This is a genomic window from Mesorhizobium sp. M0870, assembly GCF_040319775.1.
Lineage (GTDB): Bacteria > Pseudomonadota > Alphaproteobacteria > Rhizobiales > Rhizobiaceae > Mesorhizobium.
The window spans coordinates 114,648-221,863 of sequence record NZ_JAMYOI010000010.1 but is presented as its reverse complement, the minus strand read 5'-3'; the positions used below and the strand labels follow the sequence as shown (position 1 = coordinate 221,863).

Annotated in this window: 96 protein-coding genes (1 of these 96 only partly in view); 45 read left to right on the top strand and 51 right to left on the bottom strand. The window is 63.3% G+C overall.

Annotated elements, in window-relative coordinates:
- Positions 1–1,585: ATP-dependent helicase HrpB (gene hrpB / locus NKH97_RS15025; protein WP_352797624.1), on the bottom strand; the 1,585-nt coding region annotated here is incomplete at its 3' end.
- Between the two features lie 47 nt (positions 1,586–1,632).
- Positions 1,633–2,523 (bottom strand): DMT family transporter, encoded by an 891-nt coding sequence (locus tag NKH97_RS15020; RefSeq protein WP_352797621.1) that lies wholly within the window; start codon positions 2,521–2,523, stop codon positions 1,633–1,635.
- A 28-nt stretch (positions 2,524–2,551) separates the two neighbouring features.
- Here NKH97_RS15020 and NKH97_RS15015 point away from each other — a divergent pair, with 28 nt between their 5' ends.
- From NKH97_RS15015 to NKH97_RS14945, 15 genes are all read left to right on the top strand, one after another.
- Complete coding sequence (locus tag NKH97_RS15015; protein ID WP_023811622.1) at positions 2,552–3,241, top strand: PIG-L deacetylase family protein; 690 nt, start codon at positions 2,552–2,554, stop codon at positions 3,239–3,241.
- Positions 3,242–3,518: 277 nt separating this feature from the next.
- A complete protein-coding gene (locus NKH97_RS15010; protein ID WP_352774514.1) occupies positions 3,519–4,850 on the top strand; it encodes an ABC transporter substrate-binding protein in 1,332 nt (443 codons plus the stop codon).
- A 112-nt stretch (positions 4,851–4,962) separates the two neighbouring features.
- Positions 4,963–5,910: a carbohydrate ABC transporter permease gene (locus NKH97_RS15005; protein WP_023811620.1), complete on the top strand. Its 948-nt coding sequence runs from the start codon at positions 4,963–4,965 to the stop codon at positions 5,908–5,910.
- Entirely contained in the window at positions 5,907–6,857 is a 951-nt protein-coding gene (locus tag NKH97_RS15000; RefSeq protein ID WP_023811619.1) for a carbohydrate ABC transporter permease, read from the top strand. Before NKH97_RS15005 ends, NKH97_RS15000 begins: the two co-directional genes overlap by 4 nt.
- Entirely contained in the window at positions 6,854–7,060 is a 207-nt protein-coding gene (locus NKH97_RS14995; RefSeq protein WP_352439744.1) for a hypothetical protein, read from the top strand. Before NKH97_RS15000 ends, NKH97_RS14995 begins: the two co-directional genes overlap by 4 nt.
- 2 nt (positions 7,061–7,062) lie before the next feature.
- On the top strand, positions 7,063–8,175 hold the full coding sequence (locus tag NKH97_RS14990) for an ABC transporter ATP-binding protein (RefSeq protein ID WP_023811617.1): 1,113 nt from the start codon (positions 7,063–7,065) through the stop codon (positions 8,173–8,175).
- Positions 8,168–9,181 carry an ABC transporter ATP-binding protein gene (locus NKH97_RS14985; RefSeq protein WP_023811616.1) on the top strand — a complete coding sequence of 338 codons (1,014 nt, stop codon included), beginning with the start codon at positions 8,168–8,170 and terminating at the stop codon, positions 9,179–9,181. Before NKH97_RS14990 ends, NKH97_RS14985 begins: the two co-directional genes overlap by 8 nt.
- A 55-nt stretch (positions 9,182–9,236) precedes the next feature.
- Positions 9,237–10,880: a dihydroxyacetone kinase subunit DhaK gene (locus NKH97_RS14980; protein ID WP_023811615.1), complete on the top strand. Its 1,644-nt coding sequence runs from the start codon at positions 9,237–9,239 to the stop codon at positions 10,878–10,880.
- A 48-nt stretch (positions 10,881–10,928) separates the two neighbouring features.
- Positions 10,929–11,531 carry a dihydroxyacetone kinase subunit DhaL gene (gene dhaL / locus NKH97_RS14975; protein WP_023811614.1) on the top strand — a complete coding sequence of 201 codons (603 nt, stop codon included), beginning with the start codon at positions 10,929–10,931 and terminating at the stop codon, positions 11,529–11,531.
- Positions 11,528–11,917, top strand: coding sequence for a dihydroxyacetone kinase phosphoryl donor subunit DhaM (dhaM, locus tag NKH97_RS14970; RefSeq protein WP_013528085.1), 390 nt, complete (start codon positions 11,528–11,530; stop codon positions 11,915–11,917). The genes dhaL and dhaM overlap by 4 nt, the downstream gene beginning before the upstream one ends.
- Positions 11,918–11,938: 21 nt before the next feature.
- Positions 11,939–12,241: an HPr family phosphocarrier protein gene (locus tag NKH97_RS14965; RefSeq protein WP_023811613.1), complete on the top strand. Its 303-nt coding sequence runs from the start codon at positions 11,939–11,941 to the stop codon at positions 12,239–12,241.
- Positions 12,225–13,811 (top strand): phosphoenolpyruvate--protein phosphotransferase, encoded by a 1,587-nt coding sequence (gene ptsP, locus NKH97_RS14960; RefSeq protein WP_128302875.1) that lies wholly within the window; start codon positions 12,225–12,227, stop codon positions 13,809–13,811. The genes NKH97_RS14965 and ptsP overlap by 17 nt, the downstream gene beginning before the upstream one ends.
- Positions 13,812–13,822: 11 nt before the next feature.
- Positions 13,823–14,245, top strand: a complete 423-nt coding sequence (locus NKH97_RS14955; RefSeq protein ID WP_128302874.1) for a hypothetical protein — start codon at positions 13,823–13,825, stop codon at positions 14,243–14,245.
- An 89-nt stretch (positions 14,246–14,334) separates the two neighbouring features.
- Positions 14,335–15,321 (top strand): dihydroxyacetone kinase subunit DhaK, encoded by a 987-nt coding sequence (gene dhaK, locus NKH97_RS14950; protein ID WP_128302873.1) that lies wholly within the window; start codon positions 14,335–14,337, stop codon positions 15,319–15,321.
- 63 nt (positions 15,322–15,384) lie between these two features.
- Entirely contained in the window at positions 15,385–16,404 is a 1,020-nt protein-coding gene (locus NKH97_RS14945; RefSeq protein WP_023811609.1) for a nucleotidyltransferase family protein, read from the top strand.
- 7 nt (positions 16,405–16,411) lie between these two features.
- On the opposite strand, the gene NKH97_RS14940 is transcribed toward NKH97_RS14945, so the two are convergent.
- The 4 genes from NKH97_RS14940 to NKH97_RS14925 form a co-directional block, all read right to left on the bottom strand.
- Complete coding sequence (locus NKH97_RS14940) at positions 16,412–17,389, bottom strand: phosphoenolpyruvate carboxykinase (ATP) (protein WP_023811608.1); 978 nt, start codon at positions 17,387–17,389, stop codon at positions 16,412–16,414.
- The gene (locus NKH97_RS14935) at positions 17,386–17,820 is read right to left on the bottom strand and encodes a lasso peptide biosynthesis B2 protein (RefSeq protein WP_023811607.1); all 435 of its coding nucleotides are present in this window, start codon (positions 17,818–17,820) and stop codon (positions 17,386–17,388) included. Before NKH97_RS14935 ends, NKH97_RS14940 begins: the two co-directional genes overlap by 4 nt.
- The gene (locus NKH97_RS14930; RefSeq protein WP_013528093.1) at positions 17,820–18,104 is read right to left on the bottom strand and encodes a PqqD family protein; all 285 of its coding nucleotides are present in this window, start codon (positions 18,102–18,104) and stop codon (positions 17,820–17,822) included. Before NKH97_RS14930 ends, NKH97_RS14935 begins: the two co-directional genes overlap by 1 nt.
- A gap of 445 nt (positions 18,105–18,549) precedes the next feature.
- Complete coding sequence (locus NKH97_RS14925) at positions 18,550–19,332, bottom strand: DUF2259 domain-containing protein (RefSeq protein WP_031213397.1); 783 nt, start codon at positions 19,330–19,332, stop codon at positions 18,550–18,552.
- 209 nt (positions 19,333–19,541) lie between these two features.
- On the opposite strand from NKH97_RS14925, the gene NKH97_RS14920 reads away from it, so the two are divergent.
- The 3 genes from NKH97_RS14920 (at position 19,542) to NKH97_RS14910 (ending at position 23,642) form a co-directional block, all read left to right on the top strand.
- Positions 19,542–21,449: a propionyl-CoA synthetase gene (locus NKH97_RS14920; RefSeq protein ID WP_352439747.1), complete on the top strand. Its 1,908-nt coding sequence runs from the start codon at positions 19,542–19,544 to the stop codon at positions 21,447–21,449.
- Between the two features lie 115 nt (positions 21,450–21,564).
- Positions 21,565–22,647, top strand: a complete 1,083-nt coding sequence (locus tag NKH97_RS14915) for an acyltransferase family protein (protein WP_352797604.1) — start codon at positions 21,565–21,567, stop codon at positions 22,645–22,647.
- A 236-nt stretch (positions 22,648–22,883) separates the two neighbouring features.
- Positions 22,884–23,642 (top strand): metallophosphoesterase family protein, encoded by a 759-nt coding sequence (locus tag NKH97_RS14910; protein WP_023811603.1) that lies wholly within the window; start codon positions 22,884–22,886, stop codon positions 23,640–23,642.
- A 74-nt stretch (positions 23,643–23,716) separates the two neighbouring features.
- Here NKH97_RS14910 and NKH97_RS14905 read toward each other — a convergent pair whose 3' ends face one another.
- The 6 genes from NKH97_RS14905 to NKH97_RS14880 all read right to left on the bottom strand — a co-directional run bounded on the left by NKH97_RS14905 (position 23,717) and on the right by NKH97_RS14880 (position 31,432).
- Positions 23,717–26,104, bottom strand: coding sequence for a polysaccharide biosynthesis tyrosine autokinase (locus NKH97_RS14905; RefSeq protein ID WP_352439750.1), 2,388 nt, complete (start codon positions 26,102–26,104; stop codon positions 23,717–23,719).
- Positions 26,105–26,329: 225 nt separating this feature from the next.
- The gene (locus tag NKH97_RS14900) at positions 26,330–27,226 is read right to left on the bottom strand and encodes a UTP--glucose-1-phosphate uridylyltransferase (RefSeq protein ID WP_013528099.1); all 897 of its coding nucleotides are present in this window, start codon (positions 27,224–27,226) and stop codon (positions 26,330–26,332) included.
- 74 nt (positions 27,227–27,300) lie between these two features.
- Positions 27,301–28,269: a glycosyltransferase family 2 protein gene (locus tag NKH97_RS14895; RefSeq protein ID WP_352439751.1), complete on the bottom strand. Its 969-nt coding sequence runs from the start codon at positions 28,267–28,269 to the stop codon at positions 27,301–27,303.
- Complete coding sequence (locus tag NKH97_RS14890) at positions 28,259–29,209, bottom strand: glycosyltransferase family 2 protein (RefSeq protein WP_023811600.1); 951 nt, start codon at positions 29,207–29,209, stop codon at positions 28,259–28,261. The genes NKH97_RS14895 and NKH97_RS14890 overlap by 11 nt, the downstream gene beginning before the upstream one ends.
- A complete protein-coding gene (locus NKH97_RS14885) occupies positions 29,209–30,204 on the bottom strand; it encodes a glycosyltransferase family 2 protein (RefSeq protein WP_352439752.1) in 996 nt (331 codons plus the stop codon). Before NKH97_RS14885 ends, NKH97_RS14890 begins: the two co-directional genes overlap by 1 nt.
- A gap of 55 nt (positions 30,205–30,259) precedes the next feature.
- Entirely contained in the window at positions 30,260–31,432 is a 1,173-nt protein-coding gene (locus NKH97_RS14880) for a glycosyltransferase (RefSeq protein ID WP_352439753.1), read from the bottom strand.
- A 184-nt stretch (positions 31,433–31,616) separates the two neighbouring features.
- On the opposite strand from NKH97_RS14880, the gene NKH97_RS14875 reads away from it, so the two are divergent.
- Positions 31,617–33,113 carry a lipopolysaccharide biosynthesis protein gene (locus NKH97_RS14875; protein ID WP_023811597.1) on the top strand — a complete coding sequence of 499 codons (1,497 nt, stop codon included), beginning with the start codon at positions 31,617–31,619 and terminating at the stop codon, positions 33,111–33,113.
- A 52-nt stretch (positions 33,114–33,165) separates the two neighbouring features.
- Positions 33,166–34,188 carry a phosphoribosyltransferase gene (locus tag NKH97_RS14870; RefSeq protein WP_352797596.1) on the top strand — a complete coding sequence of 341 codons (1,023 nt, stop codon included), beginning with the start codon at positions 33,166–33,168 and terminating at the stop codon, positions 34,186–34,188.
- Positions 34,189–34,330: 142 nt separating this feature from the next.
- On the opposite strand, the gene NKH97_RS14865 is transcribed toward NKH97_RS14870, so the two are convergent.
- The 8 genes from NKH97_RS14865 to NKH97_RS14830 form a co-directional block, all read right to left on the bottom strand.
- Positions 34,331–35,410, bottom strand: coding sequence for a glycosyltransferase (locus NKH97_RS14865; RefSeq protein ID WP_023811595.1), 1,080 nt, complete (start codon positions 35,408–35,410; stop codon positions 34,331–34,333).
- A gap of 75 nt (positions 35,411–35,485) precedes the next feature.
- A complete protein-coding gene (locus NKH97_RS14860; RefSeq protein WP_023811594.1) occupies positions 35,486–35,935 on the bottom strand; it encodes a hypothetical protein in 450 nt (149 codons plus the stop codon).
- A gap of 13 nt (positions 35,936–35,948) precedes the next feature.
- Positions 35,949–37,391: a GMC oxidoreductase gene (locus NKH97_RS14855; protein WP_352797592.1), complete on the bottom strand. Its 1,443-nt coding sequence runs from the start codon at positions 37,389–37,391 to the stop codon at positions 35,949–35,951.
- Between the two features lie 92 nt (positions 37,392–37,483).
- Positions 37,484–38,815 carry a UDP-glucose dehydrogenase family protein gene (locus tag NKH97_RS14850; protein WP_127267657.1) on the bottom strand — a complete coding sequence of 444 codons (1,332 nt, stop codon included), beginning with the start codon at positions 38,813–38,815 and terminating at the stop codon, positions 37,484–37,486.
- 67 nt (positions 38,816–38,882) lie between these two features.
- Positions 38,883–39,740, bottom strand: coding sequence for an endo-1,3-1,4-beta-glycanase ExoK (gene exoK, locus NKH97_RS14845; protein WP_352797590.1), 858 nt, complete (start codon positions 39,738–39,740; stop codon positions 38,883–38,885).
- A gap of 120 nt (positions 39,741–39,860) precedes the next feature.
- On the bottom strand, positions 39,861–40,256 hold the full coding sequence (locus NKH97_RS14840) for a hypothetical protein (protein ID WP_352673348.1): 396 nt from the start codon (positions 40,254–40,256) through the stop codon (positions 39,861–39,863).
- Between the two features lie 291 nt (positions 40,257–40,547).
- Entirely contained in the window at positions 40,548–41,570 is a 1,023-nt protein-coding gene (locus tag NKH97_RS14835) for a glycosyltransferase family 2 protein (RefSeq protein ID WP_023811589.1), read from the bottom strand.
- A 95-nt stretch (positions 41,571–41,665) separates the two neighbouring features.
- Complete coding sequence (locus NKH97_RS14830; RefSeq protein WP_352797585.1) at positions 41,666–42,796, bottom strand: nucleotidyltransferase family protein; 1,131 nt, start codon at positions 42,794–42,796, stop codon at positions 41,666–41,668.
- A gap of 512 nt (positions 42,797–43,308) precedes the next feature.
- On the opposite strand from NKH97_RS14830, the gene NKH97_RS14825 reads away from it, so the two are divergent.
- The 6 genes from NKH97_RS14825 (at position 43,309) to NKH97_RS14800 (ending at position 49,212) form a co-directional block, all read left to right on the top strand.
- Positions 43,309–43,461 (top strand): lasso peptide, encoded by a 153-nt coding sequence (locus NKH97_RS14825; RefSeq protein WP_013891488.1) that lies wholly within the window; start codon positions 43,309–43,311, stop codon positions 43,459–43,461.
- Between the two features lie 137 nt (positions 43,462–43,598).
- The gene (locus NKH97_RS14820) at positions 43,599–43,898 is read left to right on the top strand and encodes a PqqD family protein (RefSeq protein ID WP_352439759.1); all 300 of its coding nucleotides are present in this window, start codon (positions 43,599–43,601) and stop codon (positions 43,896–43,898) included.
- A gap of 184 nt (positions 43,899–44,082) precedes the next feature.
- Positions 44,083–44,460, top strand: coding sequence for a lasso peptide biosynthesis B2 protein (locus NKH97_RS14815; RefSeq protein ID WP_352797581.1), 378 nt, complete (start codon positions 44,083–44,085; stop codon positions 44,458–44,460).
- Positions 44,457–46,379, top strand: a complete 1,923-nt coding sequence (locus NKH97_RS14810) for a lasso peptide isopeptide bond-forming cyclase (RefSeq protein ID WP_352439761.1) — start codon at positions 44,457–44,459, stop codon at positions 46,377–46,379. Before NKH97_RS14815 ends, NKH97_RS14810 begins: the two co-directional genes overlap by 4 nt.
- Complete coding sequence (locus NKH97_RS14805) at positions 46,376–47,362, top strand: phosphoenolpyruvate carboxykinase (ATP) (RefSeq protein ID WP_352439762.1); 987 nt, start codon at positions 46,376–46,378, stop codon at positions 47,360–47,362. Before NKH97_RS14810 ends, NKH97_RS14805 begins: the two co-directional genes overlap by 4 nt.
- 8 nt (positions 47,363–47,370) lie before the next feature.
- Entirely contained in the window at positions 47,371–49,212 is a 1,842-nt protein-coding gene (locus tag NKH97_RS14800) for an ABC transporter ATP-binding protein (RefSeq protein WP_352439763.1), read from the top strand.
- A 97-nt stretch (positions 49,213–49,309) separates the two neighbouring features.
- Here the strand turns inward: NKH97_RS14800 and NKH97_RS14795 are convergent, their stop codons facing one another.
- A complete protein-coding gene (locus NKH97_RS14795) occupies positions 49,310–49,585 on the bottom strand; it encodes an exopolysaccharide production repressor protein (RefSeq protein WP_023811582.1) in 276 nt (91 codons plus the stop codon).
- Positions 49,586–50,186: 601 nt separating this feature from the next.
- On the opposite strand from NKH97_RS14795, the gene NKH97_RS14790 reads away from it, so the two are divergent.
- Positions 50,187–50,864 (top strand): sugar transferase, encoded by a 678-nt coding sequence (locus NKH97_RS14790; protein ID WP_023811581.1) that lies wholly within the window; start codon positions 50,187–50,189, stop codon positions 50,862–50,864.
- 100 nt (positions 50,865–50,964) lie between these two features.
- Positions 50,965–52,230, top strand: coding sequence for a polysaccharide biosynthesis/export family protein (locus tag NKH97_RS14785; RefSeq protein ID WP_164892842.1), 1,266 nt, complete (start codon positions 50,965–50,967; stop codon positions 52,228–52,230).
- A 355-nt stretch (positions 52,231–52,585) separates the two neighbouring features.
- Here the strand turns inward: NKH97_RS14785 and NKH97_RS14780 are convergent, their stop codons facing one another.
- From NKH97_RS14780 to NKH97_RS14760, 5 genes are all read right to left on the bottom strand, one after another.
- A complete protein-coding gene (locus tag NKH97_RS14780; protein ID WP_127289871.1) occupies positions 52,586–53,899 on the bottom strand; it encodes an O-antigen ligase family protein in 1,314 nt (437 codons plus the stop codon).
- 201 nt (positions 53,900–54,100) lie between these two features.
- Positions 54,101–54,928, bottom strand: a complete 828-nt coding sequence (locus tag NKH97_RS14775; RefSeq protein ID WP_352797574.1) for an SDR family NAD(P)-dependent oxidoreductase — start codon at positions 54,926–54,928, stop codon at positions 54,101–54,103.
- Between the two features lie 88 nt (positions 54,929–55,016).
- The gene (locus tag NKH97_RS14770; RefSeq protein WP_352797571.1) at positions 55,017–55,511 is read right to left on the bottom strand and encodes an acetone carboxylase subunit gamma; all 495 of its coding nucleotides are present in this window, start codon (positions 55,509–55,511) and stop codon (positions 55,017–55,019) included.
- On the bottom strand, positions 55,508–57,712 hold the full coding sequence (locus NKH97_RS14765) for a hydantoinase B/oxoprolinase family protein (protein WP_352612481.1): 2,205 nt from the start codon (positions 57,710–57,712) through the stop codon (positions 55,508–55,510). The genes NKH97_RS14770 and NKH97_RS14765 overlap by 4 nt, the downstream gene beginning before the upstream one ends.
- Positions 57,713–57,725: 13 nt before the next feature.
- Positions 57,726–59,885, bottom strand: coding sequence for a hydantoinase/oxoprolinase family protein (locus tag NKH97_RS14760; RefSeq protein WP_352612479.1), 2,160 nt, complete (start codon positions 59,883–59,885; stop codon positions 57,726–57,728).
- 112 nt (positions 59,886–59,997) lie between these two features.
- Here NKH97_RS14760 and NKH97_RS14755 point away from each other — a divergent pair, with 112 nt between their 5' ends.
- The gene (locus NKH97_RS14755) at positions 59,998–60,774 is read left to right on the top strand and encodes a helix-turn-helix transcriptional regulator (RefSeq protein WP_352612477.1); all 777 of its coding nucleotides are present in this window, start codon (positions 59,998–60,000) and stop codon (positions 60,772–60,774) included.
- Between the two features lie 49 nt (positions 60,775–60,823).
- Here the strand turns inward: NKH97_RS14755 and NKH97_RS14750 are convergent, their stop codons facing one another.
- Together NKH97_RS14750 and NKH97_RS14745 are read right to left on the bottom strand one after the other, a co-directional pair.
- The gene (locus NKH97_RS14750) at positions 60,824–61,099 is read right to left on the bottom strand and encodes a type II toxin-antitoxin system RelE/ParE family toxin (protein ID WP_348625591.1); all 276 of its coding nucleotides are present in this window, start codon (positions 61,097–61,099) and stop codon (positions 60,824–60,826) included.
- Positions 61,100–61,119: 20 nt separating this feature from the next.
- Positions 61,120–61,401: a type II toxin-antitoxin system ParD family antitoxin gene (locus tag NKH97_RS14745; protein ID WP_023811572.1), complete on the bottom strand. Its 282-nt coding sequence runs from the start codon at positions 61,399–61,401 to the stop codon at positions 61,120–61,122.
- Positions 61,402–61,677: 276 nt separating this feature from the next.
- Here NKH97_RS14745 and NKH97_RS14740 point away from each other — a divergent pair, with 276 nt between their 5' ends.
- The 3 genes from NKH97_RS14740 (at position 61,678) to NKH97_RS14730 (ending at position 66,847) form a co-directional block, all read left to right on the top strand.
- A complete protein-coding gene (locus NKH97_RS14740; RefSeq protein WP_352612475.1) occupies positions 61,678–63,852 on the top strand; it encodes an alpha-ketoacid dehydrogenase subunit alpha/beta in 2,175 nt (724 codons plus the stop codon).
- Positions 63,853–63,936: 84 nt separating this feature from the next.
- Positions 63,937–65,499 (top strand): ABC transporter substrate-binding protein, encoded by a 1,563-nt coding sequence (locus NKH97_RS14735; RefSeq protein ID WP_164892841.1) that lies wholly within the window; start codon positions 63,937–63,939, stop codon positions 65,497–65,499.
- 118 nt (positions 65,500–65,617) lie between these two features.
- The gene (locus tag NKH97_RS14730; protein WP_352612473.1) at positions 65,618–66,847 is read left to right on the top strand and encodes an aminotransferase class III-fold pyridoxal phosphate-dependent enzyme; all 1,230 of its coding nucleotides are present in this window, start codon (positions 65,618–65,620) and stop codon (positions 66,845–66,847) included.
- Positions 66,848–66,880: 33 nt separating this feature from the next.
- On the opposite strand, the gene NKH97_RS14725 is transcribed toward NKH97_RS14730, so the two are convergent.
- On the bottom strand, positions 66,881–67,618 hold the full coding sequence (locus NKH97_RS14725) for a GntR family transcriptional regulator (protein ID WP_127289852.1): 738 nt from the start codon (positions 67,616–67,618) through the stop codon (positions 66,881–66,883).
- Positions 67,619–67,748: 130 nt separating this feature from the next.
- Between NKH97_RS14725 and otnK the strand changes: the two genes are divergently transcribed.
- Positions 67,749–69,125, top strand: coding sequence for a 3-oxo-tetronate kinase (gene otnK, locus NKH97_RS14720; protein ID WP_352797563.1), 1,377 nt, complete (start codon positions 67,749–67,751; stop codon positions 69,123–69,125).
- Positions 69,125–69,763 carry a class II aldolase/adducin family protein gene (locus NKH97_RS14715; RefSeq protein ID WP_352551171.1) on the top strand — a complete coding sequence of 213 codons (639 nt, stop codon included), beginning with the start codon at positions 69,125–69,127 and terminating at the stop codon, positions 69,761–69,763. The genes otnK and NKH97_RS14715 overlap by 1 nt, the downstream gene beginning before the upstream one ends.
- A 169-nt stretch (positions 69,764–69,932) precedes the next feature.
- Here NKH97_RS14715 and NKH97_RS33320 read toward each other — a convergent pair whose 3' ends face one another.
- From NKH97_RS33320 to NKH97_RS14690, 6 genes are read right to left on the bottom strand one after another with little or no spacing between them, the layout of a single operon-like run.
- Positions 69,933–70,088 (bottom strand): hypothetical protein, encoded by a 156-nt coding sequence (locus tag NKH97_RS33320; protein ID WP_502897079.1) that lies wholly within the window; start codon positions 70,086–70,088, stop codon positions 69,933–69,935.
- Positions 70,085–71,203, bottom strand: a complete 1,119-nt coding sequence (locus NKH97_RS14710; protein ID WP_502897078.1) for a CaiB/BaiF CoA transferase family protein — start codon at positions 71,201–71,203, stop codon at positions 70,085–70,087. Before NKH97_RS14710 ends, NKH97_RS33320 begins: the two co-directional genes overlap by 4 nt.
- A 39-nt stretch (positions 71,204–71,242) precedes the next feature.
- On the bottom strand, positions 71,243–72,274 hold the full coding sequence (locus tag NKH97_RS14705) for an ABC transporter ATP-binding protein (protein WP_352797560.1): 1,032 nt from the start codon (positions 72,272–72,274) through the stop codon (positions 71,243–71,245).
- Positions 72,271–73,347 (bottom strand): ABC transporter ATP-binding protein, encoded by a 1,077-nt coding sequence (locus NKH97_RS14700; protein ID WP_352797557.1) that lies wholly within the window; start codon positions 73,345–73,347, stop codon positions 72,271–72,273. Before NKH97_RS14700 ends, NKH97_RS14705 begins: the two co-directional genes overlap by 4 nt.
- Before the next feature lie 3 nt (positions 73,348–73,350).
- Complete coding sequence (locus NKH97_RS14695; protein WP_081734862.1) at positions 73,351–74,193, bottom strand: ABC transporter permease; 843 nt, start codon at positions 74,191–74,193, stop codon at positions 73,351–73,353.
- The gene (locus NKH97_RS14690; protein ID WP_352797554.1) at positions 74,193–75,206 is read right to left on the bottom strand and encodes an ABC transporter permease; all 1,014 of its coding nucleotides are present in this window, start codon (positions 75,204–75,206) and stop codon (positions 74,193–74,195) included. The genes NKH97_RS14695 and NKH97_RS14690 overlap by 1 nt, the downstream gene beginning before the upstream one ends.
- 184 nt (positions 75,207–75,390) lie before the next feature.
- On the opposite strand from NKH97_RS14690, the gene NKH97_RS14685 reads away from it, so the two are divergent.
- The 5 genes from NKH97_RS14685 to NKH97_RS14665 all read left to right on the top strand — a co-directional run bounded on the left by NKH97_RS14685 (position 75,391) and on the right by NKH97_RS14665 (position 81,571).
- Entirely contained in the window at positions 75,391–76,200 is an 810-nt protein-coding gene (locus NKH97_RS14685) for an IclR family transcriptional regulator (RefSeq protein WP_352797551.1), read from the top strand.
- A gap of 134 nt (positions 76,201–76,334) precedes the next feature.
- Entirely contained in the window at positions 76,335–77,087 is a 753-nt protein-coding gene (locus NKH97_RS14680; protein WP_352797548.1) for an SDR family NAD(P)-dependent oxidoreductase, read from the top strand.
- A gap of 211 nt (positions 77,088–77,298) precedes the next feature.
- Positions 77,299–78,648: a glucoamylase family protein gene (locus tag NKH97_RS14675; protein WP_128302893.1), complete on the top strand. Its 1,350-nt coding sequence runs from the start codon at positions 77,299–77,301 to the stop codon at positions 78,646–78,648.
- The gene (locus NKH97_RS14670; RefSeq protein ID WP_352797545.1) at positions 78,638–80,170 is read left to right on the top strand and encodes a mercuric reductase; all 1,533 of its coding nucleotides are present in this window, start codon (positions 78,638–78,640) and stop codon (positions 80,168–80,170) included. The genes NKH97_RS14675 and NKH97_RS14670 overlap by 11 nt, the downstream gene beginning before the upstream one ends.
- Positions 80,171–80,335: 165 nt before the next feature.
- Positions 80,336–81,571, top strand: coding sequence for a glycosyltransferase family 4 protein (locus NKH97_RS14665; protein ID WP_352797542.1), 1,236 nt, complete (start codon positions 80,336–80,338; stop codon positions 81,569–81,571).
- 96 nt (positions 81,572–81,667) lie between these two features.
- Here NKH97_RS14665 and NKH97_RS14660 read toward each other — a convergent pair whose 3' ends face one another.
- The 3 genes from NKH97_RS14660 to NKH97_RS14650 form a co-directional block, all read right to left on the bottom strand.
- A complete protein-coding gene (locus NKH97_RS14660) occupies positions 81,668–82,645 on the bottom strand; it encodes a hypothetical protein (protein ID WP_352797540.1) in 978 nt (325 codons plus the stop codon).
- 235 nt (positions 82,646–82,880) lie between these two features.
- Positions 82,881–83,456, bottom strand: coding sequence for a DUF1349 domain-containing protein (locus NKH97_RS14655; RefSeq protein ID WP_352797538.1), 576 nt, complete (start codon positions 83,454–83,456; stop codon positions 82,881–82,883).
- A 92-nt stretch (positions 83,457–83,548) separates the two neighbouring features.
- Positions 83,549–84,988, bottom strand: coding sequence for an aldehyde dehydrogenase family protein (locus tag NKH97_RS14650; RefSeq protein WP_352797535.1), 1,440 nt, complete (start codon positions 84,986–84,988; stop codon positions 83,549–83,551).
- A gap of 268 nt (positions 84,989–85,256) precedes the next feature.
- Here NKH97_RS14650 and NKH97_RS14645 point away from each other — a divergent pair, with 268 nt between their 5' ends.
- The 6 genes from NKH97_RS14645 to NKH97_RS14620 all read left to right on the top strand — a co-directional run bounded on the left by NKH97_RS14645 (position 85,257) and on the right by NKH97_RS14620 (position 93,567).
- Positions 85,257–85,916 (top strand): TetR/AcrR family transcriptional regulator, encoded by a 660-nt coding sequence (locus NKH97_RS14645; RefSeq protein WP_164779967.1) that lies wholly within the window; start codon positions 85,257–85,259, stop codon positions 85,914–85,916.
- Positions 85,917–86,130: 214 nt separating this feature from the next.
- Complete coding sequence (locus NKH97_RS14640) at positions 86,131–88,542, top strand: GcvT family protein (RefSeq protein ID WP_023811550.1); 2,412 nt, start codon at positions 86,131–86,133, stop codon at positions 88,540–88,542.
- 82 nt (positions 88,543–88,624) lie between these two features.
- Entirely contained in the window at positions 88,625–89,878 is a 1,254-nt protein-coding gene (locus NKH97_RS14635; RefSeq protein WP_352797531.1) for a sarcosine oxidase subunit beta, read from the top strand.
- Positions 89,879–89,886: 8 nt separating this feature from the next.
- Positions 89,887–90,153 (top strand): sarcosine oxidase subunit delta, encoded by a 267-nt coding sequence (locus NKH97_RS14630; RefSeq protein ID WP_023811548.1) that lies wholly within the window; start codon positions 89,887–89,889, stop codon positions 90,151–90,153.
- Positions 90,150–93,035: a sarcosine oxidase subunit alpha family protein gene (locus NKH97_RS14625; RefSeq protein WP_352797528.1), complete on the top strand. Its 2,886-nt coding sequence runs from the start codon at positions 90,150–90,152 to the stop codon at positions 93,033–93,035. The genes NKH97_RS14630 and NKH97_RS14625 overlap by 4 nt, the downstream gene beginning before the upstream one ends.
- The gene (locus NKH97_RS14620; protein WP_352797525.1) at positions 93,028–93,567 is read left to right on the top strand and encodes a hypothetical protein; all 540 of its coding nucleotides are present in this window, start codon (positions 93,028–93,030) and stop codon (positions 93,565–93,567) included. Before NKH97_RS14625 ends, NKH97_RS14620 begins: the two co-directional genes overlap by 8 nt.
- A 20-nt stretch (positions 93,568–93,587) precedes the next feature.
- Here NKH97_RS14620 and NKH97_RS14615 read toward each other — a convergent pair whose 3' ends face one another.
- The 13 genes from NKH97_RS14615 to NKH97_RS14555 form a co-directional block, all read right to left on the bottom strand.
- Positions 93,588–94,073, bottom strand: a complete 486-nt coding sequence (locus NKH97_RS14615) for a hypothetical protein (RefSeq protein WP_023811545.1) — start codon at positions 94,071–94,073, stop codon at positions 93,588–93,590.
- A gap of 116 nt (positions 94,074–94,189) precedes the next feature.
- Positions 94,190–94,750: an FMN reductase gene (gene msuE, locus NKH97_RS14610; RefSeq protein WP_023811544.1), complete on the bottom strand. Its 561-nt coding sequence runs from the start codon at positions 94,748–94,750 to the stop codon at positions 94,190–94,192.
- A 72-nt stretch (positions 94,751–94,822) separates the two neighbouring features.
- Entirely contained in the window at positions 94,823–96,070 is a 1,248-nt protein-coding gene (locus NKH97_RS14605) for an SfnB family sulfur acquisition oxidoreductase (protein WP_352797520.1), read from the bottom strand.
- A 24-nt stretch (positions 96,071–96,094) separates the two neighbouring features.
- Positions 96,095–96,901 carry an ABC transporter ATP-binding protein gene (locus NKH97_RS14600; RefSeq protein WP_352797516.1) on the bottom strand — a complete coding sequence of 269 codons (807 nt, stop codon included), beginning with the start codon at positions 96,899–96,901 and terminating at the stop codon, positions 96,095–96,097.
- Between the two features lie 80 nt (positions 96,902–96,981).
- Complete coding sequence (locus NKH97_RS14595) at positions 96,982–98,319, bottom strand: ABC transporter substrate-binding protein (protein ID WP_352797513.1); 1,338 nt, start codon at positions 98,317–98,319, stop codon at positions 96,982–96,984.
- A gap of 83 nt (positions 98,320–98,402) precedes the next feature.
- The gene (locus tag NKH97_RS14590; protein WP_023811540.1) at positions 98,403–99,443 is read right to left on the bottom strand and encodes a branched-chain amino acid ABC transporter permease; all 1,041 of its coding nucleotides are present in this window, start codon (positions 99,441–99,443) and stop codon (positions 98,403–98,405) included.
- A gap of 3 nt (positions 99,444–99,446) precedes the next feature.
- Positions 99,447–100,346 (bottom strand): branched-chain amino acid ABC transporter permease, encoded by a 900-nt coding sequence (locus tag NKH97_RS14585; protein ID WP_352439783.1) that lies wholly within the window; start codon positions 100,344–100,346, stop codon positions 99,447–99,449.
- On the bottom strand, positions 100,343–101,275 hold the full coding sequence (locus NKH97_RS14580; RefSeq protein ID WP_352551209.1) for an ABC transporter ATP-binding protein: 933 nt from the start codon (positions 101,273–101,275) through the stop codon (positions 100,343–100,345). Before NKH97_RS14580 ends, NKH97_RS14585 begins: the two co-directional genes overlap by 4 nt.
- A 114-nt stretch (positions 101,276–101,389) precedes the next feature.
- Complete coding sequence (sfnG, locus tag NKH97_RS14575) at positions 101,390–102,493, bottom strand: dimethylsulfone monooxygenase SfnG (protein ID WP_352551211.1); 1,104 nt, start codon at positions 102,491–102,493, stop codon at positions 101,390–101,392.
- A 165-nt stretch (positions 102,494–102,658) separates the two neighbouring features.
- A complete protein-coding gene (locus tag NKH97_RS14570) occupies positions 102,659–104,119 on the bottom strand; it encodes an FAD/NAD(P)-binding protein (RefSeq protein WP_352797506.1) in 1,461 nt (486 codons plus the stop codon).
- Positions 104,116–105,288: an FMNH2-dependent alkanesulfonate monooxygenase gene (gene ssuD / locus NKH97_RS14565; protein WP_352611578.1), complete on the bottom strand. Its 1,173-nt coding sequence runs from the start codon at positions 105,286–105,288 to the stop codon at positions 104,116–104,118. Before ssuD ends, NKH97_RS14570 begins: the two co-directional genes overlap by 4 nt.
- 241 nt (positions 105,289–105,529) lie before the next feature.
- Positions 105,530–106,468, bottom strand: coding sequence for a sugar ABC transporter substrate-binding protein (locus tag NKH97_RS14560; RefSeq protein ID WP_128302819.1), 939 nt, complete (start codon positions 106,466–106,468; stop codon positions 105,530–105,532).
- Between the two features lie 14 nt (positions 106,469–106,482).
- Positions 106,483–107,216, bottom strand: the 3' portion of a protein-coding gene (locus NKH97_RS14555; protein ID WP_127322263.1) for an ABC transporter permease. It continues 262 nt past the right edge of the window; 734 of the gene's 996 nt are visible here — the last part of the coding sequence; the start codon falls outside the window, past its right edge — the gene reads right to left on this strand; it ends in the stop codon at positions 106,483–106,485.

Below are 107,216 nucleotides of genomic sequence, written 5' to 3'. Positions count from 1 at the left end.
GGGCCTCCGCCGGCGCGGGCTGCGGGGGGGGGGGTGCAGCGCTCGCCCTACCCCCACCCCGCTCCGCTTCGCGGATCGACCCTCCCCACAAGGGGGAGGGTGAAGAGGTGCCGGCCTGCCGCGCCAGCCGTTCGGCGAGCTGCTTGGCGGCGGTAGCGCGCGGAGATCTTTCCCCGCGAAAGCGCATCAGCCGTCGCTCCAGATCGGCGCCGTCGCCACCAAGACCCCGTTCGGTGAGCAGCACGGCAAGCATCGCCGCCTCGAAGGCATGGCCGCTCCGGGCTGCCTCGGCAACCATGTGCGCCAACCGCACCGGCAGAGCGAGCTTGCGCATCGCTGCACCCGCCTCCGTCAGGCGCCCCGTCTCGTCGATGGCGTCCAGCGCGCGCAACAGCCCCTTTGCCTCATTAAGGGCCGGAACAGGCGGCGGATCGAGAAAAGCGAGCCCTGCCGGATCGGCAACGCCAAAGGCAGCGCAATCGAGCAGCAGTCCGGACAGATCGGCCTCGAGGATTTCCGGCGGCGTGAAAGTGGGAAGTGCAGCCGTCTGCTCGGCCCGCCACAGCCGGATGGCGACGCCTGGCTGCGTGCGTCCGGCACGGCCGGCGCGCTGGTCGGCGGAAGCCTTGCTGACGCGCACGGTCTCCAACCGGGTGAGGCCGCTGGCCGGCTCATAGCGCGGCAGCCGCGAAAGGCCCGAATCGATGACGACGCGCACGCCGTCTATGGTGATCGAGGTTTCGGCGATCGAGGTGGCCAGCACCACCTTGCGGCGGCCGGCCGGCGGCGGCTTGATCGCCGCGTCCTGCGCCTTGCCGTCGAGCATGCCGTAGAGCGGCACGATGTCGGTTTCAGTGCCGACCTTGCCGGCCAGCCGCTCGGCGGTTCGCTCGATCTCGCGTTGGCCGGGCAGGAAGGCAAGCACGCTGCCGATCTCGTCGGCAAGGGCTGTGCGGATCGCCTTGGCCATCGCGTCCTCGATGGCGATGCCGGCGGGACGCTCGTCATAGCGGATGTCGACAGGGAAGGCGCGACCCTCGCTCTCGATCACCGGCGCGCCCGACATGAGTTTGGCGACACGTGCGCCGTCGAGCGTCGCCGACATCACAGCCAAGCGCAGGTCCGGCCGCAGCGCACCCTGCACGTCGAGCGCCAGTGCGAGCCCAAAATCGCCATCGAGCGAACGCTCGTGGAATTCGTCGAAAATGACAGCCGAAACGCCGGGCAATTCGGGATCGTCGAGGATCATGCGCGCCAGCACGCCTTCGGTGACGACTACGATCCTGGTCTTTGCCGAAATGCGGTTTTCCATGCGCATGGCATAGCCGACGGTGGCGCCAGGTTCCTCACCAAGCAATTCAGCCATCCGGCGGGCGGCGGCGCGGGCGGCGAGGCGGCGCGGTTCAAGCAGGATGATCTTGCCGGCGCCGAGCCAAGGCGCGTCAAGCAGCGCCAGCGGCACCAGCGTCGTCTTGCCGGCGCCCGGCGGCGCCACCAGCACGGCGCTGTTGCCATGGCCGAGCGCTTCCCTCAGCGCCGGCAGCACGGCAGATACAGGAAGCTCCGGCAGGGGTTTTGTGGTCATGGCGCCCGCATATCAGCGGTTGTGGCCACGGCGCAACCAGAGACGGTTCAAAGCCGGGTGCGCGAAAACGGGTTCCAGCGCACGGTGCCCAGCCGCGCTTCCTCCCGCACCATGGTCAACAGGCCGGCGCCGCCAACGACCGCCAGACCAACCAGCGACAGCCCGTCCGGATATTCCTGGAAGAACAACGCGCCGAGGACCACCGCCCAGGCGATCTGCGAATAATGCGTCGGCGCAACGCGGTTGGCGGGCGCGTATTTCATGGCCAGCAGTTGAAGGAATTGTCCACCTGCGGTGAAGGCTCCGGCCATTGCCAGCCACAGCAACTGCTTTCCGCTGGGAACAGTGAAGGCGGTGGCGGCGGCACCGATGCCGTTGAACAGCAGGCCGCAACCGACCAGCACGCCGAGCATGGTGGTGCGCTTTTCCTGCTGCGCCAGCGAGCGCATCAGGATGACGCTGATGGCGGCGAGGAAGGCAACGCCGAAGGCGGCAAGATGGCCGAGATTGAGCTCGCGAAAGCCAGGCCGCACCACCAGCATGACACCGGCAAAAGCGGCGACCACCGCCAGCCAGCGCCAGGGGCCGACCTTCTCCTTGAGGATCACCGTGGAGAGGATGGTGACGCAGAGCGGCGCCAGGAAGATCAGCGCATAGGACTCGGCCAGCGGAATGGTGGTGAAGGCGTAGACGCTGAGCACGCCGGAAGCGATACCCGCCCAGGCGCGCGCCTGCACCGCCCATGGCCTTTTGGTGCGCCAGAAATCGCGCCAGCGTTCGCCCGCAGGTCGCGTGAAGAATAGGAAGAAGCCCGCGAACAAGGTTATGAAAAAGCCGATCTCGAAGATCGTGAGCTGACCGCCCAGGCTTTTGACAACGGCATCGCTGCCCGAATAGCTTGCGTAGGCGATCAGGGCGAGCAGGATTCCGTTCGTCACGTTGTTCCAGTTCCGGGGAGAGAGTGATTTGAAAATCCTAGCGCTCGGTGCGCATCCGGACGACATCGAGATCTTCATGTTCGGTACGATGGCCGCCTATGCCGCGCAAGGCGCAGAGCTCACTTTTGCCATGGCCACGGATGGTGCCAGGGGCGGCACGAGTGATCCCGCTGTTCTCGCTCGTGTCCGTCGCGATGAAGCAACGGCCGCGGCTGCGCTGGTAGGCGCAATGCCACGCTTCCTCGACTTCCCGGACGGCGAGTTGGTGGCCGATGCAGCGCTGATCGGAGCTCTGAAAGCACTGATTGGTCAAACCGGCCCGGATCTGGTGATCACGCATGCGCCCAACGACTATCACGCCGACCATCGCGCGCTGTCGGACGGCGTGCGCATCGCGGCGTCTTTCGCCGTCCCGGTGCTGCATGCCGACACGATGGGCGGCACCGGTTTTTCGCCGACGCACTACGTCGACATTTCCGGGTATGCCGACGTCAAAGCTGAGGCGATCCGAATGCATCAGTCGCAGGATCCCGACCGCTTCGTCGACATCGCGCGGACACAGAACGCCTTTCGCGCCGGCCAGTGCAACAGCGCGCAAGGCTCATCGGCCGAAGCGTTCCGTTTCGAACCGTCGTTCCCGTTCGCCGATATCCGCGCGCTGCTGCCGCCGGCGCCGCCAATCCGCAAGGTGATGGTGAGCACCAGAAGGGTGGATTGAAAACCGAGGCTGCCCCACGTCCTGGTCAGAATCGGCCTGAAGAGCTTCGGTAGGCCGACCAGCGACCCGCGCTTTTCCCAAGGTTTTCAGACATCGCCATAAGCATGCTGCGGCGCAGCAACGAATTCGCTTGCCTTGTTTAGTAAAAATTGCATCACTAAACAAATTACTAAACATCCGCAGCGTGACCGCGCCGCCATGTTTGGGCCCCTGAGGAGAGGGGTTGAGGGCTTTTTGAAACCGTCATCCGGGCGCGTTTCGCAAATGGGAGGAAGTCATGAAATCGAGCTTGAAACTGGCGTTGGGACTGACCTCGGCGATCACAGCGTCGACAGCCGTCTCGAATGTCGCGCACGCTGAAGACCTGACGCTGTGCTGGGCCGCTTGGGACCCGGCCAACGCGCTTGTCGAACTGTCCAAGGATTTTACCAAGGAAACCGGCATCGGCATGAAATTCGAGTTCGTGCCGTGGACCAATTATGCAGACCGTTTCCTCAACGAGCTGAATTCGCACGGCAAATTGTGCGACCTGATCATCGGCGACAGCCAGTGGATCGGCGGTTCGGCCGAGAACGGCCACTATGTCAAGCTGAACGACTTCTTCGACAAGGAGAAGATCAGCATGGACGACTTCGTGCCGGCAACCGTCGTCGGCTATTCGGAATGGCCGAAGAACACGCCGAACTACTGGGCGCTGCCAGCCATGGGCGACGTCGTCGGCTGGACCTATCGCAAGGACTGGTTCTCCAAGCCGGAGCTGCAGAAGGAATTCAAGGAGAAGTACGGCTGGGATCTCGGTCCGCCGACCACCTTCGACCAGTTGAAGCAGGTCGCCGAGTTCTTCCAGAAGCGCGAGATTGACGGCAAGACCGTCTACGGCGCCTCGATCTATACCGAGCGCGGCTCGGAAGGCATCACCATGGGCGCCATGGACGTGCTCTACAGCTACGGCTTCCAGTACGAAAACCCGAAGAAGCCCTACGAGATGGAAGGCTTCGTCAACTCCGAGAAGTCGGTGAAGGGCCTGGAATTCTACAAGGCGCTTTATGATTGCTGTACCCCTCCGGGCGCGTCGAACAGCTACATGGGCGAAGGCGTCGATGCCTTCAAATCCGGCCAGGTGGCGATGCACATGAACTTCGCCTTCACATGGCCGGGCCTGCAGAAGGACGAGAATGTCGGCGGCGACAAGATCGGCTACTTCGTCAACCCGAAGGGTCCCGACGGTGAGCAGTTCGCCCAGCTCGGCGGCCAGGGCATCTCGGTAGTGTCCTATTCCGACAAGCAGGAGGCGGCGCTGAAATACATCAAGTGGTTCGCCAACAAGGACGTGCAGGCCAAATGGTGGTCCCTCGGCGGCTATTCCTGCCTCAACGCGGTGGTCAAGGATCCGAAGTTCCCGGCCAGCCAGCCCTACGCGCAGACCTTCCTCGACTCGATGGCCATCGTGAAGGACTTCTGGGCCGAGCCGAGCTACGCACCGCTGCTGCAGGCTTCGCAGAAACGCTTCCATGACTATGTCGTGGCCGGCCAGGGCTCGGCCAAGGATGCGCTCGACGGCCTGGTCAAGGACTGGACGCAGGTCTTCCAGGACGACGGCAAGATGTAACCCCGGCTCCTCCCGAGCTAGGGCCCTAGCGTCCCGTGCCGCCCTTGGCACGGGACGCAGTTCAGATAAATTCCATGACAGAGACGACCAAGTGACCGAAGCAGGACTCACCATGCTCAATCGGACTGCGGAGAACGTTGCCCGGGCGACCCCGGAACCGTTGGCCGGCAAGGTCCGGGGCATCAGCGACAAGGGCCTCGCCTGGCTGTTCATCTCGCCGACAATCCTGTTGCTGCTGGCCATCAACATCTTTCCGCTGTTCTGGGCGATCTATCTGTCGTTCACCAACTACCGGGCCAACCGGCCGAACGAGGTGGTGAAGAATCTCGGCTTCGCCAACTACCAGCGCATCCTCGGCGACAAGGATATCTGGATCGCCATGCAGACGACGGCGCATTTCGTGTTCTGGACCATCCTGTTGCAGACGCTGATCGGCTTCACGCTGGCCTGGCTGATCGACAGGAAGTTTCGCGGCCATGCCTTCTGGACGACGCTGATCCTGGTGCCGATGATGCTGTCGCCGGCGGTGGTCGGCAATTTCTGGCGCTTCCTCTACGAGCCGCAGATCGGCCTGTTCGCCTACGCCATCTCCTTCGTCACGAGGATCCCGCCAACCGATATCCAGATGCTCTCCAACGTGTCGCTGGCGCCGTGGTCGATCATCATCGTCGACACGTGGATGTGGACGCCCTACGTGATGCTGATCTGCCTCGCCGGCTTACGCTCGATCCCCGAATACATCTACGAGGCGGCCGAGGTCGACCGCGCCTCCAACTGGCGGCAGTTCTGGTCGATCACGCTGCCGATGGCGCTGCCCTTCATCATGCTGGCGGTGCTGTTTCGCGGCATCGAGAACTTCAAGATGTTCGACATGGTCAACCTCTTGACCGGCGGTGGGCCGGGCTCGACCACCGAGGTCGCCTCGATCACGCTGAAGCGGCAGGCTTTTGAGAGCTGGCGCACCGGCTACTCCTCGGCCTTCGCCATCATCCTGTTCGTCGCGGTGTTCGGGCTGGCCAACATCTACGTCAAGGCGCTCAACAAGGTGAAGCAGAGATGAGCCTGACCACTGCCCACTCGGTCGTCGCACCGTCCACGAATTCGAAGCGCATCGCCGGCACGATCATCGTGCTCTACGCGCTGATCTCGATCGTGCCGCTGCTGTGGATCTTCGCCACCAGCTTCAAGACGCCGCCGGATTCGATCGCCTATCCGCCCAAGATCCTGTTCCAGCCCAGCCTCGAAGGCTACTGCAATCTGTTCACGACGCGGACGCGGCAGACGCCGGAATACATCAACTCGCTGGGTCCCGCGACGGGCTTCTGCGACGAGACCACGCGCAAGCGCAACATGGTGATCGCCGGCCCGTCCAACTTCCTGCCGCGCTTCGTCAATTCGCTGATCATCGCCTTCGGTTCGACCTTCTGCGCCGTGTTCCTCGGCACGCTGTCTGCCTATGGCTTCTCGCGCTTCAAGGTGCCGCTCGCCGACGACCTTTTGTTCTTCATCCTGTCGACGCGCTTCATGCCGCCGATCGCTGTCGCCATTCCGATCTACCTGATGTACCGCGAGCTTGGCTTGTCGGACACGGCGCTCGGCATGATCCTGCTCTACACGGCAGTCAATGTGTCGCTGGCTGTATGGCTGCTGAAAGGCTTCATCGATGAGATCCCGCGCGAATATGAGGAGGCGGCGATGATCGACGGCTATACGCGGCTGCAGGCCTTCTGGCGCACAGTGCTGCCGCAGGCGACGACCGGCATTGCCGCGACCGCCATCTTCTGCCTGATCTTCGCCTGGAACGAGTATGCGTTCGCGGCACTCCTGACTTCCGGCACCGCGCAGACTGCGCCGCCCTTCATCCCAACCATCATCGGCGAAGGCGGCCAGGACTGGCCGGCGGTAGCGGCCGGCACGACGATCTTCCTGGTGCCGATCCTGGTCTTCACCATCCTGCTTCGCAAACAATTGCTGCGCGGCATCACCTTCGGCGCGGTGCGCAAATGAGCCTGACCAAGCCTGATAAACGCAAATCGCGCTGGCCGGTCTGGGCACGGCGCGGGCTGATGGAAAACATCGCGACGGCGCTGATCGCCATCGGCTTCCTGATGCTATTCCAGCCCTTCGTGCTGTCGCTCTACACCTACTCCTTCATCACCATGCTCGCCGGCACCGTGATGTTCATCATCGTCTCGAAATTCCCGGAATAATCATGGCCGAAATCCGCGTCCAGCACCTGAGAAAGGCCTTCGGCGATTTCGTCGCCGTGCAGGATTCCAACTTCGTTGTCGAGGATGGCGAGTTCTTCGTCATGCTCGGCCCGTCCGGCTGCGGCAAGACGACGACCTTGCGCATGATCGCGGGACTCGAATTGCCGACCGGCGGCCAGATCCTGCTCGGCGGCGACGACGTCACCATGCTGCGGGCCCGCGAGCGCGACATCGCCTTCGTCTTTCAGCTCTTCGCGCTCTATCCGCACATGAATGTGCGCAAGAACATCGGCTTCCCGCTCCTGGCGCAAGGCATGCCTTCGGCCGAAATCCGCACCCGTGTCGAGGAGACGGCGAAGCTGCTGCGCATCGACCATCTGCTCAACAAATCCGTCTCCGGCCTGGCCGGCGGCGACCGCCAGCGCGTCGCGCTCGGCCGCGCCATCGTGCGGCGGCCAAAATGCTTCCTGATGGATGAGCCGCTCGGCACGCTCGACACCGAATTCCGCGATCTGATGGTCCGCGAGCTGCGCGAGCTGCACAACCGCATCCACGCCACGACGGTCTATGTCACGCACGACCAGATGGAAGCGATGTCGATGGCCGACAAGATCGCGGTGATGAACCATGGTGTCATCGAACAATTCGGAAGCCCACGCGAAATCTACGACCGCCCGGCGACCATGTTCGTCGCCGACTTCATCGGCTCGCCGCCGATGAACTTTCTGGGATTTGGCGGCGGACTCGCCAAGGGCGCCAGGGAGATCATCGTGCAAGGTGCAAAGGTGGCGGTGCCGGAGGTGCGCGAGGACATCGCACCGAGCGACATGGCGCTCGGCATCCGCCCGGAGCACATACGCTTCGACGACGCCTCCAAGCTGCGTGGCGCCATCTATGGCACCGAATATCTCGGCACCACGCAGATCGTCGCGGTGGAGACGGCGGACGGCATCATCAAGGCGCGCGTGCCGGCTGAAATCCGGCTCTCGACCGGCGATCATGTCGGCCTGACGCTGAGCAGCGCGCGGCTGTCGCTGTTCGAGAAGGGGTCCGGCCGCGCGGTGAGAACCGCGATCCACGATGTCGCCTCGGAGCGGAGGGCCCAGCATGGCTGAGGTGCACATCAAGAACGTGACCAAGAGTTTCGGCGACCATGTCGCCGTCGACGGCCTCGACCTGCACATAGCAGATGGTGAATTCGTCGTGCTGCTCGGGCCGACCGGGGCCGGCAAGACAACGACGCTGCGGCTCATCGCCGGGTTGGAACGGCCGGATACCGGCACGATCGAGATCGGCGGACACAATGCCACGACACTGTCGCCGGCGGAGCGCGACACGGCTTTTGTGTTCCAACAATATTCGCTCTATCCGCATCTGTCGGTGTTCGACAATCTCGCCTTCCCGCTGCGCTCACCGGCCCGAAAGATGCCGGAAGAGCAGATCCGCCGCCGGGTCGAGGAGGTGGCCAGGATGGTGCGCATCCATCACAAGCTCGCCAATCGCTCGACCAAGCTTTCGGGCGGCGAAATGCAGCGCGTTGCCATCGGCCGGGCGCTGGTGCGCAAGCCCTCGATCTACCTGATGGACGAGCCGCTGTCGTCGCTCGATGCCAAGCTGCGCGGCGATCTCAGGCTCGAGCTGAAGCGCATCCAGACCGAACTCGGCGCCACCATGCTTTATGTCACGCATGATCAGATCGAGGCGATGACCATGGCCGACCGTATCGGCATCCTTGCCGATGGCGTGCTGGTGCAGATCGGTTCGCCGCGCACCATCTATTCCGAGCCGGCAAACCTGCATGTCGCGGCAAGGCTCGGCCAGCCGGCGATCAATCTTCTGCCAACCGGACTGCTGCCTGACGGCGGCGCACCGGCCGGGACCAAGACGATCGGCGCGCGCACCGAACATCTTTCGATCGCGAAGGCCGCGAATGGTCACGCCGACGGCGTTGTCGACTGGGTGGAGCATCTCGGTGATCAGAACCATTTGCATGTGACGGTAGGGACCAAGAAACTGGTGACGCTGACCGATCCCGACACGGATCTGGCGCAGGGCGACAGAGTGGTGATCCGCTACCGGGCGCCGCTGTATTTCGACGCCGATGGACAGCGATTGATGTGAGCGGTTTTCGGTGATTCAGCACCGGTTTTGACTTTGCCAGTACGGGACGAATTCGATGAAGCACTTTTTCAATCGCAGGGAAACGATCGTCACCGAGGCGCTCGACGGCCTGTTACGGACCATTGGCTCCGGCGATCTCGCGCGCCTCGACGGCTATCCCGAGATCAAGGTCATCCTGCGCACCGACTGGGACAGGACGAAAGTCAGCGTCGTCTCCGGCGGCGGGGCCGGGCACGAACCGTCCCATGCCGGCTTCGTCGGCAAGGGCATGCTGACGGCGGCGGTTTCGGGCGAGATCTTTGCCTCGCCAAGCGTCGAGGCGGTGCTGGCAGCGATTCGCGCGGTCACCGGTTCGGCCGGCTGCCTGCTGATCGTCAAGAACTACACCGGCGACCGTCTCAATTTCGGCCTCGCGGCAGAGAAGGCGCGCGCCGAGGGTTTTGCCGTCGAGATGGTGATCGTCGCCGACGACATCGCGCTGCCCGACATTGCCCAGCCGCGCGGCGTTGCCGGCACCTTGTTCGTCCACAAGATATCAGGCCACCTGTCGGAGACCGGGCACGATCTTGCCGATATAGCGGCTGTCGCGCGAGCGGCAGCGAAGGACGTTGTTTCGCTCGGCATGTCGCTGTCGTCCTGCTCGATTCCCGGCCAGCCGCACGAAGACAGGTTCGGCGAGAACGATGGCGAGCTCGGCCTCGGCATCCATGGCGAGCCGGGCGTCGAGCGGATTGCGGTGCAGAGCGCCGACAGGCTGGTGGCGATCATGGCGGCGCGCCTAGCGGCACGGCTTGATCCCAAGGCCGGCCACGCCTTGCTGATCAATAATCTCGGTTCGGTGCCGCCGCTCGAAATGTCCGTTATCGCCAACGCAGTGCTTGCCTCGCCGCTGGCCAAAACCATCAAGCTGGCGATCGGCCCGGGCCCGCTGATGACGGCGCTCAACATGAACGGCTTCTCGCTGTCGCTGATCCGGCTCGACCCCGCGCGCGAGACGGCCTTGCAGGCGCCGGTCGGTCCGCACGCCTGGATGCCGGCAAAGCCGGTTGTGCCGCCTGCCGTGGTGCCGATGGCGAAAGCGGCCGGACAGAGCGCGGCACGCAAGCCCAGCCAGGATGCACGGACCCGCTCTCTTCTCGTCACCATCTGCGAACGACTGATCGCGCTGGAAACCACGTTGAACGGGCTCGACGCCAAGGCGGGCGACGGCGACACGGGCTCGACGGTGGCGACCGGCGCGCGCAGCATCCTCGAGCGGCTTGATGCGCTGCCGCTTGCCGAGCCGGCGGCGACCCTTGGCGCGATGGGCGACATTCTGAGCGCCTCGATGGGCGGCTCCAGCGGCGTGCTGCTGTCGATCTTCTTCACGGCGGCGGCGCAGGCTCTGGATAGCGGCGCGAGCTTGGCCAAGGCGCTGCTTGCCGGCCTTGAGCGGATGACCTTTTATGGCGGCGCAAGGATGGGGGATCGTACAATGGTCGATGCCCTGGAGCCTGCCCTCAGAGCGCTCGATGCCAAGAGCCTGGACGAAGCGGCTATCGCGGCTCGCCATGGTGCCGAGGCCACCGCTGCCATGGACAGGGCAAAATCCGGGCGGTCCGCCTATGTCGGCAGCAAGCTGCAAGGCGTGGCCGACCCCGGCGCCTATGCAGTGGCCGAGGTTTTCGCGGCGGCGGCCGCGCTCCACGAAGCGGCCTGATTCATGCTCCAGTTGTCGAATGAGCGTTCTTTCGATACTGCGGGTGACATGGCGGCATTGAACCTTGCCCGGCTGATCGCGGCCGCTGCGGATACCATTGCCGCTCACGCCGAGGAGTTGACGGCGCTCGACCAGGCGATCGGCGACGGCGACCACGGGCTGAACATGAAGCGCGGCTTCGAGGCCGTGCGCGCCGAAGCCGAAGCATTTTCGGCCAAACCGCTGCCCGATGCCCTGAAGGCGATCGGCACCAAGCTGGTGATGACGGTCGGCGGCGCCTCCGGCCCGCTATTCGGCACCCTGTTCCTGGCGCTCGGCAAGGAGATTTCAGCGGCGCCTAATCGCGCCAATCTGACGGCAGCGTTCGGCAAGGCAATCGAAGCGGTGGCCGCGCGGGGCAAATCGCAGATCGGACAAAAAACCCTGCTCGACGTGCTGCAGCCGGTGCATGACGCGCTGCTGCAGGGAAAGACAGCTCTTGAAATCGCCGATATCGCCGACGCGGCGGCCGAGGCGACCGTGCCTATGAAAGCCTTGCGTGGCCGCGCCTCGTTCCTTGGCGACCGCTCGATCGGCCACATGGATGCCGGTGCACGTTCGACCGCGCTTCTGGTGCGCACGATCGTCGAAACGTTGGAAGGTCAGCCATGAGCAATGTCGGCATCGTCATCGTTTCGCATTCGCCGCTGGTTGCCGAGGGCACGGCCGACATGGTGCGCCAGATGGTGGGCGACGAAGTGCCGCTTGCATGGTGCGGCGGAAACGGCCATGGCGGGCTCGGCACCAATGTCGAGGCGATCATGGGCGCCATCGACAAGGCCTGGTCGGAAGCCGGTGTCGCCATTCTGGTCGATCTCGGCGGTGCCGAGACCAACTCGGAAATGGCGGTGGAGATGATCGGCGAGCCACGCTCGCACAAGATCATCGTCTGCAACGCGCCGATCGTCGAAGGCGCGGTGATGGCGGCGACCGAGGCCTCAGGCGGCGCCTCGCTCAGGGAAGTGGTGGCGACGGCGCACGAATTGTCGCCGTCGTGAGTGAACGGGAAGCTTGAAGACATGTCCGCATCCGCCGAAGCGACCGTTGTCGTCACCCACGAGGTGGGCCTGCACGCGCGTCCTTCGGTGAAGTTCACCAAGCTGGCCAAGACTTTCGCCGCCGAGGTGGAAATAGCGCTGGCCGCCAACGGGCCATGGTTCGACGCCAAGAGCATCGTCAAGGTGATGGCGGCCAAGGCGCCGAAAGGCACGCTGCTGCATATCAGGGCCAGCGGCGACGGCGCCGATGATGCCGTCGATGCGCTGGTCGAGCTGGTGCGCCGCGATTTCGACGAAGGCACGGACCATGTCCGAACCGCTTAGGCTGCAAGGCATTTCGGCCTCGGCCGGCTATGCCGAAGGGCCGCTGTTCGATCTCGACCAGACTGTCGGCTCCTATGTCGGCAAAGAAACGGCCGACGACGAGAAGGCGGCGCTCGAAACCGCAATCGCCATCGCGGCGGGCCGCCTCACCGCATTGATAGACGCGGCTGAAGGCGACGCCGCCGACATCCTCGAGTTCCAGATCGCCATGCTGGAAGATGATGCGCTGAGCAGCCCGGCCTTTGCCGCTATCCACGCCGGCCAGCCGGCCGATCAGGCATGGCGGCAGGCGCTCGACGCCGAAATCGCCGGCTACGATGCTTCCGACCAGGATTACTTTCGCGCACGTGCCGCCGACATACGCGACATCAGGGATCAGGTGCTGCGGGCACTGACCGAGGCTGGTGACGTCCAGGTTCCAGCCGGCGCCATTCTCTGCGGCGAGGACATCGCGCCGACGCGCTTTCTCGAATCCGACTGGAGCAGCGGCGGCGGCATCGCGCTGAAGGCGGGCAGCACAGCCAGCCACGTCGCCATGCTGGCGCGCTCGCGCGGCGTGCCCATGATAGTCGGGCTTGGTGCTTTGCCGGCTCACTTTGCCGGCATTGCACTGCTCGATGCCGAACATGGCGGCATCGTGCTGTTGCCGTCCAAGGCTGAAATCGACGCCTTCCGCCAATTGTCTTCGTCGTTCACGGTGCGCCGCGACCAAGCCGGGACTTTCCTGGCGCGGCCGGCGGCGACCAGGACCGGCACGCCGGTACGCGTGCAGGTCAACATCGCCGACCCGTCCGAAGTCGACGGCATCGACATCGCCACCTGCGACGGTGTCGGCCTGATGCGCACCGAATTCCTGTTCGGCAAGTCGCTGCCGGATGAGGAGACGCAGTATCGCGCCTACCGCAAGGTGCTGGAGTGGGCCGGCGACAAGCCGGTGACGATCCGCACCGTCGATGCCGGCGGCGACAAGCCGGTGCCAGGCTTCACGGTCGACGAGAGCAATCCGTTCCTCGGCCAACGCGGAATCAGGCTGTCGCTGGCAAGACCGGAGGTGTTTCGTGTACAGATCCGTGCGCTGCTGCGCGCCGCCGTGCATGGCAGTCTGAAAGTGATGTTCCCGATGATCGCCATTGTTGAGGAATACAGGCAGGCAGCGGCGATGTTCGCCGAGGAGCAGGCGGTGCTTGCCACGCGCGGCATCGCGCACAAGATGCCGCCGCTTGGCATCATGGTCGAGGTGCCTTCGGTGGCGATCGTGCCGGAAGCCTTTACTGATGCCGCCTTCTTCTCGATCGGCTCCAATGACCTCACCCAGTATGTCATGGCGGCTGCCCGCGATAACGCTGCCGTGGCGCATCTCAATTCGGTCCGTCATCCAGCCGTGCTGCGGCTGATCGCTGCCGTGACCGCGTTTGGCGAACGAGAAAAAATACCGGTCAGCCTGTGCGGCGATGCCGGCGGCGATCCCGCCTCGATACCGTCACTGCTCGAGGCCGGCCTGCGCGATCTTTCCGTCGCTCCGGCGCAACTCGCCATGGCCAAGGCAGCCATCGCGGACGTTTCTGTCTAGGCGCGGCTGGCATGGTCGACATCAAACCCGAACCTGGCTCCGAGGAGGCGATCCGCGCCTACAAGACGATCCTGTCGCACGTCATCGACCAGCGCCCATCCGGCATGCGCCAGCGCCTTGCCGATGCGCTCGGCAAGCACCGCAGCTTCGTCACGCAGATTTCCAGCCCGGCCTATTCGATCCCGATTCCGTCAAAACATTTGCCGGCTATATTTTCGGTGTGCCATTTCAGCCCGGCCGAGCGTGACCAGTTTCTCGCCGCCTACCATCAGGCGCATCCGGGAAAAATGTCGATCGCATCAGGCATGCGCAAGACGCGGCATGTCTCGCTGATCGTGCCGGATTTCGGCGACGACAAGCAGAACGCCGCGCTCGACAAAGCGGTAAACGACTTCATCCAGAAGATCACCAGCATCACTGGCAAGGGTAGCTGATCGAACGCTTTGTTTTACGCAATTCCGGAAAAAACGCGACACACTTTTCCTGGAATTGTTTGGAAGGCCTATTTCCGGAGGAGACGATCGTGAAGAAGTTCATGAACTCGGTGGACACGGTGCTGACCGAGAGCCTCGACGGATTCGTGGCCGCCCATGCCGACATCCTGGTGCTTGGCGACGCGCACAAATTCATCCGGCGCAAGACCTTGCGGCCGGGCAAGGTGGCGCTGATCTCGGGCGGCGGCTCCGGCCACGAGCCGCTGCATGGCGGCTTTGTCGGTCACGGCATGCTGGACGCCGCCTGCCCCGGCCAGGTGTTCACCTCGCCGACACCGGACCAGATGCTGGCGGCGGCGCAAGCCGTCGACACCGGCGCCGGCTGCCTGTTCATCGTCAAGAACTATGAGGGCGACGTGATGAACTTCGACATGGCGGCCGAGATGTCGGAAGGCGTCCAGCAGATCGTGACCAATGACGATGTCGCCGTCGAGAATTCTTCTTATACGACGGGCCGGCGTGGCGTCGCCGGCACGCTGGTGGTGGAAAAGATCGTCGGCGCGGCGGCCGAACATGGCCTGGCGCTGGCGCCGTTGAAGGCGCTGGGCGACCGCGTCAACACGGCAACCCGCTCGATGGGCGTGGCGCTGACCAGTTGCACGGTGCCGGCGGCGGGCAAGCCGACTTTCGGCATCGGCGACGGCGAGATGGAATTCGGCGTCGGCATCCATGGCGAGCCCGGTCGCCGGCGCGACACGTTGAAAAGCGCCGATGCGATCGCGCAGGAGATTTGTGCCGCGATCCTGGGCGATCTCGGCGACAAGGCGAAAGGCCCGGCGCTGCTGTTCGTCAACGGCTTCGGCGGCACGCCGCTGATGGAACTCTATCTGATGTACAACAGCGCACGGCTGATCTTCGAGAAGCGTGGCGTGACGGTGGCCCGTTCGCTGGTCGGCTGCTACGTCACTTCGCTCGACATGGCCGGCTGCTCGATCACGCTGACCATGCTCGACGACGAGACGACCGGATTTTGGGATGCGCCGGTACACACGGCAGCGCTGCGCTGGGGTATGTAAAGCTGGCTTCCACCCTGCTTTTCTGCAACATCTTTCCCTTCAATCGCAACATTGTCCGGGTTGATGCTGCCACCGCTTACCCCTGCCGAAGAAAAGCTGCTGCTGCGCTACGCAGATCCGGAAGCGCCGACTGTCGACGTCGATAATTTGTCGGCAAAGACGCTGATGTCGCTGCTCGACAACGCCGAATTCCATGGCGTCCTGCCGATCATGCTGCGCAAGCTCAGCGGCGACGCGCAACTGCCATCGGATCAGGAGTTGGGAGACAAACTGGAGGACCTGCGCCAGAAAGCGACGATCGCCACCGGCCAGTCGATGCTGTTGAAGTATCATGGCGACCGCATCATGAAGGGACTGGCGGCGGACAATATTCCGGCGCGGATCGTCAAGGGGCCGGCCTTCGCGCGAAAGCTCTACCGCAACGTCGCCGACAGGCCGTTCACCGATATCGACATCCTCGTCGAACCCGCCAATCTGGCCAGGGCAAACCGGGTGATCGCGGCATGCGGCTTCGAGCTTGGCAGCAACGAGGCCGAATCCTACGAATTGCAGGAATTCAAATGGCTCGAAAAGGAGAATTCCAGCCTGCTGGTCGAACTGCATGGCGACCTCGTGCATGACACCGGCATGCGGCGGCGCCTGTCGCTGGGTTTCCCAGAATTGCGCGCCATTGACGGCGACGCGACCGACACGCCGGCGGCTCTTCTGACGATCGCCATCGTTCACGCCGCCGGCGGCCACAAATTCCACCGGCTGCAGCTTTGCGTCGACGTGCTGCAAGGGGTGCGGGCGCTGCAGTCGCCGGAAGCGGAAACATGCCTGTTCGATGCTGCCCGCATGACCGGCATCGAACTCGAACTGGCTGTTGTGCTCGATGTGACGGGCCAATTGTTCAAGGAGAGCCGAGCGCTTGAACTCGCCGCCCGGATCAAGCCCGATCTCTCGATACGGCTGGCCAAGCGGTTGATCACCACGAATACGCTGCTCGGCGTCAATTCCAGGGACAGACTGGGCTCGCGCCTGCGCCGCGACGCCTTCCGGTGGATCCAGAGATTGGCCAAGGCCAGGCCGCAAGTAGCCTGACTTGACGTCAATCCAGGGTGGCGCTGATCAGCGCCGCAGCGTCAGCCGGGCGCGCGCCCACCTCCAGCCGGAAGGTCGGCACCGCATTGACCAGCCCGCCGATGGTCGCCAGCCGGCGCTTCTGCATGGGCAGCAGCCCGGTCATGCCCGTGCGGACATTGTCCACTGCCAGCGCCACCATTGCGTCGGTCCCGGCCATGGCGACGAGCCGGGTCTGGCTGTCGGCGGAACGCGCCAGGTGCAGGAGGGCCGCCACCGGCCGGGCGGTCGCGTTTTCGACCCGAACGATCCCACTCAGCCTTTCAAGCGGGACGGGCTGTTCGCTGTTGCGATCCCACGTCTGGCCAAGGCATCGCGCCACCTGCGGGATCATTTCGGCAGTCTTCTGGTGGATTTTTACGGCGCGCGGCAAGCCCCAGGCGACGACCTTGCCAGAAGCGACATTCAGGATCATGGCGTCGTCGGAGCAGAGGCCAAAGCCCTGTGTTGCCAGCGCGAGCGACGTCGTGGTCTTGCCGGTGCCGCTCGGAGCATGGATCAGCACCACCGCATCGCTGTCCGGCAACGTCAAGCCGGCAGTGTGCAGCATATGCTGGCCACCGGCGTCGAGCGCGGCGTCGAGCACCAGCATTGCCGGTGTCCACGCGGCTTTCGCGCCAGGGCGGATCCGGAGTTCGGCCCAGCCCGCCACGCCATTGATGGCAACGGTCTGACGCTCGGGAAAGACCAGATGGATGATACCACCATCCTCGATCATCCGGCAGTGACCATCCTCCGGCACCTCGCCATCGAAGACGAGGGATCCGTTGGGTGCCTCGTCCAAGGTGACTGTCTCGGCGATCTCGAGACGAAAGTCCGGCTCGACGGGTTCCGCGATACGCAGGCTGCCCAGCATCCGGTCGAAATCCTGCCACAGCTCGGGGCGCTCGGCCGATATGCCAAGGATCAGGCCGTTGAGGCCATAGCAGGCTGAAGGTCTGGTCAAGCGGGGCGCGCCTTTACGGCATCGGCATGATGACGATAGATTTCGACCATGCCGGGAAGCTTGTCGCTGACCACCGGCCTGCCATCGAGGCAGACCCAGCAATGCGCTGCCAGGCGCTGCGCTTGCATCGACTGCGGATCGACGCCGAAGCGCAGGTCCGGATCGAAACCGGCTAGGCGCAGGAAACGATGACCTAGCAGACCCTCCCTCAGGCACCTGCGGTCACGCATCAGCCAGGGATGGCGGACGGCGCGGTTGACACTCGCGACGATGTAGGCGGACGGCAGACCGCGATAGGGCGTCGACGAGGCGAGCGGCGCCCATTTGAGCACCTCCTCGAAGCTCCGGTTGGTGACAAGGACCGGCATCAGCCGCGCGCTTGCCCAGAGATGGCAGCGAAACAGAGCGCGCAGGAGCGGGCCGTCAGCCATCAAGCACCTGGCGCGGCGAGGATACCTTCAGAGATCAGATCCGTGGCCAGTGCCGCCATGTCCTGATCGAGCGTCCCCTTGTCAACCTCGAACTCCTCGCAAAGCAGGTCGACGATCTGGTCGAGGTTGCGCGCGCCGTCCACCTTGTCGAGAAAGGCTTCGGTCGTGCCGTTGCATGTATAAAGCTGGCCGCTGCGCGCCAAAAGCACGACTGCGCCATCGCCCACATGCTGCACGGAGGCATCCTCGGCTAGCCGCAGAACGGTTCCAGAGACTATTTCCACCACGCCCCTCCAAGCCACGCTCATCCCGGAAATCAGATAGCGCGGAGGTGGAGCGCTGTCTATCAGCCGATCATGGGAGCCTAGTGCACGGGACCAACGGCTTTGCTGACAGATTCTCCGCCCCAGTCGCGTTAGAACCTGCTCGGTTGCGTCTTCCCGGCCGCATTCGTCCCAGAAATAGTCATCGGTGAAATGTGACAAGCAGCGGGCCTGCCGGCAGCGGACGTTGCATTTCTTCCCCTAAGTAAGATAAAACCTGTCCGGGTATTGGGGAGATAGCGTATGCGTTACAATTGGGAGCGAGCTCCGACGAGCTTCGAACGTCACAGAAAAGCGCTGGCTACAGCCATTTTGATCGCTGGCGGCATTGGCTTCATGCTTGTGGCCCTGCCGATCTAGAAACAACCTTCAGACACAGCGGCTGCCGGCGCCTGGGCGCAACCTCTCAGCGTGGCTGCCCGGTCACCGCGAGGAAGCGACGATCGCGCCCCTCGAAACCCTGGCTGAAACGCTGGACCAGCACGACGATCACCGCCGGCTTGCCGGCCGGGGTGAATTGGTAGGATTCCGACAGGCTGTAGGAGGTCGGGCAGTTTCTTGAGCCCGGCACGGTCTTGTCCTCGTGCAGGATCTTGATCGGCTTGCCATCCTGGCCTTGGAGCGTCAGCCGGAAGCCGAGCGCCTTGCCTGCCTTCTCACCTTGAAGTGGCTTTTCCCCTTGAAGTGCCTGGTCGCCTTGCTGCGTCGCATCGAAACTCGCCGAACAATCGGTCGCGCTGGCCGCCAGGATTTCGTCGAGCTGGATGGTCGAAATGCCTGTTTCGCCATGGAGCGGCGCCAGCCATTTCCGCGACACCTGTTCGAGGCGGGAGATGTCGTTGTAGGCAACCATTTCGCCCGGGAAGGTAAACTTGTCGGAAGCGGCCTGCTCGGCCACAGATGTGATCGCATATTGGGCGAGAACGGGCGCTGCCTGAGCGGCGGCCTGCGCCCTCGCCTGCTCCAGGGTCAGTGTCGCTTCCTCCGTCTCGTCGACGACGAGGATCGGCTTGCCGCCAACCACCTGATCCGTACGGGTATCGATGATATCGATCTGCGACCAGCCGGAGTCCGAGACACCGGCGTCGAGCGTTCCATATTGCTCGAAGGCGAAATAAGCGCCATCCGGCGAAAAGCCGATGATGTGCCGTGCCGCGGCATCGCCGGCTTCAGCGGTTCCGGTGGACATAGCAAGTAGGGCGCCCGTGACCGATGATTGCGCAAAGCGCCCGATGAACCGCACAGCAGCAAACATCACCAACCCCAATCCTGTCTCGCAATTCATAGCTGCTTGCCCCCAAGCGCCAGGTCGATGCCGTCGCCACAATGGCGTGGATTTGCGGCCAAGGTTAGAGCGCGCTATCTGGAAGGAAGAAAACATTTCCCGGGGAGGTACGGATGGCTTCACGCTATCACGAGGTCTATGAAGGCTGGAAGCGCGACCCGGAGCGCTTCTGGGCGGACGCGGCTAGCGGCATCGACTGGTATTCGCCCTGGGACAAGGTGTTCGACGCCGCGGCCGGCGTCTATGGCCGCTGGTTCACCGGCGCCACCTGCAACACCTGCTACAACGCCATCGACCGCCATGTCGCGGGCGGGCGCGCCGATCAGATCGCGCTGATCCATGACAGCGCCATCACAGGAATGGTCAGGAAGTTCACCTATGCCGAGCTGAAGCGCGAGGTAGTTGCACTCACCTCTGTGCTGAAGAATCGCGGCATCGGCAAGGGCGACCGCGTCATCATCTACATGCCGATGGTGGCCGAGGCGGCCATCGCCATGCTCGCCTGCGCCCGCATCGGCGCGGTGCATTCGGTGGTCTTCGGCGGCTTTGCCTCGCATGAGCTTGCCACCCGCATCGACGATGCCAGGCCGAAGCTGATCATTTCGGCATCCTGCGGCCTGGAGCCGGGCCGCGTCGTTGCCTACAAGCCGTTGCTCGACAAGGCGATAGAGATCTCCCGCCATAAGCCGGACGCCTGCCTGATCCTGCAGCGCGACCAGTTGCGCTGCGAGATGAAGGAGCATTTCGACATCGACTATGCCGATGCGGTCGCCCGCGAACGGGCAGCGGGCGCCAATGTCGATTGCGTGCCGGTGCTGGCCACCGATCCGCTCTACATCATCTACACATCGGGCACGACCGGCCAGCCCAAGGGCATCGTGCGCGACAATGGCGGCCACATGGTCGCGCTGAAATGGACGATGGAAAACGAGTTCGGCGTCAAGCCGGGCGAGGTGTTCTGGGCGGCGTCCGATGTCGGCTGGGTGGTCGGCCATTCCTACATCGTCTACGGACCGCTGCTGCATGGCTGCACCAGCATCCTGTTCGAGGGCAAGCCTGTCGGCACGCCCGATGCCGGCACCTACTGGCGGGTGATAGCGGAGCATGGCGTGGTCGCGCTGTTCACCGCGCCGACCGCATTCCGCGCCATCAAGGGGCAGGACCCGAAGGGCGAGTTCATTGCCAAACACGACCTCTCGAAATTCCGCACGCTGTTTCTTGCCGGCGAGCGCGCCGACCCGGAAACCATCAAATGGGCGGAGCAGAAGCTAGGTGTGCCTGTGGTCGACCATTGGTGGCAAACCGAGACCGGCTCGCCGATGACGATCAATCCCGCCGGCCTTGGCCTGTTGCCGGTGAAATACGGCTCGCCCGGCGTGCCGATGCCCGGCTACGACATCCGCGTGCTCGACGATGCTGGCCATCAGGTGCCTCGCGGCACACTGGGCAATGTGGTGGTCAAACTGCCGCTGCCGGCCGGCTGCCTGCCGACGCTGTGGCATGCCGACGCACGGTTCCGCCAAGCCTATCTCGACGAGTTCCCCGGCTTCTACAAGACGGCGGATGCCGGTATGGTCGACGACGACGGCTATCTCTACGTCATGGCCCGCACCGACGACATCATCAATGTCGCCGGCCACCGGCTCTCCACCGGCGCCATGGAAGAGGTGCTTTCGGCCCATCCCGATGTCGCCGAATGCGCGGTCATCGGCATTGCCGACGCCATGAAGGGCCAGGTTCCGCTGGGCTTCGTGGTGTTGAACGCAGGTGTAACCCGCGATGTCGGCTCCATCGAGAACGAGGTGGTCGGCCTGGTGCGCGAACGCATCGGCCCGGTAGCCGCCTTCAAGACGGTGGTGACGATCAAGCGCCTGCCCAAGACGCGTTCGGGCAAGATCCTGCGCGGCACCATGCAGAAGATCGCCGACAAGGAAGAATGGACCATGCCGGCGACGATCGACGATCCGATCATCATCGAGGAGATCACCAAGGCCCTGAAGGACCGTGGGATCGGCCTTTGAGCGGCTGAAGGCTTTGGCTTGTCGAGGCCGCTTTTCGGATCGACGAGCAATCTTTTATTGTGCAACGCAGCAATGCGCCCTACAGTGCTTGCGGGGGGCCATCGACACAGGTCGCATGGCTCAAAAGAAGATTACATTTGGCGGCGTCGACATCCTGCGCTTTCTCGCCGCCCTCATGGTCATGGTTTACCACTATGGCTTCTGGGTGTGGGCGTATCCGGACGGTGTTTCGGCGCGCGCGACGGGCGGCGTTCCCCCGCAGCCGGCAATAGGCGCCTGGGTCGAATCCGGCTGGGTCGGCGTCCAGATCTTCTTCGTCATCAGCGGTTTCGTCATCGCCTTCAGCGCCGAAAGGTCGACACCCCTACAGTTTTTCGAAGCAAGGGTGAAACGGCTGGCGCCGGCGGTTTGGATCTGCGCACCGGTCACGGCGGTGGTGCTGCTGCTTGTCGGCCTCAGTTGGCCGACCGATGCCGTTATCAGGCTCCTACGCACCGGCCTGTTCGTTCCGTACGCGCCTTGGGTGGACAGCGTCTACTGGACGCTGGGCATCGAGATCGCCTTCTATGCTATCGTCTGGATCTTACTCAGCCTTGGCCGCTTCCATCTGATGGAGATTGTGGCCGTCGCCATCGGCTTGGTCAGCACGCTGTTTTGGTGCCTGTATTACCCGCTCGGCTGGGCCGATCTTGCCGAAACACGCACGCTCGCCCTGCTTCTGGTGCATCACGGCGTTTTCTTCGCCACCGGCGTCATGCTGTGGCTGATGCGCTTCAAGGCGGTGACAGGCGCCCGACTTGCCTTCTGCGCCCTGTTCATGGCCGGTGGTGTGCTGCAGATCGCCAGTTCGGTCGACGTTCATATCCTGAAGGTCGGGCGGGATATGCCGTTCGCGCCGCCGATCCTCATCTTCCTCATCGGCATCGCGCTGATGGCATGGTCGCTGCGGCTCGACCTTTCCTGGAGCGGCTGGCGCCGGATCGGCCTGATGACCTATCCGCTCTACCTGCTGCACGATGTCGTCGGCGCGGCCCTGCTCGGCATCCTGGTCCGCGCCGGTCTGCCACATCTGTTCTCGATGGCGGTCGTCGGCGCGACGATGATCGCGGCAAGCTGGCTGGTGGCGATCGAGGCCGAACCACGCATCCGGCTGCTGCTCGACCACACCGTTTTCCGTTATCGGCTCAAGGCAGCCTGACGACGATCCGGCATTACCGGCCCAACGGCCGACGTAAAGCATGTCGCGCCTGAGCGGATTCAGGCTTTGTTTCCACACAGGCCGTTCTTCCAAAACCGAGCTCATTTTTGGGCGACATGCATTGGCGGTCCCAACCCGGCGTGGTTGCATTTTCCACGATTGCGGAATTCTCCGTTTCGGGCAAGATATCAGGCGCTTATGCCTTCCGCATGAGAGTTCGCCTCGAGACGCCGCACGTGACCCTGTTCCAGCGAAAACCCCGCATCGCGGCGCGTCCGCGCCTGGATATCGACATGCAGGATGCCGTTGTCTACGCGATCGGCGACGTGCATGGCTGCTACAAGGAACTCCGCGCCCTGGAGCAGAACATCCTGCTCGATTCGCTGCGCTTCCAGAGCCGCAAGATCATCGTCATGCTTGGCGACTACATCGACCGGGGGCTCCAGTCGGCGCGGGTGCTCGATCACCTTCTGGCGCCGGCGCCGAAAGGGTTTCAGCGCATTTGTCTTGCGGGCAACCACGAAGTGGCCATGCTGAACTATCTCGACGGACATTTGTCGCGCGAGCCCTGGCTGGCGACGGGCGGCCTGCAAACCCTGTTTTCCTACGGCATCGATCCGGCGCGCCTCACCAGCCTCTACGGGAGCAGCGCGCAGATCGACAGGCGCATAAGGGAGATCATTCCAGAGGATCACGTCAGCTTCCTACGCGGGCTGCCGATCATGGTCCGTTCGCGGAAGTTCGTGTTTGTCCACGCCGGCATCAGGCCCGGCGTCGACCTTGCGGCGCAAACCGACCACGACCTAATTACCATCCGTTCGGACTTCTTCGAGGCAACACACCTGCTCGACCGCTGGGTGGTGCACGGGCATACGCCGGTGGATGTCCCGAAGCTCGAAGGGCGCCGGCTCGGCATCGACACAGCCGCCTTCCAGAGCGGACGCCTGACCGCCGTCAGGATCGCCGACAAGCAAGGCAGGCTGATCTTCTCCTGACGCATCGATGTTCAGGTGTGCTGACCTGAAGATCGATACACCTCAAAGTGGCCCCACGCGCGCAATGACCGATGTCAGACCGGCGCCTTGCCGCGCACTTCCGACTTTTCCAGATAGTAGCTCGAATATTTATCGAAGAACTTTTCCGAGCCACCGAACGATCCGTATTTGGCCAGTTTCTTCAAATCGACCTTGTTCAGCACCGCGCCGACGATCTTGTTGGCGACATAGGGTTCGGATTCCAGCATCGACCTGACCATCGCGCGAGGCGTGCGCCCCCACTCGGTGACCAGGACAAACCCGTCGACCAAGGGGGCGAAGGCCTTGGCGTCGACCACCGGTCCGAGCGGCGGCAGATCGACGACGATGTATTCGAACGTCTCCTTGGCGTTCTCGATGAAGCGCCGCATGCCGGCCGAGGAGAGAAGTTCGCTGGTATGCGAGAAGTGACCGCGCAGCACCGCCGGGATGATCGCCAGCTTCGTCTGCCTGTCGATCTTGCCGACAGACTGCCAAGTCTGGCCGCTGACAACCGCTTCCATCAAACCCTGCTCGGCTTCCATGCCAAGGCCCCGGCTGAGGCCGGGATTGCGCAAGTCGCCGTCGATCAGCAGCGTCTTGGCGCCATTGGCGGCAAGCAAGCCCGCGAGATTTGCCGCGACCGTCGACTTGCCCTCGCCGGGAAGCACCGAGATAATGCCGATGACGCGGCTGCCTTGCCCTTCCATCACGACGTCGAAGGCGATCTTGGCGCTGCGCAGCGTTTCGGAGAACATCGAGGCTGGAGAATCGATGCTGACCCGCATGCGCGCCCGCCTTTCGGCCGCCGACAGCGATTGAGTGGTCTTAGCGTCCACCTGGATATCGCCCGGCTTTTCTTCCTTGCCGAGCTTGCCGCCGATCGTCGGCAGATAGCCGAGGAATTTCAGGTTGACGCGGTCGCGCACGTCCTCGCCGGTCCTGAAGAAGCGTTCATTGAACTCGTTCAGCCCACCAAAGCCGGCGCCCATCAGCAGGCCAAGCACCAGCGAAAGTCCGAGCACGACGATGGTGCGCGGGCTTGACGCGGCAAACGGCATCGAGGCGTCCGAGATGATGCGGATTTTGCCGACCGGGAAGGATTGCTGCTGCGCGGCTTCCTCGTAACGACCCAGGAATGTTTGATAGAGCGTGGTGAGCGCCGTCGCCTGCTGATCGAGTTCACGCAGCTTGACTTGCGTCTGGTTGTCGACGGAACTCTTGCCTTGCGCGGCCGCGACGTTGGCCCTGAGCGCGGTCTCGCGTGCCTGCGCCACCTCATATTCGTTGCGATAGCTTTCGGTCAGCTGCTTCAGCTCGCCGAAAATCTGCGTCGATATGTCGGCCTTCTCCTTGGAGAGAGCCACCGCCTGCGGGTGCTCGGGGCCGAAATTCGCCTCGACGTCCTGCAGCCGCTTGGCCACTGTGAGGTAGCGGGTCTTGAGCGCCGATATGACCGAACTGCTTGGCTGGTCGCTCGATATGGCGGCATCTTTGAAGGCGTTTTCGGAGCCGCTGTCGACAATGGCCTTGTACTGCTGGTAGCGGGCGCTGGCGCGTGCGGTGTCGGCCTGCGCCACGATAAGCTGGGCGTTGAGGTCGGAAAGCTGCTTGTCGCTCATCAGCTGGCCATCGCTGTTGGCGGCCAGCCCATGTTCGGCCCTGAATTTCTCAACCGCGAGCGAAGCTGCCTGCGAACTCTGGCGCAGCTCCGTCAACCGGCCCTGCAGCCACACCGCAGCCCGCTCGGTGGCATCGAAGCTCGCATCGAGCTGATCGGCGAGATAGGCATCGGCATAGGCCTTGGTGATGGCGTTTGCCAAGGCCGGATCCGTCGCCTGATAGCCGAGCGCGATGACGTAGCTTCGGCCGACGCGTTCCGCCCGGATCTCGTTCTGCAGCTTGAGGATAGCGTAGTCGCGGCGCGACGTGGCGATCAGCGCATCGCGGGCGGCGGGGTCGAGCTTGCTGAAGTCGGCGCCACCCGGAAGGGAAGGGCTGGGGCGGACATACTGGATCACGCTGCGGATGAGGCCTATGCCTTGGGCAAGCGCCGACTGGGGCGGATTCATGAACGTGTCGTTCTGGTCGAGCTTCAGCTTGTCGACGACCACGGCGGCAAGCCGCGTCGAGGTCAGGATCTCGATCTGGCTCAGGATGGCGGAATCGGTCTGCATGGTTGTCGACGCCGCCGAGATATCGTCGACAATCTTGTTCAAGCCTTCGTCGATCAGCACGCTCGCGACCGACTGATATTTGGGCGGCGTTGTCTGCAAATAGAACAGGCCCAGGAAGAGACCGATGACGGCACACACGGCAACCACCTTGGCCTGCCGTGCGGCCATGCCAAGCAGCCGCTCGATATCGATGAAGTCTTCGCCGTCTCCTGCGTCCGAATTCGGCAATGGCATCCTCTTGTCGAGAGGAAAATTGGCATAATTCATCTTCGGTCCAATTCTAGAGCCGGTCCGTCGCAATGGGCTCTATCTCACTGTTTCAACATGATCTTTTCCGGAAACCGGGACCCACTTTCCGGGATCATGCCTTGGCTTGCAGGCGCCTCGAAGATCGGGAGCATCGCCAGAAGCGAAGCAAGCGTCGTGCCAGACGGCGAGAACCTGCCGGCCCCTCTTCGCCAGCCATCGGACCATGCTCCCGAAAGATGGGCATTATGCGGCTTCTTCCTGGCGTTCATGCGACCGGACGAACTCCTGAAGCATCTCGAAAACCGGACCCTTCATGTCATCGCGCGCCAGCGCGAAGGCGATGTTGGCCTGGATGAACCCTTCCTTGGAACCACAGTCGAACATGCGGCCGAGGAAAGGCTGGGCGAAGAACGGCTGATCCTTCGACAGACGAACCATGGCATCCGTCAACTGGATCTCGTTGCCGGCGCCGCGCTGCTGATTGCCCAGAAGAGCGAAAATCTCGGGCTGCAGGATGTAGCGGCCGTTGATGTAGAAGTTCGACGGCGCATTGGCCGGCGCCGGCTTCTCGACCATGGCCGTCACCTCGAAACCGCCACCGATCTCGGCGCCACGGCCAACGATGCCGTATTTGTTGGTCTCGCTCGGTTCGCAACGCTCGACGGCGATCACGTTGCCGCCCGTGCGCTCATAAAGCTCGACGGTTTCGGCTAGGCATCCGCGCCCGCCGAAGGACACCATGTCCGGCAGCAGCAAGGCAAAGGGCTCGTTGCCGATAACCTCGCGCGCGCACCAGACGGCATGGCCGAGGCCTTGCGGCGATTGCTGGCGGATGAAGCTGGTGGCACCGGCCACAGGCAGCATGCTTTCGAGCGCCTCCAGCTGGGTCTTCTTGCCGGTCTGCTCCAGGGTGCCGATCAATTCCGGATGCAGGTCGAAATAGTCCTCGATCACCGCCTTGTTGCGACCGGTCACGAAGACGATGTGCTCGATGCCCGCTTCGAAGGCCTCGTCCACCGCATATTGCACGACAGGCCTGTCGACCACGGGAAGCATTTCCTTCGGCATCGACTTGGTCGCCGGCAGGAACCGTGTTCCAAGCCCCGCCACCGGTATCACGGCCTTCCTGATTTTCTTCATCGCAAATTCCTTCTGAGGAGATCGACTTCAGTCCATTCACAGGCCACGAAAAATCCCTCCATGTGCCTGCATCTTCACCTCCCCGCCCCAACGGCAAATTGTGCCGCCATTCTTCGCAACCGCACGGCGATCGGCATGCCCATATGCCTGACCGCCGCCGGGTCGCTGAGCGCTGTCCGGATCGCCTTGAGCGGGGACCGCGCCTTGATGTGCTGTACCAGTGACAGAAACGATGCCGCCTTGCGCAGGCTGCGGCCGCGCCGGGCAAACGCGGCTTGCGCAGCCTCATCCATCGCATGGGTTTGAGCGAACTCGGCATCTGCCTGGCTCATCGCTTCGACGTGGTGAAGCTCGAGCACGCGCGAGATGGAGCCGCTGCGGATATGATAGGCATAGCCGATATCAGGCTCGACCACGCATTTGCCACCCCTGGCCAGGGCTTCGGCAAATAGGACGTAGTCTTCGCCGATCCTCAGCTTTTCGTCGTAGCGAAGCCGGTTTTCGTTCAGGAACTCGCGCTGGAAGATCGGCTTGAGATAGCCGAGGTTGAACTTGGATTCGAAGACAACGTTGCCGGCGATGTAGGTGGCCAGCGAAATCTCGCGCAAGCCTTCCAGATACTGCCGCGGAAACATCGCGTCCTCGATGACGCCATCTTCGCGAACGACCTGCAGATTGTCGACGGCGATCTGGGCATCCGCGCTTTCGGCACGAGCGATCATGGCCGCGAGCCGGCCGGGAAAGACCGCGTCGTCGGAATCGAGAACCGCGATCCATCTGCCTTGGGCGGCGTCGAGGCCGGCATTCCTGGCGCCGCCGGGGCCGCGGTTGCTGGCCAGGGCGACGACACGGACGATATCCCCTGGATAGGCCCGCGCCACGTCGAGCGTAGCATCGCGCGACTTGTCGTCGACGACGATGATTTCGACGCTGACACCCTTCTGGGCGATGGCGCTGGCAATCGCCCGATCAAGGGTCGCCTCGGCGTTGTAGGCGGCAATGACGAAGGAAACATCGGGGACAGAGCTGACGTCAGACTGCACGCTTGCCTCCCTCCTGTGGCGACGGCTGGCCATAGAGGCGGATTTCGCGGATGCCGACGAGGCCGCTGACGACACCGACATGCATAATGCCGCGCAGCACGCTGCGGTTCCTGCGGACCGGACTGACGACGACCGGAAGTGCCGAGGCGAAGCAATAGATGGCCTTTGCCGAGGCCAGGCCGACCTGCTTGACCAGGCCGATGCCGCTGGCGCTGCTGCCCAGGAGATGGCCATGCGTCTGGCCGACGCGGAAGCGGCGGCGGCCGAGCCAGTCGAATGCCGCCCTGGAGCGCGGCACCACTTCGTCGACCCAGGCCTCGGGCGAGAACGCGATGCGGCCGCCCGCCTTGTGCATCTGATCGAAGAATTCGGTGTCCTCGCCGCCGGTCTGGCCACGCGCCAGGCTGAAGCGGCGGCCGCGCAGGCTATCCGAGCCCATCCGCAGCAGAACATTGCAGGTGTAGCCGGTGCGGATCTCGCCGCGCACCCAGACGGGCAAGGTCGAATGGAAATCGCCGCGCCGCATCCAGTCCGGCGCATCTGGGCGATAGCGCGCCCTGACCGGGCCGAGCACGACGGCGACACCGCTTTGCTGCGCCATCACGACCAGTTCGGCGAGCCATTGATGCGTGGCCGTCTCGTCGTCATCGATGAAGGCGACGAAATCCGCTGTGCTCGCATCGAGGCAGGCATTGCGGGCGATCGAGATGTTGCGCGCCGGGGCATGCCGATAGTGGATCGGCACCGTCAATTCCCGCGACAGCGCCGCCACCAGATCACGGGCCGTCGGGGTGTCGTCATTGTCGGCGACGATAATGCGGATATCGAATCCCGCCGGCATCTCCATGGCGTCGAGCGAGCGCAGCGTGTCAGCCAGCTCCGGCCGGCGGAACGTGCAGACGCCGATGTCGATGCTGCGGTTCTTTGCCGACACCGCCATCAGGCCACTCCGCGTCGCGAGCCGAGACCGAGAAGCTGCAGCCAGAAGCCAACCGACCAGCCAAGATGCATGACCATGGCCGAGACACCGGCCAGCGCAACGTCAGCCTTGCGCTGGCGGATAGCCGCCACCAGTCCGTAGCCCAGGCACACCGACACCCACAGCAACAAAGGCACTGCCGCAATCCAATGCACGAAGGAGAAGGCCGCAAGAAGAACCACCGGGAAGACCGCCAGCGGCAGCATCTGCCGGATCTTTGGGATGACGCGGTGCTTCAGCACATTCTTGGCACGCCCGCGACCGTAGCCGAGATACTGGAAATAGAGGCCTGAGAGCGAGGCGCGCGGATAGTAGACCATCTGCGTCTTGCCACTCATCCAGATCTTGTAGCCGGCCTTGCGCAGGCGGTAATCGAGCTCGGCGTCCTCGTTGTGGCTGAACGTTTCGTCGTAGCCGCCGACGGCGCCGAACGCCGATATCCGCATCAGTGCATGATGGCCGTGATCGATCCACTGTCCCTGCGAAAGATGCCGATGCTTCGAGCCGCCGGTGCCGAGCTTGGAGTTCTGCGCCGCGGCGGCCGCCTTCTGCACGGCGCCGCTGCCGCTGGTCAGCATCGAAACGACGACCGAATCCGCTGATGTAGCCAGGGCTTCCTCGACCAGTCGGTCGCAATAATCGTCGGGATAACCGCCATGTGCATCGATGCGGATGAGATAGTCGGCACCATCGCCGAAGGTACCGACGGCGAGATTGATCGCCGCGCTTTGGATGCGCCGCTTGTTGTGGAGCAGGATAACCCGCGGGTCCCTGGCAATGACGTCCTCGACGATGGAAAGCGTGCCGTCGGTGCTGCCGCCGTCGGCGACGATGATCCGGGCGCCAAGCCGGGCGGCCGCGGGCCGCAGTTGATCGAGCAGCGCACCGATATGGGCGGCTTCATTCAGGCACGGAATAACGATCAGGTTGGATGAGGGTCTTTCGGTTTGCGTCATCAACCCCTGTCCATCTTGCCTCTGTCCATCTTGCCTCTGTCCATCCTTGGCCATCCTATGCCAATGCCTCGGCGGCAAAGGAGCCGGGCACGGCCGTCAGGCTGCGCAGCCGCTCGACAAGCGCCCGGCAATCGCTGCGATCGTAGCTCCAGGTCCTCGGATTGCGAGCCAGAACGCGCTCCTTCAGCCTGGCGAAGCGATGCTCTTCCATCTTGCCGAGCACGGCTTCGAGCGCTTCGGGCGACGCCTGCGGCAACAGCACGCCGATATCCTGCTGTTTGAGGAACCGCCCGGTCTCGGTGTTGCCCATCGAGATCGGCACCGCTCCGAAACGGCAGCCTTCGTAGAGCCGGTTGGGCAGAAGCCATTCGGAGTTCTGCCCCGCTTCGAAGAAATCGATCGCCCAGGAAAAATGGACATCGTTGTAGATCGCCGCCATGTCTTCCGGATTGCGGTAGGGCCCGAGAAACGACAGCCACGGCTCGGCTTCGACAAAGCCGTGAAAGTCACGGAATTCCGACAAAGCCGGACGTCCGCGCAGCACGATTTCAAAGCGGCCCTCCATGCGGCGGGAGAAATCGGCCAGCAGCTCGAGCGAGCGGCGGCAGCGCAGCGCACCGAACCAGCCGATCCGCCATGGCGGACCGGCCGGGCTCTCTTCAGCCTCCGGAGCGCCGGGCAAGATCGTCGCGGCCTCGAAATATTTGTTTTCGACCAGCTCGATGGGTGCCGCGACCTGGCCGAACGGCTTGAAATAATTGGCGATAAAGGCAGGAGAACTGGTCACCAGCAGCTTCACATCCCTGGCCAGAAAGCGTTCGGTGGCGCGCAGCGCCTTGCCCAGGACATCGTTGCGCAGCACAAGCCGATGAATGTCGAGGCACTCGTATACGATCGGGACCGATGCACCGAAGGCTGACCTGGCGCGGCGGGCAAGCGCCAGCATTTCCAGGTTGCGCGCGATGATGAGATCCGGTTTTGGCATGCCGCCAAGCTTCGAGCCTATCGAAACGGCTGCTTTGGCGACGGCCGCGAGGCGTTGGCCGAATCGCCCGTCACGCGTCGCGCCGAGGTCGATCGGCCGCAGTCCCTCGATATCCGCAATCGGATTCGCGGTGCGACGGAAGCCGGCCAAAGTGACCTGGGCCCCACCTGCCCTGAGCATCGTGATCCGCCGGCGCACCGCCGGGTCGGAAACGTCGTGCACAAGGTACAAGACATGCAGCATAAAAACTCGACCGCTGTTGGCCCACCCGAGGGAATGCTAGTACAGCTCTTGCTGCATCGCAACATTTTTGCTGCACGCATCGACGTTTTCTGTTGCACTGCAAAATTATTGCCGTAGTTTGTAGTCGGCGGCGGTCGTGGATTTCGGGCTCGGAAATCCACGTAAAAAATCAGGAATCCTGAATTTGGAAGCCAATGCATTCGATCCGCCAGAAGGCTCCTTGCGCAAATCGGTTGGGCGCGGCGCGGTTGTCACGGCCATGGCGCAATCGGTGCGGGTCGCGACACAGATCCTGTCCGTCATCGTGCTGTCGCGGTTATTGTCGCCACAGGATTTCGGTGTCGTGGCGATGTGCGCGCCGGTGCTTGCCTTTATCGCCCTGTTCCAGGATTTCGGCCTGACCCAGGCGACGATCCAGAAATCAGGCATCCGGCATGAGGAGGTGAACTACCTCTTCTGGATCAATGTCGCCGTCAGCGCTATCCTGGCTTGCGTGCTTGCGGGTGCGGCGCCGCTGGTTGCTGCCTTCTACGGCGAGCCGCGCGTGACGGGCCTGGTGGCTGCGTTCGGGCTGCAGATCATGGCCTATGGGCTGGGCGCCCAGCATCTGGCGCTCTTAACACGCCGCATGCAGTTCGGCCGGCTGGCCGTCATCGACGTCGCCAGCGCCATTGCCGGGCTTGCGGTGTCGATCGCCTGGACCTTTATCGATCGCTCCTATTGGGCCCTGTTTGCCGGTACGCTGACCGGTGCCGTGTTGCCGACGCTCTGCTATTGGGCGAGCTCGCGCTGGCGTCCGGGCCTGCCGCGCAAGGTCGCCGGCATCGGCGAGCTGATCAATTTCGGCGCCGGCATCACCGGCTTCAACTTCGCCAATTTCTTTGCCCGCAACCTCGACAATGTGCTGATCGGCAAATATTGGGGCGAGGCGCAACTCGGCCTCTATGACCGCGCCTACAAGCTGCTTCTGTTTCCGTTGAGCCAGATCACCAACCCGCTGTCGAAGGTGATGGTTCCGGCGCTTTCCAGGCTTAAGGACGAGCCGGATCGCTACCGCAGCGCCTATCTGCGCGTCATGCCGCTGATCCTTCTGGTGGCGCTTCCCGGCGTCGCCTTCGCCACCGCGATGTCGGATGTGCTGATCCCCTTCGTGCTCGGCGAGCAATGGCGCGCAAGCGCCTCGATTTTCCTGGCGCTCGGCTTTGCCGGGCTGCTGCAGCCGCTCAACAATCCGGCCGGGTGGCTTTTCGTCAGCCAGGGCCGCTCCGGCGATTTCATGCGCTGGGGCATCATAACGGCCGTGACGTCGGTGCTGGCTTTCATGCTCGGCCTGCCCTATGGCGCGCTGGGCGTGGCGATCGCCTATGCGATCAGCGAATATCTGCGGACGCCGTTCCTGTGGCTTTATGTCGGCAGGAGCGGGCCGCTGCAGGCGCACCATGTGCTTCGCGCGGCAACGCCGTTCGTGCTTGGCGCCCATCTGGCGCTGGCCGTGATCTGGTTCATCAAGCCCCTGCTGCCCCAGCAGCATGTCGTCGCCCTGGCCAGCGGCGCCGTGCTCTCCTACCTCATCACCATCGTCATCGCACTGGCATTCGCCTCCGGCCGCGAAGCCTTGCGCGAGGCCCTCAAGATGCTGCCGGCAAGGCTGCCTGCGGCGGCGGCGCGCGAAGCGCAATAATTTGGGCGTCTTCGACTGCTACGGACATCTCCTCCAGGACCAGGTCTGAACCATGCACTACCGATCGATCTCCGATATGAACGACGCCATCGTCAGGGGCCTGCACCGGCTGCCGCGCGATATCGACCTCGTGGTCGGTGTGCCGAGAAGCGGCGTTTTGGCAGCGACGCTGGTCAGCCTTGCCGCGAACATCCCGATGACCGATCTCGACAGCTTCCTGGAAGGGCGGATCTATACGTCTGGCGTCACCAAGCGCCGTGCCGCTCTCGACCGCAAGGTTTCCGAGATGCGCAAGGTGCTGGTGATCGACGACAGCGTCGCCGGCGGCAACGCCATGCGCGACGCACGCGCCCGCATCCAGGCTTCGGGCATCGAGGCGGAGTTCACCTTTGCCGCCGTGTTCGGCCTTGAGCCCCAGCACCAGGAAACCGACCTCGTCTTCGAAGTCGTGCCGCATCCGCGCATGTTCCAGTGGAACTTCATGCATCATAAATTCCTGGCGCAATGCTGCGTCGATATTGACGGCGTGCTGTGCCTCGATCCGACAGAGGCGGAAAACGACGACGGCCCGGCCTATGAGAAATTCCTCAGCGAAGCGCGGCCGCTCCATGTCGCGACCCACAGGATCGGCTGGCTGGTCACCAGCCGGCTGGAGAAATACCGCGCGCTCACCGAGGCATGGCTCGCCAAGCATGAGATCAAATACGACCAGTTGATCATGCTCGATCTGCCGAGCAAGGCGGAACGGCAACGGCTCGGCGCGCATGGCAGTTTCAAGGCCGACTTCTACCGCAAGTCCGATGCCATCCTGTTCATCGAGAGCGAGCACGAACAGGCGCTGAGGATCACCGAGTTGTCAGGCAAGCCGGTGCTGTGCGTCGAAACGCATATGGTCAGCTTTCCCAACACGCTGTCGCTGCCGGCACTTGGTCAGGCGGCCAGGAACCTGCCGGCAAGGCTGCGGCAGATCAAGTCGCAAGAGGGCCGCAAGAGCACTGCCAAGACCATTGCCCGCGCCCTGCTTGGCGCCCGCGGCTACGAGACGCTGAAAAGCCGGGTCAAACGCCCGGCCTGACCTGCTCAGGCGGCGCCGTTAGGGCAATTCCAGGAAAAGTGTGAACGGTTTTCCCGGGAAAAGCGCATAGCGCTTTCCCTTGGGAATTGATCAAAACAAAGAGTTAGAGGAGTTCGCCGTTTCCGTGACACGGCGAACTCCTCTAGGCCGCCTGTCGCGCGCGTTGCTGCATCGCCCTGTCCAGTATCGAGAAGAAGGTGATGAACTGGCGATCGGGATCGAGTTCCGGGCGCCCGGCGAAGCTGCGGGCGAGGCTTGAAAGCCGGTCATATTCTTGGTTGTCGTTCCACAGCCGCCTGACGGCCGCGACCCAATCGGCAAGTGGAGCATCGTAATCCAGCACCACGCCACCGGAGCCGACAGCCTCGGGCAGACCGCCGCGCCGCGAGCCGACAACCGGGATTCCGCTGCAATGGGCCTCCGAAGCGACGCGGCCCCACGCCTCTTCCCACTTGCTGGGAGCAAGCAGGATCTTCGTGCGGCCATAGACCGTCTTCATGTCGCTGGTGCGGCTCTCCAGGACGACATTGCCCAAGGGGGCGATCGTCTGTTCGATCCGCGCCCGGTGATCGTCGTCGAGCTTCCAGCTTTCGACGAACAGGAAGGGAATTTCGCGGCAGGCGCCGGCAATGCGCACCGCGAGTTCAAACCCCTTTTCCTCATAAGGGTTGATCAGCGTGACGAACTGGCCCGTCGTCGGCGTCGAGTAGTGCGCCGGGTTGATGGTGGGCGGGATCACCACCGCCTCGATGCCGAACTCCTGTCTGTAGGTACGTGCGGTGAAGTCAGAATTGGCGATGTAAAGCGCTGAATGCAATTCGCGCAGATCGCCGCCCAATTCATGGAACTCGACATTGCGGAGATAAACGACCAGAGGCACGCCCTCCGCCTGCAGCGCCTTGCCGATCGGAACCGATTTGTGACACTGGACCACGGCGACATCGGGCTTCAGCCTGTCGACGGCATAGCCCGCCGCTTCCCAGGGAAACCAGGCCCGCACCACCGGATAGCCGGGATAGCTGTCGACAACCGCCGGCTGCCGCAACAGCTTCATCTTGGCGCGCGCCTTGAAGCCGAAGACACCATCACCGAACAGGGCGGCGAGCACAGCGGCTTCATGACCGTGCTCGATCAGCTGTTCGGCCAGATGATGCGTGCTCGACTGAACGCCGCCGCTGAACTCGGGCGGGTAGCCGTTGCCGCCTGCAAAGAGAACTTTCATGATCGGGCTCCTTGTCGCATCTCGTATTCCTTGCTCGGAGACAACAGGCAAAGTCCGCCGCCTCTCTTTTCGACGTCAGGCAAGTTTCGGCGGCTCCAGATTGGCGAAGGGATTGGTACAGGATTGCCAGCCGGTAAATCGGATCGGGTCGTTGGGCGAACTGCGCCAGGCGTAGTCCGTCAGCATATGGAATTCGGCGACGACCCAGCGGTCGAAATGCAGCAGATCTTCCCGCTTCCGCTGGGGCAGCAAGCGGCGCGCGGCCCCCAGTTTGAGCTCCTCCACCAAGGTGACGGCGTCACTCAGTTTTTCGCTCGGAAAGTTCCATGGATTCCTGTCGCGGAACGCCAGCACGAACTGCTGCAGATGCTCGATGCGGATGTTCAACTTGCCAAGGTATTTTTCCAGCGTGACGCGCACCAGATCCTCGTCCGAGAACGAGGAAACGGCGGCGTAGGCGACCCCTGTCGAAACCACTCCGCCAGCCATGACGGCCAGGGCCGAGCGTCTGGAAATCTCGATCATGCGATACCTCCTTTCACGCGATCCGGCTCGCCGCCCGCAAGGACAGCGCTGCCGCGGTCAGGCTCGGGTTGGCGCAGGAGCAGCTCGGATAGGTGCTGGTGCCGACGACGACCAGATTTCTGAGCTGGTGGTGGATCATGCCGCTGTCGATGACCGAATCAGCTGGGCCCGTACCCATCCTCAGCGTGCCCTGGACGTGCGATTCGGTCGGCCGGATGCCGCGATCGAAGAGCTTTTCGACCGGCAGCGGCGCCAGAAGGCCCGGCAATTTCTCCAGAGCGCGCGCCATGCCCTTCACCGCATAGTCCGATGGCGCCTTGAAGCTGACGAAGGCATTCTCATCCTCGTCAAGCGTGACGAAGTTCTCGGGATCGAGCAAGTCCTCGGTGACCACGACAAGCGGCAGCGCTTGGCGTAGCCGCCCTTTTTCGGCACGCATCCCATGCTGCCACCGGTTCTCGAAATAGACCAATGCCGCCGCATGCTCCGATCGGTGAGGACCATCATAGAGACCGAAATTCAGGCCTGTTGTGATGGTGCTGCCGTCGAAATTGTCGACGCCGTCTAGATAGACCTCGAAATTCCAGCCGTAGGATTCATGCAGGCCGCTGCCGACGAATTCGCCGCCCAGGCCGGATCGCAGCATGATCGCCGCGCTCTGGATGGCATTGGCGCCGAGAATGAAGAGATCGCCGCTGACCTGGTATTCCTTGCCGTCATGGCTGAACGTGACCGAACGGACAGCGCCGCCGACGTGATCGAGCCGGCGCACTTCCGCACCGAGGCAGACCGAAACGTCGGGATGCTCGAAGACGTGCATCAAGCCGTTGTTGACGGTGAATTTGGCGTCGACCGGACACAGCCAGCAACGCAGATTGGCACAGCATGAGGTGCGTTGCGATGTCGGCAGCCGCGCCCGCGCGGTTGGCATGACGAAGTGCTGGCCGGGCTGCGCCGCCTTCATCATCCTGTCCGGTGTCGACATGCGATGCGGCGGTTGCGGAAACGGCTTCGAGCGGGGCAGCATCGCCGCCATGTCGGGATCGCCGGAGATCGACATGATGTCTTCGGCGTCGCAGTAGAACGGCTCGACGTCGTCATAGCTGATCGGCCAGTCATTGCCGATGCCGTAGGTGCTTTTCAGCCGGAAATCATTGGGATGAAATCTTGGCGTCTGCGCGAACCAGCAGTTCGTCCCGCCACCCAGTCCGATCGTGTAGTTCCACGGCTTGTTGGAATTGGTCTTGTAGGTCGTCTCGTCTTCGATGTCGGTGTTGACGTTCTGCTCGAGCTGCCATTCATGGGTGTTGTGGCGTCCCCACTCCAGCACCAGAATGCGCGCCTTTCGGCGCTTGGCGAACTCATGCAGGAAGAAGGCCGAACCGAAGCCGGAGCCGATCGCAACGAGATCGAAATGGTCCTTGGTGATTTGCTCCGGCTTTACGTCCAGCACCATCGGCTACAACTCCACACAGAAATACGCGCTCAGTCCCAGCGCCCGCAGGCCATGTGCGGACCGGTCTTGCATCCGTCTGCCAGGACCTGGTCTCATGCCGCCATTCTGCCGATCGAGTGATATTCGATGCCGTGGCGGGCGATGACCTTGGGGTCATAGAGATTGCGGCCGTCGAAGATGACCGGCGTAATCAGCGCATCCTTCACCGCATCGAAGGAGGGCGCACGGAAGCTCTTCCATTCCGTGGCGATCAGCAGCGCATCGGCGCCGCGCAGCGCCGCCTCCTTGGTGCCGCACAAAAGCAGGTCGTCGCGCAGCCCGTAGATGGCCTGGCATTCCTGCATCGCCTCGGGATCATAGGCCTGCACATTGGCGCCGGCCTTCCACAGCGCTTCCATCAGGACGCGCGCCGGCGCCTCACGCATGTCGTCGGTGTTGGGCTTGAAGGCCAGGCCCCAGAGCGCAAAGGTCTTGCCTTTGAGGTTGCCCTTGAAATAGCGGTCCACCTTGTCGAAGAGAACCGATTTCTGTGCGTTGTTGCGCTCCTCGACGGCGCGCAGCAGCTTGGCGTCGAACTTGACGCCTTCGGCGGTCTTGATCAGCGCCCGCACGTCCTTGGGGAAGCACGAGCCGCCATAACCCAGACCCGGATAGATGAAATGGTAGCCGATGCGGGGATCGCTGCCGATGCCCTTGCGGACCTCCTCGATGTCGGCGCCGAGCTGTTCGGCCAAATTGGCCATCTCGTTCATGAAGCTGATCTTGGTCGCCAGCATGCAGTTGGCGGCATATTTGGTGAATTCGGCGCTGCGCACGTCCATCACGATCATCTTCTCGTGGTTGCGGTTGAACGGCGCGTAGAGTTCGCGCATCACAGCCTCGGTGTCCTCGCTGTCGGTGCCGACGATGATGCGGTCCGGCTTCATGCAGTCGGCGACCGCGGACCCCTCCTTGAGGAACTCGGGATTCGAAGCGACATCGAAAGCCAGGTCCTCGCGGCCTCTTTTCTTCAACGTGTCGGCGATCCTGGCCTTCACCTTTTCGCAGGTGCCGACCGGCACCGTAGACTTGCCGACGACGATCTTGGGTTTGTCCATTTCGCGGCCGATGGTCTCGGCGACGGCCAGCACATATTTGAGGTCGGCCGAGCCGTCCTCGCCCGGCGGCGTGCCGACGGCGATCATCTGGATCTCGCCATGCCTGACCGCGGCGGCGGCATCGGTGGTGAACTTGATGCGGCCGGCAGCATGGTTTTCCTTAACGAGGTTTTCCAAACCGGGTTCGAAAATGGGAACCAGGCCCTGGTTGAGCCGCTCGACCTTGGCGGCGTCGATGTCGACGCACACCACCTGGTGCCCAACTTCGGCAAGGACCGCAGCCTGCACGAGGCCGACATAGCCAATTCCAAACACCGTCAAATTCATTCGGTTTCATTCCCATGCAAGGCAGCGGACCGTTTTCGGTCCCGCCGGTTCAAATCGACTTTCCCAACTACTTTACACTGCATGCCAGCGATTCCGGAAATTGACAGGGTTCGCCGAGCGCCGTGAAGGCAACCCGCTCGATCTGCAGGGAAAGCTTGCGGCCCGGATCCGCGAACGCTCCCATCCAACCCTTCATCGTATCGCTGCCCCAAAAGCTGAAGAATATCTTCTGTGCATGGCTGGGCAGCTTCGCCGGGTCGGCAATCGTGTTCACCAGCTGGCCGTTGACGTACCATCGCAAGCTGTCCTTCTGCCAGACGAAGGCGTAGTCGTTGAAGGCGTTCTCCGTGCCGCCTGGCACGTCGACCAGCTTCTCGTTCTTGCCCTTGCCCGCGATATAGGCATTGACCTGCACCTTGGAGGTGTCGTTGGTCAGGACCTCGAAGTCGATCTCGTCCCAGGGCTGCTTGTCGCTGGGACCGATATAGGTGAAGAACGCCGCGTTGAGGCCGGAGCCGGTATCGGTCTTCAGCCGTGCCTCATAGGTGCCGTAGCCGAAGCGCTGCTTGGTCTGGATCTCGCCGCAGACGTAGTCGCGATCCTTCAGCGTCTGCTTTTCGAAGCCGAGCGACAGCACATTATTCGACAGTTCGACCATGCCTTTCGACCAGGTGCAATTCTGATGGCTGCCGTTGTTCCAGCCGTCGGAAACATACCAGCGCGCGCGGTCGAAGCTTTTGAAATCATCGACAAAGGACGGCGATGTCGGAATGTCCTGGGCGTAGGAAGGGGTTGCCACGAAAGCGCCAACAGCAGCCAGCAGCAACGCACCGAGCGACCCCAGCCGCCGCCGGGCGGCTTGCCCGGCCCGATATGAGAGAGACGGCGCGTCAATTGCCGTCGTAGGTTTCGGATTCGAATTCATACCAAACTCACCTTTGCGCTGTGTGTCCCCAACCCAAAGTCGACGTTCGAACCGCTCCTGAACGGGCCAACGCTTCCCGCCCTGCATCAAATCTGTTGCAACAGTTCCGAGCCTTCACGTTCAACCTCTGCCTGCGCCTGCCGGCCAGGCGAATTCCGCCGCGGCGGCCGAATCGTCATTCTCGTCGAAGACCATATCCAGCGAATGACGGAGCTCTTTCATCATGCCGTCCTGGCGCGACAGCGCCGCGATGCGGCGCTCGCAATTCAGGATCGACTGTGTCAATGCGCTGACTTCCGAAGACCGCTTGTCGGAAGCTGAGCCGTTTTCCATGGCTTCGACCAGGAAGGCGGCGTTGGTCGACGTTGTCCGGTAGCGATTCTCAAGCCCGGTTCTCTCGGCCTCGATCTCGGCCGCAATCTGCTCGAACAGCTTTGCCAGACGATCAAGACGTGAAACATCGGCCTGCCGGTCGCGGGCCGGATCCCTTGATCTGAAACCGAATATCGAGGCCATGGACTCCGATTCCTGTCATCGCCGGCTTGTGGGCCGGGCTTCTGGCCGATCCCCGCAGCCGGGGCTCAAAAATTCGTGTTGCGTTGTCCTGCTCCTTTTGAGGGAGAGACATCAGACCAATCCGATCGGGGGCCAGTTCGGCTGGTCGTCCACTATGCTGCACCGCAACATAGACTGCCATCGTCGGAGCCGCGAGGCAACCACCCAATTCGTAAACTCATAAATCCGGCCGAAATGGTTTCCGTGATGACGTGCCGCGAGCGGACAAATCGCAAGCACCGGGGTCCGCTCTCAGCGTTCCTTGCCCATGCTGGTTCCGGCCATCAGAAAACGCCGCGGCGGGACATGTTTTTGGCTGGACATAAGGCCGACGCGACGAAACAGCGCCTCGAGCTTGTCGGAAGCCACGCCCTGGACGATGGGGACGAGGTTGGATAGGCTGGCGAAAGCGTAAGCTGCAGCCGATGCCAGCCCCCGCTCAGCCTTGACGTCAAGGAAATTGCGCAGCCGATATTTGTCGCGCACGTGCCGTTCATGCCGCCGCAGCACCGCCTTCGAGCCTTCCGGCAGACTGTCTATCGCCAGCAGCGCCAGATCCGCATCGGCCAAACGCTTCAGGTCCTGGGTCTTGTGGCGGCCGCTCAGAGAATCGGCGCGGACGACGGCGCCGTAGCCGCAGGAGCGAATGACCTTGAACCGCGCCCCGCATGCGACCGCGCGGGCGTAGAGTTCATAGTCCTCGCCCAGCCGCAGGCTCTCGTCGTAGCTCAACCCGTGGCGGTCGAGGAAGGCACGGCTGATCACCGGCTTCAAAAAGCCCAGTTCGCCCCTCTGCACGCGGCGCCTGGAGATGTTGCCTTCGACGAAGCGCTCGAAATCGAGGAATTCCGGATCGGCGGCAAATTGCGGCGCGACGATTTTCGTCGCGTCGCCCGTCGCATCATCCCTGATCAGCATGATGTTGTCGGCTGCGAAATCCCAATCGGCGCCGGCAAACAGGTTGCGAAACCGGCCTTCGAGGAAGAAATCGTCGGCATCAAGAATGCTGATGAACGGCGATTTCGAGCCGGCGATGGCTGCGTTGCGGGCAAAGGAGGGGCCGCGATTGACATCGAGGCGCATCACGGAGAGCCGCCCGCTGCCATCATCGGCGGATCGTGCGACATCGGCGGTGTGGTCGGTAGAGGCATCATCGACAACGACGACCTCCGCCACTTCCGGTTCGCGCAACGCGGATGCGATGGCGACGGCGATTGTCGCTGCGGCGTTTTTTGCCGCGATGATCACGCAGACCTCGGATTTCGTCATCGACATGGATTTGCCTCTCGTACAGGTAATATCGATTTGCCCTCGCCCCGTACTCCTTCGATGCCCTACAGAATTGCCATCAGCACCCAATTTGCCTTCATTCAACGGCTCCCCGGCCGCTCGAAGATACGGCGGCTGATATCGGCGGACGCCGCCCAGCCGGCTTCGGCCAGATAGCGGACCGGCGCGCGGCCGCACAGTTCCCACAGCACCGTTCGCCGCTGTGGCCACCGCAGCGACGGCAGCCACGGCGCGATGACCATGCTGAGCAGATCCTCATTGCCGATGCGCGACAGGATCCTGGTCGCGCGCTGCGACAGCAGCGTGCCAGCACCGCCGAGTAGCACATCGGCGGCGCGCAGGCCAAGCAGCAGCGTGTCGTCCAAACCTTGCACGGTTGCGGCATCGAGCAAACGCTGCTGATCCGCCTCGTCGAGCCGGCCGGCGCTGGCGCCGATATCACAGACGTAGCCCGCGCAGGGTTCCCGGTTGAAAAGTGCCTTGGCAACGCTGATGCAGGACAAAAGCAAAGTATCGGCAACCGAGGTGAACGGCACCGTCGCACCGGCGATTTCGACCTGTCGTTTGCGCCGCAGGAACCCGTCCGCGTCGCGCGGGCTTGGCGAGCCGGGCTGCTGGAGGCGGTAGTGGAGATCTACCGTGGACGACCTCGGCCCGTCGTCCCGGGTCATGTGCTGTTCGCCGAGGAAGCGGAGCCACCAGACGGAGTTCGACTTGCCTGATACCTCATAACCGATCTTGCGAAGGGCATCACGCGCCCTGAAAAATCCGAGCGGCGAAACCAGAATGTCGACATCGCCGGACGGCTTCATGAAGTGGTCGTCGTAGAGAAGCTGCTGCTGGAACGGACCCTTCAGAAAAACAAAATCGATCTCGCTGGCGCGCAGCACATCATGGACCGCCATGGAATCCATGATGCAGGACGCGTTCATCGAAACCGTTCTCCTGCGGTAGGTGTCGAGCCATCGGAAAAGCTCAGGCGGCCTCTCAAGCGCGGGTGCGCGCGAAAGGGCCTTGAGGACAAAGGTGGCGACCTTGTTCAGCCTGGCGATGTCGGCAATTTTGGCACCGTCCAGATCACGCATCGAAATGTCGCCCGCGCCCGCGCGCAGCCCGGCGAAATACAATCGCAGGCAGGCCTGCACATAGGCCACCTCGTCGGCAGAGCCGGCGGCGCGCAATCGTTCGTATGAGCCGTCAGGCAAGGCCATTTAGCGCACAATCTCCAAAGAAAGCGGTTTGCGCGAACACTTATGCTGCATGTGCGAAGCAAACATCACCAAAAACCTCGGTGCCGTAAAGCCTTTCCTTTTGCAGTGCGAATTTTTGCAACCGAAGCGCCTATCGAGATCGCGTCGGAAAGAAGTGAGAACCGCGGCTGAAATATCCTTGTCAGGTTTTAGCCGATCCCCGGGCGAATTTTCCAAACAGAAGATTCTTTCCATTAGCGAGGCCTAAAAATAGGCACAAAGCAAACGACTTATGCAAGCAAAATCATGTGCTTAAAGAATCAGCGCGGGCGCTGCCATCGTGCCCAAGGAATCGGCTAAAAAGTGACAAGTTTTAGGCATGGCCGCTCATGTCCTGACGCCAGCAACGTAATTGATTAACGGAAGGTAAAACAGTCTTGACTCATAAATGCTGCCGTGCAGCTATTGCATTGCAGCATAAAAGTGCTGACGGCACTCGACAGGCCGTTTCCAGTCCTAAATCGGAGAGTAAAATGGAACAGAATGTTGAAAAGCATGAATACGAGACACCAAGCCTGACGGTTCATGGTTCGATTGAGACCATCACCCAGGGTGGCGGCGGCAACACGGCGATCGACGCATCGTTCCCCGCGCACACGCCGATCGGCGACCTGACGTTCTCCTGAGACTTATAGCCGTTTCCAGAGTGACATTTTTGGACTCTGGATTCAAAAGCAGACGTAAGAGGGGTCGGGGGGCCAGCCTCCCGACTTCTCCTGCGCCAACCGGAGATGTCGAAGCGTTTTGTCAGTGAGGTGCGGGGATGAACCATGATCTGGCCGACCACGATAGCGTGAGTGCGACCAAGGATGCCGTGGCTTGCGAGTTCGGCGATGGCTTGGCGCTGCTCAATCTCAAATCCAATGTCTACTACAGCCTGAATGGCGTCGGCGCCTTCATCTGGGACTTGATCCAGGAGCCCCGGTCGATCGGGGACATCCGCAGCGCCGTGCTTGCGCGCTATAATGTCGACCCGGTGCGCTGCCAGGCCGATGTCGACGCATTGCTGAAGGGCCTGGCCGAAAATGGGCTTGCGAGACGGCATCATGAGGCACTTGTCTAAGCCGACCCAGCACAAGGCGCTGGTTTGGCAGGCCATAGTTTCGCGGGCCCTGGTTTCGCGGGCCCTGGTTTCGCGGGCCACGGCTTTACGGCAGGAACCCGCGAGGGAAACAGGCCTCAAGCAGTCGAAGCGCGGCGGAAGCCGGCACGGGCTGGTCAGGATTTTCTCCCTGAGCGGCTCGGAAATGATCTTCCTTGGCCATTGCCTGCTTGTGGTGGCGACAGTTCGGCTGGGGCTGACCCTGCTGTCCTACAATCGTGTACGCAGCCTGGTGACGCGGCTCGACGCGCGGCAGTGCGCCTCGATGGGCGAACTGCGGCGTGTCGCCTGGGGTGTTGCCGCCGCGGCCCGTTCCGTCCCTTACGCTACGTGCCTGACCCAGGCGCTCTCCGGCCAGTATATTCTCGCCCGCCAAGGCAATGAATCGACGATACGCATCGGCATCGAACGTGGTACGGGCGAGCAGTTGAAAGCACATGCCTGGCTGGTCAGCGACAACCATATCGTGCTTGGCGGATCGATCGACGGCTTCGCCCATCTCGTCGACCACGGCAGCCGATGAGCGGCGTCGCCGGAATCCTGCTGCGCGGAGCACACGCACCGGCGGTCGCGGCGGCAGACATTCAGCAAATGCTGGCGCGCATGCGCCATCGCGGTCCCGACGGCGGTTCATGGTGGCTGGACACCAGCATCGCCCTTGGCCACGCCTGGCTCAACACATCGGATGAGGTCGGTCCAGGCCCTTTGACGATGGCTGGCGGCCGGCTCGCCATCACCGCCGATTGCCGGCTGGACAACCGTGACGAGTTGCTGGCCAGGCTCGGTATCCGCGACCAGTCGGTGGCCGACGCGATCGTGCTGATGCGGGCCTATCTGCGTTGGGGCGAAGCCTGTCCGGAGCATCTGCAAGGCGATTTCGCGTTCGCCATCTGGGATGACGAGCGGCAATCGCTGTTTTGCGCGCGAGATCATTTTGGCGTCAAGCCGTTCTACTACCACGCGGCGGACCGGCGTTTTGCCTTTGCGTCCGAGATCGGGCCGATCCTGGGCGTCGAAGGTATCCGCGCGCGTGTCAGCGAGCGCCAGATCTCCGGTTTCCTGGCCGGGCTTCCCGACGACCCGCAGTCGACCCCCTACAGCGATATATTCAGCCTGCCGGCCCGCCACAGCCTGACCGTTACCGCGCAACAGGTGATGTTGCGTCGATACTGGCAGATCGAGCCGTCGGCGCGGCCCTTGCGGTCGGATGCATCGGAGGAATTCGCCCATCTGTTCTCGCAATCGGTGCGCAGCCGCATGCGAGGGACCTCGGCAGTCGGCGCAATGCTGAGCGGCGGCCTCGATTCCTCATCTATCGCCTGTGTCGCCGGCCTGCAGAATGCCGCTGCGCGCAGGCCGAAGCTGCCGACCTTCTCGCTGATTTTCGAGAGGGGCTCGCCGATGGACGAGCGGCCCTTCATCGATGCCGTTCTCGACCAGCAGAAGGTCGACGCGACGCTGATCCCGGTCGGCAACTATGCCCCATTCGCCGAATTCGAACGCGTGCTGGAAGAACAGGAAGGAACGTTCCTGGCGCCGGGCCTGACGCTCACCCGCGGTATCTACCGGACTGCCGGCGCCAAGGGCATCAAGGTGCTGCTGGACGGCCATGGCGGCGACGAGGTCGTTTCCCAAGGCCATGGTCACCTGCACGAGCTTGCGAATGGCGGCCGATGGATGGATCTGTGGCGCGAGGTCCGCAGCGCCTCCAATACCTATGGCGACAGCACGCTTGGCCTTTATCTCCAGTTCCTGACCCTCTACGGGCCGGCCTGGCGCATCGCCAAGCTGAGGCATCTGGCCAACCGTGCCCTGAACAGGATCCGCAAGCCCGCGCACGCGCAGCGCGCACGAAGCTGGCGCGACCTGATCAATCCGGACCTTGCCAAGCGCACCGAGCTTGTCGACCGGTTTCACCGGGCCGGCTATATGCCGCCCGGCGTTCAGGCCAGCGACGCCTTGAGCCATCGCTGGATCCTGTCGAACGGCTATGTCCCGCATGCCTTCGAGGTTCTCGACAAGGCCGCCGCCAATTTCGGCGTCGAGCCGCGATACCCATTCTGGGACAAGCCGCTGGTCGAGTTCTGCCTGGCATTGCCGGGCGAGGAGAAGCTGAGCCACGGCTTTGGTCGCTATGTGCTGCGTCGCGCCATGCAAGGCGTATTGCCGGAGGCGGTGCAGTGGCGGCGCGACAAGATCGACTTCACCGCCAATCTCGTCAACGGCATGCTGCGCAACCATCGCGACCTCCTGGAACAGCTGCTGGTCTCGGATGCGAACCGCATCGCGCCTTATGTCAATCTGCCGCAAGTGAGTGCTGCCTATGCGCGACTGCTGCGCCAGCCCGATCAGGCAGCCCCCCTGGATGTCCAGTATGTCTGGCGCTCGGCCTCGCTGTCGCTCTGGCTGCGGCAACTCCAGCACGGCGGGAGCCCCACGTGATGCCGCGCAACGAGCCGCTCGCTCTATACAATGATGATGCCTTTTCACATGGCCGGGCCATGCGAGAACGCCGCTTCTACCGCGCCTATGGTCTGACCATCGCGTCGGAGGTGATGTTGCCCGAACTGCAGCCGGCGCCGCCGGGGGCGGCGGATCTCGTGATCGCTGTCGGCGCGATCGACCTGCCAAAGCCGGCGCCCGAAGCCGCGACCGATTTTCGCTTCGAGCCGGACCGGCAATATCTGGCTTGGCATGCTGTCGGTGCGTTCCTGATCAGCGATGACTGCCGCATCGACATAGAACCGGCACCCGGCGTCGACGATGCGCTGCTCGCGTTTCCGCTGCTCGGTCCGGTCATGGCGCTGCTCTTGCACCGGCGCGGCCTGCTTGTCCTGCATGCCAGTGCCATCGCCGCAGCCGGCACGAGCGCCATCTTCATGGGTGACAAGGGAGCCGGCAAGTCGACGACGGCAAGCGCGATGATCCGGGCCGGGCATCGACTGCTTACCGATGACGTGGTGGCGCTGGACCTTGCCAATCCGAGTGAGCCAATGACCGTTCCGGGCTTTCCGCAGATCAAGCTGGCGGCCGACGCCGCTGCGGCGATCTCGCTCGGGGGAGCGGAAGTGCGGCCGCAAGTGCATCCGGCGATCGACAAAATGCAGCATCGCCTGAACGGTGACTTTTCAGGCGACAAGGTGCCGGCGACCAGGATCTATGTCCTCGAGCGCGGCGAAAGGGCTGACATCACGCCCTTGCCCGCCATTGCCGCCCTGCCGGCCATCATCAAATTCTCCTATGTGACGCGCTTCGGCCGTGCGGCGCTGCCCGACGACTTCGCGGCGGCGCATCTTCAGCAATGTTCATGGATTGCTAACCATATCGGCGTGTACCGGCTGGAAGTCCCGACGGGCCTGGACAGGATCGGCGAAGCCGTGGAGCTGATCGAAAAGGATCTGTCGGCTGGCAGCCGGCGGCCGTGAGCACAACCATGTCGAAGCCAATCCTTCGCCTGTCGCTGTTTCGAGAAATTGCCGCATTCGGCGCCGCCATTGCCCGGATCGGCGGCCGGCGAACATGGACGGCGCTGTTCTTCCTCATCCTCGGCAGCCTGACCGAGGGCATCTCCATCCTGCTGCTCATCCCGCTGCTGCATCTGGTCGGACGCGCCGACCAGGATTTCGCTGTTCGGCTGCCCAACAATGATTTCGTGCGCTGGCTGGTGCCTGACGGCACGCTGCAGCTGACGACCGTGCTTTGCGCGCTGGTCGGGCTTGTTGCAGCGCAGGCGGCGTTCAATCGCTTCAAGTCGGTCTACATGGCCAAATTGCTGTTCGATTTCGTCAACCGCGTTCGCATGAACCTGTTCGAAAGCATCGGCAAGGCGCGCTGGGGCGTTTTTACCCACATGCGCAGTTCCGATCTCGATCATGCCCTGACCGGCGACATCGACCGCGTCCAGGGCGCGGCGTTCTCACTGCTGATGCTGGTGCAGATCGCCGTTCTTCTGGCTGGCTATCTCCTGGTTTCCATGTTCATCTCGCCGGTCATGACGCTATTTGCCGTCGTCATCGGCATGCTGATGTTCGTGGCGCTGCGGCCCTTCCGGGCACGGGCCACTGCCTTCGGCCGTGTGCTGACCGCCAATCGCCAGGATCAGTACCGGACGGTCTCGGAATTTCTCGGCGGCATCAAGGTGGCCAAGAGCCTGAATGTCGAGGACAGCTATTTCGCGCAGCTGCGGTCGACGCTTGAAAGGATGAAGGCCGACAACATCGACTATGTGCGCAACAGCACCATCGGCACCGCGGTATTCCAGGTGGCGAGCGTGGTGGGCCTGAGCCTGTTCATCTATGTGGCTTTGGTCCGCTTCAACCTGTCGCTGGCCGAGATCGTCGTCCTGCTCCTGGTCTTCATGCGCATCGCGCCGCGCTTCATGGACATGCAGACGCAAGCCCAGCAAGTGCTGATCAACCTGCCCGCCTTTACGGCAATGCGCAGCCTGCAGGCACGTTTCGACGCCGAACGCGAACCAGGCCATACCGAGTTCGCCGACGCCGGGACACTCTCCCTCAATACGGGATTGAATATTCGCGGTGTCTCCTTCGCCTACGGAGATGCTGGCGCCAAGATGGTGGTGAGCGGCATCACCTTCGGCCTGCCGGCCGGCAAGGTCACCGCCCTGATCGGCCCGTCCGGATCGGGCAAGAGCACGATCGCCGATATGCTGCTTGGCCTGCTGGAGCCTACCACCGGCATGATGCTTGTCGACGGCGTCGAGATCGATGCCAGCAATCGCCGTCGCTGGCGCGACCAGGTGGCCTATGTGCCGCAGGACGTGTTCCTCCTGCACGACACGATCGCGGCGAACCTGCGCCTTGCCGCGCCACGGGCCAGCGATGGCGACCTGTGGGCCGCGCTGCATCAGGCGCACGCCGGCGAGTTTGTCGAACGGCTCGACCTCAGGCTCGAGACGGTGGTCGGCGATCGCGGCGTGCGGCTTTCGGGCGGCGAACGCCAGCGCATCGCGCTCGCACGCGCGCTGCTGCGCAAGCCGTCGCTGCTCATCCTGGACGAGGCGACCAGCGCGCTCGACTGGCAGAACCAGTCGCTGATCGTCAGGTCGATCGACGGATTGCGCGGCACGATGACGATCCTGACCATCGCGCACCGGCCGTCGATGATCGCCTTCGCCGACTGGGTGGTGGCGATGGAAAACGGCCGTATCGTCGAGGTCGGCCAATATCAGCGGCTGAAGGAAAAAACCGGCAGCCGGTTGTCGAGGATGCTGTCGGGGGAACAGTCAGAGAGCGAACCCGCCGATGTCGCGTGAGCCGGCGACCAAGACGCGCCGAAACGGATTCACGCGGCGCCTGGTCTCTTGTTTCGAAGCATGCCTCCAAACCGGGGGCAGGTTTGAGCAATCTGCATCAATGCAGGCCGCGCCTGGCACCGCCCAGCTTCTCGCTTTCGGCGACCTCTGGTGCGTTCAGTTTGCGCTCGGCGTCACGGGCTATGTCGGCAGGCGTCGGAGCGCTCCTGGCGATCATGGTGTAGATGAGCACGAAATAGCCGGCCTGAATGATCACGGCGCAGATGATGACGCGCACCAATATCGTGCCTATCGACGCACCGCCCAGCCAGGACCAGCCGACGACGATCGCCAGAGCGAAAATCATCCCGAGGATGAATTTTGGAAGTGCCATGCCCAACAGCCCATAAACCGGCTCGGGTATTTATCACGATTGCCCCACCCGAGCGCCGTCCCTTGTCATGTGGGCTTGTTAAGGTCGCCCACTCTCGACCGGTTGCTTCCGGCCTTTTCCACCTGTCGTCACCGTGACAGGTATAATTTGCAATTCTATTAAGGCGAGCAATAGGCGGCAAGGGCAACTTCGGATATTTTTGATCGAGCTTTTGCGATCGACTCTGCCATGCTGCAATGCACGCGACGGGAGCTAAGCCGATCTGCTCTCCTCGGCATTTTCAGTAAGATAGACAATATTAAGTAGTATTTTATACGGTTTTCACCATGCATTAGGGCAGGATAAAGCACTAGTTTGCAGCTTGCCTTGACAGATAGGTAGGTCTGCCTAAAAACGGCCCCACAAAGGCCCCTATTTTTTCGGCCGTGCCCATTTATTGTCACAAATGTGCTAAATACGCCGAAATTTGTGCATGACAAGCTTATTATTTAGTCAATTCATGACGTGACTATTTCAATGGGGTGGTAAATTGTGTGTTGCGCTGCAACATTTTTTTGGTATCGTGCGCTGAACCATTCGTTCAACGCATGGAGTTTACGGCATGAGGGACGTTGCCAAGTCGGCCACGGCGAGCTTTTCGCAGGCTGACATCGATTTTCCGCCACCGATCGGCGGCTTGCTCAAACGCAGCTTCGATATCGCCGGTTCACTGATTGGATTGATCGCACTCAGCCCGCTGTTTGTCATGATAGCGCTGCTGGTCAAGTTTTCCGACGGCGGCTCGATTTTCTACGGTCACAGGCGAATTGGACGCGGCGGGCGGATTTTTCCTTGCCTGAAGTTCCGCACCATGGTTCCGGACGGCGACAGGGTATTGGCAACCTATCTCGCCACCAACCCGGACGCCAACGCGGAATGGATCGCCACCCGCAAGCTGAAGAACGATCCGCGCGTTACCCGTGTCGGAGCAGTGCTGAGGAAACTCAGCCTCGACGAGCTGCCGCAGATCATCAACATCCTGCAGGGCGACATGAGCCTTGTCGGCCCTCGTCCGGTCGTGCGCGACGAGCTGGAGATCTATGGCACGTCCGCCGTCTATTACCTGAAATCCCGCCCGGGCCTGACTGGCCTGTGGCAAGTCAGCGGCCGCAACGATGTGTCCTATGACAGCCGCGTCGCCTTCGATCGCCACTATGTCGAGAACTGGTCGCTGTTCGAGGACGTTCGCATCATCATCAAGACCGTCCCGGCCGTCTGGATGTCGCGCGGTTCTTACTGACCGGCCGGTGGCCAATGCCAGACATTGGCATCGGCCATTCGACGCAAGCTCATCGGGCGATGGGGCTATAGCGGATCGGAACGTTGAGTTGAAAACAGATTTGTTCGAAGCCTTTCGCAGCGGCCCGGATTCCGGCCGGCTGCGGCGGGCGCGTTTGCTGGCCACATGCCTTGCCATGGCGCTCGTCGTCCCGCATATCGCCGCCGCCGGCGACTATCGCCTCGGCTCGCAAGACAAGCTCACCATCCGCGTCGCCGAATGGCAGACCGTCGAAGGCACATTTCGTGACTGGTCGGCGGTGAATGGCGAGTACACGGTCGGTCCATCCGGTACGCTGTCGGTGCCGTTCGCCGGCGAGTTGCCGGCATCCGGCAAGACCACGTCCGAAATCGCGGCGGCGATCGGCGAGGCTTTGCAGAAAAAGCTCGCTTTGTCAGACCGACCGGAAGCCTCGGTCGAGATGGCGCAGTTCAGGCCATTCTACATTTCGGGCGAAGTCCAGAACCCAGGTCAATTTCCTTATGTCCCAGACCTGACGGTGTTGAAGGCGATCAGCGTCGCGGGCGGCATCAGGCGCAACGCCGATTACGGCCCCCAGCTCGGCAAGGACCTTGTCACCGCCAAGGGCATGTTCGACATCTCCGACGACCAGCGCATTCGACTGATCGTCAGGCGCGCCCGCATCGATGCGGACATGGCCGGCAAGGCGAGTTTCGACGTGCCGAAGGAAGTCGAGGGCGATCCAAGGCTGCCAGCCATCGTCGCGGACGAGATGACGATCCTGACGGCCGACCAAAAGGCGTTGAAGCTGAAACTCGAGGCGCTCGACGATCTGAAAGGTGTCTTAGAGTCCGAGATCGAATCGCTGCAGAAGAAGATCGTCAATCAGCAGCAGCAGGTCGACCTGGCGCAGCAGCAACTCGCCAGTATCGGTCCGCTGGCGCAAAAGGGCCTGATCGCCAATGCCCGTCTGCTGGATTCGCGCCAGTCCGTGGCCGACCTGCAGGGCAAGATCCTGGACTACGAAACCGCCATCCTCACCGCCAAGCAGGCGATCAGCAAGGCGAAGCAGGATGCTATCGATGCCCAGAACACCTTGAGTTCAAGTCTCGCCACTGACCGGCAGCAGACCGAAGCCGACCTGAACGAGGCCGCGTTGAAGGTGAACATGCAGAAAGGCCTGATAGCCCAGGCCAGCGATCCCGCGATGGCGGCCGCTATAACAAACGATCAGCAACCTACCCTGCTCTATTCACTGGTGCGCAATCTCGATGGCAAGACCACCGAGATAGCCGCCAAGGAAGAAACCCCGGTGCTGCCTGGCGATGTGATCAAGGTCAAGCTGGCGCCGCTGGCCAGCCAGTAGACTTGCTAAGCGCTGAGCGGTTCATCATTTACAGAAATGCAGAACCGCTTCATACGCTCGTCGCCTTCTGTGAGCGGATGGTCCGCGGATATTCCCATTTGCACGTTCTGAGATTGGTTTTCGCGGCGCCGTAACTGGAAGTGCCGGCCGGACGCGCTGGCGCTTCTGGAGCACGGCTTTTGGACAGTAACAGCTGCGCGCCGGACGTCCTGGTCGCTCGGCGCACGCGAGTCTGACAATCCAGCGTTTCAGTCTATTTCGCGGAGGCATGGATTTCCCGCCTCGCGCCCGGCCTGCTTGAGCCTTCGATCAGGGGAATTTGTATTGACGCGACTTCAGGTCCCGAGACGATAGCTCACGCCTGATCGGCGACCGCCGGACGGCCGGCATGCCGAGGCCAGTCAGCCTCGCCCCCGGCCGCGTCAGCCGGCTCGGGACGCGGCGACCGCCGCCTGCGGGTAACGGGCAGCCGCGCCAGCTTGAAGAAGCTGAAATACATCAGGAAAGAACCCATGATGTAGGGGTTGAGAATCTCGACCTCGACGAAGGAGCGGATCAGCAGCAGCACCATCACGCCGAAAAGGATCACCGAGTCCGCCTGCCATGCCTTGAAGATCACCGCCGAGACGTGGCCGTAGAGCGTGCGCAGCATGATCAGCGACACCAGCGTCGCTCCGACGAAGCCGAGTTCGACGAGGGCCTCGATGTAGGTGTTGTGGAAGTGAAAGCCGGTGCGGGTGGTGATGTAGAATTCGTTCCACAGCCGCTCGGCTTCAGCGAAGCCCTGCACCCAATAGGCGGCATAGCCGACGCCGAGAATCGGCGATTTCTGCACCGTGTTCCAGCCTTGCTCCCAAAGATAGGTTCGCCCGGTGAGCGTCGAATCCTTGCCGAAGAGGCCGAGGACGAAGTCCATCAGCCCGAGATTCAAGGCGACGAAGGCCGTCACGACCAGCAGGCCGGCGCCGATCAGGAAGATGACCCGGCGATAGCGGCGTGACAGAAGTTTGCTCATCGCAAGAAGCGCCACCAGCGCCAGAACCGCGGGTATCGAGGCCATCGAGGTGGCGGAATGCGAGGCGACCAGTACATAGGCCGACAGCAGCACGACGGGCACCGCCAGTATGAAGCTCAGCCGGCCGCGTCTGTAGAACGCAAGGAAGACAACGCAGAAATAGATGCCAAGCGAGCCGACAAAGCCGATCTGATTCTTGGAGGCGAAGGCGCCGACGAAGTTCACGGTGCCGTCGAGGACATCCTCGGAATAATTCCCGACCTTCACAGAATAGAGAAGGACGACGAATATCCCGACCAGCGCCCCTATGGTCAACGTGCGCACGCTGACGGTGCGCGCAGCTATGTAGGCGCAGGCAATATGGGAAAAATACTGGACCGACGTCCTTGCGGTGACGCCGGGAGCCTGCGACCAGAAAACCGAGAAGCAGACATAGGCCGCAAACAGCAGCGGCAGCCAGGCGCTGGACAGATGTCGCAAAAACCGCCGGTAGTCGACCAGGATGAGCGGAAGCCAGACCGCATAGTAGGCCAGGATCAGCACCTGGCCGAAAATGACCGAATAGGAAAACGCCCAGATCGAGACGACTACGGCAAAGGCGCCATAGACCGAATTCTTCTCGGGATCGATCAGCAGGGACTTTGGAATCTTCATCTCAGAGTCTCGCCGACACGACCCAGGGCCGGCAAGCCATGAGCCGGCCGGAATCTTCGCAAATATGGGCGTGCAATAAACGGCGTCTCCATTGTGCAGTGCAATATAACCTATTGCGCCCGGCGCTCAATGGCAAATCCGGTCACCTTGTCTTACAGCGAGGCATCTGCGGAGAGATCAGCTGGTTGCGCGTCCGAGACGCTACCAAAGCGCTCCGCCGGTGATCTGGATGTTCTCCATGGTGATGCCCTTGGCGAGATCCGAGCACAGGAATACCGCCAGAGCCGCAATCTCCTGCGGCTGCAGCATGCGCTGCTGCGGGTTGCCTTTGGCGATCTCGGCCCTCGCTTCCTCAGCGGTGCGCCCCTTGCCTTCGCGCTCGACGACCTGCGCCACATTGCGGCGCATCAGTTCGGTCTCGACCCAGGTCGGGCTGATCATGACACAGGTGACGCCATGCGCTGCCCCTTCCAGCGCCACGCAGCGTGTGAGGCCGAGAAGGCCGGCCTTGGACGCGCAGTAGGCTGGGTTGTCCTTCCAGCCGACCGAGGCGGCGGTTGAGCCGATGTTGACGATGCGGCCCCAGCCGCGCTCAATCATGCCCGGCAGCACGGCGCGGGTGGCACGGAAGGCGCCTGTCAGGTTGGTGTCGACGATCTTGTCCCACAGCGCGTCGGAATGGCCGCAGACCGGCTGCTCGGCGGTGGTGCCGGCAGCGTTGACCAGAATGTCGGCCGGCCCGATGGCCGCTTCGGCTTCCGCAACAAAACGGTTGGTGACGTCGCTGTCGCGGACGTCGAGATGGGCGGCGTGGACCCTGGTGCCGTGGGCGGCGAGAGCCGTACGCACGCGCTCGATCTCGTCCGCGCCTGGATAGTAGGCGGCATCGGACCTGTCAGAGCTGGCCGGCGCGATGTAGGAGCCGACGGCGACATTGGCGCCGACTTCAGCCAAAGCCGTGGCAATGGCAAAGCCCATGCCCGAGAACCCACCGGTAACGATGGCGCTACGGCCGGAAAGGTTTGTCATGGCGCACGGTCTCCACTTCGTTCCGGGCAGGCAATCAGGCCTGACCGGATTTGGCAATCACACCGGCGCAGCCTCCATCGCCAGCGTTTCATGTTTGCTGGAGCGGTTTGCCTAACCATTCGCGATAGAAGCCTTCGACGTCGGGCTCGAAATCGTGGACGATGGGATAGCCAGGTGCCGCCGCTTCCACCTCGTGCAGCGTGCCGCACTGCGGGCAGATGAACTCGCGGATTTCCATCCATTCGGGATCGGGGAGATCACTGTTGGGATAGATTTCGCGCAGCGCCTCCTCGGTGTTGCGCACGTTGATCGCAGCCTTGAGCTTCCAGTTCTTGCGATAGTCGCCGAAGGAGTGGCCGCATTCACAGCGGGTTATCCGCTCATCGCCGCTCTGGCAGATGAACAGATGGTCCGAGACCGGCAGCAGGATCGGGTCCTTCCAGGCAACGCGATCCTGATAGACGGCAACCATCTTGAAGAAACGGTCATCGTCCTTGTAGGCACTCATGATCCGCCTTGTCTGTGGCCAAGGCAGCTTGCCTGCGGCCAGATCGCCCAGGACTTCCTTGCTGTACGAGGTCATGGTTTTGCTCCCGGCATGAAGATCGATCTGGCATCGACGTTCCAGAACTCGCTGAATTCGCTGGTGAAGCGCGGCGACAGCTTGATCGCGCTGGCGTACATTTTCTTCACCTCGGGGGCGAAATCGGCCTTTTTGACGCGGCCGCGCTCCTTGGCGATCCAATCCGCCACCGGTACTGCTTTCGCCAGACGCTGCTTGCGCATGGCGGCGCGGCGCTCGACCGTGGCGTCGATATCGGCGATGGGATAACCGTCCTCATCGTCCTTCAGCACGATGCCGAACACCTGGTCCGCCGCTTGCCGGGTGAGAAAGCCGTTCTCGACATCCCAGGCCGTCTTGATCGGATCGCGCTCCAGAACGTCGCCGTAACCGCCGCCGCCATTGTAGGAATGGCTGAAGATGTCGCCGGACTTGTGCGGCGAGGTGATGTAGGGGCCCTCGACCACGACATGGTCGCCACCGATGTTCCGCTCGTAGTCGGAGACATGCGGATCGATGCCGGGCGCATGCGCCAGCGGTTCGCCTTTTGCGGCGAGTTCGTGAATGTCTGAGTTGCGCACCGCGCGATGCTTCTGGCAGGTCGGCGCCGGATAGCCGCCGCACATGCCGGCGTTGTCGAACACACGCGAGGAGTGCTCGGAGGTGTGGAGCCGCAGATGCGAGGTCTTGTTGATCAGCCAGGTCGAGACGAAGGAACAGCCGCCGCGATATTTGCCGGCACCGCCGGAATTCGGCACGATCGAGCGGCCGATATAGACCATCGGCATCGACTGTTCCCAGACCTCGATGTTGCCCATGTCGGATTCCGGGTTCCAGCCGACATAGGCGGTGTCGAGACCATCCTTGATGGCGAGCGCGCCGGAGCCGGCGGCGGCGCATTCAAAATGGGCCATGCCGAACGGCGTGCCGTACTGGCTCTCGCCACCCATTTCGATCATAGGACTGTTGACCTGGCCGACAAAGGCCTCCTCGACGAAGCCGCGGGCGATGAAGCCGCGCGACAGCAGGCGCTGGAAGACGCCATAGGCTGGCAGCAGCAGCGCCCACGAGGTGGCGGTCGCCACCATCTCGTTGTCGGGGTTGGTCCAGGTGCCGTGCGGCAGTTTCAGTTCGGTTGCCATCCAGGCGCCGTCATTGACCAGCCCTTCGAAATTCATGTGCTGGGTCAGCGTCACGAACATGCCGCCATCCATGCCGGCCGGCGTGCAGTTCATCGAATGGTAGCCCCAGGGCTGCGTGCCCTCGAAGTCCATGGTGATCTTGCCGTCGGTGGTGATCTCCATCTCGATCGGGATATTATAGAGCCAGTCGGGATCGCCGAGCAGCTGGAAGCCGGGCTTTCCCGCCGTGACATGGCCGTAAAAAGTGTGGCCGCGATAGATGCCGGGCACGGTAAGCTGGCGGGTGCGGGCGAGCTGGGCGCGGCGGCCTTCCTCGATGAACTCCTTCGAGACCTTCATCCAGTAGTCTAGGCCGATCTCCGAGATCAGCTGCTTGACGCTTTCGCGCATGTCGATGCAGGAGGCGACCTTGGCCTTTTCGTCCAGCACCCAGTAGATCGGCATGCGCAGATTACGTTCGCAGCGGATGACGTAGTCGCGGCGGATCTCGTCATTCTCGCCGATCTTCTCGGCGCAGACGAACAGACCCTCGGTGAAGCGCTCCTGCGCCAGACACACGTCGCCGCCCGGCGTGATGCCGCCGGCTTCCAGCTCGTGGCAGACAGCGCCGGCCCAGCCGACCAGCGTGCCTTCATGGAAGATCGGCACGACGTCCATGACGTCGGGCACCTGCACGGTGCCTATGAAGGCATCGTTGTTGGCGAAGATGTCGCCTTCGCGGATGCGAGGGTTGTCCTCGTAGCCGTTTTTGATCATCCATTTGATGAAGCGGCTCATCGTATGGACATGCACCATGATGCCGTTGGAGAGCGCAATGGCGTCGCCCTCGGGCGTGTAGATGGCGACCACCATTTCGCCGACCTCTCGCACGCCGGGGGAAGCCGAGATGCGGCGGGCCATTTCGCGTGCCGAGACGCAATAGGCGCGCAGCTTGGTGTGCAGCGTCTCGAATTTCAGCGGATCCTGGTTGCGCAGCGTGAGTTCCGTGATGCCGTCATAGCAGCCGGTTTCCTCCATCAGCCGCTCGGAATCGAGCAGTCTTTCGCGAAGGCGCAGGGCCGAGGCAGGTTTGTCCAACATGGCGGTCGCCCTCTCAAGCGTGGGTATAGTGCAGCAGCGTCCATTCATCGACGTGGATGCGGTCCTGCGGATGAACGACGAGCGTGGTGGCGGGATGTTCGATGATGGCCGGGCCGATGACTTCGTGGCCTGGCTGCAAAAGGTCCATCTCGTAGAGATTGGCCTTGTGCCAGCGCCCGCCAATATAGGCCTCGCGCACACCCTTGTGGGCGGCTGCCGGATCCGACTTGCCGAGCGGTCGCTTGAACAGCACCGGCTTGACCTTGTCGGCGGTGGCGATCAGCCCGAGTTCGGTGATGGTGAAGCCGGCCTCGCCATAGCGCGACACGCGATGGTTGACCTTGGCATAGACCGCCTCGAACTCGTCGATAACCCTACGCATGTCGTCGGCCGAATCGACCTTGGCAAGCGGCGCCATGACCTCGACGTCCTCGAGCTGGCCGGTGTAGCGCATCATCAGGAACGGCACGGTCCTGATCTTCTCCCTGGCATGGCCGTCGGCGATCATCTCGTCGACCGCGGCCCTGGTCAGGTCGTCCCAGACAGTGGTGACCTTGGCGCCGAAGGCGGCCAGCGTAGCCTCGTCGGCACGTGACGGGATGTCGTGCTGGGTGGAGACGGAATGACGCCGCATGAAATCGGCCGTGGTGCAGCCGAAGGCGGAGAAGGCGGCCGCAAACTGGAAGGTGATGATGTCCTTGAAGCCGATGCCCCTGGAGCAGCCGGCCAGATGCAACGGGCCGGAGCCGCCATAGGACAGCAGTGTGAATTCCGAGGGGTGGATGCCTTGCCCGGAAATGACCCGGCGCAGCGCGTTGTTGGCATCGGACTCCAGCATGTCGATCATGCCTTCGGCGGCTTCCTCCAGCCCGACGCCAAGGATGTCGGAGCATTTCTCCTGGAAGGCGCGGCGGGCCTTTTCGACCTGCAGCACGACCTTCCCGCCCAGGAAATAGTGTGGGTTGAGGCGGCCGAGAATGGCGTCGCAGTCGGCGATGGTCGGCTCGGTGCCGCCCCTGGCGAAGCAGATCGGACCCGGATCGGCGCCCGCACTTTCAGGCCCGAGCGAAACTTTCTTGGTCAGCGGGTCGACCTTGAGGATCATGCCGGCGCCGGCGCCGATCGTGTCGAGATGCAACGTCGGCACGTTGAGCTTGAAACGGTCCATCAGCGGCTCGTTCTCGATCCGGGTCTGGCCGCGCGTGATGACGCCCATGTCGAAAGAGGTGCCGCCCATATCCGAGCAGATCAGTGAGTCGTTGCCGATCAGCTTGCCGACATAGGCAGCGCCCAGAATGCCGCCGATCGGGCCGGAGATCATGGTTTCATGCAGGCGCGGATGGTTGATCGAGGTCAGGCCGCCGAAGGAGAGCAGCGTCTGCACGCCATACTTGAAGCCGTATTTCTTCGAGACGTCCTCGATACCCCTAAGTTGCTTGCGGCCACGCGAAGTCGCGTAGGCCTCGATCAGCACCGAGTTCAGCCGTGACTGCTCACGGATGACCGGACGAACCTCGTGGCTGGTGTAGACGATGATGTCAGCGCCGGCCTCCTCCACCTCTTCGCGGCAAATCTCGGCGATGCGCTTCTCGTGCACGGGATTGACGTGCGAGAAGATGGTCATGATGCAGATCGCTTCGACCTTGTCGGCGATCAGTTTTTTGGCGGCGATGGAGACCTCGTGTTCGTAGAGCGGCAGCACGATGTCGCCGAACTGGTCGATGCGCTCGGTGACGCCATGCGTGCGGCGGCGCGGCACCAGCGGATCGGGATGATGATGGGTGACCGCATGCAGCCGGTCGGCATAGGAATAGTCGGCCCAGGCCTGCAGTCCGCGGCCCATCAGGATCATGTCCTCGAGGCCCTTGGTGGTGATCAGGCCGAGCCGGCGGCCGGTGCGCGACAACAGCGTGTTGAGCATGCCGGTGCCGGAATAGAGCACGACATTGACGCCGGAAAACAGTGATTCCAGCGAGATGCCCCAGGCATCCGCCGCGTCCTCAGCAGACGCGAGGAAGCCCTCGGCTTCGTTCTTCGGCGTGGTCGCCGACTTGCCGATCTTGAAGTGGCCGTCCTGATCGACAAGGATCGTGTCGGTCATGGTGCCGCCGGCGTCGATGCCGATGACAATTGGATTGCCGACGATGGGGGCGGTGAGATTGGGTTGGGTCACGGTCGCCTCGGGATCTGGTCTAGGTTGACGCCAGGCTAGATTCGACAGGCGGCTTCGCGCCATATGCCTAAAGACACAATGACGGCTGGGCTGACATCGCCGAGAAAAGGGCATGCGCATGGACAATATCTGGGCGCCGCTCGCCAAAGCGATCGCCGCCACCGGCACCGACAGGCATGTCGACTGCCTGATCGACCTGATCGGCGCCGACATCGAGCACGACCTCGTCACGGTGACGCGCTATTCGGCGACGCAGACGCCGGAATTCGTCAAGCACCGGCGCTTCTCGGATGAAATGGTCCGGCGCTATCTCGACAACTACTACGTCTTCGACCCGTTCTATGCCTCGTGGCGGCGCGAGCGAAGGCTGGGCATCATGCCGCTGAAGCGGCTCGCCGACGACGAGGCCAAGCGCGGCCAGTACATTGCCGGCTTCCTGGCACAGTCGGAGATCTGCGACGAGGTCGGCATCATGCTGGCCGATGGCGGTGACTGGTGCCTCGGCATCTTCCTCGATCGCTCGACCGCTTCTTTCAAGGACAGCGAGATCGCCCTGCTGGACGAGCGGCTGCCGGTGTTCGAGGCGCTGCATGCGCTCGACATCAAGGCGCGCGGAACCGAATTCTCCCGCACATCGGCACCGACCAGCCCCGGCGCCTCGCCCCGGCAGGAGCCGACCATTCCGGCCAGCCTGTGGCCGGAGCTGTCGCTGCGCGAGCGGGAGCTGGTCCAGTTGATCCTCGCCGGCCACCCGACGGCGAACATCGCCGAGCGCCTCGGCATCACCGTCGGCACGGTCAAGAACCACCGCCGGCGTATCTACGAGAAGCGCGACATCACCACCGAGCGGGAATTGTTTTTGCAGTTCTTCCAGCATCTGGTCGACTGACAGCCGGGGTTCGGACAGCTAGGCGGTTTACGCTTTTTCCCGTTGCAGGTTAGAGCTCATCCTCCCAATTGGCGCCGCCATAGAACACACGGAAAATCACCACTTGGTCGGATTCCACTGTAAAGGTCACCGTTACACGGCGCTCAAAACCGACAACCCGAAGCCCCGGCCGCAGATCGTCACGGCGTGTTCCGCGCTCCGAGGCGTAGTCGAGACCCTGGCAGTAGGCTTCGATACGCTCGATATAGCGTATGGCCGTGACGTTGCCGGCGGCGATCTCGATGGTGTCGTATATCCATCTTAAGTCCGCTAGGGCTTCCGGCAACAGAACAATATGCCGGCGCTTCACACATCCCTCTTAAAGCGGGCGGCGTGGTGAGCGCGGATGTCGTCAAAAGCCTGGTTGGCTGGGATAACTCGGGAAGGGTCTGCCTTCCATCTGTCATAGGTCGGCACGACTTCCTCGCGCAGCCAACGCTCTACGGCCGCGTCGCGCTCTTGCAGGGCACGAAGCCCGGCGCGGATCACTTCACTGCTGGTCGCATAGGTTCCTGATTCAACGAGACGGTCGATGAAAGCAGCCTGCTCTGTTGGCAGGCTGAAGGTGCGCTTTTCGGTGGCAGCCATGATTTCTCCTATAATGTCGGTGTGATTATATCATACCAATATCGAATAGCGTTAGAAAATCTGTCGGGCGAAGAACCGACATGGGGCCTGCTAGCAGTCTCAAAATTCCTCTTGCGGAACCGCGCCGTCCCGGCTTAGTCTCTGCCTCTTCACAAAAATGAAATTTAATTCCATTTGTGTGCAAACCTTCTAGCCAGCATCGTGCCCCAGGAAAAATGAACGGCCTAATCGACTGAGACAATATTTGATATATCATCTACCAGAACGGAAATAGACATGGTCCAGCAGACATCGATCCAGCCATCGGCGCCCTGGTTGCGGCTAGAGGTTGACGATTCGGACTGGAACGACGCCGAGGTTTCGGGCCTGGTGCGCTGGTACCACCAGATGCTGCTCATCCGCCGTTTCGAGGAAAAAGTGCTCGATCTCGCCAATGCGGGGCTGGTGCATGGTCCGGCGCATGCCAGCATCGGCCAGGAGGCGACGGCGGTCGGCGCCATGTCCGTGCTCGGCACCGGTGACCGCATCAACGGCACCCACCGCGCCCATCACCAGGTGCTGGCCAAGCTTGTCAACGCGCAGACGCCCGGCGGATTCGACCCGCTGCATGACGCTTTCAACCCGGACATGCAGGGCTCGGTGCGCGGCCTGATGGCCGAGATCATGGGCCTCAAGTCAGGCTATTGCGGCGGCCGTGGCGGCTCGATGCATATGCGCGACGATAGCTCAGGGATTCCTGGCACCAGCGCCATCATCGGTGGCAACCTGCCGCATGCGGCAGGCTACGCGCTGGCCGACAAGCTGCTCGGAACCGGCAACATCTCGGTCGCCTTCTTCGGCGACGGTACGATGATGGCAGGGCCGGCCTACGAGGCAATGAACATTGCCGCGCTCTACCGGCTGCCGGTGATCTTTTTCGCCGAAAACAATCTCTATGCCGTCTCGACGCACATCAATGAGCAGACGCGCGAGACGCGGCTGGCCTCGCGCGGACCTATGCTCGGCTTTCGCGGCATCGAATGCGACGGCATGGATGTGGTGGCGGTCCATCACGCCATGCGCGAGGCGCGCCGGACGATCGAGGAAGACGGCGGCCCGGTGCTGGTCGAGGCGCTCTGCTACCGCTTCCTGCATCAGAGCGGCGCCCGCCCGGGCAGCGAATTCGGCTACCGCACGCGGGCCGAAGAGGACGCCTGGAAAGCGCGCGACCCGCTTGCCACCATGGCGGCTCGCCTGAAGACGATGGGCATCCTGAACGATTCGGACCTCGGCACACTCGACCAGCGCGTCATGGAGGTGGTCAACACCGCTGCCGATTCGCTGACCGAAATGAGCGGCAACGCGCTGCGCATTCCTGATCATCTGTGGCCGGACCCAAGCGACGTCGACAACCAGATCCGCGGCGATCTTTCCGAACTGAAGAGCGAGCGCTTCCTCGAGATCGAGGACGTGCCGCCGGCCGAGACCAAGCCGGTCAAATTCATGGTTGCCGCGTCCGAGGTCATCGCTCGCGCCATGGAGCAGGATCCGCGCATCATCATCATGGGCGAGGACGTGCACCGGCTGCGCGGCGGCGTTTCGGGCGCCACAAAAGGTGCGCTGGAACGCTGGCCGGAGCGCGTGCTGGCGATGCCGATCGCCGAGAACGGTTTTGTCGGGGTGGCGCTGGGTGCGGCGCTTTGCGGCTTGCGGCCGATCGTCGAGATCATGTTCGGCGACTTCTGCCTGGTTGCCGCCGACCAGCTGTTCAACGCGGTCAGCAAGGTGCGTCACATGTTCGGCGGCGGTTTTCCGGTGCCCATCGTGGTCAGGGTGCGCGTCTCGCCGCACACCGGCTACGGCTCGCAGCATTCGGGTGATCCGTCCGGCCTGTTCGCCCTGTTTCCCGGCTGGCGCATCGTCGCGCCGACGACGCCCTTCGACTATATCGGCCTGATGAATTCAGCGTTGAAATGCGACGATCCGGTCGTCGTCATCGAGCATGTCGAACTGTTCCCGAGCGAAGGCCCTGTGCCTGCGGACGACCGCGACTATTGCGTGCGGCTCGGCAAGGCGAAGATAGTCAGGCCGGGCAGCGCCTGCACACTGCTCACCAGCGCCAGCATGGTTGCCGTCGCCAGACAGGTGGTCGAGGAGACCGGCGCCGATGCCGAGATCATCGACCTGCGCAGCCTCGACCCGACCGGGCTCGACTGGCCGCTGGTGGAAGCCTCGATCCGCAAGACCAACCGAGTGGCCGTCATCGAGCAGGTGCAGCGTGGGCTATCGCTTGGCGGACGACTGACACAGGAGATTCAGGATCGCGTGTTCGATTATCTCGATCACGAGATCCTGCATGTGACGGGAAGCCTTTCTGCTCCCGTCGTATCGGCCCCGCTCAACCGCGCCGCACTGGGCGGCGCTGAAAAGCTCAAGGCCGCGCTTCAATCCCTCACTGGCGTGGGCGGATAGAGCGAACGCATTGCCACAAAGATCCGACAAGAAAATGGGAGAACTGACATGACCATCCTACCGAGAAGCAAGACCAGAGCGACGATGCTGGCAGCCGTGCTGCTGGCCACCAGCGCCTTCTGGGCACCGGCCACGTTCGCGCAGGACAGCAAGCCGCTGGTCATCGCACGCAACATCGACCTCAACTCGCTCGACCCGCACCGCGCCTTCTGCGACACCTGCCAGATCTACAATTCCAGCGTCTATGAATCCCTGCTGACGCTCGACAAGGACAACAAGCTGATCCCACTGCTCGCCTCGAAGTGGGAAGGCAATGCCGACCAGAGCAGCTTCACCTTCACACTCGACCCGGCCGCCAAATTCTCGGACGGTTCGCCGGTTGAAGCCAAGGACGTCAAATGGTCCTGGGAGCGGCTGAAGAACCTCAAGGGCAGCGCCTCGTTCCTGATGGACAATGTCGCCTCGATCGAGACCCCGGACGCGCATACGGTGGTCGTCAAGATGGTCGCGCCGAGCTCCGAATTCCTCAACATCGCGGCGGCGCCCTACGCAGCGGTCGTCAACAGCAAGGTTGCTTCCGAAGCCGGCGCCAAGGCCGATGCGGAAGCCTCGACGACAGACAATGCCGAGGCCTGGTTCCTGGCGCATTCGGCCGGCAGCGCGCCGTTCGTGCTGAAATCCTATGAGCCCAATTCGGAGCTGCGGCTGGCACGCAACGACAAATACTGGCGCACGGCGCCGGCGCTGAGCGAAGTCGTCATCCGCCAGACCAAGGATGCGGTGGCGCAGGCGCAGATGCTGCAGAGCGGCACCGCCGACATCGCCATGCAGATCGACCCGGATACGGCCAAGACGATGACGGGCAGCGACGTGAAGATCGAGACCGTGCCGTCCTACAACTTCATCTATGTAGCGCTGTCGCCGGGCGCCAAGGCCAACAAGGTTCCGCTGACGCCCGAAGTGCGCGAGGCGATCTCGCTCGGCCTCGACCGTCCGAGCATCCTCGACTTCACCATCGGCTCCGAGGGCCAGTTGATCAGTGCGCCGATCCCGCTCGGCTTCCCCGGCGGTTCGGGCTTCGAGGCGCAGCCCTATGACGTCGCCAAGGCAAAGGAACTTCTGGCCAAGGCCGGACACGCCGACGGCTTCGAGATGGAAGCGGCGTTTCCCGGCATGAACGTCTACGGCGTCGACCTGTCGCTTCTGATGCAGAAGGTTCAGCAGGATCTGGCCAAGATCAACATCAAGCTCGATCTGCAGCCGATCCCCTTCGCCAACTGGCGCGAACGCGTCAATGGCGACGGCATCCCGATGACCGCGGTGTTCTACGCGCCGGACTATTACGGCACCTCGCAATACATCGATTATTTCGCCATGACCAAGGGCAGCCCGTGGGCACGCCGCGCCGGCGCGGAGCGCGACCCGTCGGTGCTCAACCCAAAGGAAGCGGATATCTACAAGGCAGCCCTCGCGGCGAGCGGCGACGAGGCTGCCAAGCTGTGGCACCAGGCCGGCGAGGAGATGATCAAGGACAGGATCATCCTGCCGCTGATCAGCCCGAACCTGATCCTGGCCTACAAGTCGGACGTCAAGGGCGTGCGCTACAGCGCCTGCTGCAACCTGCCGCTGGCGGAACTCAGCCACTGAGCGAAAGATGCGGGAGGCGGCCTGACGCCTCCCGTTTTCTCATCCTGGACGATCAGCAAATCCTGTTCTTCCAGCGCCAAACTCAATATATGATATATCAATGTACGGAGACCTCGCTATGCCTTCCCTGATCAACTCCAAGGACCAGTTGCTGCGCGAGCGTGCGGCCTCGGTCATTCCGGGCGGCATGTGGGGACACATGGCGACGCGCTATCTCGGCTCCGCCTATCCGCAGTTCTTCGAGCGCGCCGACGGCTGCCGGGTCTGGGACGTCGATGGGCGCGAATACATCGACCTGATGTGCAGTTGGGGGCCCAACATCCTCGGCCACCATCACCAGGCCGTCGAACAGGCAGCCGAGAAGCAACGTCGCCTGGGCGATGCGATGAACGGCCCGGGTGAAGTTCTGGTCGAGCTGGCGGAGTTGCTGGTCAAGACCGTCGCGCATGCCGACTGGGCAATGCTGCAGAAGAACGGCACCGACGCCACCACGGCCTGCGTGACAATCGCGCGTGCCGGCACCGGCCGGCGCAAGGTGCTGGTCGCGCGCGGCTCCTATCACGGCGCCGTGCCGTGGTGCACGCCTTCGCTCGCCGGCGTCACCGCCGAGGACCGCGCCCATCTCATCCATTTCGACTACAATGACGTTGCCGGCCTTGAGGCAGCCGTCGAGCAGGCCGGCAGCGATCTTGCCGCCGTCATCGTCACAGCTTTCCGCCACGACATCGCCCGAGATCAGGAATTGCCGACAGCCGCCTTCGCCAGACGGGCGCGCGAACTGATTACCGCCGCCGACGCGGCACTGATCGTCGACGATGTCAGGGCCGGCTTCCGCATCGACCTCGCCGGCAGCTGGGAGCCGCTCGGCGTACGGCCGGACCTTTCCGCCTTCTCGAAGGCTATCGCCAATGGTTATCCGCTGGCCGCCATCACCGGCACCGACCGGTTTCGCGAGGCCGCGACCAAGATCTATGTGACGGGTTCGTTCTGGTACGGCGCCGTCGCCATGGCCGCCGCGATCGCCACCATCAGCACGCTGCGCGATACCGACGCCATTGCCCGCATGACCGAAGCCGGCGACAGGCTGCGCTCAGGCCTCGACGCGGCAGCGAAGAAGCATGGCCTGTCGTTGCGCCAGACCGGTCCGGTGTCGATGCCGATGGTGCTGTTCGACGACGATGCCGAGTTCAAGCTGGCCAATGCCTTCTGCTCGGCCGCCTTGCGCGAAGGCGCCTATTTCCATCCCCGGCACAACATGTTCCTGAGCGCCGCGCACACCGCAAAAGACATAGATCTCGCCCTGCAGGCTGCCGATGCGGGCATGGCTGCCGCGGCGCAGGTGGCGTGACCGGCGCCGATGCGGTTCGGAGAAAAAGTTCGTTCAACCGGCGGCCGACACCAGTCGGCCGTTCTGCGCCGCGCGGCGCAGTTCCTCGGGCGTGACCGCACCGTCGTTCAGCCGCTCGAGCACCTTGACCAACAGGCGGCCGCCTTCGATCATGTCCTGCTGAATGCCCTTGCGCACGCCGTTCTCGTCACGGGCGCGCAGCGCGTCGAGAATGTCGAGATGCCGGTGGCGGCCGTCATAGGTCGGCCTCGCGTGCGGGTATTGATAGTTCACCAGCGGTCCGTTGCGCAGCCAGATGCCCTCGATGATGGCCAGCAACTCCGGCATTTGCGCCGCCTGGTAGATCGAGTGATGGAATTCCCAATTGTCGCGGACGGCTTCGAACCAGCGGCCATTGTCCTCGTTGGCAATCAGCTTGTCATGCACCGCGGCCAGACGGTCGATCTCGCGCGGCTCGATGCGCGTCGTTGCCGCGGCACCCGCCATGCCTTCGAGATGCAGCCGGATGCTCCGCAGTTCCAGATACTGGGCCAGCGACAACTGGGCGACGGTGATCGAACGGCCCGCCTCCATCTCCAGGCCTTTTTCGCGCACCAGCTGCATCAGCGCCTCGCGCACTGGTGTCTCAGACACCTGAAGGCTGGCGGCGAGGTCGCGGATCTTGAAGCGATGGCCCGGCCAGAAACGGCCTTCCATCATGGCGCGGCGAAGCTCCTCGTAGACACGCGTCGTCAGATTGTCGCGCGCGATCGGCGCGATAGAAGCAGTCACATCCGCTCTCCGTTCTTGCAGTCGCGCAGGCGGCGCCTGCGTCGCGGGGCTGTGTATATGATACCACGAATGGCCTGACCACCGACATGAGACAAGCCGCCCCGAAACCGGCAGACATGAGACGGGTAGCATGACCAGGTCGATGCCTTCCCTGCTGTTCGGCGCCATTGCCGACGATCTGACCGGCGGCACCGAGCTGGCGTCGATGCTGGTCGCGCGCGGCATTCCAACAGGATGCACGGTCGGACTGAGTGCGCCGATCCCATCAGGCAATCTTGCCCACGTGATCCTGCTGAAGACCCGCGTCATCGCGGCCAGCGATGCGGTGCGCCAGGTGCTGGAGGCCGCGGACCGGCTGGTTGCAGCGGGCGCGCGGCAGATCTTCTTCAAATACTGCGCTACCTTCGATTCCACGCCCGCCGGCAATATCGGCCCTTGCGCCGAGGCGCTGCTCGAGCGGCTTGGCGGCGGCGTCACGCTGTTCACCCCGGCGCTCTGCGAAACCGGCCGCACCGTTTATCAAGGGCATATGTTCGGTGGCGTCCAGTTGCTGGCAGAGTCGCCCAAGCGATTCGATCCGCTGACGCCGATGACCGATTCCAATCTGGTTCGCGTGCTGCAGACGCAGAGCAAGGGCAAGGCAGGGCTGGTGCCCTATCTCATTGTCGATGCCGGCGCCGTGGCGATCCGCAACGCCATACGAGAGCACAGTGCGCGCGGCGAGACGCTGCTGATCACCGACACGATCCGCGAGCGCGACCTGGCGGCGATCGCGGAAGCCGCCTTCGACCTGCCGCTGATGACCGGCAATTCCTCGGTCGCGGCGCATCTGCCGCCGGCCTGGCTGGCGCATGGGCTGGTGAATTCAGGCGACCTCGTTGCCGCCAGCCTGCCGGCCGTAAACGGCCCAGCGGCGGTGCTGGCCGGCAGCGTCGCCGATCGCACCATCGAACAGCTCGAGCGTTTTGCGCGCAACAATCCACTGCTGACGATCGACCTTGCCAGCGCCTTTGCCGGCGCCGATATCATGGCCGAAGCGCGTGCCTTTGCCGAGCGGCATTTGCCCGGTGCGATGATCGCCATTGCCACGACCGCGCCGCAAGCGACGGTCGAAGCGCTGCAGCAGGCGCACGGCCGCGATGTGGTGGCAGCAAGGGCGGAAGAGATCCTGGCCGGGATTGCACAGATTCTGGTGCGTGAACTCGGCGTCCGCCGGCTCGTCGTCGCCGGCGGCGAGACAGCCGGTTCGGTGGTCAAGGCGCTCGGCATCGACCGGATCGCCATGGGCGCCTATGAGGGCCCGGGACTGTCGCGCGCCATCGCCCACCTCCCCGACCTGCCATCCGATCCGCTGGCGCTGATGCTGAAATCGGGAAAGCTCGGCGGCCCGGATATTTTCGCCGACGTCCTGCAAGACATGACACGGGCGACCACCGTCGCGCCGGCGATCGATATATGGCCACCGGCAAAACCTGTCATGCGGCCAACCACAGGAAAGGCATCGTGATGGATACCGAGACTGCACGCGCCAGCCTGATCACCGCGACGCAGACGCTGGACGCTAGTGGGATGAATGTCGGCACCACCGGAAACATCAGCGTGCGCACGACAGCCGGCATGCTGATCACGCCGACGGGAATAGCCACGAGCGCCTTGCGGCCGGAGCAGATGGTGGCGATGCAGCTCGATGGAGCCTGGGACGGTGCGTTCAGGCCATCGAGCGAATGGGAAATGCACGCCGAGATCTACAAGGCCTTTCCCGAGGCCGGCGCCGTCGTCCATGCCCATCCCGACCATTGCGTGGCGCTATCGTGCCTGCGCGAGGGACTGCCGCTGTTCCATTACATGGTCGCGGGTTTCGGTGGCGATGATGTGCGCTGTTCGGACTATGCGCTGTTCGCGTCAAGCGACCTGGCCAAGGTTGCCGTCGTCGCGCTCAAGGACAGGTCGGCCTGCCTGCTCGCCAATCATGGCATGATCGCTTTCGGCGGCGATCTCGACATGGCGCTCATCCGCACCATCAAGCTCGAAACCTTGGCGCGGCAATATCTGCTGGCGCGCAGCGCCGGCACGCCGGTGCTCATCGAGGGCAGCGAACTCGCCGCCATTCGCGGGCGCTACAAGAGCTACGGCCAGCAGAAATAACCGGCCGAGCAATTCCAGGAAAAGTGTGAAGCGGTTTTCCCGGGAAAACCGCATAGCGCTTTCCCTTGGGAATAGCGCCAAAACAAGGAACGGCTCTTCGCGCTCTTGAATAGAGAACCACTCAGTCGACCCCACAAATGCGACGAGGGCTGTCACGCTCCGTGAAAGATCAGGCGGGGATCGGTTCGGCGGCAGGCGCATAGACGCTGACAGCCCCAGTGCCGACCAACTGGTAGATGGTCTCGGCGCTGTAGCCGAGCACGTCGGCCAGCACGGCAGCTGTGTCCTGGCCCAGCATCGGTGGCGCGGTGAAGTCGGCGGTCAACTGCGCGGCAAGTCCCTGCGCCGGGCGCACCATGGCGACGGAACCGAGATGCGGATGCGGCAAGGTCTGAACGAGGCCACGTTCGCGCACATTGGACTATCGAAGACTTCCGGTATCGATTTTACCGTGCCGGCCGGCACGCTGGCGGCGGCACAGGCCGACATCCAGTGATCACGCGGCTTGGTCTTGAAGACGGCGGTGAGGTGCGGGATCAGCGCCTCGCGGTTGGTGGCGCGCGCCCCTGCCTTGATGAAGCGCGCATCCCCAGCCAGATGTGGCAGATCAACGACCTTCTCGCACAGCGCCGCGAACTGGCGGTCATTGCCGACCGCCAGCGCAAAGCTGCCATCGGAGGCTTCGAATATCTGATAGGGAACGACCGTCGGATGGGCATTGCCGTATCGGGCGACCTCTCGGCCGGTGTTGAGATAACCGCTGCCGACATTGATCAGCAGGCTGAGCGCGCAGTCGATCAGCGACAGGTCGAGGAACTGCCCCTTGCCGGTCGTCGTTCGCTCGAAAAGCGCTGCCAGGATCGACTGCGTGGCGACCATGCCGCAGACGATGTCGGTGATGGCGACGCCGACACGCATCGGCTCGCCATTGCTCTCGCCAGTGATGGCCATCAGGCCGCTTTCGGCCTGCATGACGAAATCATAGCCGGGCCGTCCGGCATCGGGGCCGGTCTGGCCGTAACCGGAGATCGAGCAATAGATCAGCCGTGGGTTTGAGGCACTGAGCTCCTTGAAACCAACGCCAAGGCGATCGGCGGTGCCGGAGCGGAAATTCTCGACGACGATGTCGGCCTTCGCCGCCAGCTCGCGCACGATGGCCAGCCCCTGCGGGCTCTTCATGTCGAGCGCGATGCTCTGCTTGCCGCGATTGGCGCAGAGATAGTAGGTCGAGACACCCTTGTAGCTCGGCACCGACCACGCCCTGGTGTCATCGCCGCCGTCGATGTTCTCGATCTTCCAGACTTCGGCGCCGAGATCGGCCAAGCTCATCGTCGCCCACGGACCGGCCAGCACGCGCGAAAGATCGAGAACCTTGATGCCTTCGAGCGGCAGGCGCCCACGGCCCGCCGTGCTGGCATCGTCAGTTTGGGCTTCAGTCACGATAATATCCTTCGTGGGTACAGCAATCGTGAGGACCGGTCAGACAGCCTTTAAAGTGTTGACCGGCTCCGGGAAATGACAGGCGACCCGATGGGAACCGCCAGGCGGATCGAGCGGCGGTTCGACGGCAGCGCAGATCGCCTGCGCCTTGAAGCAGCGCGTGCGGAAGCGGCAGCCTGACGGCGGGTTGAGCGGACTCGGCACGTCACCGGTCAGCACGATGCGCTCGCGCTTGCGCTCCTTCTCGGGATTGGCGAGCGGCACCGCCGACAGCAGCGCCTGCGTATAGGGATGCAACGCCCTCGAATAGAGCTCGGCCGCGGGTGCGATCTCGACGATCTTGCCGAGATACATCACCGCGACCTGGTGCGAGATGTGGCGCACGACCGAAAGATCATGTGCGATGAACAGATAGGATGTGCCGAAGGACTGCTGAATATCCCTAAGCAAATTGAGCACGCCAGCCTGCACCGAAACGTCGAGCGCCGAAACCGGTTCGTCGAGGATCACCACTTGCGGGTTGAGGGCCAGCGCGCGGGCGATGACCACACGCTGGCGCTGGCCGCCGGACAGCTCGTGCGGATAGCGCTTGCCGTGATCGGGATTGAGCCGGACGAGTTCGAGCAGTTCGGCGACGCGCGCGCGGCGGTCGGCCGCCGACATGTCGCTCATGCGCAGCGGCTCGGCGATGTTGTCGGCGATGCGCATGCGCGGATGCAGCGACCCGTACGGATCCTGGAAGACCAGCTGGATGTAGCGCCGCATCAGGCGCATGTCTTCGTGATTGAGCGCGAGCAGGTTCTGGCCCCGGAACCAGCTTTCGCCGCTGGTCGGCTCGATCAGCCGCATCAGGCAGCGCCCGAGGGTCGACTTGCCGCAACCGGATTCACCGACGAGGCCCAGCGTTTCGCCGGGGGCTACGTCGAACGAGACATCAGCGACCGCACGGACATGGGCAACGGCACGGTCGAAGACGAGGCCGCCGCGAACCGGAAAGTCCTTGACGAGATGGCGTACCGAAAGCGCTGCCGCCGGCTTGGTTTCGACTTGAATTTGCTCCGCTGCGCTCATGGGCTCACGCTTCCATTGTCCAGGCTGGCCGCCACCAGCGCAGCGCTGTGGAAGGGCGGCAAGGTCGTCGCGAAATGGCAGGCCGAGAACCGGCCGCCAATATCGTGCAAAGGCGGATCCTCGGTCCGGCAGCGTGCCTCGGCATAGATGCAGCGCGGATGGAAGGCGCAGCCGCCCGGCAAGCGGCCAAGTGCGGGCGGCGAACCGTCGATCGAGAACAGCCGCTCGCGGCTTTCCTCGAGGTTGGGGATCGAGGCAATGAGGCCGCGCGTGTAGGGATGGCGCGGGTCGGCGAACAGCTCGGACACGCCAGCCTGTTCGACGACGCGGCCGGAATAGACGACCGCGACGCGGTCGGCATGACCGGCGACGACGCCGAGATCATGGGTAATCAGCACCAGGCCAAGGCCGAGCCGCTCCTGCAGCGAACGCAGCACCGACAGGATCTGCGCCTGCACCGTGACATCGAGCGCCGTGGTCGGTTCGTCGGCGATTAGCAAATCGGGATCGTTGGCGACGGCCATGGCTATGACCGCGCGCTGGCGCATGCCGCCGGAGCATTCATGCGGATACTGGTTCACCCGGCGCTCCGGCTGCGGGATCGCCACCAGATTGAGCAATTCCACCGCGCGCGCCATGGCCTGTTTGCGGGTGACGCGCTGATGCAGCCTGACCGCCTCGGCGATCTGGGCGCCGACGGTCATCACCGGATTCAACGAGGACAGCGGGTCCTGAAAAATCATGGCTATGCGCGCGCCCCTGATCTTGCGCATTTCGCGTGACGATTTGCCGACCAGTTCGTCGCCGTTGAAGCGGACCGAGCCGGTAACCACGGCGTTCTTCGAGGTCAGGCCGAGCGCGGCGAGCATGCCGACCGACTTGCCCGAACCGGACTCGCCGACAATGCCGACCACCTCGCCCTTGGCGACGTCGAGGTCGATGCCTCGCACCGCTTCAAACTGGTCGCCGGCCCGCCGGAACCCGACGCGCAGGCCACGAATCGAGAGCAGCGGCTCCTGCTCACCTGCCTTGTCGACGGCGCCGGAGCGCGCTGAAGATATCTGTGCGCTCATCGCCTAGTCCGACCTTGGATCGAGAATGTCGCGCAAGCCGTCGCCGATGAAGTTGAAGCCGAGCACGATGGTGAGGATGGCGACGCCGGGACCGAAGGCGATCCACCATTGATAGAAATGGACGGCGCCATCGGAGATCATCGAGCCCCATTCAGGCGTCGGCGGCGTGGCGCCGAGACCGATGAAGCTGAGCGACGCGGCAAGCAGCACGACCTGGCCCAAATCCATGGTCGCGCTGATCAGCACCGGAGTCCAGCAAAGCGGCAATATGTGCGTGAACAGCACGCGCCGCGGCCTGGCGCCGGCGGCGATTGCCGCCTCGACATGCTCGCGCTCCTTCACCTCCAGCACCTGCGCCCGCATCAGCCGGGCGTAGACCGGCCACCAGACCAGCACCATGGCGATGGCGGCATTGCCGAGGCCCGGCCCGAGCGACGCCGCGACGGCCATGGCGAGCAGCATCGGCGGGAACGACAAGGTCACGTCGACCAGCCGCATGATCGCCGCGCCGGTGAGGCCGCCGACGAAGCCGGAAATGGCGCCGAGCAGCGAGCCGATCACCACAGCCGAGACGACGACCAGGACCGCGATCGGCAACGAATGTGCGGCCCCGTGCAGAGTGCGGGCCAGCACATCGCGGCCGAGCGCATCGGTGCCCAGCCAATGCGCCCAGTTCGGCGGCTGCAGCCGGCGTGCGACCATTTCGAGCGGATCGAACTGCACGACCAGATTGGCGAAGACGGTCATGAACAGCCAGAACAGGATGACGATCGTGCCGATGACCAAAGGCGCGGTCAGCCATTCGGGAACAGCGGTGGAACGGGATCTGGTTTCGACCGCCGACATCAGCTCAATCTCACGCGCGGATTGGCCACGACATAGAGTATGTCGGTGATGAGATTGGTGACCAGGAAGGCGAGGCCGCCGACGATGGTAACGCCGATGATTGCCGGGAAGTCGAGCGCGCGCGCCGCCTCGACGGCATAGGAACCCATGCCCGGCCAGGAGAAGATGGTCTCGGTCAGCACCGCGCCGGTGATCAGATAGGCGAAGGAGTAGCCGATGACGGTTAAGGTCGGCACCATGGTGTTGCGCAGCGCGTGGACAATGACGACGCGGAATTCGCTCGCCCCCTTGGCGCGCGCGGTGAGCACGAACTCGCGGCTCATCACATCCAGCATGTTGGCGCGCACCAGCCGCGATATGGTGCCCGAAACCGTCCAGCCGAGCACGAAGGCCGGCAGAAGCAGGTGCCAGAGCGCGTCCTTGAGGACGGTCCAGTCGCCAGCCAGAAGCGAATCGATGGTCAGGAAGCCCGTGATGCCGGGCGGCAATGCCAGGCGGGCATCGACCCTGCCCGGCCCCGGCAGCCAGTTCAGCATGACGGAGAAGATGAACAACAGGCCGAGCCCCGACCAGAACACCGGCAGCGAAGAGCCGAACAAGGCGAACAGCCGCGCGCCATGGTCAATCAGGCTGTTGCGGAAATAGGCGGCCAGCACACCAAGCACAATGCCGAGCGTGGTGCCGAAGATCATCGCAGCGAAAACCAGTTCGAGCGTTGCCGGCAAGCGGTAGAGAATGTCGGTGCCGACATTGCGCTTGGTGATGAACGAGGTGCCAAGATCGCCGCTCAGCAGATTCCCAAGATATATCATATAGCGTTCCGGCAAAGGACGATCGAGACCCCAGCGCGCCTTGGCGGCGGCCACCACTTCGGGGTTGCTCATCTGCTGTTCGGCGACAATCGCGGTCAGCGGATCGCCCTTGGTCACCGTGGTGATCAGGAAGGCAATGGTGACGATGCCGAGCACCAGAAACGGCATGGCGATAAGCCGGCGCAAAATATAGCGAGACACGTGGCTACCTTCACAAGGAGGGGCTTCGTAAGATGGCACAGGGCGCTTGGAGATGCCATCGAGGGAAGCATATTGATAGTGGGGGAAAGCGCCTGTCAATATAAATGGAATTTAATTTCATTTTTGATACAACGCCGGCGACACCGGCCCGACAGGCGGACGACGACGCCAGAAAGACTTCAGCGTGCGCAAGCGAGCCACCAGGGACGAGACGGAGCTTGAAGTCGAAGGCGCGCAGCTTTCGTCGTCGCTGGTGCGCGGGCTCGGCATCCTGCGCGCTTTCCGCCCGGGCGATGCCTCACTCGGCAATCAGGACATCATTGCCCGCACCGGCTTGCCCAAGGCCACGGTTTCGCGCATCACCTATACGCTAAGCGCGCTTGGCTATCTCCTCTACGACAAGGACCTCGGCCGCTATAGCCTGGGACCAGCCACCGTGGCGCTGGGTTATTCGGCACTGAGTTCCAGTGCGGTCGTCCACGTCGCCCGGCCGCTGATGCAACCGCTGGCCGATCTGACGGGGGCGGCGGTGGCGCTTGGCACCCGCGACAGCCTCAACATGGTCTATCTCGCCAACTGCCGGTCGGAGAGCCTTGTCACGCTGCGCCTCAACCCGGGCTCCTATCTGCCTATCTGGAAGACATCGATGGGGCTGGCCTATGCGGCGGCACTTTCATCCGAGGAGCGTGCCCGCCTTGTGGAGGCTTTGCAGGAGGCCGAGCCGGACAGGGCGGCGATGATCGCGGCGGCGATCGACGATGCGATCGCCCAGTATGCCGACAAGGGCTATGTGACGTCGTTCGGCGCCTGGCACAGCTACATCCATGCAGTCGGCGTGCCGTTCCGTCCGAGTGACGGCTCGCCGCTGGTTGCCATCACCTGCGGCGGCATCGGCGAGATCATCACGGAAGAGCGCGCGCATGCCGAGATCGGACCGGCGCTGGTGGCGATGGTGAAGGCGCTGGGCAGAGAGCTCGAGGGGAGTCCCGGGTAACGGGATTGGCCCAGACGATCGGACTCGCATGCCGGCTTGAACTTGCCTGATCGTGACCGCACAGTCGCCGTCGATGGTATGGCGGTCGCGCGTGGTTGGCGTCCATCGGGTTCAGGTGACGGGGGGAGAATCAGATGCCGATGAATTTTGCAGGACGGTTCAGCGGTCGAGCGGCGGTGATCACCGGCGGCGCATCGGGCATCGGTCTGGCAGTGGCTCAGAGGATTGTCGAAGAGGGCGGACGGGTTTCAGTCTGGGATCGCGATCCTGCTCAGATCGAACAGGCCAGGGCTACCCTTCCCGGCCTCCACGGTGTTGCCATTGACGTCGCCAATGCGGCCGGCGTGGAACGCGCCAAACAGTCGGCGATCGAAGCGCTTGGCGGTGTCGACATCCTGGTCACCAGTGCGGCGATCACCGGACCCAACATGACGACCTGGAATTACTCGGTCGAAGATTGGCAGAAGGTCATCGACATCAACATCAATGGCGTCTTCTATTGCAACAAGGCGCTTGTCCCGCACATGCTCGAGCGCAACTATGGCCGCATCGTCAACATCGCTTCGATCGCCGGCAAGGAAGGCAATCCCAACGCTTCGGCCTACAGCACCTCGAAGGCCGCGGTGATCGGCCTGACCAAGTCGCTCGGCAAGGAGCTGGCCAAGACCAAGGTGACGGTCAATTGCGTCACACCGGCGGCCGTGCGCACCGCGATCTTCAGGCAGATGAGCCAGGAGCACATCGACTTCATGCTGTCCAAGATACCGATGGCGCGCTTCGGCGAGGTCGACGAGGTGGCGGCGCTGATCTGCTGGATCGCCTCGGAAGAGTGTTCGTTCACGACCGCCGCCGTGTTCGACGTTTCCGGCGGCCGCGCCACCTACTGAGGCAGGACGCATCTCAATTCCGCGTGACGACGCAACGAACTGGAGCGTAGGGGCGTATAGTCCAGACGTCGAATCGACGTTGACGCAACAAAGCTATGCGGGAAAGCTATGACGCGGCATGACAGTTCAGCATGCGTGATGACCTGCCGGCGCGGGGCAACTGGTTGGCGGTTGACGGACGCTGCAGCCATCCGGCGGGAGCTTGCTTGCTTTGCTTAGAGCCGAGCCTGGCGCGCTGTCCGACGACGAGCTTCTGGACCGCTATCAGCGCGCCGCCTTCGACTATTTCCTTGAGAACGTGAACCCCGAAAACGGACTGGTCGCCGACACCTCGCGGCCGAATTCGCCGGCCAGCATCGCTGTCGTCGGCTTCGCGCTGTCCAGCTATCCGGTCGGCGTCGAGCGCGGCTGGATGGCGCGCGATGCCGCCGCGAAGCTGACGCTGGCAGCGCTGCGTTTCTTCTCGGCCGGCTCGCAAGGCAATGGCGAGGAGGTCACCGGCCACAAGGGTTTCTACTACCATTTCCTCGACATGCGGACCGGCCTGCGCGTCTGGCGCTGCGAACTGTCGATGGTGGATACGGCATTGCTGATATCGGGCATGCTGGTGGCGGGCGCCTATTTCTCCGGTGACGATGACGAGGAAGCCGAAATCCGCCAACTGGCCGAGGCGCTCTACCGGCGCGTCGACTGGCGGTGGGCACAAGGCTCAAGCCCGACCTTGCGACAAGGCTGGAAGCCGAGGAGCGGCTTTCTCCACTATGGCTGGGAGGGCTACAACGAAGCCACGATCCTCTACGTCCTGTCGATGGCCTCGCCCGACAGCCCGACCTCGGACAACAGCTACGAGGGCTGGACGGCGACCTATCAGTGGGAGAACATTTACGGCTACGACGTGCTGTATGGCGGTCCGCTGTTCATGCACCAGTTCTCGCATGCCTGGATCGATTTCGCCGGCATCCGCGACGCCTTCATGCGCGAGAAGAACTCGGACTATTTCGAAAACAGCCGCCGCTCGACCTATCTGCATCGCGACTATGCACGCCACAACCCTTACGGCTATGGCGGCTACGACGAGAACCTTTGGGGTCTTTCGGCGGGCGACGGGCCAGGCGGTTTTCGCACCAGCGTGGAGCGACAGCGCCGGCGGTTTTCCGGCTATGCCGCGCGCGGCGCGCCGTTCGGGCCCGATGACGGGACGATCGCGCCTTGGTCCTATCCGGCATCACTGCCTTTCGCCCCGGAGATCTGCCTGGCGGCGTTGCGCCATCTCGGTGATCGCTACCCCGAGGTGATCGACAATTTCCGACTGCCGAGCGGTTTCAATCCGACATTGGCGAACCGGCGTAAATTCGGGAGGCACGGCTGGGTGTCGGAAGGCCACTATGGGCTGGATCAAGGCATCGTGGTGATGATGATCGAGAACCATCGGTCAGGGTTGATCTGGAGACTGATGCGGTCAAATCAACACATCCGCAACGGCTTGCGCAAGGCCGGATTCAATGGCGGCTGGCTGTCTCAGCCGGCAAGCCCGGCCTCGGGTGGCGGCGATGTCGCGTGACCGGACCAGGGCTACTGCCTTTCCTGTCGATCACAACGACATTGAGCTGATCAAGGGCGCCCATCCGCCGCACTGGAAGAACCCGCAACCGGACGGTCCCTACAACCTCGTCGTCATCGGTGCCGGGCCGGCTGGACTGACCGCCGCCTACGAAGCGGCCGGCCTCGGCGCAAAGGTCGCGCTCATCGAGCGCCACCTGATCGGCGGAACTTGCGTCAATGTCGGTTGCATCCCGTCGAAGTCGATCATCCGCACCGCAAGGCTTTATGCCGACATGCGCGACGCCGAGAATTTCGGCGGCGACATGCCGGACCGTCTTCACGTCAACTTTCAGCGCGCCATGACGCGGATGCGGCAGATCCGGCAGCGGATCAGCCGCGCCGATGCCGCCGATAGCCTGATTTCCGAAGGCATCGACCTCTATTTCGGCGAAGCGCGGTTTTCCGGAAGGGACGCTGTCACGGTCGCCGGACAAACCTTGCGTTTCAGAAAGGCGCTGATCGCGACGGGCGCGCGCCCGAGGCTGCCGACGATCTCGGGGCTTGCCGACGCCGGCTATCTCAGCAACGAGACCATGTTCGATCTCACGGAGTGCCCGAAGCGGCTTCTGGTCATCGGCGGCGGACCACTCGGTTGCGAAGCGGCGCAGGCCTTCTGCCTGCTGGGCGCGAAGGTCATCCAGGCGCAGCGCGAACCGATGTTCCTGCCCGGTGAGGAACGCGATGCCGCCCAAATTCTTTCGGACGCGCTGGCGCGCGAAGGTGTCGAAGTTCGCCTCAACACCGAGGTGGTGGCGGTGCGGACGGAAGGCGGCAAGAAGCTCGCCGACCTGGTGTGCGACGACGTCACGACGACGATTTCCGTCGACGAGATCATCACCGGCATCGGCCGATCGCCCAATGTCGACGGCCTCGACCTGGAAAACGCCGGGGTGGCATATGATGCCGACGGTATCAAGGTAGACGACTGTCTCCGCACCACAAATCCGCGCATCTATGCGGCGGGCGATGTCTGCCTCGCCTACAAATTCACCCACACCGCCGAGGCGACAGCCCGCATGGTCGTGCGCAATGCCCTGTTTCTCGGACGCAGGAAACTGAGCGAACTGGTCATTCCGTGGTGCACCTATACCGATCCGGAGATCGCCCATGTCGGCCTCTATCCGGCGGAGGCGCGCCAGAGCGGCATTCCGGTCAAGACCTATACGGTGCTGATGCACGATGTCGCCCGTGCGGTGATGGACGGCGAGGAGGAGGGTTTTGTCAAAATCCACGTCAGGGAGGGGTCCGACCGCATCCTGGGCGCCACGGTCGTCGCCAGCCATGCCGGCGAGATGATCAATGCGGTGTCGCTGGCGATCAAATCGGACATGGGAATGCGGGCGCTGGCCGACGTCATCCATCCATTCCCGACGCAGGCGCAAGGCATCAAGATGGCCGGTGACGCCTATCGGCGGACAAGGCTCACCTCATCATGGAAGCATCTGGCGGGCCGCTGGTTGGCGTGGTCCAGGCGATGGTGACATTCGGCAGGGCGCGCAACTGGTGCATCTGACATTCAGCGACGATACGGCGCTTGACGAAAGCGGCGTTCGGCTGAACAAGTCGAAGCCGATTGTTGTGGTTTTGGGGCCGTCGCGCATGTCGTCTGGAATGAAGCCTCCGGCGCAAAGCCCAGAGCGTCCGCTTTGAAACCCGCGGACGCACAACCGCTCGACGCTGTCTCCGCGGCGAAAGCCGGGCGACGTGTGCTGGTTGTGTCCCACGATCCGGCCTTTCCGCCGATCTCCGGCGCGGATTTGCGGAACTACCGCAATGCTGAGTCTGCTGCGCAATTCGGCCCGGTCTGCCTGGTGTCTGTGCTGCCGCAGGCGACGGAAACAACCGATCCGTCGATCCGCACCGAAGCCTTGTCGATCAAGGGAGAGGCCCGCTCCGCCTCGATCGGGTGGTGGCGCATAAGGGCGGAGCGTCGCATCTCGCGCGTCGCCTTGACGCGGCTGGAGGCACTGGTTCGGGACTTCCGCCCCGATACGGTGCTGATCGAGGGCATCGGCCTGTTCAAGCTGCTGCGGCCTTTGCGGGCACTGACGAAACATCTCATCCTCGACATGCACAACGTCGAGTCCGACTTGGCGGGGCAGTTGCGGCACGTCGATGTGAAGCGGCCTGCGGTGGCGACGATCACGCCAAGCCTTGGCATCAGGCGTCTCGAGAGAAAAGCGATTGCCCTTGTCGACCGGGTCTGGGTCTGCTCGAGCCAGGATCGAGAGCGGTTGATGGCGCTTTCCCGGCATAAGTTGCCGATCGATGTCGTTCCAAACGGAATTCCGCACGCCGGGCACAGCCCCGAAACGCTGCCCGACGAGCCCGGATCCGGCGAAAGCTTTCCGGTGATCCTGTTCGTCGGCCATCTCGGCTATCCGCCAAACGTCGACGCCGTCCAGAGATTAGCCGGCTCCATACTTACGGGCATCCGACTGGCCTTGCCGACCGCGACACTGATTCTCGCTGGGCGCAACCCGACAACGGCCGTGCAAGCGCTGGCAGGATTGCGGGGCGTGGAGCTCGTCGAAGACCCCGAAGACATGGCGCCGCTTCTGTCGAGAGCGCATCTCACCATCATCCCGCTTGCGGCAGGCGGCGGCACCCGCATCAAGATTTTGGAGGCGATGGCGTGGGGCGTGCCGGTGATCGCCACGCCTCTGGCGGCCGAGGGCCTGGATCTGGTCGACGGGGAGGAACTGCTGCTGTCGGATACCGATGAAGGGCTTGCCGGAATGGCTGTCGGACTCTGCCTGGATGCCGACCGCAGGGCACGGCAGCGCATCCGCGCGCATCAAGCGGTTTGGGCAAGGTTCGGCCCCCAAGCCATCCGCGATGCCGTCCGCGGCGGGCTGGGGCTGGACGAGGCAGGTGCATGATCCTGCCTCCGCCAGATATGGAGGAGCGGCATCGTTCGACATCGCTTGCAGGAGCCCCGCTTCGCACAGCGTCCAAGCGGAATTTCGTGGCCTGCCCTATCGGGATGCGTGCTGAAGTTCTTGCCGAATGGGCTCGAGATAGGTTTGCGGATGCAAGCGTCCCCAAACATGGCCCCGGTCGGTCAGATGTGCGACCTGCTCTATCCAGCGCCTCGGCGTATCTGGGTCCCTGACCTCATGCCAGTCGTCGACGATAATGACCGGCAGGCCGTGGTAGAGCGAGTCGAGCGGCGAGCTCTTGGTGACGACGATGCAGCCGAGATAAAACAGCTCCCATGTCCTATGGCAGTCCAGGCCGTTGCCTTCGGTGGACAGCACAAGCGGGTATTGTGAGTACAGTTGCCAGATCGAGCGCTGCGAGACGCGTTTCGTCAGGAAATCGACATGCGGACATCCGCCCAGGGCATCAAGCAGTTCCCGGCGCTGTCTCGAGCCATTGCTGATGCTGAAATCAGAAAACAGCCTCGGCGGGCGGCGGCCCACATGATCCTGCCGGGCGCGTATGATTTCCAGTTGCTTCACAAGCCCTGCCGGCGTGGCAAGGGACCGAGGCGTGTGAAGATCGAGCCCGATCGGGAAAGGCTTCACTCTGGGGTGAGTGCCGTCACAATTCTGGCTGTACCAAGAGACCAGGAAAGGGTTGGCGAGAAGTTGGTCGACGGTGTCCTTCGCCAGATCCGACGGCACCGAAGCATCTCCGTCGGTCGTCAGCAGCGTGAACGGTGCCGTGATCGTCGGCAGCACGATCCTGACGAACGTGTCGAGGTCGCAGGTTTGCGCATCCCTGGACAAGGTGCTCAGGCGCAGCCAGACGATGCCATGCGCGCCGCTGTAATGTTGGCGGAAAAATGCCTCGCTCTGCGTCGATGCAGTTGGCGCGTTGCGATACCAGCGCGGCCCGGCGAAATCGCAGAAATGCCCGATGCCCTGCGACCACAGCACGGGCGGAACGTCAAGAAACCTTAGCGCCCTGGAATAGACGACTCTTTTGACAGCCCTTCGAAACCTGCCCATCGGCAACTCCTAGCGCGGATGCCAATAGCGTTGCAACGTACTGCCTGGCATATTCGCCTTGAGCCGAACCCGGGCTAAAAATTTCGAGCCGTCTGGCGGCGTCGCAACTGGCTGACGATCTCGCCGGCTGCAGTGCCGCGACCAACTCCCGGCACGGACAGAGGCACGCGGCGGTCTACAGACTTGATCGCGGCAAAGGTCGAAGTGCTTGCGGTTCAGCGCAAGACCGCACATCTCAATCGTGCAATTCCCGCGATATCGGCGGACCGAGGGAGAAATCGGAGAACGTTACCTCAAAGCCCTCGCGTTGCGGCGAACAGCACATCATGCCGATATCGACCGTCTTCGAGGTCGGGAAATAGGCAAGCCGCACAGGCTTCCAGTGGCCGTCGGAAGCATCGAGGTACTGGACGCGGATCGCCTCGGCGTGACGGGTGAACCGGATCCTGACGCCGTTCGGATCGGCATGAATGGCGACCAGCGACCAGTCTGACGTGTCGTTGGTGACGACAACGGAGAAATAGGCAAGGCCGTCGGTGTACTCGATACCGGCCTTGATCCAGTGCGTTTCGCTGAGCCGGACCATCAGCCCGGCCTGATCATAGAGGACTTCGTAGTCGCCTTTGACCGTGACTTCGGCGCTGAAATCGCCTTCGACCGGCCGGTGCAGGAAGTGGCCGTTGTCGCGCCAGAAACCGTAGAAGGTCTCGCGCCAGAAATCGGTCTCCTTACCGGTGCGCACACGAACGCTGTCGCCGTCGATAGAATGGTGCGGCGGCGGGTTAAGCCAGGTCAGATCTTGCACTGTCATCCTTTCGCGCCGCTCCAATCCAGATGTGTATCGCGGTGTTGCCGGCATGGTCGGCAGTGACCGATCAGTCAGGCTGGTCGGTCGACGGCCGATCAGCCTGCGAACGTATAGGCCGTCTTCTCCGTGGTGTAGAACTCCGCCGCATAGTGGCCCTGCTCGCGCGGCCCATAGCTCGAACCCTTGCGGCCGCCGAAGGGAACATGGAAATCGACACCCGCCGTCGGCAGGTTGACCATCACCATTCCGGCCTCCGAATTGCGCTTGAAGTGCGTGGCATGCTTGAGGCTCGAGGTGCAGATGCCGGAGGTCAAGCCGAAGGGCGTGTCGTTGGCGACGGAAAGCGCCTCGTCATAGTCCTTGACGCGAATGACGCTGGCGACAGGTCCGAAAATCTCCTCGCGCGAACTGCGCATGGCATTGGTGGCCTCGGTCAGCAATGCCGGCTGCAGATAGAAGCCTGGCGTCTTGCGGTCGAGCCGCTCGCCGCCGAAGGCGAGCGTGGCACCTTCCCTGACGCCGATGGCGATATAGTCCTCGTCCTGCTTCAGCTGCGTCGCGTCGACGACAGGACCGATCTGGGTCTGCGCGTCGAGCGCATCGCCGATGACCAGTTTGCTCATGCGATCCTTGAGGGCATCGACGAAACGGTCATGGATGGCCTCGGTCACGATCAGCCTGGACGACGCGGTGCAGCGCTGGCCGGTCGAGAAGAAGGCGCCATTGAGCGCGCAATCGACGGCGATCGCAAGATCGGCATCGTCGAGCACGAGCAGTGGGTTCTTGCCGCCCATTTCAAGCTGGAACTTGCGCATGTGTTCGATGCTTGCCGCGGCAACGCGCTTGCCGGTACCGACCGAGCCGGTGAAGCTGATGGCGTTGACGTCGGGACTGTCGAGCATCGCCTGACCGACCACCGAACCCTTGCCCATGACGAGATTGAGCACGCCCTTCGGCAGGCCGGCGCGATGCAGGATGTCGACAATGGTCCAGGCGCTCTCGGGAACCAGCTCCGCCGGCTTGAAGACGACGGTGTTGCCGTGGGTTAATGCCGGGGCGATCTTCCAGGCCGGAATGGCGATCGGAAAATTCCATGGCGTGATGATGCCGACCACGCCGACCGCCTCGCGCGTCATCTCGACGCCGACGCCCGGTCGCACGCTCGGCACGACCTCTCCGGTCAAACGCAACGTTTCGCCGGCAAAGAAATCGAAAATCTGGGCGGCGCGAATGGTCTCGCCGATGCCTTCGGCCAGCGTCTTGCCTTCCTCACGCGCCAGGTTGCGGCCAATCTCGTCCTTGCGCGCCAAAATCTCGTCGGAGGCCTTTTTCAGCACCGCGTGACGCGCCAGCGGACCGGAGCGGGACCAAGCCGGGAACGCTGCCTTGGCCGCGGCGATCGCCTGCTTGGCCTGTTCGACACCCGCCGAGGCATAATCGCCGACGATGTCACCGGTATCCGAGGGGTTGATGTTGCGCGAACCGGCGTCGCCGACCCACTCGCCATCGATGAGGTTCTTTCGAAACAGCGTCATATCGTATGTTCCTGCTTGTTGGCCGCGCGGGCATCTGTCTGAACTGGTATTTGCCAGACAATTGCCTCGCGGGAAAGCAAACAGTGAACCAGCAGCCGCGACAAAAATCCCCGCTTGCGCCGCGCGGATGGCGGGCGACGACAATGCCCCATCGAGCCTCGATGCAGCCAACAGCCACGATGCATCGTTCGGCTTGGGGCCGATTTGGTCTGTACACAAATGTCCATAGCCTTGATTTGCCTGAGGCAGCGTGTCATGCGTCGTGTCGATGGCAGCTCTCGAAACGACGATTCAGCGCGCCGGCGCCACCGGCAATATCAAGGCCACTCGCGAAGACTGGCTGAAGCTTGCGCTTGAAACGTTGATCTCTGACGGGGTCGAACGCGTCCGCGTGCTGACGCTTGGACAGAAGCTCGATGTGTCGCGTTCCAGCTTCTACTGGTATTTCAAGAGCCGACAGGATCTGCTCGATCAATTGCTGGATTACTGGCGGCAGACCAACACCAGGTTCATCGTCGAACGGGCCAGGCGGCCTTCCGCGACCGTCATCCGCGGGGTGATGAGCATTTTCGAATGCTGGGTGGACGAAAAACTGTTCGATCCGCAGCTGGATTTCGCGATCAGGGCCTGGGCCCGCCGCTCGCCCGCCATCAGGCGCGCGCTCGACGAGGCCGACGAGGAGCGCGTCAACGCCATCCGCGACATGTTCATGCGCCACGGCTATGAGGAAGAAGACGCGTTCGTGCGAGCCCGTGTGCTGTATTTCATGCAGATCGGCTATTACTCGCTTGAGCTCAACGAGCCGATGAGCAGCCGCCTGCCTCACGTCGCCGGTTATCTGCGCAGCTTCACCGGCCAGGAGCCTCCGGCGGAGGATGTCGAAGACTTCTCGCGCTATGTCGAGAAAACGCTTTCGCGCAACCGATAGTACGGCCCGTTCGGCCCCCGCGGCTGGCGACTTCGCGGGCGCGCATCGGCCCAAATAGCAAGCACGTTTGCTGCCGATAGCAGCGGAGGCGCCCCTCTGCCGCATCGGCGCAAAGCGACATCATGGACCGTTCATTCCGTCCTCCGCCAAGCTCTGGACACATATGTACAATACCGATAGGGTACGCCACACTGACTGGGTGGAGTGCGACAGGATGAAATCCCAATACAGGGCGATCGTCATCGGCGGCGGCGTGGTTGGAGCCTCGGTGCTCTATCACCTGGCGAAGTTCGGCTGGAGCGACGTCGCGCTTATCGAACGCGAGGTACTGACAGCGGGATCGAGCTGGCATGCGGCCGGCGGATTCCATGCGCTGAACGCCGATCCCAACATCGCCGCCCTGCAGGCCTATACGATCGACCTGCTCTCCGAGGTCGAGAAGGAATCGGGCCAGAGCATCGGCATGCACATGACCGGTGGCATCTCGGTCGCCTCGGCGCCCGAGCGCTGGGAATGGCTCAAGGCCTCCTACCGCATCTTCCAGACCATGGGCATCGACGATGTCCACCTGGTCGGTGTCGATGAGATCAAGCAGCGCTGCCCGATCCTCAACACCGACGGCATGCTGGGAGGCCTCTTTGCCGCGCGCGAGGGCCATATCGATCCCTCAGGCGTCGTGCACGCCTATGCCAAGGCAGCCAGGCTGCGCGGCGCCGACATCATCGAGCACAACCGGGTGCTGGAACTCAACCGCCGCGCCGATGGCGGTTGGGACGTGGTCACCGAGAAGGGCACGGTGATTGCCGAGCACGTCGTCAATGCCGGCGGACTGTGGGCCAAGCAGGTCGGCAGGATGGCCGGCATCGACCTGCCGGTATCGCCGATGGAACACCATTATCTCGTCACCGAGGCATTGCCCGAAATCCAGGCGCTGGACATGGAATTGCCGCTGATCGTCGATCTCGAAGGCTTCACCTACATGCGCCAGGAGCAGAAAGGCCTTCTGCTTGGGATCTATGAGGTCAACCACAAACACTGGAACATGGACGGGGCGCCCTGGGACTACGGCATCGAACTGATCCAGGAAGATACCGACCGCATCGCCGACGAGCTGGCGCTCGGCTTCAGCCGTTATCCCTGCCTGGAGACAGCCGGCATCAAGCGCTGGGTAAACGGCGCCTTCACCTTCTCACCGGACGGCAATCCGCTGGTCGGCCCGGTGCGCGGCGTGCCCAATTACTGGGTGGCGTGCGGCGTCATGGCCGGTTTCCTGCAAGGCGGCGGCGTCGGCAAGTCGCTGGCCGAATGGATGATCCATGGCGAGCCGGAAGCCGACGTCTACGGCATGGACATCGCCCGCTATGGCGACTTCGCCTCCAACCGCGAATACATCAGGCAGACCACCGGGCAGTTCTATTCGCGCCGCTTCGTCATGAGCTATCCCAACGAGCAGCTGCCGGCGGGACGGCCCTTGAAGACAGCCGGCGCGCATGACGCGATGGATGCCGCCGGCGCGCGCTGGGGCAATTCATGGGGCATGGAAGTGCCGCTCTATTTCGCGCCGCAAGGCTTCGTCGAGACACCGACGCTGAAGCGCTCCAACGCCTTCGACATTGTCGCACAGGAATGCCGCAAAGTGCGCGAAGGTGTCGGCCTGCTCGATATATCAGCTTTCTCGCGCTACGAGATCACCGGTTCGCGGGCCGAGGCTTGGCTCGACCGGCTGCTTGCCTGTGCGCTGCCCAAGCCGGGACGCGCCAAGCTCGCGCCGATGCTGGGCGAAAACGGCAAACTCAAGGGCGATCTCACCGTCTTCAACTGGGGCGATGGCTCCTGGTGGATCATGGGATCCTACTATCTGCGCCAATGGCATATGCGCTGGTTCGAACAGCATCTGGGCGACGGCGTCACCGTCCGCGACATTTCCGATGCGGTAGTCGGTTTCTCGCTCGCCGGACCCAATGCGCGAATGCTGCTCGAGCGGCTGACACACCAGGATGTCTCGCACGAGGCTTTCGGCTTCCTCGCCTGCAAGACATTGGATGTCGGCCTGGTGCGGGCCAAGGTCGGTCGGCTGTCGGTCATCGGCGAGCTCGGCTACGAGATCCATTGCGAGGCCAATGAGCACGCGGGCCTGCGCCGTGCGCTGCTGTCGGCAGGCAAGGATCTTGATGTGACCGAATATGGCTTCGGCGCGGTCAATTCGCTGCGGCTCGAAAAGAGCTTTGGCATCTGGTCACGCGAGTTCACGCAGGACTATACGCCTGATGAGACCGGAATGGGCCGCTGGATCGCTTTCGACAAGGGCGATTTCATCGGCCGTGAGGCGGCGCTGAAGGAGCGGCAGGTTAAATCCCGGCGCACGCTGGTGACGCTCGAAATCGACGCGGCGGATGCCGATGCCAGCGGCTACGAACCCATCTGGAACAAAGGCGGGCTCACCGGCTTCGTCACCTCCGGCGGCTATGGCCATACGGTCGGCAAGAGCCTCGCCATGGCGCTGGTCGAGCGCGAGGCGGCCGAGATCGATACGCAGTTGACAACCCACATCGTCGGCGTCGAAAGAGGTGCGCGCGTCATCGCTTCGTCGCCATACGATCCACTGGGCAAGGCGATGCGGGCATGACCGATCGAACCGGCGGCATCCGTGCAAAAGACCATGCAATGATTCACGTTCCCTTCAGAAATTCAGATCTGTCCGGCACGCCATGACCAGACGCTATTCCGCATTATCGCTGTTCAAGGAGGGCCTGGCCGGCCAGACTGGCTGGAAGCCGGCCTGGCGCTCGCCCGAGCCGAAGCCAGCCTACGACGCGATCGTCATCGGCGGCGGCGGCCATGGGCTGGCGACGGCCTATTACCTGGCAAAGAACCACAACATCACCAGGGTCGCTGTGCTGGAAAAGGGCTGGATCGGCGGCGGCAACACCGGCCGCAACACCACCGTGGTGCGCTCCAACTACTATTACCCGGAAAGCGTTGAGCTCTACGGGCTGGCGCACCGCCTTTACGAAGGGCTGGGCAAGGACCTGAACTACAATGTCATGCTGTCGCAGCGCGGCATGGTCAATCTGTGCCACTCGACCGCGGAGATGGAGATCGGCGCGCGTACCGTCAACGCTATGCAGATCAACGGCATCGATGCCGAATTGTTTTCTCCCGAGGATGTGCGCCGGGTGGCGCCGATCTACAATTTTTCGCCGGACGCGCGCTTCCCGGTGTTCGGCGGCATCTGGCAAGGCAGGGCCGGCACGGCGCGCCATGACGCCGTCGCCTGGGGCTACGCGCGGGCGGCGAGCCGGCTCGGCGTCGATATCATCCAGAACTGCGAGATCACTGATTTCATCATCGAAGGCGGCCGCTGTCGCGGCGTCCAGACGTCGCGTGGCGCGATCCGTGCCGACCGCATCGGCATGGCGGTAGCCGGGCATTCTTCGGTGCTGGCGGCAAAGGCCGGCTTCCGGCTGCCGATCAATTCCTATGCGCTGCAAGCCTGCGTGTCCGAGCCGGTCAAGCCGATCCTCGACACGGTGGTGCTGTCGCCCGGCTGCGGCGTCTATGTCAGCCAGTCGGACAAGGGCGAGATCGTCATCGGCGGCGGCCTTGACCGCATCCCTTCCTATGCGCAGCGCGGCAATCTGCCGACGCTGGAGGAGGTGATTGCCGGTCTTTTGGAAATGTTCCCGATCTTCGGCCAGCTCAAGCTGATGCGGCAATGGGCCGGGATCGTCGATGTCGTGCCGGACTCCTCGCCGATCATAGGCGAATCACCGCTGCCCGGCCTGTTCCTCAATTGCGGCTGGGGCACGGGCGGCTTCAAGGCTATCCCCGCCGGCGGCACGCTGCTGGCGCAGTTGCTGGCGACCGGCAAGCACAACGACATCAGCCGCCCCTTCGACCTCGATCGCTTCGCCAGCGGGCGGCTGATCGACGAAGCGGCCGGCTCCGGCATCGCGCATTAGAGGCAATCATGCAGTTGTTCCCTTGCCCATTTTGCGGCCCGCGTGACGAGACCGAATTCCACTATGGCGGCGATGCCGGCAACATCAGGCCTGACGGTGCCGACGTGCCGATCGATCGCTGGGCTGAGTACCTCTATCTGCGCGGCAATCCGAAAGGCACGGCGCGCGAGATCTGGGTTCACATGATTTGCGGCGAGTTCTTCGTCATGGGGCGGGACACCATCACCCACAAGGTGCTGTCTTCGGCCGCTCTCGACGGGGAGCATGCCGCGTGACCGCCTCGCGTCTTGCCGCCGGCGGCAGCGCCATCGACCGCTCGCGCCCGATCCGCTTCAGCTTCGACGGCGCCACCGTGCATGGCTTTGCCGGCGACACCATCGCCTCGGCGCTGCTGGCCGGCGACGTCGCGGTCGTCGGCCGCAGCTTCAAATATCACCGGCCGCGCGGCATCTGGGGTGCCGGCGTCGAGGAGCCGAACGCGCTGGTCGATCTCGGCGGCAGCGTGCCAGCGAAGCCCAACACGCGCGCCACGACCGAGCCGGCGCGCGACGGGCTGGTGGCGAAAAGCGTCAACGCCACGCCCAGCGCGCTGGCCGACCGCAACGCCTTTCTCGACCGTTTCGCGCGCTTCATACCGGCGGCGTTCTACTACAAGACTTTCATGTGGCCGGACTGGCACAGGTTCGAGCCGCGCATCCGCGCCATGGCGGGATTGGGCACAGTCGACGCCGACTGGATCTCGCCGGGCACGGCGGACCAGATCAACCATCATTGCGATGTGCTGGTTGTAGGCGCGGGACCCGCAGGGCTGGCGGCGGCAAGGCTGGCGTCTGGTGCTGGCCTGACCGTCACACTGGTCGACGACCAGCATAGCCCCGGCGGATCGCTCGGCCATCGTGCCGCGGAGATCGACGGCAAGCCGGCGGCCGTATGGGTCAAGGAGACGATTGCCGAGCTTGCCGCTGGCGGTCACCTCATCCTGCCTTCGACCATCGCCTTCGGCATTTACGACCACAATCTGGTCGGGCTGAACCAGCGTCATCTCGACGGCCGGCCGGATACGCTGTGGCGGGTCAGGCCGCGCCAGATCGTGCTGGCGGCCGGCGCCATCGAGCGGCCGCTGCCCTTCGCCAACAACGACCTGCCGGGCATCCTATCGGCGGATGCGGCGCTCGCCTATCTCCGGCGCCACGCTGTGCTGGTCGGCCGCCGCATCGTCGTCGCCACCAGCAATGACAGCGCCTATGAGGTGGCGGGGGCGCTTGCCGAGGCCGGCGCCGAAGTCAGGCTTGTCGACATCCGGCGCGACGGCACGCCTGCCGCGCCGGCCAATGTCCGGCTGGCCAAAGGGCGTTCTCTCATATCCGCCAGCGGCAGGCTGCGCGTCGACGGCGTAACGCTCGACGACGGCACGAGGTTCGATGCCGATTGCGTCCTGATCTCGGGCGGCTGGACGCCGACCATCCATCTCTTCGGCCAAGCCAAGGGCAAGCTCGCCTGGAGCGAGGCGCGCGCGGCCTTTCTGCCGGGCGATCCGGTTGATAACATCGCGGTGGCAGGTGCGGCTGCCGGCGCGGTTTCCTTGTCGGAGGTGTTTGCTGGTGCCAGCACCGCCGTTGCATCGCTCGGCCAGACGAAGGCTCCCCTACCGCGGAGCACCGGACCGGAGGCGACGGACGGCATAGTCGCCGCATGGCCGATGCCGGGCTCGAATGGACGCATCTGGATCGACTATCAAAACGACGTGACCGTGAAGGACGTCGAGTTGGCAGCGCGCGAAAACTTCGTCTCGGTCGAACATCTGAAGCGCTACACCACGCTCGGCATGGCGACCGACCAGGGCAAGACCTCCAACCTGCCCGGCCTGGCGCTGATGGCCGGTATCACCGGGCGTACGGTGCCGGAGGTCGGCACCACCACCTATCGTCCGCCATTCACCCCGGTGCCGCTGGCAAGCTTTGCCGGCACGCGCGTCGGCGAATTGATGGCACCGGTGCGCCGGCTGCCGCTCGAAAATGTCCACCGCGCCAATGGCGCCGTCTTTCAGGAATATGGCGGCTGGCTGCGCCCGGCCCACTATGGTGGCTACGCAGATGCGGAGCGTTCGATCGCGGACGAGGCACGGCGCGCCCGTCAATCCGTGGCGCTGTTCGATGGTTCGACGCTCGGCAAGATCGAGGTGATCGGGCCGCAGGCGGCGGCATTCGTGGATTTTCTGTACTACAACACCATGTCGACGCTGAAGCCCGGCCGCTGCCGCTACGGCTTCATGCTGTCGGAGAACGGCGTGGTCTTCGACGACGGCGTTCTGGTGCGGCTGGACGAGCATCGCTTCGTCGTCTCGGGCTCGTCCTCGCATGTCGCTGCCGTGCACGCCCGGCTGGAGGAATGGCGTCAGGACCGTTTTGGGCGTAGCGCGGTCTATATTCACAACGCCACATCGGACATGGCAACGTTGACAGTTTCAGGACCGAACGCCCGAAAACTGCTCGGAGCGCTGGATCTCGGTCTTTCGCTCGACGATGCCGACCTGCCGCATATGGCAATCGGTCATGGCACCTATGCCGGCGACGAAGTCCGCATCGCCCGAGTCAGCTTCACCGGGGATCGGAGCTACGAAATCTCCATCCGGGCCGATCGCGCCGAGCCGTTATGGGCGCATCTGCGCGAGGCCGGCCAGGCGCTCGAGGCCGTCGTCATCGGACTCGAGGCGCTGATGATCCTGCGGACAGAGAAAGGCTTTATCGTCATTGGCAAGGACACTGACGGCACCACGTTGCCGCATGATCTCGGCGTCGACGGTCCGCGCGCCAAGCGCCAGACCGAGTTCGTCGGCCGCCGCTCGCTGTTCACAGAGGAGGCCTCGCGTGACAACCGCATGCAGCTTGTCGGATTGGCGGTGCCGCAAGGCGAAGCGCCGCTGCCGACCGGCGCGCACGGCATCAAACGGAGCGACGGCAGATTGCGCAGCCAGGGCTTTGTCACCTCGAGCTACCAGAGCCCGACGCTCGGCCGCCCGGTTGCGCTTGGGCTGATCGAGCGCGGCGCGACGCGGCACGGCGAGACGATCGACATCCAGCATCTCGGCAAGATCAGCAAGGCGACGATTACCGCCCCTTGCGCCTTCGACCCGGCAGGAGAGCGGCTGCATGCGTGATCTCGCGGAAAAATGGTCCGTTGCACCGGACTGGCAGGGCGCGGTCATCGCCACGCCGGGCCTTGCGGTCAGCGCGATCTGCGGCCTCAACCAGCTTCTGGTCAGTGGCGACCTCGACGCGTGGGCAAGGGCTTCCGGTGTCGACGGAACTGGCGTGGGTGCTTTTGGTACCGCACAGGGCGACCGCTATGCGGCGCGGCTGGCGCGCGACCGGTTGCTCGTCGTGTCGAAGAGCCCGCTCCCCATCCCCACGGGCTGGCATGCAGACGGGTTCGCGGCGACGGCGATCAGCGCCGGGTTGCAAATATTCGAGGCCGAGGGCACGGCGCTCGATGCTTTCATCGCGCGTGGAACGACGCTCGATCCCAGCCAGCCAAGTGCCAGTGCAGCGCTTTCCTTCGCCGGCATCAGCGCCGTCGTCTATTGCCATGACGGCAAGCTGCGCATCCATGTCGATCGCGGTCTTGCTGCCTATCTCTGGACATGGATGGAAATTGCCATCGGCAACATCGCCGCCGGATCAGCCGCTTAGCCGGCGGCAGTGCGATCCGGTCAGAGCGTGAACGACCAGAACAGGCAGGCCAGCGTCGCGGCGGCAAAGACCACGAAGAACAGGCTGCGCAGCAGCACGTTGCGGCGCAGCTCGTTCATGACGAAGTGACAACCGACGATCGCCGCCGCAAACAGGAACCGCCAGTTCAGCAATGCCCACACGGCGCTGCCCTGCCCGAACGCCCATCTGGCGACAAGACAGCCGACGATGGTCGCAAACAGTGCAATCACGGTCCAGAAGAGGGCGTCGGCGGCATGGGTCAGGACGATGCCGGCCGCCCTGATCGGCAGGATCATCATCAGCATTGCGCTGAAGAAATAGACAGCGGCAATCGGGATGAACACGCCGGCGTCGGCGATGCCGTCAAGGCGCCTGACGCCGATGGCACCATAGGGATAGCCGTGCCTGGCGACAGCCAGGCTCAACGCCATGAGCAAGGCGGTCAGCACGGCGACCAATGCGAAGGATGTGAGGGCTTTGCTCATGACGTTCCTGTCCCAGACGAATCAGACAGGAACGTTTTTAGCGGGCAGTCGTAAATTGCGTAAGCGAGATCAATCATTACGCGAATTTCGATTGCGGCGTAATCCGCCGACGGCGTTTATTCGGCGGCGATCCTGCCTGCCGAGCGGTTGGCCAGCACGAAGCCGACCTCGTCGACCGCCTGCGCGGCACGCTTAAGGATCGCCTCGGAGTGTAGCACGCCGTCGGTGAAATCCTTGTCGGTGGCGTAGACGGCGGTGGGCAGCGCAAAGGCCTCGAAGAAGCCGAACAGCGGCCGCAGCTGATGTTCGACAATCAAGGCGTGGCGCTCGCCACCGCCGGTCGCCGTCAACACGATGGGCTTCCCCCGCAGCGCTGCCGGATCGATCAGGTCGAAGAAGTGCTTGAACAGGCCGGTATAGCTGCCCTTGTAGGTCGGCGAGCCGACGACGAGCACGTCGGCAGCGAGGACTTCGTCCAGGATCGCCCGGGCCTGGCTATCGAGGTCGCGGGCCCATCTTGCCGTGCCGAGCGACGGGCCGAGATCCTCGATATCATAAGTGGTCGCCGACAGGCTGTGGCTGGCGGCGATGTCCCTGGTGACCAGATCGACGAAGGCGCGCGTCTTTGACGGCCGGGTGATGTTGCCGGAAAAGCCGACGACTGTTGGATTTGACATGGCAGTGAACCTCTTGGGGTATAGTGGCCGAAAAATTTTGCTGTGGCGAGCCTCTCGCCCGCCGGTGAGAAATCAGCTCCAGGCGTGCAGCGGCGGGTTTTCGCCGTTGAGGAAATATTTGCCGAGGATCGAATATTTCCAGCGCACCGGATCGTGCAGCGTGTGCGTGCGCGCGTTGCGCCAATGCCGGTCGAGATTGTGTTCGGCCAGCGTTGAGCGGGTTCCCGCAAGTTCGAACAGCTTGTTGGTGGCGGCAATGGCGATCTCGGTCGACAGGATTTTTGCCTCGGCGGTGACGATCTGGGCGTGCGCCACCGTGTCGGCGGTCGGCTCGATCACCGCCCGGTCGATTGCCAGGCCGGCCTTTTCCAGCAGCGCCTGCGCCGCGTGCAGGCGCAGCGTCAGGTCGCCGATGGCCTGGATGGTGTAGGGATCGTCCCAGGCATTGTCGACGCCACTGTCGATCCAGGCTCGGCTCTTGGTCCTGACGAAATTGACCGTCTCGTCGATCGCTGCCTGGGCGATGCCGGTGTCGACCGCCACTTGGATGATCTGGAAGATGGCGCCGTCGGCGGTTGGCCTGTCAAAACCCTTGTAGCCTGGCACCAGATGCGTCTTCGGCACCTTGACGTGGTCGATGATGACGGTGCCGGACAGCGTCGTGCGCTGGCCGAAGCTCGACCAATCGTCGATGACGGTCAGGCCGGGCGCGCCGCGGTCGGCGATCGCATACCAGGCACGGCCTTGGTCATCGAGCGCGACGATCGGCACGAGATGAGCGAGCAGCGCGCCGGACGAATAGAATTTGCGGCCATTGACGACGACATGGTCGCCGGCATCGGTGAAGCGGGTTTCGAAATCGGCGGCGCGTTTGGAGCCGAACTCGGAAAAGGCGTTGCCGAACCGCGTGCCTTTCAACGCTTCGGCAAACAGCAGCTTCTGCTGGTCCGCGTCGGACACGGTGCGGATGGCGGCGACCACGCCGAGATGGTTCTGGGCAATCTGGCCGATCGAGGAATCGGCCGCCGAGATGATCTCGATCACCTTCGCCAGCGTCGCATAGGACAATTCCGGCCCGCCGAATGCCTTGGGCACGTTGATCGACCACAGGCCGCTTTGCGAAAAGGCATCGAGTTCGGCAACCGGCCAGATCCGCTCGCGGTCGCGCCTTGAGGAGTCCTTGACGAATTCGGCGGCGAGCGCGTGGGCGATAGCAATCGCCTCGGCGGCGTCCTTGATGATGTGCGCCGGCGCGGTTGGCCGCGCGACTGGCGGGATGGCGGCGGAAGCCTGGTCGGTCTTGACGGTCGAAACGGTCATTTCACTGCTCCTTCGGATTTCATTTCAGGCAACGGCATGGAGATGGGCTAGTTTGACGGTGGGCGAAGGCTGTTGCCCGGCGGTCGATTGACCGAGGTAGAAGGCCCTGATGTCCTCGCGCTGGCGAAGCTCGGCGGCCGCACCAGTGAGAACGGAGACGCCGTTTTCGAGCACAGTGGCGTGGTCGGCATAACGGAGCGCCACCGCCGAATTCTGCTCGGCGACCAGGATCGACAGGCCGGTCTCGCGGTTCAGCTTTCTGAGCGTCTGGAAGATGTCCTGGACGATGAGCGGGGCGAGACCCATCGACGGTTCGTCGAGGACCAGCAGGCGCGGCCGCGACATCAGCGCCCGGCCGATGGCGGTCATCTGCTGTTCGCCGCCAGAAGTCAGGCCGGACAATGTTCGGCGCTTTTCCCTGAGCCTCGGGAAATAGCCGTAGATCCGCTCGAGATCTTCGTTGATCTCGGCGCGGCGGCCGCTGCGGCCAATGCCGCCGGCAACCAGATTTTCCTCGACGGTGAGGCTCTTGAAGCAATGCCGGCCTTCCAGCACCTGGACCAGGCCGGCGCGCACGAGATCGCCCGGCTTGCGGCGCGAGACATCCGAGCCTTCATAGCGGATGGTGCCTGCATTGACCTGGCCACGCTCGGCCGGCAGCAAATTGGAGACGGCCTTGAGCGTCGTGGTCTTGCCGGCGCCATTGGCGCCAAGCAATGCCAGGATCTTGCCGCGCCGAAGTTCGAAGCTGACGCCGTGCAGCGCCGTGATGGCGTGGTTGTAGGTGGCATGAACCGTATCCACGGCAAGAATGACGTCATCGTCCGGCATGGGGCTCTCATTTTGTGGTTCGATGAACCGAACAGGCTGGGCGCTGCGGAACCCTATCCGCTGCGCCCGGCTCTGCCTGATCAGTTGGTGGTCACTGCGTTGGCATCGTCGGCGGTGCGCAGCTTGATGCCCTTCTCGGCGGCGTAAGCCTCGGCGGACTTCTCGATGATCGGCCGCAGCAGCGCCCAGTCCGGCGCGATCCAGTCGGAGACGACGTTCCACTTCTTGCCGTCCCACTGCTGGAAGGTCACGTAGCCCTCGCCCTCGTGATTGTCCCAGCTGACATTGATCGAGTGGAACAGGTCCTTGGCGCCAAGCGCCTCGACCTTGGCCGGATTGAGCTTGAGGTGTTCGAAGCCCCAGCGGACCTCGTCGCCGGTCAGCGTGCGGTGGCCGAACTTCTCCTGCGCGACCCGGATCGCCTCGACATTGAGGATGCCGTTGACGATGCCGAGGTTGTGGTAGACCGAGCCGATGCGCGCCTTGTCTTCCAGGTTGCCCTTGCCGGCGCCATAGACCGTCTTCACGATCTCCTGCACCACCGGGTAGGAATTGCCGGAAGCCTGGGTGGTGATGGCGGTATAGCCCTTGGCGGCGTCGCCGGCCGGGATCACGTCCTCTTCCGAGTTCGACCAGACATTGCCGACGATGTGATCGACGGGAAAGCCAACCTTGACCGCCGTTTTCAGCGCCACCGGGTTCATCACGCCCCAGCCGCGCAGGACGACGAAATCCGGCTTGGCGCGGCGGATCGTCAGCCACTGCGACTGCTGCTCGTTGCCGGGATGCGGCACCTCGATCTGCTGCACGGTGAAGCCGTATTTCTGCGCCAGCAATTCATAGATCGGGATGGTTTCCTTGCCGTAAGGCGAGCCGTGATAGAGCACGACGATCTTCTTGCCCTTCAGCCTGTCGATGCCGCCTTCCTTGGATGCGATGTAGTTCACGATGCCTGACGTCTCGCTGTAGGGATTGAGCAGCAGCGGGAAGACGTAAGGGAAAACGCGTCCGTCGGTGGAATCGGTGCGGCCGTGGTTGACGGTGATCAGCGGCACCTTGTCGGCGGTGATGCGGTCGATCATGGCGTAGGCGATGCCGACCGAGAGCGGGTTCCAGGCAGCGGCACCGGCGTGGCTCTTCTGCCGCTCGTAGCATTCGACGCCGCGCTCGACCTCGTACTGGGTCTCGCATTCGTCCCAGGTCAGCTTGACGCCGTTGACGCCACCGTCACGGATGTTGATGAGGTTGAGATAATCGATGAAGCCGCCGAAGAAGCCGGTGCCGCCGGCAGCATACGGCCCGACGCGATAGCTTTGCAGCGGGAAATACTGTTCGTCGGCGTGCGCGGCGGGCAAGGCCACCGACACGATCATCGCCGCAGACAGCGCCGCCGCCTTGATTGTGCTCAGGAAATTCATGGTTGAGGTACTCCCGGTATGGGCCGTCTTGGGTTCGGCCTCTGGTTCATTTTCAAACGTCGGTTCGGAGTGGATGCATGGGCTCAGGTCGACTGCCAGGCGAACACGAGCCGTCTTCGGACCCTGTCCCACAGCGCCACCAGCCCGTCGGGTTCAAGGATCAGAAACAGGATGATGAGCGCGCCCAGCACGATGCGCTGGCTCATGTCGAGCACGCCCGAATCGAAGAGATCGCCAAGCAGGAAGCCGCCGAGGCGCGACAGAGCGAGCGGGAAGACCACGATGAGGGCGGCGCCGAAAAATGCGCCGCGGATCGAAGCCAGGCCACCGATGATGATGATGAACAGTATCTGGAACGACCGGTCGAGGTCGAAGCCATCCGGCTCGACGGTCCGCAGATACGCGAAGGCCCAGATGACGCCGGCGACGCCGATGATGAAGGACGAGATGGCGAAGGCAAGCAGCTTGGTCTTCAGCACCGGGATGCCGATAATGCGGGCGGCGGTTTCATTGTCGCGGATGGCGATGAAGTTGCGCCCGGTCTGCGACGAGACCAGCCGATGGGCGAGGAAGGTCAGAACGGTGACGATGGTCAAGGCGAAGAGATAGCGGCCGATGGCGCCGTCGAGCGCGAAGCCTGAAATCGACAATCTCGGCGCGTCGATGACGCCGGAAGCCGAGTTGTTGGAGAACCAGCTGAATTTGGTCAGTGCCCATTGCACGAAGAACTGCGCGGCAAGCGTCGAGACAGCGAGATAGAAACCCTTCAGACGCAGGCTCGGCAGGCCGAAGACGATGCCTATTGCGGCGGCGACGATGCCGGCCAGGAAGATGCTGCCGATCAGCGGCAGGCCTTCGACGCGCAGGTTGAAATTATAGGCGGCGAAGGCGCCGGCCGCCATGAAGGCAGCACTCCCAAGCGAAACCTGGCCGGCATAGCCGGTGAGGATGTTCAAGCCCACGCCGGCGAGGCTGAGCGCCAGGAACGGCAGCAGGATGGCCTCGAACAGATAGCTCGAGCCGATCAGCGGCACGACGCCATAGGCGAAGGCGAGCAGCAACACGGGCACGACCCATTTCGGCAGCACCGGCGCGGACGAGAAATCGCTTGTTATGGCGGTCATGGCTCAGATCCTCTCGACGAGCTTCTGGCCGAACAGGCCGGAAGGACGGATCAGCAGGAAGACCAGCGCGACGACATAGGCGAACCAGCTCTCTATGCCGCCGCCGAAATAGTCGCCGATATAGACCTCGGCGAGCTTCTCGCTGGCGCCGATCAGCAACCCGCCGACGATGGCACCGAGGATGGAATCGAAGCCGCCGAGCACCAGCACCGGCAGCGCCTTGAGCACCACCAGCGACAGCGAGAACTGCACACCGAGGCGCGCACCCCAGAGCAGTCCCGCCACCAGTGCGACAAGACCGGCAGCAGCCCAGACGGTGGCCCAGATCAGCGGCAGCCTGAGACCGACCGCGAGGGCCGCGAACTGATCGTCGGCGACGGCGCGAAAGGAGAGGCCGATGCGGGTGTAGCGGAAAAACAGCGACAGCAAGAGGACCATGCCGGCGGCAACCACTGCGGCAAAAATGTCGAACTGGCTGATCAGCACGCCGCCGATTTCCAGCGGCACGTCCTCGATGCCGAGATCGAGGCCGTGGACCTGCGTGCCCCAGATCAGCTGGGCGGCGCCCTCGATGATGTAGGACAGGCCGAGCGTCGCCATGAACAGTGTGATCGGCGGCTTGTTGGTCAGCGGCCGCAGCACCGTGCGCTCGATGGCGACACCCATGGCGACCATGATGGCGAAAGTGATCACCAGCGCCAGCGCGAACGGGATGCCGCGCTCGATAAGGCTGACGAAGGTGAGTGCCGCGAACAACAGCATCGCGCCTTGCGCGAAATTGAGCACGCCCGAGGTCTTGTAGATCAGCACGAAGCCGATCGCGACCAGCGAGTACATGACGCCGGAGAGCAGGCCGCCGACGAGCACTTCGATGAAGAACTGGTAGTCGAAATCGGCGATCATATGCCTGCCCCGTCCTCATTGTCCGAGGCGACGCCGAGGTAGGCATCGATGACGCGCTGGTCGTTCCTGACCTCGTCTGGCGTGGCGTCGGCGATCTTGCGGCCGTAGTCGAGAACGGCAATGCGGTCGGACAGGCCCATGACGACGCCGACATCGTGCTCGATCAACACCACGGTGGTGGCGAAACGATCGCGCGCGGCACGGACGAAAGCCGCCATCTCGCTCTTTTCGCTCGCGGTCATGCCGGCCATCGGCTCGTCGAGCAAAAGCAGACGCGGCTCGGCCACCAGTGCGCGGGCCAGTTCGACACGCTTCTGCAGTCCGTAAGGCAAGGTGCCGACAAGACGGTCGCGAATGGCGGTGAGGTCGAGAAATTCGAGGATCTGTTCCGCGCGGCTGCGTGTTTCGCGCTGCTCGCCGCGCGAGCGGCCGATGCCGAGCACCTGGCCGGCAAAGTTGGAGCGAACCTTGTAGGCGAGGCCGGAAGCGACATTGTCGAGGACGCTGAGACCCTTGAACAGTGCAAGGTTCTGGAAGGTTCTGGCGACACCGAGGTGAGCCAACTGCTGCGTCGGCACCTGGGCATAGAAGGTGCCGTCGAGCCGGACGTGGCCGCGATCCGGCCGATAGACGCCGCTGATGACGTTGATCAGCGAGCTTTTGCCGGCGCCGTTCGGGCCGATGATGGCGCGAATTTCGCCTGGGTGAACCGACAGGTCGATATCGGCCAGTGCGACGACGCCGCCGAACGACAGGCCGATGCCCTGGAGCGAAAGCAGCGGAGCGGCGACACCAGTAACGGAGCCGATCGCCTCGCTGCCGGCTTCGGACTGCTGCTCCCGCGGGCTTGACGGCAGGCCGCGCGCAAAGACTTCCGGCGCATAGACCGAAGCGTCCATCACTCCGAGAGTATAACTGGGCAACGGCATTCCAATCGTCCTTGATTAGGCGCGCAAAACCTCATTGCCGCTCGACGGATCGAGCGCGCCGGCAACCTTCATGCGTGTGCTGGCCGGACCGTGGCGGGCCAGGCTGCGGGATGGCTACTCCGCCGCCAGCGACGCCGCCGCCTCGGCGTTTTCCAGTTCGCGGACCAGCGGGATGACATGCTTGCCGAAATACTCGACCTCTTCCTGGAAGTGCAGGAAGCCGAGCAGGATGAGATCGGCGCCGGCGCGCTTCAGGTCGACGATGCGCTCGGCGACTTGCCTTGGCGTGCCGATCAGGTTCGAGCGGAAGCCGTCATTGTACTGGACCAGATCGTCGAAGGAGGATTTCGCCCAATTGCCCTCGCCTTCCGGCGAAGCTTTGCCGGCGTTCTTGACCTCGTGGCCGAAAGCGTTGACCGCCTCGGGGTTGGCCTTGGCGATGATCTCGGCGAGCACCGCCCTGGCCTCATCCTCGGTCTCGCGGACGACGGCGAAGGCATTGACGCCGACCTTGACGGAATGGTTGTTGGCCTTCGCCTTGGCCTGGATGTCGTCGACCTGTTTGGCGATTTCGGCCGGCGTGTTGCCGTTGGTGAAGTACCAATCCGAGACCCGCGATGCCATGTCGCGCGCGGCGCGCGACGAGCCGCCCTGGAAGATTTCGGGCAGCGGATGCGGCGGTTTCGGCTTCAGCGAATATTCGTTGAAGCGGTAGAAATCGCCACGGAAGGTGAAGCTGTCCTCGGTCCATATTCCGCGCAGCGCACGAATGAATTCCTCCGAGCGGCGATAGCGCTCGTCATGGTCGAGCCAATGCTCGCCGATGGCATGGAACTCGCCACGGAACCAGCCGGAGACGAGGTTGATCGCGACGCGGCCATTGGTGAGATAGCTGATGGTGGCGATCTGCTTGGCCGCCAGCGCCGGGTTCCACGGTCCGGGCAGGATCGCCGCGATGACCTTGAGCGTTGTGGTCGCCGCCAGCAGATCATGGCTGAACGCCACCGATTCATGCTGCTCGTCGGCGCCGTAGCCGGCGGTGAAGCGGATCTGGCTGAGTGCGTAATCAAAGCCGGACTTCTCGGCGATCTGCGCCAGCTTGCGATTGTACTCGGCCGAATGGTTGGTGCGCTGCTCGATGTTGGAGATCACAAGGCCGCCCGAAACATTCGGCACCCAGTAAGCAAACTTGATCGAGTCGGTCTCTGCGTGTGCCATGAACTGTCTCCCATTCAGGCCATCTCGTTGATCGATCCGACCGCAGCCGGTTTCGTCGGTATTTATTATGTTTATAGAATCTATATACAAAGAAGGATTTTCCGTTTTTGAGCCCCTCTTGGGACGGAAATACCAATTTTGCTCGGCCAACCCGGTTTGCCGGTGTCAGCTCATGACCGGACCCTGCGCGGCATTGGCGCCGATGGCCTGCGCTGACGGCAGCGTTTCCAGCAGCTTGGCAATTTCAACCGCGACCGCCTGGGCATGGCGGGCGACTTCCGGCAGACCCATGAGCTCGCCGAAAGTCCCTCGTGCCAGCGGGCCGGCGACCAGGAGTGTCGCGACCGCCTCACCGTCCCGGCCGATCGCGCGGCTGTCGAGACCTGTCTCGATGCCAAGCCCATATTGGTCCGTCCTGATCAAGCCGGTTTCCGCCAGCGAGCTCAGCGCCGGGTTCAGCTGCAGCGCCTGCCCATGGGCCGGACCGGTGGTGTTGATGACGGCAACGAAGCGCGCCGTCTCGATCCGGGTCTGCCCGCGCCGTTGAAAGCTGACAGCCAGGCTGCCGTCCTCATCGTTCGACGCAACAAGCCTGGCGGCAATGGTGTCGACTGTACCGGCGGCATGGCGCCGGTCGAGCACGGCGGCGACCTGCGGGGCGATCCTGAAACGATGCACGTCCCAGAACACGCGCAGCTGGCGGACCAGCCTTGCCCGCTCCGGCGGGGCAAGTGCGGCCCACAGCACCGGCCCCTGCAGGCGCAGCTGATCGAAGACCGACTGCCAGTTGACATTGGCCGCTCTTGCCGCTGCCAGCGTCGCGCGAATGGTCCTGAGCAGGCCGAGCGCCGTCGTCGCCGGCGCGGATGCAAAATCGCCAAAAGGCTCGCCCCTGACATCGGGGTGTCCGCGCGAGCGTAAGCCGCGGCGCGACAGCGTGAGGATGCGGCCACGATGGCCACGACGGTCAAGTTCGGCGACCATGTCGGCCGAGGTCAGCCCGGAGCCAACGATCAGCACCGAGGCGTCCGGCCCGATCCCGGCAAGCGCCGCGGCTGCGTATGGGTCGGCGATGAAACCCGGCGCTTCCGTCAGGTGGATCAACGCGGCTGGAATTGCAGGCTGCGGATGCGTTGCTGCTAGAACGACGATGTCGGAGGCGACCGGTCCGGCAGAGGTGTGCACGGTCCAGCCCGCGCCACTGGCATCGCGTGTCACGCGTGTGGCGGAACCTTCAACATGATGGACAAGGCCGGAATTGAGATGCGGCGCCAGATGCTCGGCAACATAGCGACCGAACACGCGCCGGCGCGGAAAAGCGTCGCCGTTCATCCAGATCGCATCCGGGTCGTGTTCGAGTTCTCCGCTGCCAGTCAACCAGCGTGCAAAATGCTGCGGGTCGTCGGGAGCCATGCTCATCCTGACCGCGGGAACATTGACCCGATGAGAGGGTTCCTCGCTGGAATAGGCAAGGCCACCGCCAATCCAGGGTCGCGGCTCGATCACGGAAATGGAAATGCGCTCCGGTCGAGGCATTTGCGCCAGGTGCCACGCCACCGCCGCACCGGAAAAGCCGCCGCCAATAATGGCGACGCGCAACCGCGAGGACGCAGGAAGCAAGTTCACGAGGCGCTGGCGAGCGACTTCGGCCGGTGGTCGCCGGCGATGGTTTCGCCGAACGGACCGGTGTTTACGGACGAGCCGGCTGCCTTGACCGGATGGTCGGTCGGCAGTTTCGGCAGCACCAGCTCGCCGAAGCGATAGGCTTCTTCGAGATGTGGATAGCCGGAAAGGATGAAGGTATCGATGCCGAGGCGCCGGTACTCGTCGATGCGCTCGGCGATCGTGTCGGGATCGCCGACAAGTGCGGTACCTGCGCCGCCGCGCACCAGGCCGACGCCGGCCCAGAGGTTGGGGGCGATCTCGAGCTTGGCGCGATTGCCGCCATGCAATGCGCTCATCCGCGCCTGGCCGACCGAATCCATGCGGGCAAAGACCTTCTGCGCCGAGGCGATCGTCGCGTCGTCGAGCCGGCTGATCAGCCTGTCGGCAGCGGCCCAGGCCTCCTCGGTGGTTTCGCGGGCGATGACATGCAGCCTAATGCCGAAGGAGAGCTTGCGGCCAGCCTTCTGCGCCAGTTCACGCATGCCGTCCAGCTTGCGCTCGACATCGGCTGGCGGCTCTCCCCAGGTCAAATATTTGTCGATCTCCTGCGCCGCCACCACGGACCCAGCGTCGGACGAGCCCCCGAAATACAATGGCGGATATGGCGTCTGCACCGGCGGAAACAGCAGCCGGCCGTCCTCGATGTGGAAATGCTTGCCCTCGTGCCCCACCGTCTCGCCGCTCAGCACCCGCTTGTAGATCTGCAAGAACTCCTGCGTCACCTCATAGCGTTCGGCATGCGACAGGAAGATGCCGTCGCCCTTGTTCTCCAGCGGATCGCCGCCGGTGACGACGTTGATCAGCAGGCGGCCATTGGAGATGCGATCCAGCGTCGCAGTCATGCGCGCGGCCAGCGTCGGCGACTGCAAACCGGGCCGCACGGCGACAAGGAAACGCAAGCGCTCGGTCATCGGTACGAGGGCCGATGCGATCACCCAGGAATCCTCGCAAGAGCGGCCGGTCGGCAACAGCACGCCATAGTAGCCGAGCGTGTCGGCCGCCTTCGCCACTTGCGTCAGATACGGCAGATCGACCGATCTGCCGCCCTCGGCCGTGCCGAGGTAGCGGCTGTCGCCATGCGTAGGCAGAAACCAGAGCACCTTGATGCGGTCTGGCACGACCCGGCTCATGGCCTTTCTCCCGCTGCCTGGCGAAGGCGGCCGGATATGCCTGCTTTGGTGAGTAGCTGATGCGAAAGAGTGGGCATGGCGTGGTCCTGTCCGGGTGGAAACCAGATCGCCAGTGCAGATTGCTTATTCCACAAACTCTGTAGAGTTAGTTTATTCCAATTCTGTCGCCGCTATTAGAATTTCTCTCTCCAACGCGTCGGCGGTGAGGCCGACCCGAGTGCACCGGGCCGGCCTTCCTGAATCAGAACGCGGGTTCGACCGCGTTGACGTTGTCCTTGGTGACGACGGTCAGCGGGATGGGCAGCCGGTCCTTGACCTGCTTCCCGTCGATGATCTCGGCCATCGTGTTGATCGCCAGGCGGCCATCCTCGACGGGCGACTGGACGATGGTCGAGTACATCTCATTGGTGCGGATGGATTCGAACGCATCCTTCTGGCCATTGATGCCGACAATCGGCGGTGCGGCCTTGGAGGGGTTGGCCTCCTTCCATGCGTCGATGAAGCCGCGGGCCATCGTGTCGTCATTGGCGTAGACACCGCTGATCTGGTCGCCGAAGCGTGTGATCAGATCGCGGCTGACCACCAGTGCCTTTTGCTGGTCGAAGTCGGCATTGACCGTGTCGAGCACCTTGATGTCGGCATTGGTTTCCTTGAGACGGTCGGTGAAGCCGCTGACACGTCCGATCGTGGTGCCGTTGCCGGCCTGGCCGGCGATGATGACGACGGAGCCCTTGCCGCCGAGCGCCTTGCTCAGCGAGTCCGCCGCCAGCTTGCCTTCCTCATAGACATCAGGCCCGGTGAACGACTTGATGAACGGCTTGGCATCGTCGCTCATCGGCGAATTGATGAGGATCGCCGGAATGTTCGCCTGCTGCGCGCGCGCCAGTCCCGGTATGTAGGCCTGCGGGTCGAGCGGCCACAGGATGATGCCGTCGACCTTGCGCGCAACGCAGGTGTTGAGCTGCTCGGTGCCTTTCTGGACATCAAAATCCTGGCTGAGGCTCAGGATCTCGATGCCGAGTTCCGCGGCGCGCGCCTGAAGCGCCTTGTTGGCCGGCGTCGCATAGGCATGCGAATCCGCTGCCGTCACGTAGCAGACCGTCTTGGCGCTGGCCCAGCCCGTCGATGCCAGCACAGCCGCCATGGCGGCGACGTGAAGCATGCTTTTCTTGCCAATCATGTGTTTCCTCCCAATCATGTGGTTCCTCCTTGAGTGATTGGATTGTCGCGAACGAGCGCCGGGCGCGTGCCCGGAGCCCTCCCCTTGGTGGTAACGGCCCGATCGAGCACGACGAGCAGGATCAGGATAAGCCCGGACACGACCTGCTGGACGTATGCGGGAACGGACTGGAACTCCATCGCGATGGTCAGCGAGCCGATTGTCAGCACGCCGCCGAGCGTGCCGAGCGCGGATCCCCTGCCGCCTTCGAGACGAGTTCCGCCGACAACGACCGCGGCAATGACGGCGACCGTCAGTTCCGAGCCGAAGACGGGTGAGCCGGTGTTGGTGACGAGGCTCTGGAGAACCCCCGCCAGGCCGGCAAGCGTGCCGGCAAAGACAAAGCCGAGAAAGACGATACGGTCCGAGGCGATACCGCTTTCCTTGGCAGCCGCCGGGTTGGATCCCACCGCAAAGACGTTACGCCCAGGTATGGTGCGCGTCAGCCAGAAATGCAGCAGCACGATCAGGGCGATGAACAGCGCGCTGCGGAGGGTGAAGACATCGAGATAGATCTTGGCCAGCGCCAGGGAAAGCATGATGTCGGTTCCGGTCACCGGCTGGCTGTTGGTGATCCAGTGCGCGAGCGAGCGGAAGATGAGCATCGTCGCGAGCGTCAGCACGAGCGAATTCACCTTCAGGCCGACGACCAGCATGCCGTTGACGGCGCCTGCCAGGGTACCGACCAGGATGCCGACGATCGCGGCAG

Bases quoted from the DNA above. Each gene is read 5' to 3' on its own strand.
- sfnG (WP_352551211.1), bottom strand. From the start codon at position 102,493: ATGGCACACGCAGAGACCGACTCGATCAAGTTTGCTTACTGGGTGCCG.
- NKH97_RS14755 (WP_352612477.1), top strand. From the start codon at position 59,998: ATGCGCATGGACAATATCTGGGCGCCGCTCGCCAAAGCGATCGCCGCC.
- NKH97_RS14815 (WP_352797581.1), top strand. From the start codon at position 44,083: ATGATCTTCCTTGGCCATTGCCTGCTTGTGGTGGCGACAGTTCGGCTG.
- NKH97_RS14900 (WP_013528099.1), bottom strand. From the start codon at position 27,226: ATGAAGAAAATCAGGAAGGCCGTGATACCGGTGGCGGGGCTTGGAACA.
- NKH97_RS14580 (WP_352551209.1), bottom strand. From the start codon at position 101,275: ATGCCGTTGCCCAGTTATACTCTCGGAGTGATGGACGCTTCGGTCTAT.
- NKH97_RS14660 (WP_352797540.1), bottom strand. From the start codon at position 82,645: ATGGGCAGGTTTCGAAGGGCTGTCAAAAGAGTCGTCTATTCCAGGGCG.
- NKH97_RS14730 (WP_352612473.1), top strand. From the start codon at position 65,618: ATGCCTTCCCTGATCAACTCCAAGGACCAGTTGCTGCGCGAGCGTGCG.
- NKH97_RS15000 (WP_023811619.1), top strand. From the start codon at position 5,907: ATGAGCCTGACCACTGCCCACTCGGTCGTCGCACCGTCCACGAATTCG.
- NKH97_RS14645 (WP_164779967.1), top strand. From the start codon at position 85,257: ATGGCAGCTCTCGAAACGACGATTCAGCGCGCCGGCGCCACCGGCAAT.
- NKH97_RS14745 (WP_023811572.1), bottom strand. From the start codon at position 61,401: ATGGCTGCCACCGAAAAGCGCACCTTCAGCCTGCCAACAGAGCAGGCT.
- NKH97_RS14780 (WP_127289871.1), bottom strand. From the start codon at position 53,899: ATGAAGATTCCAAAGTCCCTGCTGATCGATCCCGAGAAGAATTCGGTC.
- NKH97_RS14800 (WP_352439763.1), top strand. From the start codon at position 47,371: ATGTCGAAGCCAATCCTTCGCCTGTCGCTGTTTCGAGAAATTGCCGCA.
- NKH97_RS14865 (WP_023811595.1), bottom strand. From the start codon at position 35,410: ATGAAAGTTCTCTTTGCAGGCGGCAACGGCTACCCGCCCGAGTTCAGC.
- NKH97_RS14795 (WP_023811582.1), bottom strand. From the start codon at position 49,585: ATGGCACTTCCAAAATTCATCCTCGGGATGATTTTCGCTCTGGCGATC.
- NKH97_RS14995 (WP_352439744.1), top strand. From the start codon at position 6,854: ATGAGCCTGACCAAGCCTGATAAACGCAAATCGCGCTGGCCGGTCTGG.
- NKH97_RS14830 (WP_352797585.1), bottom strand. From the start codon at position 42,796: ATGGCCTTGCCTGACGGCTCATACGAACGATTGCGCGCCGCCGGCTCT.
- NKH97_RS14585 (WP_352439783.1), bottom strand. From the start codon at position 100,346: ATGATCGCCGATTTCGACTACCAGTTCTTCATCGAAGTGCTCGTCGGC.
- ptsP (WP_128302875.1), top strand. From the start codon at position 12,225: ATGTCCGAACCGCTTAGGCTGCAAGGCATTTCGGCCTCGGCCGGCTAT.
- NKH97_RS14740 (WP_352612475.1), top strand. From the start codon at position 61,678: ATGGTCCAGCAGACATCGATCCAGCCATCGGCGCCCTGGTTGCGGCTA.
- dhaM (WP_013528085.1), top strand. From the start codon at position 11,528: ATGAGCAATGTCGGCATCGTCATCGTTTCGCATTCGCCGCTGGTTGCC.
- NKH97_RS14715 (WP_352551171.1), top strand. From the start codon at position 69,125: ATGGATACCGAGACTGCACGCGCCAGCCTGATCACCGCGACGCAGACG.
- NKH97_RS14560 (WP_128302819.1), bottom strand. From the start codon at position 106,468: ATGATTGGCAAGAAAAGCATGCTTCACGTCGCCGCCATGGCGGCTGTG.
- NKH97_RS14705 (WP_352797560.1), bottom strand. From the start codon at position 72,274: ATGAGCGCAGCGGAGCAAATTCAAGTCGAAACCAAGCCGGCGGCAGCG.
- NKH97_RS14655 (WP_352797538.1), bottom strand. From the start codon at position 83,456: ATGACAGTGCAAGATCTGACCTGGCTTAACCCGCCGCCGCACCATTCT.
- NKH97_RS14965 (WP_023811613.1), top strand. From the start codon at position 11,939: ATGTCCGCATCCGCCGAAGCGACCGTTGTCGTCACCCACGAGGTGGGC.
- NKH97_RS14935 (WP_023811607.1), bottom strand. From the start codon at position 17,820: ATGGCTGACGGCCCGCTCCTGCGCGCTCTGTTTCGCTGCCATCTCTGG.
- NKH97_RS14835 (WP_023811589.1), bottom strand. From the start codon at position 41,570: ATGTCGATGACGAAATCCGAGGTCTGCGTGATCATCGCGGCAAAAAAC.
- NKH97_RS14790 (WP_023811581.1), top strand. From the start codon at position 50,187: ATGAGGGACGTTGCCAAGTCGGCCACGGCGAGCTTTTCGCAGGCTGAC.
- NKH97_RS14870 (WP_352797596.1), top strand. From the start codon at position 33,166: ATGCACTACCGATCGATCTCCGATATGAACGACGCCATCGTCAGGGGC.
- NKH97_RS15005 (WP_023811620.1), top strand. From the start codon at position 4,963: ATGCTCAATCGGACTGCGGAGAACGTTGCCCGGGCGACCCCGGAACCG.
- NKH97_RS14615 (WP_023811545.1), bottom strand. From the start codon at position 94,073: ATGAGCAAAGCCCTCACATCCTTCGCATTGGTCGCCGTGCTGACCGCC.
- NKH97_RS14640 (WP_023811550.1), top strand. From the start codon at position 86,131: ATGAAATCCCAATACAGGGCGATCGTCATCGGCGGCGGCGTGGTTGGA.
- NKH97_RS14840 (WP_352673348.1), bottom strand. From the start codon at position 40,256: ATGGCCTCGATATTCGGTTTCAGATCAAGGGATCCGGCCCGCGACCGG.
- NKH97_RS14850 (WP_127267657.1), bottom strand. From the start codon at position 38,815: ATGAATTTGACGGTGTTTGGAATTGGCTATGTCGGCCTCGTGCAGGCT.
- NKH97_RS14775 (WP_352797574.1), bottom strand. From the start codon at position 54,928: ATGACAAACCTTTCCGGCCGTAGCGCCATCGTTACCGGTGGGTTCTCG.
- NKH97_RS14595 (WP_352797513.1), bottom strand. From the start codon at position 98,319: ATGAATTTCCTGAGCACAATCAAGGCGGCGGCGCTGTCTGCGGCGATG.
- NKH97_RS14695 (WP_081734862.1), bottom strand. From the start codon at position 74,193: ATGTCGGCGGTCGAAACCAGATCCCGTTCCACCGCTGTTCCCGAATGG.
- NKH97_RS14600 (WP_352797516.1), bottom strand. From the start codon at position 96,901: ATGCCGGACGATGACGTCATTCTTGCCGTGGATACGGTTCATGCCACC.
- NKH97_RS14855 (WP_352797592.1), bottom strand. From the start codon at position 37,391: ATGGTGCTGGACGTAAAGCCGGAGCAAATCACCAAGGACCATTTCGAT.
- NKH97_RS14885 (WP_352439752.1), bottom strand. From the start codon at position 30,204: ATGACGCAAACCGAAAGACCCTCATCCAACCTGATCGTTATTCCGTGC.
- NKH97_RS14650 (WP_352797535.1), bottom strand. From the start codon at position 84,988: ATGACGCTGTTTCGAAAGAACCTCATCGATGGCGAGTGGGTCGGCGAC.
- ssuD (WP_352611578.1), bottom strand. From the start codon at position 105,288: ATGAGCCGGGTCGTGCCAGACCGCATCAAGGTGCTCTGGTTTCTGCCT.
- msuE (WP_023811544.1), bottom strand. From the start codon at position 94,750: ATGTCAAATCCAACAGTCGTCGGCTTTTCCGGCAACATCACCCGGCCG.
- NKH97_RS14670 (WP_352797545.1), top strand. From the start codon at position 78,638: ATGTCGCGTGACCGGACCAGGGCTACTGCCTTTCCTGTCGATCACAAC.
- NKH97_RS14825 (WP_013891488.1), top strand. From the start codon at position 43,309: ATGGAACAGAATGTTGAAAAGCATGAATACGAGACACCAAGCCTGACG.
- NKH97_RS14920 (WP_352439747.1), top strand. From the start codon at position 19,542: ATGGCTTCACGCTATCACGAGGTCTATGAAGGCTGGAAGCGCGACCCG.
- exoK (WP_352797590.1), bottom strand. From the start codon at position 39,740: ATGAATTCGAATCCGAAACCTACGACGGCAATTGACGCGCCGTCTCTC.
- NKH97_RS14700 (WP_352797557.1), bottom strand. From the start codon at position 73,347: ATGAGCGCACAGATATCTTCAGCGCGCTCCGGCGCCGTCGACAAGGCA.
- NKH97_RS14605 (WP_352797520.1), bottom strand. From the start codon at position 96,070: ATGACCGTTTCGACCGTCAAGACCGACCAGGCTTCCGCCGCCATCCCG.
- NKH97_RS14770 (WP_352797571.1), bottom strand. From the start codon at position 55,511: ATGACCTCGTACAGCAAGGAAGTCCTGGGCGATCTGGCCGCAGGCAAG.
- NKH97_RS14880 (WP_352439753.1), bottom strand. From the start codon at position 31,432: ATGCTGCATGTCTTGTACCTTGTGCACGACGTTTCCGACCCGGCGGTG.
- NKH97_RS14765 (WP_352612481.1), bottom strand. From the start codon at position 57,712: ATGTTGGACAAACCTGCCTCGGCCCTGCGCCTTCGCGAAAGACTGCTC.
- NKH97_RS14985 (WP_023811616.1), top strand. From the start codon at position 8,168: ATGGCTGAGGTGCACATCAAGAACGTGACCAAGAGTTTCGGCGACCAT.
- NKH97_RS14590 (WP_023811540.1), bottom strand. From the start codon at position 99,443: ATGACCGCCATAACAAGCGATTTCTCGTCCGCGCCGGTGCTGCCGAAA.
- otnK (WP_352797563.1), top strand. From the start codon at position 67,749: ATGACCAGGTCGATGCCTTCCCTGCTGTTCGGCGCCATTGCCGACGAT.
- NKH97_RS14905 (WP_352439750.1), bottom strand. From the start codon at position 26,104: ATGAATTATGCCAATTTTCCTCTCGACAAGAGGATGCCATTGCCGAAT.
- NKH97_RS14915 (WP_352797604.1), top strand. From the start codon at position 21,565: ATGGCTCAAAAGAAGATTACATTTGGCGGCGTCGACATCCTGCGCTTT.
- NKH97_RS14990 (WP_023811617.1), top strand. From the start codon at position 7,063: ATGGCCGAAATCCGCGTCCAGCACCTGAGAAAGGCCTTCGGCGATTTC.
- NKH97_RS14680 (WP_352797548.1), top strand. From the start codon at position 76,335: ATGCCGATGAATTTTGCAGGACGGTTCAGCGGTCGAGCGGCGGTGATC.
- NKH97_RS14735 (WP_164892841.1), top strand. From the start codon at position 63,937: ATGCTGGCAGCCGTGCTGCTGGCCACCAGCGCCTTCTGGGCACCGGCC.
- NKH97_RS14980 (WP_023811615.1), top strand. From the start codon at position 9,237: ATGAAGCACTTTTTCAATCGCAGGGAAACGATCGTCACCGAGGCGCTC.
- NKH97_RS14860 (WP_023811594.1), bottom strand. From the start codon at position 35,935: ATGATCGAGATTTCCAGACGCTCGGCCCTGGCCGTCATGGCTGGCGGA.
- NKH97_RS14810 (WP_352439761.1), top strand. From the start codon at position 44,457: ATGAGCGGCGTCGCCGGAATCCTGCTGCGCGGAGCACACGCACCGGCG.
- NKH97_RS14820 (WP_352439759.1), top strand. From the start codon at position 43,599: ATGAACCATGATCTGGCCGACCACGATAGCGTGAGTGCGACCAAGGAT.
- NKH97_RS14955 (WP_128302874.1), top strand. From the start codon at position 13,823: ATGGTCGACATCAAACCCGAACCTGGCTCCGAGGAGGCGATCCGCGCC.
- NKH97_RS14925 (WP_031213397.1), bottom strand. From the start codon at position 19,332: ATGTCCACCGGAACCGCTGAAGCCGGCGATGCCGCGGCACGGCACATC.
- NKH97_RS15010 (WP_352774514.1), top strand. From the start codon at position 3,519: ATGAAATCGAGCTTGAAACTGGCGTTGGGACTGACCTCGGCGATCACA.
- NKH97_RS14630 (WP_023811548.1), top strand. From the start codon at position 89,887: ATGCAGTTGTTCCCTTGCCCATTTTGCGGCCCGCGTGACGAGACCGAA.
- NKH97_RS14635 (WP_352797531.1), top strand. From the start codon at position 88,625: ATGACCAGACGCTATTCCGCATTATCGCTGTTCAAGGAGGGCCTGGCC.
- NKH97_RS14620 (WP_352797525.1), top strand. From the start codon at position 93,028: ATGCGTGATCTCGCGGAAAAATGGTCCGTTGCACCGGACTGGCAGGGC.
- NKH97_RS14890 (WP_023811600.1), bottom strand. From the start codon at position 29,209: ATGGCGGTGTCGGCAAAGAACCGCAGCATCGACATCGGCGTCTGCACG.
- dhaL (WP_023811614.1), top strand. From the start codon at position 10,929: ATGGCGGCATTGAACCTTGCCCGGCTGATCGCGGCCGCTGCGGATACC.
- NKH97_RS14945 (WP_023811609.1), top strand. From the start codon at position 15,385: ATGCTGCCACCGCTTACCCCTGCCGAAGAAAAGCTGCTGCTGCGCTAC.